97 protein-coding genes and 1 other annotated feature (2 of these 98 cut by a window edge) are annotated in these 115,343 nt (G+C 45.2%); of the genes, 31 read left to right on the forward strand and 66 right to left on the reverse strand.

From position 1 onward, the window contains the following. On the reverse strand, positions 1-218 hold the beginning of the coding sequence (locus ACQW03_RS01800) for an AraC family transcriptional regulator (protein WP_071640438.1). It extends 619 nt beyond the left edge of the window; 218 of the gene's 837 nt are visible here — the first part of the coding sequence; its start codon is at positions 216-218; its stop codon lies off the left edge, out of view. A 138-nt stretch (positions 219-356) separates the two neighbouring features. Between ACQW03_RS01800 and ACQW03_RS01805 the strand changes: the two genes are divergently transcribed. The 3 genes from ACQW03_RS01805 (at position 357) to ACQW03_RS01815 (ending at position 4,526) form a co-directional block, all read left to right on the forward strand. Beyond that, the gene (locus ACQW03_RS01805) at positions 357-2,384 is read left to right on the forward strand and encodes a beta-galactosidase (protein WP_076157110.1); all 2,028 of its coding nucleotides are present in this window, start codon (positions 357-359) and stop codon (positions 2,382-2,384) included. 69 nt (positions 2,385-2,453) lie between these two features. Next, positions 2,454-3,680, forward strand: coding sequence for an MFS transporter (locus tag ACQW03_RS01810; protein ID WP_053325222.1), 1,227 nt, complete (start codon positions 2,454-2,456; stop codon positions 3,678-3,680). Positions 3,681-3,890: 210 nt separating this feature from the next. Continuing rightward, complete coding sequence (locus tag ACQW03_RS01815) at positions 3,891-4,526, forward strand: hypothetical protein (RefSeq protein WP_028542746.1); 636 nt, start codon at positions 3,891-3,893, stop codon at positions 4,524-4,526. Between the two features lie 73 nt (positions 4,527-4,599). Here ACQW03_RS01815 and ACQW03_RS01820 read toward each other — a convergent pair whose 3' ends face one another. Then, positions 4,600-5,430 (reverse strand): DegV family protein, encoded by an 831-nt coding sequence (locus ACQW03_RS01820; RefSeq protein ID WP_025718529.1) that lies wholly within the window; start codon positions 5,428-5,430, stop codon positions 4,600-4,602. 21 nt (positions 5,431-5,451) lie between these two features. Continuing rightward, the gene (locus ACQW03_RS01825; RefSeq protein WP_071640431.1) at positions 5,452-5,889 is read right to left on the reverse strand and encodes a MarR family winged helix-turn-helix transcriptional regulator; all 438 of its coding nucleotides are present in this window, start codon (positions 5,887-5,889) and stop codon (positions 5,452-5,454) included. Between the two features lie 191 nt (positions 5,890-6,080). Between ACQW03_RS01825 and ACQW03_RS01830 the strand changes: the two genes are divergently transcribed. Further along, positions 6,081-6,548, forward strand: coding sequence for a GNAT family N-acetyltransferase (locus ACQW03_RS01830; RefSeq protein ID WP_023988144.1), 468 nt, complete (start codon positions 6,081-6,083; stop codon positions 6,546-6,548). A gap of 187 nt (positions 6,549-6,735) precedes the next feature. Here ACQW03_RS01830 and ACQW03_RS01835 read toward each other — a convergent pair whose 3' ends face one another. From ACQW03_RS01835 to ACQW03_RS01845, 3 genes are all read right to left on the reverse strand, one after another. Then, positions 6,736-7,317 carry an NAD(P)H-dependent oxidoreductase gene (locus ACQW03_RS01835; RefSeq protein WP_028542747.1) on the reverse strand — a complete coding sequence of 194 codons (582 nt, stop codon included), beginning with the start codon at positions 7,315-7,317 and terminating at the stop codon, positions 6,736-6,738. Between the two features lie 72 nt (positions 7,318-7,389). Continuing rightward, entirely contained in the window at positions 7,390-7,812 is a 423-nt protein-coding gene (locus tag ACQW03_RS01840) for a MarR family winged helix-turn-helix transcriptional regulator (protein ID WP_025718540.1), read from the reverse strand. Between the two features lie 277 nt (positions 7,813-8,089). Next, the gene (locus tag ACQW03_RS01845) at positions 8,090-9,211 is read right to left on the reverse strand and encodes an NADH:flavin oxidoreductase (protein ID WP_441947987.1); all 1,122 of its coding nucleotides are present in this window, start codon (positions 9,209-9,211) and stop codon (positions 8,090-8,092) included. Between the two features lie 247 nt (positions 9,212-9,458). On the opposite strand from ACQW03_RS01845, the gene ACQW03_RS01850 reads away from it, so the two are divergent. Next, on the forward strand, positions 9,459-10,055 hold the full coding sequence (locus ACQW03_RS01850; protein WP_023988140.1) for a TetR family transcriptional regulator: 597 nt from the start codon (positions 9,459-9,461) through the stop codon (positions 10,053-10,055). Between the two features lie 95 nt (positions 10,056-10,150). On the opposite strand, the gene ACQW03_RS01855 is transcribed toward ACQW03_RS01850, so the two are convergent. Next, positions 10,151-11,302: an iron-containing alcohol dehydrogenase gene (locus ACQW03_RS01855; RefSeq protein WP_441947989.1), complete on the reverse strand. Its 1,152-nt coding sequence runs from the start codon at positions 11,300-11,302 to the stop codon at positions 10,151-10,153. Positions 11,303-11,552: 250 nt separating this feature from the next. Between ACQW03_RS01855 and ACQW03_RS01860 the strand changes: the two genes are divergently transcribed. From ACQW03_RS01860 to ACQW03_RS01890, 7 genes are all read left to right on the forward strand, one after another. Next, positions 11,553-12,587: a C40 family peptidase gene (locus ACQW03_RS01860; RefSeq protein ID WP_441947991.1), complete on the forward strand. Its 1,035-nt coding sequence runs from the start codon at positions 11,553-11,555 to the stop codon at positions 12,585-12,587. Between the two features lie 241 nt (positions 12,588-12,828). Continuing rightward, positions 12,829-13,359 carry a GNAT family N-acetyltransferase gene (locus ACQW03_RS01865; RefSeq protein ID WP_441947993.1) on the forward strand — a complete coding sequence of 177 codons (531 nt, stop codon included), beginning with the start codon at positions 12,829-12,831 and terminating at the stop codon, positions 13,357-13,359. A 160-nt stretch (positions 13,360-13,519) separates the two neighbouring features. Continuing rightward, the gene (locus ACQW03_RS01870; RefSeq protein WP_103047923.1) at positions 13,520-13,891 is read left to right on the forward strand and encodes an iron chaperone; all 372 of its coding nucleotides are present in this window, start codon (positions 13,520-13,522) and stop codon (positions 13,889-13,891) included. A gap of 172 nt (positions 13,892-14,063) precedes the next feature. Continuing rightward, positions 14,064-14,741, forward strand: coding sequence for a tetratricopeptide repeat protein (locus ACQW03_RS01875; protein ID WP_441947996.1), 678 nt, complete (start codon positions 14,064-14,066; stop codon positions 14,739-14,741). Between the two features lie 233 nt (positions 14,742-14,974). Next, on the forward strand, positions 14,975-16,378 hold the full coding sequence (locus tag ACQW03_RS01880; protein WP_441947998.1) for an efflux RND transporter periplasmic adaptor subunit: 1,404 nt from the start codon (positions 14,975-14,977) through the stop codon (positions 16,376-16,378). Next, entirely contained in the window at positions 16,375-19,455 is a 3,081-nt protein-coding gene (locus ACQW03_RS01885) for an efflux RND transporter permease subunit (RefSeq protein WP_441948000.1), read from the forward strand. The genes ACQW03_RS01880 and ACQW03_RS01885 overlap by 4 nt, the downstream gene beginning before the upstream one ends. Then, a complete protein-coding gene (locus ACQW03_RS01890; RefSeq protein WP_025718565.1) occupies positions 19,452-20,333 on the forward strand; it encodes a TetR/AcrR family transcriptional regulator in 882 nt (293 codons plus the stop codon). Before ACQW03_RS01885 ends, ACQW03_RS01890 begins: the two co-directional genes overlap by 4 nt. Positions 20,334-20,436: 103 nt before the next feature. On the opposite strand, the gene ACQW03_RS01895 is transcribed toward ACQW03_RS01890, so the two are convergent. The 10 genes from ACQW03_RS01895 to ACQW03_RS01940 form a co-directional block, all read right to left on the reverse strand. Beyond that, on the reverse strand, positions 20,437-21,075 hold the full coding sequence (locus ACQW03_RS01895) for a GDSL-type esterase/lipase family protein (protein ID WP_220027614.1): 639 nt from the start codon (positions 21,073-21,075) through the stop codon (positions 20,437-20,439). Between the two features lie 71 nt (positions 21,076-21,146). After that, positions 21,147-21,569, reverse strand: coding sequence for a GNAT family N-acetyltransferase (locus tag ACQW03_RS01900; protein WP_023988130.1), 423 nt, complete (start codon positions 21,567-21,569; stop codon positions 21,147-21,149). A 42-nt stretch (positions 21,570-21,611) separates the two neighbouring features. After that, on the reverse strand, positions 21,612-22,166 hold the full coding sequence (locus tag ACQW03_RS01905) for a nucleotidyltransferase family protein (protein WP_023988129.1): 555 nt from the start codon (positions 22,164-22,166) through the stop codon (positions 21,612-21,614). A gap of 19 nt (positions 22,167-22,185) precedes the next feature. After that, complete coding sequence (locus ACQW03_RS01910) at positions 22,186-23,439, reverse strand: MDR family MFS transporter (RefSeq protein WP_441948003.1); 1,254 nt, start codon at positions 23,437-23,439, stop codon at positions 22,186-22,188. 54 nt (positions 23,440-23,493) lie between these two features. Beyond that, a complete protein-coding gene (locus ACQW03_RS01915) occupies positions 23,494-25,209 on the reverse strand; it encodes an ATP-binding protein (RefSeq protein ID WP_441948005.1) in 1,716 nt (571 codons plus the stop codon). A gap of 49 nt (positions 25,210-25,258) precedes the next feature. After that, on the reverse strand, positions 25,259-26,323 hold the full coding sequence (locus ACQW03_RS01920; RefSeq protein WP_258296319.1) for a cobalamin B12-binding domain-containing protein: 1,065 nt from the start codon (positions 26,321-26,323) through the stop codon (positions 25,259-25,261). A 192-nt stretch (positions 26,324-26,515) separates the two neighbouring features. Then, positions 26,516-26,977, reverse strand: coding sequence for a MarR family winged helix-turn-helix transcriptional regulator (locus ACQW03_RS01925; RefSeq protein WP_013309820.1), 462 nt, complete (start codon positions 26,975-26,977; stop codon positions 26,516-26,518). Between the two features lie 199 nt (positions 26,978-27,176). Further along, positions 27,177-27,626 carry a VanZ family protein gene (locus ACQW03_RS01930; protein WP_023988125.1) on the reverse strand — a complete coding sequence of 150 codons (450 nt, stop codon included), beginning with the start codon at positions 27,624-27,626 and terminating at the stop codon, positions 27,177-27,179. Beyond that, positions 27,626-28,294 carry a ribose-5-phosphate isomerase RpiA gene (gene rpiA, locus ACQW03_RS01935; RefSeq protein ID WP_076292612.1) on the reverse strand — a complete coding sequence of 223 codons (669 nt, stop codon included), beginning with the start codon at positions 28,292-28,294 and terminating at the stop codon, positions 27,626-27,628. The genes ACQW03_RS01930 and rpiA overlap by 1 nt, the downstream gene beginning before the upstream one ends. A gap of 60 nt (positions 28,295-28,354) precedes the next feature. Further along, entirely contained in the window at positions 28,355-28,825 is a 471-nt protein-coding gene (locus tag ACQW03_RS01940; protein WP_441948009.1) for a GNAT family N-acetyltransferase, read from the reverse strand. A 467-nt stretch (positions 28,826-29,292) separates the two neighbouring features. Between ACQW03_RS01940 and ACQW03_RS01945 the strand changes: the two genes are divergently transcribed. The 3 genes from ACQW03_RS01945 to ACQW03_RS01955 all read left to right on the forward strand — a co-directional run bounded on the left by ACQW03_RS01945 (position 29,293) and on the right by ACQW03_RS01955 (position 36,019). Further along, entirely contained in the window at positions 29,293-31,062 is a 1,770-nt protein-coding gene (locus ACQW03_RS01945; RefSeq protein WP_071640392.1) for a methyl-accepting chemotaxis protein, read from the forward strand. A 144-nt stretch (positions 31,063-31,206) separates the two neighbouring features. Then, entirely contained in the window at positions 31,207-34,902 is a 3,696-nt protein-coding gene (locus ACQW03_RS01950) for a non-ribosomal peptide synthetase family protein (RefSeq protein WP_441948012.1), read from the forward strand. 118 nt (positions 34,903-35,020) lie between these two features. After that, positions 35,021-36,019 carry a polysaccharide deacetylase family protein gene (locus tag ACQW03_RS01955; protein ID WP_071640388.1) on the forward strand — a complete coding sequence of 333 codons (999 nt, stop codon included), beginning with the start codon at positions 35,021-35,023 and terminating at the stop codon, positions 36,017-36,019. A gap of 90 nt (positions 36,020-36,109) precedes the next feature. On the opposite strand, the gene ACQW03_RS01960 is transcribed toward ACQW03_RS01955, so the two are convergent. Continuing rightward, on the reverse strand, positions 36,110-36,730 hold the full coding sequence (locus tag ACQW03_RS01960; protein WP_104495972.1) for a TraX family protein: 621 nt from the start codon (positions 36,728-36,730) through the stop codon (positions 36,110-36,112). 22 nt (positions 36,731-36,752) lie between these two features. After that, positions 36,753-37,463 carry a CBS domain-containing protein gene (locus tag ACQW03_RS01965; RefSeq protein ID WP_071640385.1) on the reverse strand — a complete coding sequence of 237 codons (711 nt, stop codon included), beginning with the start codon at positions 37,461-37,463 and terminating at the stop codon, positions 36,753-36,755. 185 nt (positions 37,464-37,648) lie between these two features. Between ACQW03_RS01965 and fsa the strand changes: the two genes are divergently transcribed. From fsa to ACQW03_RS01980, 3 genes are all read left to right on the forward strand, one after another. Continuing rightward, a complete protein-coding gene (gene fsa / locus ACQW03_RS01970) occupies positions 37,649-38,296 on the forward strand; it encodes a fructose-6-phosphate aldolase (RefSeq protein WP_013309811.1) in 648 nt (215 codons plus the stop codon). Positions 38,297-38,496: 200 nt separating this feature from the next. Beyond that, the gene (locus ACQW03_RS01975) at positions 38,497-38,952 is read left to right on the forward strand and encodes a MarR family winged helix-turn-helix transcriptional regulator (RefSeq protein ID WP_071640383.1); all 456 of its coding nucleotides are present in this window, start codon (positions 38,497-38,499) and stop codon (positions 38,950-38,952) included. A gap of 1 nt (position 38,953) precedes the next feature. Next, entirely contained in the window at positions 38,954-40,153 is a 1,200-nt protein-coding gene (locus ACQW03_RS01980) for an MFS transporter (RefSeq protein ID WP_220031108.1), read from the forward strand. 53 nt (positions 40,154-40,206) lie between these two features. Here the strand turns inward: ACQW03_RS01980 and ACQW03_RS01985 are convergent, their stop codons facing one another. Together ACQW03_RS01985 and ACQW03_RS01990 are read right to left on the reverse strand one after the other, a co-directional pair. After that, a complete protein-coding gene (locus tag ACQW03_RS01985) occupies positions 40,207-41,517 on the reverse strand; it encodes an MFS transporter (RefSeq protein ID WP_441948016.1) in 1,311 nt (436 codons plus the stop codon). 90 nt (positions 41,518-41,607) lie between these two features. After that, entirely contained in the window at positions 41,608-43,326 is a 1,719-nt protein-coding gene (locus ACQW03_RS01990; RefSeq protein WP_441948018.1) for a methyl-accepting chemotaxis protein, read from the reverse strand. 270 nt (positions 43,327-43,596) lie between these two features. On the opposite strand from ACQW03_RS01990, the gene ACQW03_RS01995 reads away from it, so the two are divergent. After that, complete coding sequence (locus ACQW03_RS01995) at positions 43,597-44,550, forward strand: serine hydrolase domain-containing protein (RefSeq protein ID WP_441948020.1); 954 nt, start codon at positions 43,597-43,599, stop codon at positions 44,548-44,550. A 144-nt stretch (positions 44,551-44,694) separates the two neighbouring features. Here ACQW03_RS01995 and yicI read toward each other — a convergent pair whose 3' ends face one another. After that, complete coding sequence (yicI, locus tag ACQW03_RS02000) at positions 44,695-47,019, reverse strand: alpha-xylosidase (RefSeq protein ID WP_441948022.1); 2,325 nt, start codon at positions 47,017-47,019, stop codon at positions 44,695-44,697. A gap of 181 nt (positions 47,020-47,200) precedes the next feature. Here yicI and ACQW03_RS02005 point away from each other — a divergent pair, with 181 nt between their 5' ends. Further along, positions 47,201-48,121 carry an AraC family transcriptional regulator gene (locus ACQW03_RS02005; RefSeq protein WP_441948024.1) on the forward strand — a complete coding sequence of 307 codons (921 nt, stop codon included), beginning with the start codon at positions 47,201-47,203 and terminating at the stop codon, positions 48,119-48,121. 15 nt (positions 48,122-48,136) lie between these two features. Here ACQW03_RS02005 and brnQ read toward each other — a convergent pair whose 3' ends face one another. Beyond that, positions 48,137-49,495 (reverse strand): branched-chain amino acid transport system II carrier protein, encoded by a 1,359-nt coding sequence (brnQ, locus tag ACQW03_RS02010; protein ID WP_441948026.1) that lies wholly within the window; start codon positions 49,493-49,495, stop codon positions 48,137-48,139. 973 nt (positions 49,496-50,468) lie between these two features. Between brnQ and ACQW03_RS02015 the strand changes: the two genes are divergently transcribed. Further along, complete coding sequence (locus ACQW03_RS02015) at positions 50,469-51,743, forward strand: oligosaccharide MFS transporter (RefSeq protein WP_076292603.1); 1,275 nt, start codon at positions 50,469-50,471, stop codon at positions 51,741-51,743. A 106-nt stretch (positions 51,744-51,849) separates the two neighbouring features. On the opposite strand, the gene ACQW03_RS02020 is transcribed toward ACQW03_RS02015, so the two are convergent. Together ACQW03_RS02020 and ACQW03_RS02025 are read right to left on the reverse strand one after the other, a co-directional pair. Then, positions 51,850-53,553 carry a methyl-accepting chemotaxis protein gene (locus ACQW03_RS02020; RefSeq protein ID WP_441948029.1) on the reverse strand — a complete coding sequence of 568 codons (1,704 nt, stop codon included), beginning with the start codon at positions 53,551-53,553 and terminating at the stop codon, positions 51,850-51,852. A gap of 33 nt (positions 53,554-53,586) precedes the next feature. Continuing rightward, positions 53,587-54,861, reverse strand: coding sequence for an ABC transporter substrate-binding protein (locus tag ACQW03_RS02025; protein ID WP_441948031.1), 1,275 nt, complete (start codon positions 54,859-54,861; stop codon positions 53,587-53,589). 243 nt (positions 54,862-55,104) lie between these two features. Between ACQW03_RS02025 and ACQW03_RS02030 the strand changes: the two genes are divergently transcribed. Beyond that, on the forward strand, positions 55,105-55,953 hold the full coding sequence (locus tag ACQW03_RS02030; protein WP_441948033.1) for a copper amine oxidase N-terminal domain-containing protein: 849 nt from the start codon (positions 55,105-55,107) through the stop codon (positions 55,951-55,953). A gap of 287 nt (positions 55,954-56,240) precedes the next feature. On the opposite strand, the gene ACQW03_RS02035 is transcribed toward ACQW03_RS02030, so the two are convergent. The 3 genes from ACQW03_RS02035 to ACQW03_RS02045 all read right to left on the reverse strand — a co-directional run bounded on the left by ACQW03_RS02035 (position 56,241) and on the right by ACQW03_RS02045 (position 62,003). Continuing rightward, the gene (locus ACQW03_RS02035; RefSeq protein ID WP_220031099.1) at positions 56,241-58,082 is read right to left on the reverse strand and encodes an adenine deaminase; all 1,842 of its coding nucleotides are present in this window, start codon (positions 58,080-58,082) and stop codon (positions 56,241-56,243) included. Positions 58,083-58,235: 153 nt separating this feature from the next. Beyond that, on the reverse strand, positions 58,236-60,614 hold the full coding sequence (gene helD / locus ACQW03_RS02040; RefSeq protein ID WP_441948035.1) for an RNA polymerase recycling motor HelD: 2,379 nt from the start codon (positions 60,612-60,614) through the stop codon (positions 58,236-58,238). Positions 60,615-60,971: 357 nt separating this feature from the next. Then, positions 60,972-62,003: an FUSC family protein gene (locus ACQW03_RS02045; protein WP_175405266.1), complete on the reverse strand. Its 1,032-nt coding sequence runs from the start codon at positions 62,001-62,003 to the stop codon at positions 60,972-60,974. 187 nt (positions 62,004-62,190) lie between these two features. On the opposite strand from ACQW03_RS02045, the gene ACQW03_RS02050 reads away from it, so the two are divergent. After that, positions 62,191-63,513 (forward strand): MFS transporter, encoded by a 1,323-nt coding sequence (locus ACQW03_RS02050; protein WP_441948037.1) that lies wholly within the window; start codon positions 62,191-62,193, stop codon positions 63,511-63,513. Positions 63,514-63,606: 93 nt separating this feature from the next. Next, the gene (locus tag ACQW03_RS02055) at positions 63,607-64,785 is read left to right on the forward strand and encodes a glycosyltransferase family 4 protein (RefSeq protein ID WP_441948039.1); all 1,179 of its coding nucleotides are present in this window, start codon (positions 63,607-63,609) and stop codon (positions 64,783-64,785) included. A gap of 21 nt (positions 64,786-64,806) precedes the next feature. Here the strand turns inward: ACQW03_RS02055 and ACQW03_RS02060 are convergent, their stop codons facing one another. The 13 genes from ACQW03_RS02060 to ACQW03_RS02120 form a co-directional block, all read right to left on the reverse strand. Next, positions 64,807-65,439, reverse strand: a complete 633-nt coding sequence (locus ACQW03_RS02060; protein WP_071640354.1) for a DUF2238 domain-containing protein — start codon at positions 65,437-65,439, stop codon at positions 64,807-64,809. Between the two features lie 25 nt (positions 65,440-65,464). Next, entirely contained in the window at positions 65,465-65,668 is a 204-nt protein-coding gene (locus ACQW03_RS02065) for a YwbE family protein (RefSeq protein WP_013309792.1), read from the reverse strand. 64 nt (positions 65,669-65,732) lie between these two features. Further along, complete coding sequence (locus tag ACQW03_RS02070; protein WP_441948042.1) at positions 65,733-66,473, reverse strand: DUF1361 domain-containing protein; 741 nt, start codon at positions 66,471-66,473, stop codon at positions 65,733-65,735. A 187-nt stretch (positions 66,474-66,660) separates the two neighbouring features. Further along, complete coding sequence (locus ACQW03_RS02075; RefSeq protein ID WP_441948044.1) at positions 66,661-68,412, reverse strand: hypothetical protein; 1,752 nt, start codon at positions 68,410-68,412, stop codon at positions 66,661-66,663. Positions 68,413-68,446: 34 nt separating this feature from the next. Then, a complete protein-coding gene (locus ACQW03_RS02080; RefSeq protein ID WP_441948046.1) occupies positions 68,447-69,409 on the reverse strand; it encodes a sugar phosphate isomerase/epimerase family protein in 963 nt (320 codons plus the stop codon). Beyond that, positions 69,406-70,278, reverse strand: coding sequence for a carbohydrate ABC transporter permease (locus tag ACQW03_RS02085; RefSeq protein WP_071640347.1), 873 nt, complete (start codon positions 70,276-70,278; stop codon positions 69,406-69,408). Before ACQW03_RS02085 ends, ACQW03_RS02080 begins: the two co-directional genes overlap by 4 nt. A gap of 15 nt (positions 70,279-70,293) precedes the next feature. Continuing rightward, positions 70,294-71,196 carry an ABC transporter permease gene (locus ACQW03_RS02090; protein WP_220031096.1) on the reverse strand — a complete coding sequence of 301 codons (903 nt, stop codon included), beginning with the start codon at positions 71,194-71,196 and terminating at the stop codon, positions 70,294-70,296. Positions 71,197-71,226: 30 nt separating this feature from the next. Next, positions 71,227-72,834, reverse strand: a complete 1,608-nt coding sequence (locus ACQW03_RS02095; RefSeq protein WP_441948049.1) for an extracellular solute-binding protein — start codon at positions 72,832-72,834, stop codon at positions 71,227-71,229. A gap of 394 nt (positions 72,835-73,228) precedes the next feature. After that, the gene (locus ACQW03_RS02100) at positions 73,229-74,434 is read right to left on the reverse strand and encodes an MFS transporter (protein ID WP_076292595.1); all 1,206 of its coding nucleotides are present in this window, start codon (positions 74,432-74,434) and stop codon (positions 73,229-73,231) included. A gap of 19 nt (positions 74,435-74,453) precedes the next feature. Beyond that, positions 74,454-75,515 (reverse strand): ROK family protein, encoded by a 1,062-nt coding sequence (locus tag ACQW03_RS02105; protein WP_441948051.1) that lies wholly within the window; start codon positions 75,513-75,515, stop codon positions 74,454-74,456. A gap of 185 nt (positions 75,516-75,700) precedes the next feature. After that, positions 75,701-78,019: a helix-turn-helix domain-containing protein gene (locus ACQW03_RS02110; RefSeq protein WP_220031094.1), complete on the reverse strand. Its 2,319-nt coding sequence runs from the start codon at positions 78,017-78,019 to the stop codon at positions 75,701-75,703. A gap of 299 nt (positions 78,020-78,318) precedes the next feature. Then, on the reverse strand, positions 78,319-80,871 hold the full coding sequence (locus tag ACQW03_RS02115) for a beta-mannosidase (RefSeq protein ID WP_441948054.1): 2,553 nt from the start codon (positions 80,869-80,871) through the stop codon (positions 78,319-78,321). A 205-nt stretch (positions 80,872-81,076) separates the two neighbouring features. Continuing rightward, positions 81,077-82,144 carry a LacI family DNA-binding transcriptional regulator gene (locus ACQW03_RS02120; protein ID WP_025723495.1) on the reverse strand — a complete coding sequence of 356 codons (1,068 nt, stop codon included), beginning with the start codon at positions 82,142-82,144 and terminating at the stop codon, positions 81,077-81,079. A 280-nt stretch (positions 82,145-82,424) separates the two neighbouring features. On the opposite strand from ACQW03_RS02120, the gene ACQW03_RS02125 reads away from it, so the two are divergent. Further along, positions 82,425-84,116 (forward strand): ABC transporter substrate-binding protein, encoded by a 1,692-nt coding sequence (locus ACQW03_RS02125; protein ID WP_025723496.1) that lies wholly within the window; start codon positions 82,425-82,427, stop codon positions 84,114-84,116. 72 nt (positions 84,117-84,188) lie between these two features. On the opposite strand, the gene ACQW03_RS02130 is transcribed toward ACQW03_RS02125, so the two are convergent. Genes ACQW03_RS02130 through ACQW03_RS02140 form a run of 3 tightly spaced genes read right to left on the reverse strand, consistent with a single transcriptional unit; the run spans position 84,189 to position 86,396 of the window. Then, positions 84,189-85,412: an MFS transporter gene (locus ACQW03_RS02130; protein WP_441948056.1), complete on the reverse strand. Its 1,224-nt coding sequence runs from the start codon at positions 85,410-85,412 to the stop codon at positions 84,189-84,191. 2 nt (positions 85,413-85,414) lie between these two features. Beyond that, the gene (locus ACQW03_RS02135; protein WP_220031091.1) at positions 85,415-85,975 is read right to left on the reverse strand and encodes a GNAT family N-acetyltransferase; all 561 of its coding nucleotides are present in this window, start codon (positions 85,973-85,975) and stop codon (positions 85,415-85,417) included. Positions 85,976-86,033: 58 nt separating this feature from the next. After that, entirely contained in the window at positions 86,034-86,396 is a 363-nt protein-coding gene (locus tag ACQW03_RS02140; RefSeq protein ID WP_025723498.1) for a DUF2500 domain-containing protein, read from the reverse strand. Between the two features lie 407 nt (positions 86,397-86,803). Here ACQW03_RS02140 and nrdI point away from each other — a divergent pair, with 407 nt between their 5' ends. From nrdI to nrdF, 3 genes are all read left to right on the forward strand, one after another. Beyond that, complete coding sequence (gene nrdI / locus ACQW03_RS02145; RefSeq protein WP_016819181.1) at positions 86,804-87,163, forward strand: class Ib ribonucleoside-diphosphate reductase assembly flavoprotein NrdI; 360 nt, start codon at positions 86,804-86,806, stop codon at positions 87,161-87,163. Then, positions 87,150-89,234: a class 1b ribonucleoside-diphosphate reductase subunit alpha gene (gene nrdE, locus ACQW03_RS02150; protein ID WP_441948059.1), complete on the forward strand. Its 2,085-nt coding sequence runs from the start codon at positions 87,150-87,152 to the stop codon at positions 89,232-89,234. Before nrdI ends, nrdE begins: the two co-directional genes overlap by 14 nt. A gap of 220 nt (positions 89,235-89,454) precedes the next feature. After that, positions 89,455-90,420 carry a class 1b ribonucleoside-diphosphate reductase subunit beta gene (nrdF, locus tag ACQW03_RS02155; protein WP_025723500.1) on the forward strand — a complete coding sequence of 322 codons (966 nt, stop codon included), beginning with the start codon at positions 89,455-89,457 and terminating at the stop codon, positions 90,418-90,420. Between the two features lie 243 nt (positions 90,421-90,663). On the opposite strand, the gene ACQW03_RS02160 is transcribed toward nrdF, so the two are convergent. From ACQW03_RS02160 to ACQW03_RS02220, 13 genes are all read right to left on the reverse strand, one after another. After that, positions 90,664-91,917, reverse strand: coding sequence for an MFS transporter (locus tag ACQW03_RS02160; RefSeq protein ID WP_441948061.1), 1,254 nt, complete (start codon positions 91,915-91,917; stop codon positions 90,664-90,666). A 156-nt stretch (positions 91,918-92,073) separates the two neighbouring features. Continuing rightward, positions 92,074-92,547, reverse strand: a complete 474-nt coding sequence (locus tag ACQW03_RS02165; protein ID WP_071640325.1) for a MarR family transcriptional regulator — start codon at positions 92,545-92,547, stop codon at positions 92,074-92,076. Between the two features lie 226 nt (positions 92,548-92,773). After that, the gene (locus tag ACQW03_RS02170) at positions 92,774-93,199 is read right to left on the reverse strand and encodes a VOC family protein (protein WP_441948064.1); all 426 of its coding nucleotides are present in this window, start codon (positions 93,197-93,199) and stop codon (positions 92,774-92,776) included. Between the two features lie 149 nt (positions 93,200-93,348). Further along, complete coding sequence (locus ACQW03_RS02175) at positions 93,349-93,945, reverse strand: hypothetical protein (RefSeq protein WP_441948066.1); 597 nt, start codon at positions 93,943-93,945, stop codon at positions 93,349-93,351. Between the two features lie 22 nt (positions 93,946-93,967). Further along, the gene (locus ACQW03_RS02180) at positions 93,968-94,507 is read right to left on the reverse strand and encodes a GrpB family protein (RefSeq protein ID WP_071640321.1); all 540 of its coding nucleotides are present in this window, start codon (positions 94,505-94,507) and stop codon (positions 93,968-93,970) included. Between the two features lie 90 nt (positions 94,508-94,597). Next, complete coding sequence (locus tag ACQW03_RS02185) at positions 94,598-96,706, reverse strand: class I SAM-dependent methyltransferase (protein WP_441948068.1); 2,109 nt, start codon at positions 96,704-96,706, stop codon at positions 94,598-94,600. Positions 96,707-96,828: 122 nt separating this feature from the next. Further along, positions 96,829-98,361 carry an NAD(P)H-binding protein gene (locus ACQW03_RS02190; protein ID WP_441948070.1) on the reverse strand — a complete coding sequence of 511 codons (1,533 nt, stop codon included), beginning with the start codon at positions 98,359-98,361 and terminating at the stop codon, positions 96,829-96,831. Positions 98,362-98,598: 237 nt separating this feature from the next. Continuing rightward, a complete protein-coding gene (locus tag ACQW03_RS02195) occupies positions 98,599-98,943 on the reverse strand; it encodes a DUF3024 domain-containing protein (protein ID WP_233901853.1) in 345 nt (114 codons plus the stop codon). Between the two features lie 235 nt (positions 98,944-99,178). Beyond that, positions 99,179-100,150, reverse strand: coding sequence for a glycoside hydrolase family 43 protein (locus ACQW03_RS02200; protein WP_071640319.1), 972 nt, complete (start codon positions 100,148-100,150; stop codon positions 99,179-99,181). 40 nt (positions 100,151-100,190) lie between these two features. Further along, entirely contained in the window at positions 100,191-101,576 is a 1,386-nt protein-coding gene (locus ACQW03_RS02205; RefSeq protein WP_071640317.1) for an arabinan endo-1,5-alpha-L-arabinosidase, read from the reverse strand. Between the two features lie 80 nt (positions 101,577-101,656). Beyond that, positions 101,657-102,499, reverse strand: a complete 843-nt coding sequence (locus ACQW03_RS02210) for a carbohydrate ABC transporter permease (protein ID WP_071640315.1) — start codon at positions 102,497-102,499, stop codon at positions 101,657-101,659. A gap of 27 nt (positions 102,500-102,526) precedes the next feature. After that, positions 102,527-103,417, reverse strand: coding sequence for a carbohydrate ABC transporter permease (locus ACQW03_RS02215; RefSeq protein ID WP_071640313.1), 891 nt, complete (start codon positions 103,415-103,417; stop codon positions 102,527-102,529). A 93-nt stretch (positions 103,418-103,510) separates the two neighbouring features. Beyond that, entirely contained in the window at positions 103,511-104,854 is a 1,344-nt protein-coding gene (locus tag ACQW03_RS02220; RefSeq protein WP_025723512.1) for an ABC transporter substrate-binding protein, read from the reverse strand. Positions 104,855-105,362: 508 nt separating this feature from the next. Here ACQW03_RS02220 and ACQW03_RS02225 point away from each other — a divergent pair. After that, positions 105,363-106,292, forward strand: coding sequence for an ArsR/SmtB family transcription factor (locus tag ACQW03_RS02225; RefSeq protein ID WP_023988069.1), 930 nt, complete (start codon positions 105,363-105,365; stop codon positions 106,290-106,292). 57 nt (positions 106,293-106,349) lie between these two features. On the opposite strand, the gene ACQW03_RS02230 is transcribed toward ACQW03_RS02225, so the two are convergent. Continuing rightward, positions 106,350-107,060, reverse strand: a complete 711-nt coding sequence (locus ACQW03_RS02230; RefSeq protein WP_071640310.1) for a DUF1361 domain-containing protein — start codon at positions 107,058-107,060, stop codon at positions 106,350-106,352. A 94-nt stretch (positions 107,061-107,154) separates the two neighbouring features. After that, positions 107,155-107,763: a DUF1349 domain-containing protein gene (locus tag ACQW03_RS02235; protein WP_441948075.1), complete on the reverse strand. Its 609-nt coding sequence runs from the start codon at positions 107,761-107,763 to the stop codon at positions 107,155-107,157. Positions 107,764-107,953: 190 nt separating this feature from the next. Beyond that, positions 107,954-108,192: a binding site (T-box leader), on the forward strand. Between the two features lie 44 nt (positions 108,193-108,236). Here ACQW03_RS02235 and ACQW03_RS02240 point away from each other — a divergent pair. Next, positions 108,237-109,421 carry an aminotransferase class I/II-fold pyridoxal phosphate-dependent enzyme gene (locus tag ACQW03_RS02240; RefSeq protein WP_076292580.1) on the forward strand — a complete coding sequence of 395 codons (1,185 nt, stop codon included), beginning with the start codon at positions 108,237-108,239 and terminating at the stop codon, positions 109,419-109,421. Between the two features lie 176 nt (positions 109,422-109,597). On the opposite strand, the gene ACQW03_RS02245 is transcribed toward ACQW03_RS02240, so the two are convergent. From ACQW03_RS02245 to ACQW03_RS02260, 4 genes are read right to left on the reverse strand one after another with little or no spacing between them, the layout of a single operon-like run. Then, positions 109,598-110,158, reverse strand: a complete 561-nt coding sequence (locus ACQW03_RS02245; protein WP_076292579.1) for a GrpB family protein — start codon at positions 110,156-110,158, stop codon at positions 109,598-109,600. Positions 110,159-110,193: 35 nt separating this feature from the next. Then, positions 110,194-110,769 carry an O-acetyl-ADP-ribose deacetylase gene (locus tag ACQW03_RS02250; protein WP_071640302.1) on the reverse strand — a complete coding sequence of 192 codons (576 nt, stop codon included), beginning with the start codon at positions 110,767-110,769 and terminating at the stop codon, positions 110,194-110,196. Positions 110,770-110,801: 32 nt separating this feature from the next. Further along, positions 110,802-111,194, reverse strand: coding sequence for a hypothetical protein (locus tag ACQW03_RS02255; RefSeq protein ID WP_076292578.1), 393 nt, complete (start codon positions 111,192-111,194; stop codon positions 110,802-110,804). 21 nt (positions 111,195-111,215) lie between these two features. After that, complete coding sequence (locus ACQW03_RS02260) at positions 111,216-111,803, reverse strand: TetR/AcrR family transcriptional regulator (RefSeq protein ID WP_071640298.1); 588 nt, start codon at positions 111,801-111,803, stop codon at positions 111,216-111,218. A 194-nt stretch (positions 111,804-111,997) separates the two neighbouring features. On the opposite strand from ACQW03_RS02260, the gene ACQW03_RS02265 reads away from it, so the two are divergent. Further along, positions 111,998-113,233: an MFS transporter gene (locus tag ACQW03_RS02265; RefSeq protein WP_441948079.1), complete on the forward strand. Its 1,236-nt coding sequence runs from the start codon at positions 111,998-112,000 to the stop codon at positions 113,231-113,233. A gap of 86 nt (positions 113,234-113,319) precedes the next feature. On the opposite strand, the gene ACQW03_RS02270 is transcribed toward ACQW03_RS02265, so the two are convergent. From ACQW03_RS02270 to ACQW03_RS02280, 3 genes are all read right to left on the reverse strand, one after another. Beyond that, positions 113,320-114,060 carry a zinc ribbon domain-containing protein gene (locus tag ACQW03_RS02270; protein ID WP_441948081.1) on the reverse strand — a complete coding sequence of 247 codons (741 nt, stop codon included), beginning with the start codon at positions 114,058-114,060 and terminating at the stop codon, positions 113,320-113,322. Between the two features lie 94 nt (positions 114,061-114,154). Beyond that, a complete protein-coding gene (locus ACQW03_RS02275) occupies positions 114,155-115,111 on the reverse strand; it encodes a helix-turn-helix transcriptional regulator (RefSeq protein ID WP_220031083.1) in 957 nt (318 codons plus the stop codon). A 20-nt stretch (positions 115,112-115,131) separates the two neighbouring features. After that, positions 115,132-115,343 carry the 3' end of a GNAT family N-acetyltransferase gene (locus ACQW03_RS02280; protein ID WP_071640294.1) on the reverse strand. The gene runs 295 nt beyond the window's last position, so only the last 212 of its 507 coding nucleotides appear in the window; its start codon lies beyond the right edge, outside the window; it ends in the stop codon at positions 115,132-115,134.

Raw genomic sequence — 115,343 nt, forward strand, 5'->3', positions numbered from 1 at the left:
AGCAGAACCCCGGACTGCTCTCCCAGACGGAAGGTCCCCCCTTTAAATGTAAACATCCCTTCACCGGACACCGTCTGAATCCAGTGAAAGCACGGATAGCCCTCTGGACGGGACACATCCTCCTGCCTGCTGTTAAATCCGATACTTTCAATAAAAAGGGGTAAAGAGTGCTCACGCGTAGTCAGGAAAAATCTTAAATGATGGGGAGTTAAAATCATAAAAAGCACCTCCGGCGTATGCGGGTATGTATTTCACATGTAGATCCATATTGTTATATACACGTTCATTTTATTATATTTAAAAGCAGTTATTTGTATTATAAGATAGAATTATTCTTATATACAGAGGTGATTGGCATGATAAGCAGCAAACTTCCTAAAGTATTTTACGGTGGAGATTATAATCCTGAGCAATGGGATGAGGCCACGCATCAGGAAGATTTACGGATGTTCAGGCAAGCAGGGATTGATATCGCCACGGTCAACGTATTCTCATGGGCCAAAATTCAGTCCGACGAAATCACATATCATTTTGAATGGCTGGATCAATTGATTGACAGTCTTTATGAAAGCGATATCTTCGTTTGTCTAGCTACTAGCACGGCAGCGCACCCTGCTTGGATGGCTACCCGCTACCCCGACGTTCTCCGGGTAGACGCTGACGGACGGAAGCGGAAATTCGGTGGCCGCCACAACTCCTGTCCGAACAGTCCAACGTATCGAAAATACGCGGAGCAGATGGCTGACCGAATTGCAGAACGATACAAAAACCATCCCGCGATCCTCGTGTGGCACGTGTCCAATGAGTACGGCGGGGATTGCTATTGTGATAACTGCGCGGCCGCATTCCGGGTGTGGCTCAAGCAAAAATACGGATCACTGGAAGAGCTAAACCGGGTGTGGAATACTTCCTTCTGGGGTCACACCTTCTATGATTGGGATGAAATTGTACCGCCAAATAATCTGAGCGAGCATTGGGGAGAAAATCACTCCTGCTTTCAGGGCATATCCCTCGATTATGCGCGCTTCAATTCAGACAGTATGCTGGATTGCTACCTATTGGAATATAACGCGATTAAAAAACATGTTCCCGATGCCGTGGTAACGACCAATCTGATGGGTTTTTTTAAGCAACTGGACTATTTTAAATGGGCTAAGTACATGGATATTGTATCTTGGGACAGCTATCCCGGGGCCAATACTCCGATAAGCTATACGGCGATGGCGCACGATCTGATGCGCGGATTGAAGGATGGGCAACCCTTTATGCTGATGGAGCAAACACCGAGCCAGCAGAACTGGCAGGCGTATAATTCGCTTAAACGGCCCGGCGTTATGCGGTTATGGAGCTATCAGGCAGTCGCGCATGGCGCGGACACGGTCATGTTCTTCCAGCTTCGCCGCTCGATCGGCGCTTGTGAGAAATTCCACGGGGCCGTCATTGAGCATGCCGGGCATGAGAACACACGTGTATTTCGCGAGGTGGCACAGCTTGGCAGTGAGCTTGGCGCATTAGGCAACAGGCTACTTGACGCGACCGTTAATGCCAAAGTAGCCATTTTATTCGATTGGGATAATTGGTGGGCTTTGGAAAAATCAAGTGGCCCTTCTGTTGCCTTGAAATATATGGATCAGGTACACAAGTATTATACTCCCCTCTTCCGGCGGAATGTACAGGTAGACCTGGTTTCTGTTGATGCAGATTTCCAGAAATATGATCTCATTATCGCGCCTGTACTATACATGGTCAAGCCGGGTACCGCCGAGAAGCTGGAACAGTTCACAGAGCATGGCGGCACCTTCGTAACGACCTTTTTCAGTGGCATTGTAAATGAAAACGATCTGGTCACAACCGGAGGATATCCTGGTAAACTACGTAACTTGCTCGGGATCTGGGTGGAAGAAATTGACGCCCTTCTGCCGGAATCACACAATCGCATTGTATTGAAAGAAAAGGTGGGCGTATTACAAGGTGAATATAAATGCGGTCTGCTCTGCGACTTGTTGCATAGCGAAGGCGCCGAGGTGCTGGCAGAATACGGCGATGATTTCTATCAGGGCATGCCAGTGCTGACACGCAATCGTTTCGGTCAAGGTGAGGCATGGTACGTTGCTTCAGACCCTGAAGAAGCTTTCCTTGATGGCCTGCTGGGCTACATTTGTGAGCAAAAAGGGATTCCATCCCTGCTGCGCGCTCCTGCGGGTGTAGAAGCCACTGTACGGACCAAAGATGGAAAATCATATCTATTCGTTCTGAATCATAACGCCCAGACGCAGCAATATCATCTGGATGATCAGAAAGGGAATGAGCTGATCAGCGGTAAATACCTGGAAGGAGAAATTTCTATTGAAGGCTACGGCTTTCAAGTACTGGAGCTATCATAATCACTCAGATTTGACTCATGCAGTTTAGCTTGCCGCATGAGTCAAATCTAGGTATCAAAGGAGTTCATCATGAAACGACTGCTATGGATCGGCAGCTTATCTTATTTTTTAATCGGCCTGGCACACGTGGTTGTAGGCTCCCTACTGCCTGTGTTGTTAGAGCATTACGGTAGAAACTATACGGATGGCGGGAGTCTAATCTTCGCTCAATTTTCCGGTTTTCTGGCTGGAGTCCTGCTGTCGCCGTGGCTTGCCCGGAGTTTCGGCAAACGCCGAAGTCTGGTATTCGCCCTGCTCCTGCTATGCGCGGCGGAAGTGCTGTACTCATTGCTGCCGCCTTGGGGTTGGCTATATGCCGTCGGGGCAGCAGCCGGGTTTGGCTTCGGTATGATAGAAACACTCATTGGCACTATTATTATCAGCGGTATTACTCAAGGAACGGGTGCGGCTATGAGCCGTCTGGAAGTCTTTTTTGGGATTGGCGCTTTGGCTATGCCCGCTATCGCCAGCCAGCTCATTGCACTCGGTTGGTGGCGATTGGCCTTCCCCATCATTTCTATGTTTGCAGCCGTCACTGTCATAGCTTGGCTGCGCGGGTCCTTCGGCACGCTGGACGCTGTATTAGACCAACAGGAACACCAAGGTGACAACCATACGCGTTCCACTAACTCACCCAAATCCCCCACGGTGGAGGCTTCTAAGGATAGCCCTATAGGCAATTGGAAGCTACTTGCACTATTTATCGTCTTTTTCTTTATCTATGTAGGGACAGAGATGAGCCTGGCTAATTTCCTGCCCTCCATGTTCATCGAACGGCTGGGTCTCACACAAGCCGAAGCAGCACTTAGTGTCACCTGCTTCTGGTTAGCAATGGCTACCGGCCGGTTATTCACAGGCTACATTGCCGATCGGTACGGCTACGGTGTCTTTGTCGCCCTGAGCTCGCTGGCAGCGACCGTGCTGCTGTGCGTGTTCCCGCTGATCAAAGGGACTGAAGGCGCCTTTATCCTTATTGTACTGCTGGGGCTGGGCATGTCCGGCATCTTCTCCATCGCACTTGTTTTTGCCAGCAAAATGATGCCAGGCACCGAAGAATCTACCACTAGCCTGCTTATCGGCGCAGGTGGAGTTGGGGGAGCTCTGCTGCCTTTATGGCTCGGAAATAGCATGGATCGTGGTGGAGCAGTCTCATCAGCGTGGTTGCTGGCAGGCTTCGCCTGTATCCTGTGCCTGCTTGGGGGCATCTTGTACGCCCTATATGTGCGCAAAAAACGGCTTCAAACCGCTTCATCATGAGACTCGTCTCTACTGGCGCCTTTGTCTGTTCCTTGGTTGTCATCCAAGTGCACATTCAAAGGTGCTTTTTTACATACTAGACGAATGCACCTTGTACAGCAGCCCGTTTTTAGTCAAAATAGATCGTTTCCTATGAATCACAGGACAGATATCCATGCCTCCTCTAGATGAATGGAGTAGTATACAACAAACCATATGGAGGTGTTTGTATTGGGTCATCCTGAATTAAAACGAAAAAAAGGCCGTAAAAAAAATGTTTTTGTCCGTGCCTGGTTTGATAAGTTAGAAAAAAAGTTTGAGGAGAAGCCCCCAAAGAGAAAAGTCCGCTCGAAACGGAAAGGGGTTGGAAAAGATATCATCGTCAAAAAGCAACTTGTAAGTGTGAATATTAATCATGGCACTTTAGGGCCTGATGGGGATCCTGGAACCATAGGTGATTTAGCGCAGTTCGGTTATATTTATAATGTGAAGCCCCAAGTTGTTCCGATTGAAGGGGATGTCATTTTGGATACGAACGGTATACTTACACCTGGAATTGCTCATGTTCCAGGAACTACACAGATTGCTGTATCCGATGCTGGAAAATATGAAGTTCACTTTTCGGTGTCCGGTGTGGAACCTAACCAATTCGCCATCTTTATTAATGGCGCACTGGCTGTGGGAACTGTATACGGCTCAGGAGCCGGGACACAACAGAACACAGGGCAAGCTATCCTCGCTCTGGCATGCGGTGACGTCCTTACTCTGCGAAACCATAGCTCTACTACTGCTGTTACCCTGCAAACACAAGCCGGAGGAACTCAAGCCAGTATAAACGCTTCTGTCCTCATTAAAAAATTGAGATAGGCTTGAACTCCCGCAAAGTCTCAGTGTACTAAAAAGGGTTTATCCATACAGCGAGGATAAACCCTGAATATTTTTAAAAAGCCATAATGATCCCTTTGTCATTGGCATACATTGAACTAATCCCTCTGGTGGACACAATATGAATATCTTTAAATTGATAGCGTTTCTTCAGCGCATTCATTAATTTTTCCGCCAGCCCAGGATTATTGCAGTGAGTAATGACGATGCTTTCTCCTTCGGTAGCCCGGCCACTTTTTTCAATAGTATCTGCCAGCTTTTCGATAATTTGATTCTGACCGCGTGCTTGAGTAAAAAATGCGATATTCCCGTCACCATCCGAGCCTAAAATAGGCCTGATATGCAAGAGTGAAAGTATCTTTCCAGTGATTTTATTCATTCGTCCGTTCTTAACCAAATTATCCAGATTTTCTAAAACAAAGTACGTTTTCATCTTGCTGATAAAGCTCTCCAAGGAAGAAATAATTTCGCTTTTATGATAGCCCTCGTCGATTAGCTTGCGTAGTTTTAGAGCTAACAAGAGCTGTCCAGCCGAAGCGCTTTTCGAATCAAATACATGAACATCCGCCCCCTCTTCTTCCGCCATATCTTTTCCTACCAATGCACTGGAATACGAACTGGACAGGTTGCTGGATAATGTAATGGCAAAAGAAGTATGCGCACCTTGAAAGGCTTCCTTATACAGCATAGGTGACGGTGATGCGGATCCAATTTTGGTTGTACAGGCTTTCATTTCTTCCATAAACTGAGGCAAGTCCAATGTGTCATCATCTACGAAGCATTTATCTCCCAGCGTCATATTTAACGGAATTGTAGTAACTTGCATCTCTTCTCTAAGCTCTCTCGTTAAATCACAGCAGCTGTCTGCTATTATTTTATATCTCACCCGGTACACCCTCACATTATGTTATTTTTCAATAGAACCCGCATTCATAATACTCAAAGAAAGCTCAATTAACCGTATAAATTCCTTCACATTCTTCTCACCCAAACCTACTACAAGCGCTTCAAAATAACCCTCAATTCTCTGTTGCTTCTGTTTGATCAAGGATTCACCATCTACTGTGAGCCTTACACACATTCGTCGTCTGTCATGCTCAGACATTTCCATAGTCACATAGCCTTTTTTCCTTAATCCCGTAAGCGCTGCCGTAATTCTTGATCTGGATACATGCAGATGATCGCTGAGTAAGGAAGGATTAATTTCATCATCCCGATGCTGAACTAAATATTGAAGCACATGGTTTTCCCCCTGAACAAGCTCCGTCAGGCTACTGAATAATTCCATGTCATAAATCCGGTTAACGGATTCTCTCAATTCGTCCCTTAGTTCATAATCTTTCATAGTGAACCTCCGCAAAACACATAATACATACAGTTAACTATTAATACTATGTACTATAATGAATTGCCCACGATAATAACAATGAAATATTTGTGAATTTTAATACAAGGGTTAATGAGCTCAGCGTCGAATAAGAAAAAATACGCTTGATCACCTCTTTCCAGTTTACGGTAAAGGAGTTGTTACATAAGATGAAAAGGTTTACTCTTCGCCAATCCCACAATTCGGATATTGAAAGCATTGCTAATTTACGGGCGATTGTACTGCGGAACGATTTAACCAGATTAGGAAGGTTTGATGAAGAGAAAGTTCGTCAACGCTTTCGTGATGCATTCGATTCTGTCCATACCTGGATCATTGAGGAAGACTCTTCTTTTGTGGGCTGCATAGCTTTTAAACCGAGATTAGACGGTTACTTATTGGAGCATTTTTATATTCATCCCAGTTACCAAGGTAAAGGAGTCGGCAGTCAAATATTAAAAAATCTGCTAGAACAAAATCATGTAAAAGGAAAACATGTAACCTTAAATGTTCTGCAAGGAAGCTCAGCCAGACGTCTTTATGAACGGTTTGGTTTTAAAATTGAACGTGAGGACCCTATTGACGTTTACATGTACTTAATCGTAGAGGGACATTCCAAAACCGTCGAAAGATCATAGAGTCATGCTTCAACACACCCTTGAATGTCCAGTTATATCTGCCCCAAGATGCTATTACAAATTCAAAAGATCTATGAACCGGGATGTTGGAGATAATAAGCACTATAAGAAAAGGCCAACCACTAAATACGGGTTGACCTCATCATTTAAAGAATGTCTTGCGTTTCTAAAAGAATATGAACTAACTTTACAGCACCGTTTTAACCGTGTCTTGGACTTGCTTTAGCAGTCCTTTATAGCCATCTTCATCAAGGTAACCAATACTTCCAAGCAGCAAGTGACCGACGGATTCAATTCCAACGAAATCAAAAATTCCCGTATCTGATGTGATCTTCAATCCTGCGGTCATACCGATTTCATCGTAGATCGCGTTGGGAGTACCATGTGTATTCACGATAAAACCTTTTTTACCTGTAAGCAGCTTATTAATCCCTTCCGCACCAGCCGTATATGCAAATCCGTATGCAAATACACGGTCAACGTAACCTTTCAGGATAGCAGGAAGACCTGTCCACCAGATGGGAGAAATAAAAGTAATTGTATCCGATTGTGAGATGTATTCCTGCTCCACTTTGATATCAGCCGGAGTTTGCCCTGCTCTCATAGCGGCAGTATCCTCAGGTTTTAATACAGGTTGAAAATCAAGGGCATATAGATCACGTACAACGACTTCGTCACCTTTTTCTTTCAGAGTATTTACAACCGTTTCGAGTATCGCGTGATTAAAGCTTTCTGCGTTAGAGTGAGCATAGATAATAAGATGTTTCATTTTAATAACCTCCAGATGTTTTATTGTTATTTTGATATTAATATAGATATCTATACATTTACTTAAAAAAATTTATAATCTGTTTTTTACATGCTCCAGCAAATATTCCAGCTGTTCTTTTTCTTCATCTTTGAGACCACCATAGATGGTTTCTTGTAATCTATTGGAGATCATCTCAAATACAGGCTCTATCTCTCTTCCCTTATCGGTCAGAAATATCAGGGTAACTCGACTATCCTCCCTTTCTTTTTTTCTTTCGACATACCCCAACTTCACTAGCTTGTCGATCAAAACAGTGACAGTGGGTTGCTGACGAGAAATTTTTTGCGTCAATTCCTTAATAGAAAGCCCGTCCTTTTGATAAAGGAACATTAGAATTCCACCATGAGTAGGAACAATTCCTTCAATTCCATTTGATTCGAGCTCAGACACAATCAATTTATTGATCGAGTCTCTAATGGTTCCTATCAGTGCAGCTGCATTATTTTTTAACATACAAGCATTATTACATAGACATCTATATATATCAAGTGTTGGTTTCAGTCTGATCTGGTTTTAGCATATGAATGATTCAAAGAACTAGGATTAAAACACTTGAGTGCCCAAGAAAAGAAAACTTTAGAGCAAATATGACTTAATCTAAATGGTTCATGGTGGACTACTATCAGACGCATAAAAAAGCCAAAACACCAAAGTTCCTTACCTGACTTTGAGTATTTTGGCTTACAGTGTTTATTTATGAAATAAAGAGGTGTTCAAAGTATGATATGTTTTAGTTGAGCGTTTGAAGTACCTCAGGTGTAAAGGTTTGAAGATCATGAATTCGGCCTTCACGTATTTTCGTAGCCCATGCAGGATCGCCCAGAAGCGCACGCCCAACAGCTACCAGATCAAATTCATTGTTGTCGAGCCGTTCCATAAGTTCATTAATATCTTGGTGTCCTGCCCCTTTCCCTTCCGTATAACTTACAAAATCCTCATCCAGACCTACAGAGCCAACCGTAATCGTAGTTTTTCCAGTCAGCTTCTTCACCCATCCGGCAAAGCTCAAATCGGAGCCTTCAAATTCAGGTGCCCAAAAGCGACGTGTCGAGCAATGGAAGATGTCCACGCCCGCTTGTACCAACACATTCAGGAATTGCCCCAGTTTATCCGGTGTATCGAACGGTTTTGCGTTGTAATCATTCATTTTCCATTGGGATAGGCGCATGGCAATAGGGTAGTCAGGGCCAACCTCAGCACGAATAGCTTCCACAAGCTCAATGGCGAATTGAGCACGTTTTATGATATCGCCACCATAGCGATCCGTACGTTGGTTCGTTTTCTCCCAAAAGAATTGATCAACCAGATAGCCGTGTGCTCCGTGAATTTCAACGCCGTCAAAGCCTAGTCGTTTTGCATTCGCAGCTGCATCGACATAGGCGCGAATGACCTTGGCGATTTCTTCTTCTGTCATCGGCTCGGTTACTTTTTTTCCTTCCAGGTTGAGCCCTGATGGACCAATCGATAGCGCTTCGGGATTCGGCTGAGATCCCAAAGGACGAGCCATCCCCATATGCCAAAGCTGTGGAAAAATTTTGCTACCGGCTTCATGAACCTGTCTGACCACTTCAGCCCAACCGTTTAAAGCCGCTTCTCCATAAAAATTAGGTATCCTCGGCTCACTTGTTCCAGCCGGATGGTCAATTACTGCACCTTCAGTAATAATAAGACCTACATCATTCTCAGCACGACGGCGATAATAAGCGGCTACATCCGGTCCTGGCACACCATTTGGTGAAAAAGCGCGGCCCATTGCCGGCATTACAATACGAGTCTGCAGGGTCAGATTATGAATGGTATAAGGTTGAAATAAAGCTTCTGTTGAATGGACATTTTGCGGTTGATTACTCAAGGATTGTACCTCCTCATTTTCTTTTATCGCTTTTTAGCGATTCTATAAAAGGCTCGTGCACCATCAAACGGGGTGCAAGTGAAATGTTAGCAATGTTTAATTTATCATTCAACCGACAAAATGTTCATTCTGTTGCTTAACCAAAAGGGTTATAAAATTGTTGTATAACTAAACTCACTTGTTGACAAAACAACACATGTTTATAATGGGGGAATCATTTAATTTACCTGAAAGGAGTGTCTTGAGGATGCCTGGTGTAACCTCACCCAACCCAAACGATCCGCGCGTCATTCGAACACGTAGATTAATTCTCGACGCATTCGTTGACCAATTAAATAAGAAAGACTTCTACACGATTACGATCAATGACATTACCCAAAAAGCCACCATTAACCGTGCCACGTTCTATGCACATTTTCAAGATAAATATGCACTGCTTGAAACCCTTTTGTCAGATGCATTTTTGGAGTATGTTATCAAGAGGATTGATGCTGAGGCACGTTTGTCGGAGGAGATCATTCAGAAACTTATTCTTTCGTTATGTGACTATCACGACTCAAGTAACCAATGCGTTCATAAATATAATTCAGTGGCACCGATCCTGGAAGAACATATTAAGAATCAATTAGAGCAATTCATACTTCAACTCATAACAAGAGAAGCCAATAATACAGACCAAAGAACGTTAGAACTTGCCGCGACCATTCTAAGCTGGTCCATTTATGGTGTAACCTTTCGCTGGAATGTGGAAGGAAAAAAAGAGTCTCCTACAGATTTAGCCGAGAGAGCTGTGCCTTTAATCTTCAATGGGGTTGTCTTATCTCTAGTCTCACAAATCTCTTAGCAGAAAATGCGAATAAAAAGGGCCGTTCCCAGTGTACTTCGATCAGTTCCTGGGACAGCCCTTATAGTATTTAGTAAAATAATTGCATCTTTTATTTAAAGAATTTTCTTAAACATCTCGATAACTTGTTCTTTGCTAGGTATGAACGGATTGCCCGGAGCGCAAGCATCCTTCATTGAGTTCTCGGCAAGCAGATCCAAATCCACTTCATTTACACCTAGTTCAGAAAGTTTGGAAGGAATCCCTACTTCCTTCGACAGGTCTTTGATTCTTTGGATTACATAGTCTGCGCATTCCTTATCGGTTTTCCCCTTATCTTCAAAACCGATGACCTTAGCGATGGCACGAAACTTCTCTGGTACATGCTTGGCATTCTCCTCCTCCACAATCGGCAGCAGCATGGCATTACAAACACCATGAGGCAAATCGTATACGCCGCCAAGCTGATGCGCCATCGCATGAACATAACCCAATCCGGCATTATTAAATGCAAGTCCTCCCAAGAAAATAGCGTATACCATTTGCTCACGTGCTTCTATATCATGACCGTTGCTCACTGTACGAGCCAAATGATTAAAAATAATCTCTACTGCTGCCAACGCAGTCGCATCCGTTACAGGATAGGAACCTGGCGTAACCAAAGCTTCAATAGCATGGGTCAAAGCATCTAGCCCTGTAGCTGCCGTTAACGCGGCGGGTTTGTCTACCATCAGCTCAGGGTCGTTGACCGAAATCGTAGCTACACTATTCTTATCAACCATAACCATCTTGACCTTGCGCTCTTCGTCCGTAATGACATAATTGATCGTGATTTCAGCCGATGTTCCTGCTGTGGTATTAATAGCCACAATAGGAAGCGATTTATGCTTGGATTTATGAACGCCCTCATACTCGGTTACATGTCCCCCGTTGGTAGCAATAATGCCGATTCCCTTAGCCGTATCCTGTGGTGATCCTCCGCCAATCGAAATTAAAAAGTCACATCCGTTTTCTTTCAGAAACTGAACACCATCATGTACATTTTTACAGGTCGGATTTGGTTTTACTTCATCGTATACCGCATAGTTCAATCCAATATCATCCAGCAAAGATGTAACCTTGCCTGCAATGCCACTCTTCATCAAAAATTTATCCGTAACGACTAGAGCTTTGTTTAAATTCAGTTCTTTTATATACGGCCCAACTTCATGCAAACAGCCTGTTCCCATAAGATTGATAGATGGTACAAAAAATACATGTGCGCTCATATAAAATCGGCCTCCTAAAGGATTCACTTCTTGTTGCCTCGTTAACTACGGAATTATTCTCTAAAGTGAAACATTTCACATTTATATGTTATCTTTATTTTATTTTGATGTCAATAATAAAACACAGATATTTGTTGGTTTTATTTTTGTTTGTTTTGTTTTTTAAATGAATCCAATATTTGGTACACAACTAATCGGAGGAAGCCTCGTACAACTTAGATGAACACATTAACAACGAGGTGATGACAGCATGACAATCAACAAGGGAGTATTGCTGGCTCTGCTGGCAGTATCGCTGCTCCAAGCAAACCCGTCTTATGCGAAGTCGGTACCGCTGACTCCGGTGACGACCGTTTATGTGGATGACCACCCGCTTCAGCTTGCCGCCCAGCCGCTGCTGCTAGACGGGACAACGCTCGTCCCCATGCGCCAGTTGTTTGAGGCGCAAGGAGCTGTGCTTTCCTGGAACGGATTCAGCAAAACCGTAACAGCAACCAAAACCGACACGGTGCTGACCTACCACATCGGGGAACTCGCTGCCACCCTAAACGGCAAAACGCTGTCCCTGAATGTTCCGGGACAGATCGTTGAGGGCAACACGATGATTCCACTGCGTTTTGTGAGCGAAGCACTTGGGAGCACAGTGAAGTGGGATGCCCTTACTCGGACAATCCGGATTGCCTCCAGAGACGATTTTTTCACAACAGTTCTTACCAGGGTCAACCTGCGCAGCGAACCAGATTCATCGGGAGCTTCCCCTTCCCTGCGGCTTATTCCAGCCAACGAAAAGGTTCACGTCATCCGCGAGGTCAATGCTCTCTGGCTGGAAGTGCGCACTAAAGACAACCTGACTGGATACATATCGGCAAAACCAAAATACAGCGACTATTCCAGCCCATCCCTGGCGGAACGGCAGGGAGATGAACTCATCGCCTACGGAGAGAAATTTCTCGGTACCCCTTATGAATTCGGCGCAGCAACCGGACAGACTTCGACCTTTGATTGTTCTTCTTTTGTGGGGGAAGTGTTCCGGCATACGCTCTCTATCGACCTCCCCCGTGTCTCTTACGATCAGGCTAAAGAAGGGCGGGAGGTCGGGCTGAACGAGCTGCGCAAAGGCGACCTGCTGTTCTTCAGCGCACGCGGGCTAGAGATCGGCCATGTGGCTCTCTATGCAGGGAACAACAAATTGCTGCATACATTCTCCAAAGAACGCGGCGTTCATTTTGACACGCTTGACGATAAATGGCAGAAACGTTTCGTAACAGCGCGCAGGCTGTTTTAGGACGAACCAGATAGTCAATAACAGTATGCTATTCCAGTCCACATTCATTATCTTCTAATTGCCTTTTGCCGGACGCTCCCTTGCGGATTGCGTTCAGGCGGCAAAAGGTCGGGATTCATTGTAAAATGGAGGTCATAACGTTAAAGGCTACGATCGCTTAAAAAATTGGAATGAGGTATTAATCGTTTTGAAATACTAGGCAGAGTCTTCTTTTGACTATAGACAGGAGGAATAAATAATTATGCAATTTGAGACAAACCGGCTCATTATTCGTGATATTTGCAGATCTGATTGGGAAAGTATACATACGTACACGTCATTGCCTGAAGTTACTAGATATACAGCCTGGGGACCGAATACAGAAGAAGATACAAAGGCATATATAGAACAAGTTCTAGCTTCACAGCAGGAACAGCCACGACAAGACTACGAACTAGCCGTTTGTCTGAAAAATAATGGAATCTTGATCGGCGGTATGGGTATTCATGTCAAAGATACTAATGCAGAATTGGGTTACGTTTTGAATCCAGATTATCAAGGGAAGGGTTATGCAGCAGAGGCAGCACGAGCGTTACTAGACTTTGGATTTAGAACACTTGCTATCCACCGTATTTATGCAACATGTCGACCAGAAAACACGGCTTCTGAGAAGGTTATGCAACAGATCGGAATGCAACGTGAAGGTTTGATGCGTGAACACTGGTATTATAAAGGCGAATTTCATGATTCATATCTGTACTCTATTCTTGCTGGGGAATATAGCAGGACATAAAAGGTATTTTTTATATCTAAATATATTATTGTATTTTTCAACAGACAATTACTCCTTGAGAAACATGTTGCTGCGATAAAATGATAGTTAAATCATTTAATGACAAATAGGTTTGAGGAACTTTTCTGAACGATATAATTTTTATTAAGGAGGGAACAACATGGAAGCTTTTGCAGAATATTTAGCGCATATTGATAACCCCCAACATCGGGCCCGAACGCAAGAGGTTTTGGCTTGGGTAACCAAGAAGTTTCCAAATTTAATGGCAAAAATTGCGTGGAATCAGCCTATGTTTACGGATCACGGCACATTTATTATTGGCTTTAGCGTAGCCAAACATCATTTGGCCGTTGCCCCTGAAAAAGCAGGGATTAATCATTTTTCCGAGTTAATTGTGCAGGCTGGCTATGATCACACCAAGCAGTTGGTACGTATCCAGTGGGATAGTCCGGTTGATTTCTCATTACTTGAGAAAATGATCGAGTTTAATATTTTGGATAAGGCAGACTGTTCAACCTTTTGGCGGGAATAAAAAAAGGTTCCTTTTCTCGTAAAACTATACATCGAGCATCACAAATAAGTATTTTTCTTCTCGCCCCCTCTACCATCCTTCCAAATCTCATCATGCTAATGACCCTTAAAGTGACCCTATGCTATAATGTGGAAAGTATGGATTGTTACATGCACAGGAGGATTGGAGCAGAATGATTGGGAAATTTTTAATTTTCTCTCTACTATGGAGTTTGCTTGGCAACCCGTTTTTGGCAATGCTCGTACTCCTAATCGTGATCTATATATTAGATCGCAGCTTTGTCGGTGTATTGCCCAGCATCAGCAAACCATGGAAAAGAAGACGCAATGCCGCTCGATTGCGCCAACAGATTGCGCTAAACGCCAACGATGTGGCTGCCAAGTTCGATTTGGCTCGTATCTGGATCGAAAGCAAGAAATATCCTCAGGCTTTGGAGCTGTTATTGGAAATTCAATCCCGTTACGAAGAATCAGCAGACTATTGGAACGCACGGGGAACGGCTGAAGTACACACAAACCATCTGGAGGATGGAGAACAGGATTTACTGAAAGCACTGGACATTAACCCGCGGGTGCAATACGGTGAGCCTTATTTGCATTTAGCCGCTGCTTTCAAAGAACGTGACGTAAATAAGTCACTTCATTATCTGCAGCAATTTCAGGAGATTCAGTCTTCTTCCAGCGAGGGCTATTATCTGACAGGCTTGATGTACCGTATGCTGGGACGCAAGGATGAAGCCACTGTAGCCTTTAACCAGTCCATTGCCGTCTATCGTTCCCTGCCCAAATACCGCAAACGAAGTGAGCGCAAGTGGGCTGCGCGCAGCTTATTCCGTAAAATAATAGGCTAGACGGATCTATATTTTACCTTAACGACCTTTCTCTTCTTTTGAGAAAGGTCGTTTTTACGTTTTATCCACACAGCTCCTCCATCGACCTGAATCGAATCATTTTGTTCCTCCTGATCAGCGTTTTATTTTGTAACCTGTTATTGACATGCCACAAATCTGGTCATATAATCCGCTTATAAACCTTAGGGTTTATAAATAAACTCAAAAGTATAAAACCGGAAAGGACGATCATCTTGTTGAAACACAGTCTCTACATATCTGCTATATTCATTCTTCTGTTCACCTCAGCTTGCTCATCTACAGGATCGAGTGATCAAGAAGCAGTGGAACAACAAAATCAAAAGGTGGAAGCGATGGTTGTAAAAAAAGAACCGCTGTCTGCTTCTTTTGACCTTTCAGGCACACTACAGCCCTATGAGGATACCTCCGTATCTTTTGAGTTATCCGGACTGATTCGCGACACAGTTGTCAATGTGGGAGACTCCGTATCCCAAGGGCAGATCTTGACGATGCTTGATTCATCCAGCTACCAGCTACAACTGGAGCAGGCTAGTACAGCTATTCTTGAAGCACAGGCAGGTATCAAAAATGCTACAGCTGCCATTTCAAGTGCAGATGCCTCCATTCAATCCGCCGACGCGCAAAAGGCAGCAGCTCAAGCTGGAGTTAGCAAAGTGAACAAGGGTGCCCGTGAGCAGGAAAGGGCACAGGTCCGTACCAAAGTGCAAAGAGCACAGTCCGCTTTGACTAAAGCACAGGCTACCGCTGAACGCACCAAGCTTTTATATGATCAGGGAGCTGCAACCAAAAACGATTATGAAAATGCACAGCTCGCTTTAACCAACGCCTCCAAGGATCTGGAGGATGCGCAAGAAGCCCTCTCCTTAATACAGGAGGGAGCCACATTAGAAGATCGGCAATCGGCAGCATCCAGCTTGCGGCAAGCCCAAGCCGGGAAAGAAGCTGCTATCGCTGCGAAAAAACAGGCAGAAGCCTCCCGAGATAACTCAACTGCGGCATATCAACAGGCGGTCATTGCCAAAAAGCAAGCCGAACTTTCCCTCTCCAAGACAGCTTTAAAAGCCCCCATTTCCGGCGTTATTCTGGAGAAAAAGGCAACGGTGGGACAATTGACGAGCACTGGACAGCCGATATATCGTATCGGACAAATCGACAAGCTCAAGGTGCTACTCCCTGTTCCCGATCATGAAATCACGAACTGGAAGCAAGGTCAGACCGTCCAGCTTCAACTGTACGATGAGAACAGAGAAGGAACGGTCAGTAAAATTTATCCGGCCACCAACACCAATACGGGCAGTATCAACGTGGAAGTGATTGTTCCTAACACCCAGCATGATTGGGCCCCGGGACAAGTCGTAAAGGCAGGACGCCAATTGACCCAAAGTGAGCGAATTTTGCTCCCAGCCAAGGCTGTCATTAATAACGGTACAGATACTTTTGTCTATAAAGTGGTGAACAACAAAGCGGTCAAGACGGTCGTGAATGTCGGTCAGATGTCCAACAATAAGCTCGAAATTACCAAGGGGCTGAATGTCGGGGATCGTATCGTTACCACCGGAGTAAACCTGATCTACGATGGGCTGCTCGTTCAGATCATGGGGGGAACGAGCAAATGATTGCATATTTTATCAAAAAGAAAAAACTGACCCTCTTTATTTTTATCATGTCGATTGTTGCCGGGCTGTATAGTGTCTCTCAGCTTCCCCGGCAGGAAACGCCGGATATTATCAAGAAAACCGCTGTGGTCACGACCCTCTACCCTGGAGCTACACCCCAAAAGGTAGAACAAACGGTCACAAAGCCTCTGGAACAAAAAATGAAAGAAATCAATCATATTAAAAAGATTTCTTCTACATCCGAAAATGGACTTTCGACGATTATCATTGAGACAGAAGGCAACGCCAATGCCACAGAAGCCTGGGATACATTACGCAAAAAAATGAACGATGCCCAGTCTTCTCTGCCCACAGATGCTCAAAAGCCTCTCGTTAACGATGATTTGAATAAGGTATTTATCCATTCCTACGCCATCACGGGGGACTCTGTGGAGCAATTGTATCAACTAAATGATATGGTGAAATCGTGGAAGGATCAATTAAAAACCATTCCCGGTGTATCGGAAGTAACAATCAAGGGATTACCGGATCAAGAGGTTCAGATTCAAATTGATGCTCAAAAGCTCCAGCAGTACCATATCAGTTGGGAACAGCTCATGAGTGCAGTGCAGAAGGAAAATGATCAATATCCGATAGGCAATCTGGATTACAATGAACGTACCTATCGCTTGAATGTAAAGCAGTCCAAGGATGCTCAGGATTTGAGTAAAGTCATTATTTCCAGAACAGACAGCGGCGCTCCTGTGTATCTCAGTGATGTGGGCACCGTATTGCTTACACATAACACCAGCAGCTATATGGCCTTTTTTAACGGTAAACCAGCTATTACACTGACGATTAACGGTAATACCGGCTCTGACGTAGACACGATTTATAGCAAAGTAAATAAAGAAATGCAGTTGTTAAAACCAAATCTGCCTAATACGTTTCAACTAAATACGTTATTTTCACAGACCGAGCGGATTGATCATATTTTTCATGGCTTGACCCGTGAAATGCTGTTTGCCATTGCGGCGGTTGTGATCGTATGTACATTGGGCTTGAATCTGATTACATCCTCTTTTGTGGCACTGGCTATTCCTATTTCAATCGCCATAGGTCTCATTATTCTCCCTATGCTCGGAATAACATTGAATCAGGTTACGGTCATTGGCTTAATTATTGTAATGGGGATTCTAGTCGATGATGCTGTGGTGGTTAATGATAATATTGAACGCAGAATGATGACCTTGGGCGAGAGTCCCAAGATAGCAGCATTAAATGGAACGAAAGAAGTTTCCATTTCCATTTTGACCGCAACCCTGGCAACTGTAGCCTCCTTTGCCCCGCTGTTCTTTTTATCAGGCGATGCAGGCTCCCTTATCAAACCATTACCGTTTGCTGTTATCTTTACGTTATTGGCTTCCATGCTCATGTCCTTTACCGTCATCCCAATCTTTAGAGAATGGTATGGACAACGAAATCAAAAAACGCCCAACTCCACCATCAAGCCGTCGGGACTGCTGGGAAAACAAATTGATGCTCTTCGTAACGTATATACCAGCAAGCTGATTCCGAGAGTCACTAAGCAACCTGGATTATATGCTGCATTAGGATTATTGATCAGTACCACGCTGTACGGCATACTTGCTCTGATTCCGATCGACCTGTTCCCCAGAACCAACGATCCGGAATTAAGCATTAATGTGCGTATGCCTACAGGTACTTCTATAGAAGAAACCAAGCGGGTCACCGAGGATATTGCCAAATGGGTGAAGCAGCAACCTCATGTGGAAACGATCAGTTATGCGGCTGGCGGCGACGCTCCCCGGTTGTTTCAAGATATGACCGCTGACGCCAAAACAGGCACAACCGTGGGTCAAATTGCTATTATTGGGGAAGAAGGTGCATTTGATCCCGATGAAATGGCAGACAAATGGCCCTCCATCTTAAAGGATCGTTATCCGGGTCAATCCATTTCCTTGAAAATAGCCAAAGTGGGGGTGCCTCTCGGTAAGCCGATCTCCATTCGGATTTTAGGCAATGATGTAGATCAGTTGCGTTCGTTGTCACAGCAGTTAAAAGAAGGCATTATGGCTACCAGAGGAACACAGGACATACAAGACAATATGGAAAATGAAGGCTATACGTTGGATTTCCAAATCAACAAACAAGCGATGGATCAATATCAGGTAAGCAATAATGATCTGACACGTACACTCTTGTTAATGGGTAATGGCGTGAGCTTTAGCCGATTTGATACGGGGAAAGATTTGATAAATATTAAGCTGAAGCTAAGCCAAACCGATCAAAATCCTGAAATTTTGTTTCAGCAATTGAATGTGACCAATGCCAATGGTGTTCAAATCCCTTTATCTCAATTGGCTGAGTTGAAACCATCCTTTGCAACACAAAAAATTAACCATTATAATTTAAAGCGTTCGATTACTGTTGAAGCTGAAGTTCACGGCCGTACAGCTTCCGAAGTCATGAAGGATGTCAAGCTTAAATTGCAGGACATTAAATTTCCTCCAGGCTACACTTGGGAAATTGGCGGCGAGATTTCAGGACAAGATGACATTTTATCAGAAATAGGATGGTTATATGTTGTCGTCATCCTATTAATCTTCATGCTGATCTTTTTGCAATTTTATTCTTTCTCGACTCCACTCATCATATTGACTACCGTGTATATGGCAGCAGCAGGCGGATTTCTTGGCTTGTTCATTCTAAATACACCGATTACTTTTATGGGCGTGTTGGGCTTAATGACCTTGGCAGGTATTGTCGTACGTAACGGCATTGTGCTGATTGAGTTTATTGAGGATGCAAGACGTGAAGGGATCGAACTGAAGGAGGCGGTTATTGCAGCGACCAAAGCGCGTTTCCGTCCCATATTGCTTACTTCACTGACAGCCATTGTCGGTCTGATTCCGATTGCGCTTATTGGAGAGCTTATGTTTAGACCGCTGGCGTATACCATTATGTTTGGATTGATGTACTCGACCATTCTTACGATGTTTGTGGTTCCGTCCCTGTATATGGTTATTGCCCGCTGGAAATTAAAGAGACAGAGCAAAAAATTGGGGGTACAATGAAAAAAATAACGAGTGAAGATATTATCTATGCCGCCCTTTCCCTGTTTTCTGAAAAAGGGTACGATGCCACCTCGGTCGATGAAATTGCCCGCAAAAGCGGGATGGTCAAGGCTTCCTTTTATAAATACTTTCAAAGTAAAGAAGAGTTGCTGCTGGGGACAATCGTCCTGATTGAAAAACTTCTTGATGCAGATATTAAAGAACTTTATTTGAAGCACCAGCTACCTTCCCGTGAAAAGTTGAGACAACTGTATTTGATTGCGCTGGGCCGGATTTATAAGAATAAAGTTCATTTGCTGGTATACTCCGTCCCTTTAATCGGTTCTAAGGAAGAAAAAATCGCACAAGCCATTGATCGTGTTGAACATTATTTGTCTAACGTGATGGTTGATTTCTTAATTGATGCTTATGGACAATCTATACGTGACTATGCGCACGATATCAATTTTGTCATCAAAAGTATCATTATTAATTCCTTCCGAATGAGCGATTCAGAACTGTCCTCGACGGAGCATAAAACACTGGCTGAATTTATGCTCAGCATTACGGATATGCTGGCACAAGGAATGCTGAGCCCTGATGTTCAACATCAAATCATGTGGGGCCGCGATTCCGTATTCCATGAAGATTCTGATCAAATCTGGACCAAGGGAAAACAAATCTCCTATGCACTGCAATGTATGGATACGGTTCTGAAACAAACTAAATTAAATGAAGCTCCCCGGAATGAATATGTGCAAATCCTAAGCAGATTAAAGGGTGAACTCTCTGAAGAAAACGTGGAAATAGCTCACGTGAAAGCCTTCCTTCTATTTTTGGGTCAGCTGCCCGAGTTACAGGCGGACTGCACCAAGCTGAAAGCTATTTTAGAAATGTAGCATGCCCAATGCAGAAAAAGAGGTTCATGATGGTCAGTTTCTACTGCCATGATGAACCTTTTTCTTTAATATACTTTGTCCGATCCAAAGCATCCTCTCACGCTCAGCGTAACGGCGCATAACCAAGCCGATTCAGCTCTTCCGCAATCACACGATAACCACGACTGTTCGGATGCACCCGGTCTAACGAAAGTAGTGCCCGTTCATAGCCCTCAAATGCGGGATAAATGTTCGCCACCTGGTAATTCGGTCCGCCCAATGTATAGAGAAACGAGTTGTACTGGCGCACATATACTCCTGCCTCCCTTACCCCTGGAAAAGGATTATATAATCCCACCATTCGGATGATAAATGGCTCACGCTGACCGGACTTTATCTGATACAGAGCATGTACAATTTGGCGCACATGTTCTTTGGTGTGATTCAGTGCTTGCGGAATGGAAGAACCCGACAAGCCGGAACCTCCAGAAAGAGCGCTGATATATGGGCGCAGATCATTCCCGCCGATCGTTACCGTTATAAGTTCAGCCCGGCTGAGCGCCGACCGAAAAAGCGGATTGTTACGGACCATTGACAGCAACTCCTGCGATGTCAGCCCGTTGATTCCCAGATTCTCGTAACTGACTGGCGTACGGAGATGTCTTTCTGCCATTCGCCGATAGATAGGTACAAATCCGCCGCTCAGCAACGTCCCCGCACCTGTTGTTAAAGAATCTCCAATCGCTGTATATTGGTACGCCAATGAAACCCACCTCCCTCTTTCTACATAACATATCTTATGTAGAAAGAGGAACGCGGGACCCGGAGATTCGCTTATTCTTCGTCTATTTCATATACACAATGGAATTGCCCACCATCCGGCAAATCCTCTGATCCATATACGGCAAAGCCCACATTGCGGAAGAAATCTGCCCCCTCCGCATCCGTGTCCACAGTAAGCCGTTTCGGATTACGCTCCTGGATAAGCGTAAGCAGCATACCTCTGGCATACCCTCTATGACGGTTTTCAGGCAACACGGCCAGATGGCGAATTACGGTTGTTCCATCCTCCTGCTCCTCAAAGCCAACAATACCTACAATAAGTCCTTCATCTTCTACACCGAACAGCTTCCAGTCATCCGAGGCTTGATAGGTACGTAAAGCTGCTTCTCCGCGTTCAGGATGATCCAGCACAGCGTAGGTTAACAGCTCCAGAACCTCCTCACGATCTGAATCTGTTTTTATATTTTTAAACATTGTTTGTCGTCTCTCCTTAATATCCTGAAATTAGGATTAACTCTAATTCTCCATAATAAGCAACGGCCAGTTATCAAGCCACTGCTTCTCAAATACACGCTGACGAAAAGCCGTTGTGTGACGAAACAAAGGGCTTTGCCGTACCCTCATATCCAACAGATCTTCCAATCCATGCGGACAAATGACCTCTATTTGATCCTTGTCATTCAATCTAACCGCCACAGCCGTTGCCGTCTCTGGCCAGCGGCTCATCGCATCCTCTATCGAGGAATAAGGAGCCTCTCCGTTGCGAATATGCATCCGAGCCTGATTTTTGACAGACCAGTTACGTCCGGCCTGCTTACGGTTCAAGGACAATTCTAGATACTCATCTCGTTCCTCTAGCGTATTTTTCGGGTCAAAGTAAATAACATCAATATCGTTTAAAGGTGTAGCAGTTGTATAGCCATGGAGCTTGTCCCAAACCCGGTTACGTACATAGCCTGCGGCAATACATCCTTGCGGCAACTTCAGCTCTCGCACATAGCGCAAGTCTTGCAGTACCTGCGGATCATTCATATATTGTATGATTCGTAGCACATTTTCTTCCGACTTCATCCTGCACTCAACTCCCTTTTTATGATGACAGTTGCTGCACCGATTCTCCTCCTTGAGCCGCGATCCGTGCTGTACGCTGCACCAGACGTCGGCGTGCGACCAGAAGGAACGGAATGCCAATCACAACCGACAGGGCAACCGGAACAAAAACGGCAAGCGGCGCCGTTTGACCATAGATATCCAGCAACCAGCCACCAAATAAAGGAGCCAGCACGCTTCCCAAATTATTAAAGCCGATTGTACCGAAGTAGGTCCCTTTATATTGAGCATCTGCAATTTGGTCAATCAGTACGTCCAACATCGTGAACAATAACACTTCACCAACCGTAAACAGCACCATATCCAGTATAAACATCCAGCCTGAGTTTAGCATACCGCACAGCAACAGGCTGACCGCAATACATATATTCCCTGCAATCAAGGAATTCACCGGGGAAAATCGACTTGCCAGTCGCACCAGCGGATATTGAAATGCCAATACACAAACCGCGTTGACCGTCAGCATGTATGTAAACCACCGGGTTCCTTCCTCGAAGGATAAGGACAAGAATTGAGGCATTGTGGAATTGGAATGAGCATAGCCCATCACACAAAATACTGTTCCCAGCAAAATCGGCATAAACACCGGATCACGGCTGGCTGTACGGAATGCCTCGCCCATCCGCAGTGGAGCCTCTCCCGCCGTTGTACCTATATGCAGATCCGATGCATACCGGACAAATTGGATCAACAACAGTACCCCGTACAATGCGTACACACCAGCAGCTACCATAAACGGCGTACCCGTGGATGCAGATCCTAACATTAAACCAAGCAACGGCCCTGCCACCACCCCAACATTAATGGCTGCATATCTCATATTGTAGATAAGCAGTCTTTTCTCCTTCGGGGTTACATCTGATAACAGTGCCCGTGAGGTTGGCTCGAACAAGGATCTGCACAGTCCATTCAGAGCATTAATGACAAAAAAGGCCCAGGCCGCTTCCGCCAACGCAAAAGCAACGAATACAAGCGCCCAGCTCGCAATGGACACCAGCATCACCTTACGTCGTCCGATTCGATCTGAAATATATCCACCGTAAAAGCTGGCAAAAATGCCGACCAACGAGCTGACCGATACGATCACCCCCGTATGAAAGGGGGACACCCCTAGACGGGTGGTAAGGTAAATAGACAAAAACGGGATACTCATGGATGTCGCCATCCGTCCAAAAATTGTACCGACAATAATCGTCCAGGCCAGCGGGTGAATGGAACGTAACTGTTCTTTCATATATGTCTCTTACGTCCTCCTTCCGTATGCAAGTCTAACAAGGGGGAAAACTGTCTAGCACTGGTGAATATAGCGTTCCAGCTCTAAACACGTTGCTTGATAGACAGATTGGAGCGCAGACAACTTCGCTTTCGCATTCTCAAGTCGGTTCTCCCGTGCAAGCTGTTCAATATCGGACAGCAACGAGGACAAACGCCCGACACCCAGACTCACGCTGCCTGATTTCAACTCATGAGCAGCCTCTACTACTTTTGTGGCTTCGCCCGCAGCAGCCAGTTCTCTTAACCTATTGATTTTGGCAGGTGTATCACTAGTATACATTTCGACCAATGACTCCAGTAGTCCCGTGCTGCCATCCTCGTCCAGCAGCATAATTTCACGTATAACTTCCTCATCCAAAATCGGCTCGGTTTCCGGCTTTGGAAGCCATTTGACAAGCTTTTCAGAGAGCTTTTCAATCGTTACTGGCTTCATCAAGTAATCGTTCACTCCAACCTCCCGGCTCCGTGCCTGATCCTCCTCGGACACATTTCCGGTCAAAGAAATGATCGGTACAGGTGGTTGCTGGTTTTCTGCTTCCCGCTGGCGGATCGCTTTCGCCGCATCATGACCATTCAGCAGAGGCATATGATGATCCATTAGAATACAAGCGTAGGATCGTTCGGAGGCCGCTCTTACAGCAGCTTGTCCATCCTCAGCAAAATCAATATGCTGGAATCCCAAGTGGTTAAGCTGTAATTGCACCACCTGACGGTTCACCCGATTATCCTCGGCCACCAAAATAGTTTGAGAATGACTGTGCTCACGCAGCAACTCGCTAAATACCTTCAAATCACCATTTTCATGCTTCTCCATTTCGTCTGCCTGCTCCGATCCTTTCATGAAGGGAATTTCAAACCAGAACGTAGAGCCTTGGCCTTCTTCACTGACGACCCCAATTTCTCCCTGCATGAGTTCCACAAATGAACTGCATATCCATAGCCCCAGACCTGTTCCTCCATATTGGGAGGCGCTTCCTTCACCTGCCTGTACATAGGGCTGAAACAGCTTATTCTGATCCTCCGGTGAAATCCCAATACCCGAATCCTGCACCTCAAATCGAACACGTTGGGAATCTTTTGTTTCCTCCACTAATTTTGTTCGAACGATGAGCAATCCTTCACTCGTAAATTTATTCGCATTGTTCAACAGATTGAGCAAGATCTGCATGATCCTTGCTGAATCTCCCTCCAGATGCTCTGCCACACTGGTATCGGTCTCTATACTTAACCGGTTACCCATCTGATAGATTTGCGGCTCCAACAACTGAGCAACGTGGCTCATAATCGCCTGAACTCTGACATTTCCGATCTCCAGTTCCATCTGTCCTGCTTCCACTTTGGATATATCAAGCAGATTATTAATCATGTTCAACAACAGGGAGGCTGACTCACGTATCACACCGATGGCCTGCCGTTGATCTGGGGAAAGTTTGGATGAACCTAACATTTCGATCATTCCAAGTATTCCATTCATTGGCGTTCTGAATTCATGACTAACCACAGCCAGAAAAGTGCTCTTTAGGTCATTAGCCCGTACCGCTTCTTCCTTCGTCCGTGTTAATTCCGCATTACTTTTGGCAAGCTGACGCTGCAGATTGACCAGTTCGTTGTTCATTGATGAAAATTCATTCAGCAGCTTTTCTTCCTCAGCCTTGCTTTTCACAATCTCATCCGTTAATTGTTCGACCGTTTTCCGCAGGACAGCCATTTCTGCTGTCGGTTCCTTCATATTAAAAGGCCCCCTTTACAAAATGACTTACAGGTTCACAAAACTAACCTTATTTCCTGAGCGAAAGTAAGTCCCCTGCAACCTCCAGCGCTTCCTCCGCACCTGGTGCGTATCCGTCCGCCCCTACTTCCTGCCACAAGTGGGAATCGAGATTAAAAGGCAAGCCTCCGACCATAATTTTCACATGGCTAGTAGTTGGGTCTTGTCGAATGAGAGCAATCAACTCTTTCACTAAATGGACATGGTAAGCCATGGTAGCTGAGATAGCCACCACATCCGCCTTGTAAGTCACAATGGCCTGAACCAGACTCCGGTTAGGTACATTAGCGCCTAAATAATACGTATCCCAACCATCCATTTCAAATATATCAGCCAGCATACGCAGACCAATTTCATGCTGCTCGCTGCCTACACACGCCGCCACGAGGCAGCGTTCCTTACTTCCACTCCCCATCCATCTGGGGTACAGGCTGGAAATAATAAATTGAGTCACGGCAGTGCAAAAATGTTCTTGGCCGACGGTGATTTTGCCTTCATGCCATAGACGGCCTATTTCATATTGCGAAATTTGAAAAATATATTTATACGTATGTTGAATAGAGATACCCTCATCCAGCAAACGGACGATCCAATCCAAAGCCTGTCTGCGATTACCTGAGAGTAAATATTTCAAATATTGAGCCACGTCAGCAGCATAGGGATTATCATCTGTAATAAAAGAGGCATACTCCTCTTTCTTCCCAATTTGCTGTATCCCCAAATTCAGATGCTCCAGCACCATGGTTTTATCCGTATGATCGAAGTGCTCTACCAACGTCTCCTGGATTAATCTGAAATTGATGCTCAAATCTTCTTGAGTTATGCCGAAACCCTCCAGAAGCTTTTTTAACCAGGAAACATACTGTGTAAATAAAATAGGGCTGTTCATGATTACACTTTCAGCTAAATAGTTCAAACTATATATAGAATCCTGTTTTGTCTTTATTTTACCGTTATCCCCAAAACGCTGCAAAAGATCAGGCTGTAATTCGTATTGCTTATGGGTAACTAATTCAGCCAAAGCTCCTGCTTGCATCAATAGCGACTCACCTGCGGTATATTGCTGTATGCTCATGTACAGCTCCTTCCCCGACAAGGTTTTGTATTCGAAACAGGTACTGGGGATTGGTTCCGGACGTGACTATTAGACAATTATACCTGATTTGCGTCTCTACATTAACCCTACTTCCCCAAAATACGACAAAAAAATAAAATACCGAGAAGTCGGTATTTTATCTAAAACAGATTTAACCTGCACACGCACAATTTATGATCCATTACTCTTCTGCCCCTCAGCAGTTAGTCCAAGCTTTTTTAACAGATGAATAGCCTGCTCCTTCTCTTCCACAGATAAGCCATCCACGGTCTCCATAATGACACGATGATGTTGCGGGAATATTTGCTCAAAGAAATGACGTCCATCATCAGTCAATTCTGCATAAATCACACGCCGATCATCTTGTGATGCACGACGGGTAAGCAAGTTTTTTTTCTGAAGTTTATCTACCACGTACGTAATATTCCCACTAGAGATTAGTACCTTTTCTCCAATCTTCTGCAAAGGCTGTGGTCCCCGATAATACAGCAGATCAAGCACTCCAAATTCTGTTGTATTTAATCCATGACTATGAATGTCCCGATTCGTACGGGACGTGACCGAATTATAAGCACGAGCCAGAACAACGAACAAATTAAGTGCTAAGTCCTGATCATCTGGTTTTACAGACATATTAACAGCCTCCGTTACTCATATCTTTATTCAAAGATATCTTAATTGTGCACTTTTGTCAAGTTTAAGCGTTCCTTTCCCTGCTCTTACGTCCTATAAATGGAGTAATTACCGTTTATTATGTGAAAATTACAGTTCATTATGTAAAAAAAGCCCGCTCTCAGCCAGTCTTAAAGCACTGATCCAGAGAGCAGGACGATTATGTTGTTATCCCTAACTTCTTACGTACAAATACGTAGGCAACACGGCCGCATAATACTCCCAGAACATTCAGTATGATGTCATCTACATCCATTGTACCTGCGCCCAGCAGCATTTGGGACACCTCAAGAATGACCAGTGCGATCACTATCGTTAACAACAGACTACCTATACTTCGCATGGACACCCAAATGATAGGCACAAGGATACCGAAGGGAATAAATACGCCAATATTACCGAGCAAATTAACACCCCATACCCGAAAAGGAAACGACTCCATTGCCCGCCAGTATTGCCTAATCGTATCAAACGGAACAATATTATACGAATACGGGGGTCCTGGTCGTAATGTACGACCAAAACCGAGAAACATCCAATATAATAGAAGCCCTGTATATAAAATCAATAACATCAATGCCACATGATGAAGCAGGCGGGTCCTAGACATTACTTGTTACGGACGTCGATCTGTCCATTGGCCCGTGCGATAATAACCTGGTCCGCCATATTAATGAACAATCCGTTATCGACTACACCCGGAATTTGATTCAAGCGGATTTCCAACTCCTGCGGATTCTCAATCGTACCATAGCGACAATCGGCAATATAATTACCGTTATCCGTAAGGAAGCGCCCGCCGTCTTTCATACGCCATTCTGCTTTACAGCCCGTCCCCCGCAAAGCCTCCAACGTCCACTCACTGGCAAAGGGTACGACCTCAACGGGTAAAGGAAATGCACCCAGCACCTTCACATCCTTGGACTCATCGACAATAATGATTAATCGATCGCTATTGCTTTCCACAATTTTCTCTCTCAGCAGGGCTCCGCCTCCACCTTTCACCAGTACCAGTTGCTCGTTCACTTCATCCGCACCGTCGATGGTAACGTCAAGCCTTCCAATCTGATCAAACGGAATGATGGGAATTCCCAGCTCCCTGGCCTGATCTTCCGAGGCTTGGGATGTGGCTACAGCCTGTATATGTAATCCTTGCGCTACACGCTCACCGATTTTTTGAATAGCCCAAAAGGCTGTCGAGCCTGTACCAAGTCCTACTTTCATGCCGTCCTGAATCGCCTCAACTGCTTTTTCGGCCGCTTTTTGCTTCAAATTCATTATCATCTCTCCCGCTATATAGGCTAGTATTGATCATCATCCATTTTATAAGAGAACGCTTTATAATAACAGAGACAGCTTTTTACCATAACAAAGGCTGTTTTCATCGTGTTTATACTCCCCAAACCGTTCAATAGGTTCGTATCCCCGTTTGGTATAGAGAGCAATCGCTTCAGGTTGAGCCGCTCCGGTCTCCAGTTTAATTCTTACAACTCCCCGTTTGCTGGCTTCCTCTTCCAAAAAAGATAATAGACTCACCGCAATTCCTTGTCTGCGATAAGAGGAATCGACATAAAACCTTTTGAGCTCCATTTCTTCCGCATCTATAGGCCTAAGCCCTCCACAAGCCACCGGTTTTTCGTCCACATACACAACAGCGAAAACCATTTCTTTAACTTTCGGATTGGAAAAATCGACCAAGTAAATTTCGTCGGCAGGATACCTTTCCAGCAAGTCCTCATCCAGCCTTTGAATCAACTCATGCAGATCCTCATGATTACTCTCAACCTTTAAAATCGTAAGCTTGGACATTCTTCTTATCCCTCTTCTCTTTACATGAATATAAGGACTCATTTCGCAAACAATTCACAAAAACCGCGATAAATCAAGCATTTCCAATGTCGAATATGAAAAATGTCCCAAATTGATAAGTGCATTTGACTCTATTATAAAGTATGATGGTTTCTGTTGAATAGTTGCTTATGGACTGTAATGAAGTCGAATTTCAAGTAGAAGTATAAATTGGAATATACTGAAACACAGACAGCGTTTACCTATTAAAAATTAATTTTTTATTGTGTAAGGTATTCATTTCAAGGGCTTTTCGTACGACATATATATAGGGATATCATACTTGTCTATAAAAGGACTTAAGACCTATTACATAAAATTCAAGGGTCTATTATCTCTATTAATATGTTTGTAAGGGGAACTTGATTATCTCATTCGATAAGCGGTTCAACACCATATACAAAAATACAACCAGGGAGTGGAACATTTTGAAAAAGTGGAGTAGCTTATCATTCTTCACCAAAAACTTATTATTATCCTTCTTCAACATCGTATTGATTGGGCTAGTCCTTATTGTGTCCAGTTATTTGATCCAACGTACGATTTTGATAGACCAATTGCATGGGCAAGTGGAAAAAATCACATTGAAGTGGGCCCAAGGCATTAATTCCGATGATGTAACCCAAGCGGTTCAAGAGAAAAATTATGATGGACCCGTTCAAACCAAACTCCGCGCGTACCTAGATAACATCATGGCGACGAATCCGAATATCTCTCATGCCTATATTTTCGGGACGGAGCTCGAAAATGGCAATCTAACATCTATTGTGGCGATGCCAACGGATCTCAGAGAAGCATTTGAAAAAGATAAGCTGCTCGTTGGCTCCATGTACGAGCAACCCAATGTTGTGGCAGTAGGCGTAACCGGTATGCTGGACAGTGGCAAACCAACATTCACCAGCTTCTACGATGATTCTTTTGGTACATGGACGACTTTGATGACTCCGATTAAAGATCCAAGTGGCAAAATCTTTGCATATTTTGCAGTCGATGCAGATGCCGGTGCCGTACCTGCTGGATTGACCAAGCTGCTCATTAGCGGCGCTACCATTTTAGTGATTTTCCTACTGATCTGCTTGGCGCTTCAATATTGGGTTGTGAAACGCACGCTGTCCCCGATTAAGCAACTGATGTACGGTATCAGTGAAGTAAGCAGAGGAAATCTGGATGTTCAAATTCATGCAGGTCATGATGATTTGGGGCTCGTGAATCAGAACTTCAACGATATGGTAAGTCATATTAACAGCATTATGACCAAAGTGAAGCAGACAACCGATGAAGTCAATGAATCTGCCAAGGAATTACTCGCAATCTGCGAACAAAACGGAATCAATTCCAACATCATCAATCAAAACATCAGTGAAATCACGGAGAATATCCGTTCGCAGGAAAAAGCAACCGGTGATAGTGCACGTGCCATGTCTGAAATGGCTTCGGTAATTCAAAATATTGCCACAAGTTCTTCCAATGTTGCGGAGGAAGCCAATTCGGTAGAGAAACGTTCTAATGAAGGCAACGAGATTGTAGGTAAGGTATCATCCCAAATGCACTTGATTACCGATACAGTAACCAATACTTCCCGTATCATCAAGTTGCTGGACAGTCGTTCGCAGGAAATTGGCAATATCATCAGTACCATTTCAGGCATCTCCAGTCAAACCAACCTGCTCGCTCTGAACGCTTCTATTGAAGCTGCACGCGTTGGCGAAGAAGGTAAAGGCTTTGCCGTTGTTGCCAGTGAAGTACGTAAGCTGGCAGAACAATCTGCGGATGCAACCAAACAAATTACGTCCCTAATTGAAGAAATTCAAAGTGAAATCGGACAAGCTGTGAAGTCGATGGAGCAAGGAAACGTTGAAGTTCAAAATGGTATCGTCGTTGCCGGACAAGCAGGCGTGCTGTTCAATGATATTCTTCAAGCAACTAAAAATGTAGCATGGCAAATCCAAGAAGTCTCCAGCGCTACTGAGCAAATATCTGCGGGTACACAGGAAATGACAGCGACAGCAGACGATCTTTCTGCCACCGTAACCAAAACAGCTAATAACAGTGTTCACATTGTGCAAACGGTGGAGGAACAAAAAGCTTCCTTGGATTCGATCATTGATTCATCCCATAAATTGACGTCTATGTCTGAAGAGCTTCAAGAAATTACATCTTATTTCAAAATTGCAGACACCAACCGTACCAAATCATAATAACCATTTATCGACTCCAAAGTTTATTTCATAAGTAAATCATTCAGTAATGCCTCCCTCCTGTTCATGCATTTGAAGGGATCGGAGGCATTTACTGAGTTTACCATTTATATTAAGACATCATACATTCAGGAGGTTAGCGTAATGGCTTCATTACTACAAAACAGCACACAGACAACCCCATCCCCATTCCTAGTTCCCTTGGATTATGCACGTATACAACGCAAGCATACATCCTCTACTTATCAAGTAGAGTTAGAAGCGTCCATCTCGGAACAATTAAATCAGCAAAAAACTGCGGAAGACAAACAAGCGTTGCTCTTATCAGCATATACTGCATGGGTATATCGCCTATCCGCAGAAGAAGAAGTTTCTTTTTCTACTTTTGTGCCGCAAACCGGTCTGCTTACAGCTTCACTGACAGTCGAAAAGGAAACGACTTTTCATGAACTAGCAGGCTTATATCAGGAGATGCTCCGTGAGCCTAATGCATACCTTGCGGAACCACAAGCAGATACTTCATTTTCGGCAAATCTGCCTACGGACAGCGGTGTAGAATCCCGTATTATGGACTGGGCTGTTAGTGAACACAATGGCGCTTATCAAATACAGATACGTTATGATCAATCACTCTTGCTGGAAACAACGGTTGTCCGATATGCAGAATACTTTGAAACCCTTTTGCGTGGCGCGCTAACCAACAGCCATGCACTTGTGAATTCAATTGATATATTATCGAATGCGGATCGAGCTGCTCACGAAGCTTTAAATAATACAGTCGTGAAATATCCTGAGCACCAAACTATTCATGGTATGTTTGAGGAGGCGGCTTCACAATACCCTGATCGTCCGGCTATTGCTTCACACACTGGAGAGTACACGTACCGTGAGTTGAACGAACGTGCTAACCAAGTCGCACGTGTCTTGTTATCCAAAGGTCTTACCAAAGGTGAATTCGTGACTATCTTCATGGAACGGAGCTTAGAGACCGTCATTTCACTGCTTGGTATCCTGAAAGCCGGAGGCGTATATGTACCTGTTGATCCCGCCCACCCCGCTGACCGGAGTAGCTACATTGTCGAAGACACGCGTTCTCCTTTTGTCTTAACAACTTCCGCACTCATGGAACAAGCGACCGAACTGTGCGGTTCCATTGAGACGGTAAAAGAAATTTTAGCGATTAACGGGCCACTGGCAGGCTATGCTGCAAGCAATCCGAACGTTAATGTAAGTCCGGATGATCTAGCTTATGTCATCTATACATCCGGCTCTACAGGCAAACCGAAAGGTGCCCTGATCGCTCACCGCGGTGTCGTTAACCTAGGAGCTGTCGTGCAACGCGATTGCGACATTACACCTCAGGATGTATTGACCCAATTTGCGACCTACAGCTTCGATGCATCCGTTTGGGATACAATTGGAGCCTTGTTTTACGGTGCAAAATTGTACTTGCTGTCTTCCGAAGAACGTGTATCTGTTGAAGAATTCGCTGAAGCCATTGCACGTACAGGCACGACGATTATTACCATTTTGCCGACCGTATTCTTTAATCAGCTATCTACGTACTTGTCAGACGAAGGCTATCGCAAACTCGCTAAGGTACGGATTGTTACCGTGGCAGGCGAAGCGCTGTACGGCTCACAAGTTCGAGCGTTCCAAAGCAAATTCGGTACAGATACCGACATCGTAAACGTATATGGACCGACCGAATGCACCGTAGCGACGACGACCCATCGGGTCCGTGGTGCCGTGCCTGAGCATGTCGTCAATATCCCAATCGGCAAACCGATTTACAATTACAAAGTATATATCGTTAACGATGATAACAAGCTCTGCCCTGTCAATATTCCGGGTGAAGTATGCATTGCTACTCCTGCGTTGGCCCATGGTTATCTCCATCAGCCGGAACGTACAGCCCAATCGTTCGTGGACAATCCTTTTGTTCCGGGTGAAAAAATGTACCGCTCGGGTGATATCGCCAAGCTGCTGCCAGACGGTACGATTGAATACGTAAGCCGCAAGGATTCGCAGCTCAAAATTCGAGGAAATCGGATTGAAATTGGAGAAATTGAAGACCATTTTTCCAAACATCCAGGTGTTCAGGACGTCGCTGTAGTAGCCGTCAAAGATCACACAGATCAGAACATGCTAGTTGGCTATTTCACCACTTCGGATGGACAATCCATTCCACAGGACGTTATTCAGTCTTATATTGGGGGCAAGCTGCCTTCGTATTTTGTACCAAGCCATGTCGTTCATCTGGAAGCTATGCCAATTTCACCAACTGGTAAGATCGATCGCAAAAAGCTGGCCCTGCGGCCACTACCGGAAGCGTCTGATCATTCATTTGGCGGGGAACCTCTCCGAGAAGGAACCGAAACACTTATTGCCGAAGCATGGACTCAAGTGCTTGGTAAAAATAACATTGGCGCTACCGATGATTTCTTCCTGATCGGGGGCGATTCGCTTCGTGTCATTCATGTGCTGGCTATTCTAAAGCCGCGTTATGGTGCGCTGCGCATCGGAGACTTTTTCCGCTACAAAACCGTCCGTGAGCTTGCTGAATACGTGGAACAATTAGGTGCGGAACAAACGCCGCAACGCAAGCCACTCGCGATTCCTCAAGAAAAAATGGACTTGAATGAGCATCCTATTGAGTTGTCTGGTGCATCTGACTTAGCCGAAGTCCGCGACTTGCGCGTGATCTTGTTGACCGGAGCTACAGGCTATCTGGGCTCGCACATTCTGTATGACCTGCTTCAACGGACAGAAGCCAAAGTATACGCAATGGTGCGCCCTTCTCAGGACGGTCCATCCGGTATCGAGCGTATTCAGTCTGTATTGACGGGATATTTTGGACAAGATATCTCCAGCTTGATCGAAGGACGGGTAAAGGCTGTCTATGGGGATCTGGAGCAAGCTGATCTTGGTCTCTCTTCCGTCGACCGCCATATGCTGGAGCACCAAATCGACGGCATCATTCACAGCGCCGCTGACGTTCGCCATTTTGGTGATTCGGCAGCTTTCGATCGCACGAATGTGACCGGTACACTGGAACTGCTGAAAATTGCCCAAGCCAAGTCCGGAGTGTCCTTCCATCATGTCTCCACTATGGGGATACCGGAGGATCTTGCAAACGAAGGAAAATGGGAGTCGGCATTGGAGCTTTCTGCCTTCCCAGACGAATTGAACGTGGACAACCTGTACACGAACAGTAAACTCGCGGCAGAGAAGTTATTGTTCCAAGCAGCTCAAGCGGGTACGCCTGTCTCGATCTATCGCGCGGGTAATTTGACAGCCCATTCGGCCAACGGGCGCTTCCAGCGAAATATCGACAGCAATGCTTATTATCGTATGATGAAGGCGATGCTGCTGCTGGGCAAAGCGCCACAAGCCGATTGGCATACGGACTTCACACCGATTGATTACGCCAGCCGTGCTATCGTAGAGCTGTCCGTTCATCAAAAAAGCGCAAACCGCATTTTCCATATCTGCAATCCGAACCCACTGCCATATGATGAACTGATCAGTATGGTAAACCAACTCGGTTACGCAGTAGAAACCCTGGCTTTTGACGATTACAGCGCCTGGCTGCTAAATCCGTCTTCCGGCATCCAGGAGGATGCACTTCATCTTGCTATGGGACAACTGGAAGGTGATGGAGCCAAGGATTCAGCTTATCGTTACGGATGTTCTGTAACCGCAGCTCTGCTGGAACAAGCTGGCGTTCAATGCCCGGCAACCGACCTGAATTTTATTCAGAACATGATCCAGCATGCCGTCGAGATCGGTTACTTCCCGACCTCTTCATCGGTATCTGTAAAAGCAACACAGAGGTAACAAAGTTGTGATATTTCTCCCGCATGTTTTCGGTATGATAGACTAGATTTTGCTAGTTTCATATTTAGTTTAAACCTCTATACTTTCAGAATTTTTTACATGCGGGGGATGTCATTCAATGAAACACACTTTTTTTAAAAGAACATTGCTAATCATAAGTTTGTTGGCTATTTTAGGGATTTTGCTGTATGAAGCACGTAGCATATACCACACACCTACAGTTAAAGGGACTCATCGTACACGTACAGCTAATGCAGATCGACTGGTACGCCATTTATTCTCACTGACGCCTACACCAGATAAAGTATATTATCAAAACAAAGTCATTGTCCTGATGTATCATGAGGTGACCAAGACTCCACCTGATCCCGGCGCTCTCAAGCTTAGTAATTTAACGAGGCAATTGGACGAAATGAAGGCTAATGGCTTCCACTGGATCACGATGAAAGAGTATACGGACTTTATTTTACATAAAGCCAAGGTTCCTGATAATGCGGTACTCATGACATTCGACGACGGCTATGAGTCCTTTTATACAGACACTTTTCCCGTGTTGAAAAAGTACCAGGTACCGGCAACCAATTTTCTCATCACGTCCACGATCAGCAATCCCAAGCACATTGGTATTCCAAAGCTGACATGGGATCAAATTCATCAGATGCATGCCGAAGGCATTGATTTCTACAATCATACCAATGACCAGCATGCTTACGGATACTCCAACACAGCGCGCACCAAACAAAAGCCGCTTCTGATGGGCCCGGTGTATTCGAAAAAGCTGGGGCGAATGGAAACAGAGGATGAGTTCAAACAGCGGGTTTATACCGACTTGGACATGGCTGACAAGAAGCTGTTCAAGCATCTACACAATGATCAGAATGTACTTGCCTTCCCTTATGGTGGGTATACCAAGGAGACGCTGGAAATTTGCCGTTCCTTGGGAATTGACGTTACATTCACGGTCAAACGGGGGATTAACTCGCCAGGGCAAATGAACGGCTATCGAGTCAATGCAGGTGGAATACACAATATTCCAGAAGTATTGGTGCAATACATGAAGGAAGGTGCTCCTCTTCGCCCACTTCCTTTTGCCCAAGGTCCCAACAAGGTATCCTAAACATTGGCTAGCTTAATGAAGGATAAAAAAGAACCTTTAAAACCATTTATGTCGTGGTTTTAAAGGTTCTTTTGTTGTATGAGATGTAGATTAGGGCCAGATGCGAATTGTCGCGATAACTGCCAGATGTACCGGGTAAAAGCTACGCCACAACCAGCGCGGTACCCGACTATAAAATCCGCTTTCTCCAGTTGCAAAACATACGATCAGAATGCTGGACAGCAGACTAAAGTGTTGGAGATTCACCTGATGCACCATATCATACACTACGTTCAAAACAAAATGGGCTGCAATCATCATGTATGAACGGGTGTATTGATAAATGAGAACCAACAGCAGTCCATAAGCTCCGTAATCCATCTGGCTGAGCTCCATAACCAGAGCTGAAAGGACGTACAGACCCGTTACAGCCGTCCAATGCTTCAAGTGGGATGCAGCAGCCAGCGCGAGCAACGAGGCCAATAGCGTCCAGATTACGTTCGGTCTAAGTACATCAAACGCCAGCATATAGGGCACCTGAGAAATCAGAGCCAGTCCGAGTAGACGGAGCATATAGCTCCGAATGTCTTGGGTATGAGTATATCCCAAATACAGCGCGTACGCGTAGATTGGAAAAGCAAGCCTGCCGGCAATTCTCCAAGCTGGATCCGTCGGAAAAAACACAAGTCCGACATGGTCAATCAGCATCGTCAGCATGGCCAACCAGTACATACAAGGCCCCCTTATTCATGTTTTACGTTTTTTCTTCTGTCAAGCTTAGAATGGCGTTCATGATATCCGTTTTCGTAACCCGCCCTACCAACCCCCGAATTGGAGTTGAGGAGCTACATCGCTCGTCCATAACTGGAAGACAATTGACCTGATGCCGAATTAGTTTCGATATCGCTTCCAGTAAAGTGTCTTCTGGAGCAAGCGTCGTCATTTGGGCCCGGCGCGTCATTGCCATGGTCACCGGGACGGTGTGAAGATCGGTATGCCCCAGCATGACCTTCAGCAAATCCTTGCGGGTAACAATTCCAATAAGCTCCTGCTCCTCCCCTGTGACCATCAGCGTGCCTGTATTTTGCTGAAACAGCATCAGCACCGCATCATAGGCGGTGGTGTCACCGGAAATCAAAATCGGATCACTAAGTATATCCGCCACAGTCAGCTTTTTGAGCATATTGCCGATATGACTATCATATTTGGGGTAACGTCCTGGCAGGTAGCCTACCTTCGGCTTGGCATCCACCAGCCCGAGCATAACGAGCAGAGCAAGGTCAGAACGGAGAGTCGGACGTGTCAGTCCCAGTGTTTCAGCAATTTTATCCCCCGTAACAGGTGCCAGACGCCGGACAATATCAACAATTTCCTGCTGTCTTTCAGACAGTTGAATAATGATTACCTCCTTATGGAGTGGGGTAGTATATATTATAAGTGAGCATGGATCGTTAAATTTCAGCATCTTCCGACAATTCATCAAATTTTAATCATACACTGCTTGTTTTCAAATTTAAAATGTGTCACAATTAAGAATGTAATACATACTAATTATAAGTTTAACGTGTGCAATATGCTACACTTAAATGAACTATTGTACATCGCATGTGATATGTATTATGTATTATATAAACCTGAGGAGGAAATCAAATGAAATTTTTCTTGGATACTGGTAACATTGAAGAAATCAAACGTATTGAACGTTTGGGTCTGGTTGATGGTGTAACAACGAACCCTTCACTGATCGCTAAAGAAGGTCGAGTGTTCAAGGAAGTCATTCAGGAGATTTGCAGTATCGTTGAAGGTCCCGTAAGTGCTGAGGTTATTGGTCTGAAGGCTGAAGATATGCTCAAAGAAGCTTATGATATCGCCAAGTGGGCACCGAACGTGGTTATCAAGCTTCCTATGACCGAAGACGGCTTGTACGCTTGTAACGAGCTGACCAAGAACGGAATCAAAACGAATGTAACACTGATTTTCTCCGCGGCTCAAGGTTTGATGGCAGCCAAAGCTGGCGCTACTTTTATCAGCCCGTTCGTAGGACGTCTGGATGATATCGCTGTTGATGGTATGAAGCTGATCCGTGAACTGAGACAAATTTTGGACATTCATGGTCTGAAATCCGAAATCATCGCCGCATCCATCCGTAATATTAAGCATGTAGAAGATGCTGCTCTGTCTGGTGCACACATTGCCACCATTCCAGGTTCCTTGCTCCCTTCTCTGTGGAAACACCCACTGACAGACAGTGGTATCGAACGCTTCCTGAAGGACTGGGAAACCGTACCTAAAGCTTAATTCGCCAGTCATGGCAAACGATATTATATCAACCCAAACAGCCCGTATTTTACGGGCTGTTTTTTGTATTGCTTTAGTGATGGCAGAACCCAAAACGCTGAACAACTTTTTTTGACAAAATAACTTGTTGTTCATATAATTGTTATAACAACTAATTAATTTCAAAGTAATTTATGTACGGGAAATAGAAAGGAGTACCTATGAATAACTTGCCTCCCGATTGTTCCATTGGGATGTTGCTCGGGATTACTCACCGCAAAATGAGTCAGCAGCTCTTGCAGCGTCTCAAACCTTATGATATTTCCCCAGAGCAATGGTCGGTTCTGTACCAAATCTATCAGGCTGAGGGTTTAAATCAAAAAGAAATTGCAGCTAAGGCCGTGAAGGACCAGCCTACCACGACTCGAATTATTGATTTGTTGGACAAGAAGGGCTGGGTACGGCGTGTGAATAGCCCACAGGATCGTCGGGCCTATTTGCTTCATTTGACTGAATCAGGCCGACAGCTGGTGGAGGAGACTCTTCCTGTCGAACTTGATGCCAATCACGATTTTGTAAAAGGAATTTCCTTGGCCGATCTGAAGCAATTCCGCCAGACTCTTTTACAAATTCACGCCAACATGACCGAATCAGAAAAACAAGGAGAGAACGATTAATATGCAACAAGGCAAGCAACCTCTTTGGACCAAGGAATTTATCGTTCTTACGGTTTCCAATTTATTTTTGTTTCTGGAATTACAAATGATCTTATCTTCCATTCCTTCTTATGTGAAAAATACATTCCACGCCAGTTCCGTTCAGGTGAGTCTCGTTACCACCTTATTCGCTTTAAGTGCGATTGCAGCACGACTCTTCTCAGCCCGTATGCTGGAAAAAGGACATCGCAGTACCCTGATCTTCGTGGGACTGCTATTTGCATTGGCAGGAACGCTGGGGTACAGTGTTTCACCAACGATTACAGTGCTTCTGCTCATGCGGATGTTATTTGGGATCGGCTTCGGTATGAGTAGTACGGCCTTTCCAACGATGGCCTCTGACGTCATCCCGCCCAAACGTCTCGGTGAAGGAATGGGTTTCTTTAGTCTGTCCACCAGTCTAGCGATGTCGATTGGGCCAACCATCGGCATTTCGATGCTGCAATACGGGAGTTTTAACCTGCTTGCCTATACGACAGCAGCTGTAATTGTTGTGATATTCCCATTGGCTTACTGGCTGATTCGTACACTACCCAAGGGGCACATCGAACCACCTATGGTTCCTTTGGAAGATGGGCGAAAACCGGCATTTAACCGTAAATTGTGGATTCCCGCTTTGTTGAACATGCTGATGTCTATCACATATGGTGGGTTACTCGGCTTTATGGCGCTTTACGGGGATGAAGCAAATCTTGCGCACCCGGCCTACTTTTTCCTGTTTAATGCAGTATCCGTGCTTATCGTGCGTCCCTTCTCAGGCCGTATTTATGACAAAAAAGGGGCAAAAGCACTGCTCATCCCCGGCTCCCTGTTTTTAATTGGCGGTCTGATCCTACTTTCCTACGCGCACAGTGATGTCTTCATGTATATGTCTGCTCTTTGCTACGGTATCGGGTTTGGTGTCATGCAGCCCACCCTGCAAACCTGGATGATTCAGGTCGTGTCTCCTAAACAGAGGGGTATGGCAAACGGTATGTTTCTTAATTCCCTCGATTTCGGGATTGCAGCCGGAGCGCTTATGCTTGGCATTATCGCCAAAGCAAGTGATTATGCGTGGATGTACCGTCTTTCCTCGCTGTTTATTGTACTATTCTTATTAATCTATGTCATACAAATCGTCGCAAGCCGTAGGCCTAAGACGCATGTCCCTCTAGAAGGGTAAGAGGAATCAACAACACCCGTTGCCATGGTTTCATGAACAACGGGTGTTTTTCTTTATTTCGCAGGAGTTTTGCTTCTTAGTTTGGAAGAAAGAGGCTTTTCTCGGGCCACCCCTGTTAGCTCCTCATTTACACTCATACGGTCACTGGATTTGTCATCTGTGGGTTCATCCTGCTTGGGTTTGACCGCAAACAGCATCAGCAGAGCTGCAATGCATCCCACTGCGGCCATCACTCCAAAGAGCAGACCATGTCCACTGCGACCCAACAGCAAGGAAACAACCGGAGGCCCTAGCGATACCCCGACAAAGCGCATGCTGCTGTACAACGAAGTAATGGTTCCGCGCTCCTCTTTTTCAATTCCCTTCGTAATCAGGGCATCCAAACAAGGCAATGCGAGCCCAATTCCGCCGCCCCCTAACGTAAACAACCCAATGACCGCATAAATATGTTGAAAAAATCCGAGAATGGCAAAGCTGATCGTCAATATGGCCAAACCGCTGAAACCGATCCATTTCATGCGCTTTTTGTGCTTACCGATAATCTTACCTCCTACATAAGAGCACAGACAGAGGGAAATAAGCGGAATGGCCAGCACAAAACCTTTCCAGACTCCACGGAGGTTGTAACGACTTTCTAGTATGTCTGATAAGTAGAACAAGACGCCAAAAATGACAAACATGCAAATACCGCCCATAGCGAAAATAGCATAGAGCCAGCGTCCTTTTTCAGCAAGCACCCGCTTCACATTTCCCACAAACTCTCGAAACATAATCGGTTGGTTCTTACGTTTGGGCACATGGATCAGCCAAAGCACCAAAATGAGCGAAATCAGACAGAGGCCTGGAATTACTGCCAATGGCATAAACCATAGAACTGCTCCCAACGCGGCACCGAGGATCGGACTTAACACTTTACCGAATGTGTTGTAGGTCTCGACTACGCCCAGGTTCTTGCTGGCCTCATCCTCGTTCTCGTACAGATCACCTACAAGCGGAATGACTATAGGAAAAGCCCCTGCCGCTCCCGCACCCTGAAGTAGACGGCCTCCAATAATGGTCCAGTATGCTGCCGAATCGTGAAGCAGCCATGCTCCCGCCGCAGAAATCCCCCCTCCAATCACAGTCAGAATCAGACAGGGAACAATCACCGCCTTACGGCCAAATCGGTCGGAGAGATAGCCAGCAATCGGTATCAGTAAAATGGCCACCACCGCATATACTGTAATCAACATGCTAATCCGAAAAGAACTTACATGTAGCTTACGTCCGATTTCCGGTAAAACAGGAATCAGCATGGAATTACCCAGCGTCATCATCAGCGGGATGGAACCTAACGCAAGCAGATTCCCTTTATTTTGTTGCATCCCGTTACCACCTTTGCAAAAGTAATAACACAGCTGTTCTGATTCGTTCAACAAATGTTATTGTGTTTACATTGGTGGGGATTTATGCGGTTACACTTTAAATCCACCGACTCTTGCATTTAGCAGTTGCGACATATCCGCCAGTGTATGAATGGATGATGCAATTTCCTCCATGGAAGCCAGCTGCTCTTCAGCAGCCGCACTGACGCTCTGGGTTCCCCCTGCCGACTGCTCTGCTACTTCACGAATACGTTCTACTGCTTCCACCATTCGCTCGGAACCGCCTGACATCTGTTCTACAGACCGATTTACACTGTGAATCTGTTCGCTGACCAGTTGAATGGAACTTCCAATCTGACGAAATGCGGTTTCTGCGGATTGCATAACCTTTACACCAGACTGCACTTCAACCGTCCCTGTCTGCATACTGGAAGCCACATTTCCAACATGCTCCTGAATATTTTGCACAAATTGTGTGATTTCTGCTGCTGAAACCGATACCTGCTCGGCCAATCTTCTTACCTCAGAGGCTACAACTGCGAATCCTTTGCCCTGCTCTCCGGCTCTTGCCGCTTCAATCGACGCGTTGAGCGCCAGCATTCCTGTCTGTTTGGCTATTCCGGTAATAACAGCTCCAATCATGCCAATCTGTTCGGCCTGTTCACTAAGTGAACGTACAGCACGTGCAGAGCTGTCTACACTTTCGCTTACCTTCTCCATCTGACGCATAGCCTGACCTATAGATTGTTCTCCTGCTTCTGCATCTTTAGCGGCTGTATCAGACAATTCATACACCTGCTGGCTCGTAGCTGCAATATGCTCCAGTTCGTGGGCTAGCTCTTTTACGGTATCTGTAGTTTGTGTAATATCATCGACCTGATGCTCCATACCAGCCGCTAGCTCTTCCATTACACCGGAAGTATGACGATTGGCCTGATTCATTTCCTCTGTACTTACGCTAACCCGCTCTGCGGTTACGGTTAATGTACGCGCCGTATCCTGAGCGTCCACAATAATACTACGGAACCCCTCAATAAGCTTGTTGTAGGAGCTTGCAATCATACCAATTTCGTCTTTGGACGTAATATCCAGTCGGCTACGCAAATCTCCCCCACCTTCAGACATTTCCAACAGCTGCTCATTCATATGGTGTAATGGACGAATAGAACGAATCAAAACGATGGATTGAACAATACTGTAAATGATAACTAGAAGTCCTACAATACTCGTAATCAAAGATGTATTCGTCATCGTTTGGTGCGCTTGCTGTACTTTCACCATTACCATATCTTCTTGAGCTTTGACAAAGGCTACTACCTTGGTATCAAGTTGCTTACGCAACACCCGTTCGTTTTCAAAATCATCGAGCAAATCAGAAAATGGCGGGAAAGCATCGTCTCTTGTACTCTGATACCCCGCTGTAGTCAGTAAACGATGAACTTGATTCATGTAAGTATTAATCCCCGTCTTGAGATCAGTCATCTTTTTCTTAGAATCCTCATTACCTGTATTAAGCAGAGCTTCTGTCTCCTGTAGCAACTTTGCAACTTCACTTTGCTTGTTTCCGATCTCTCGCCCGTACTGTTCATCACGAGTTAGCAAATATGCCCGCTCATCATTAGATATGCCGTTTAACAAAAATTGAAGAGACTTCGAGTTATACGCAATAGCCTCTTCACGATTCATAATATCCTTGTACTCATTTTCACTATGTACGCTTAAAATGTAATTGGTCAGCAGCATAGCTGCAATCACACCCGGAATCAGTATCGCGCTAAGAATCATTTTGGCCTTAATTGTTAAATTCATGAATCGGTCCCCCAGTTATTTCTCAATAAAATGTCCAACTTACTATATATCGTTTTATTCGATTGTTTTTTTGAATGAAACAGAAAAAGTGTATAGATTTCTAAATATGTTTGTGTCTATTCAGTGAACATATATATCTTTTTTAATATCAAAAAACAAAAAAATTCAAAATTAGTAAATGAACTGTTTTCAGTTTGTACTCTTCGAATTTCGGACTATTAAAATGATATACTATGTATTGCTATGCCATAAGCCTCAAGGAGGATCTGCATGAAAAGTCTGGAACTCAAACCGCTTATTCACGTGCTTAACGAATTGGAAACCCGCAGCTGCCTTATTGAGCAGCAGGGTAACATGATCATGAATTACTATCGTGAACCTCAAATTGCTAATGAACTCTATAAAATAAATTCATGTACCAAAAGCGTGATTTCCGCATTAGTTAGTATCGCTATGGACCAGCAACGGGGACCGAAACCGGAGACGCCGATCCTCGAATTCTTTCCCCAGTTGGCCACAGATAGTGATTCTCGTAAGCGTGATATTACGATTGAACATCTGCTGACGATGTCCGCAGGCTTTAACTGGACGGAATTTGGCGGACAAAATTCTTTTCCTACCATGAGCAAAACATCAGACTGGGTGCAATTTGTGCTTTCACAGCCATTATCGGATGTGCCAGGTACGCGAATGGAATACAGTTCTGGCTGTTCTCAACTTTTGGCCACCATACTACGTAATGTTTCTGGACAAACAGTTGCTGAATTTGCCGAGCAGCAATTATTCCAACCGCTCGGTATCGAAAGCTATCATTGGGAAACCGATCCTCAGGGTACTCATACGGGTGGATTCGGACTGCATCTCAGGCCGATGGACATGCTCAAATTCGGGCGGCTTTATCTGAACCAAGGAGGCTGGGAAGGACGGCAGATCATCCAAACAGAGACAGTCCGATATTCAACCCGTCCGTTTCTTCCTGCTGCCAAACCACAAAAGGCATTTTACGGCTGGCACTGGTGGACTTCCTCCTTTTCAGATAAAACAGAGATAGGAACTGAAACGGACTATTTTTATGCTCTCGGCTTTGGTGGGCAATATATTGTTGTCGTCCCATCGTATGACATGGTTGTTGTCGTTACCGCTGATAAATTCAAAAAGAAACGGACTTCTGTAGATATTTTCCGGCAGTATATTGTACCGCTGCTACTTCAGCAGAATGAATAGGAAAAAATACCGAAGCTAAAAGTTGCAACTGGTCTCTATCAAAAATCTGAATCAAAAAAGGGCTTGCCTATTGGATCAGGCAAGCCCTTTTTTGCATATAATTGCTACATTATGACATACTTCATCCACTTTCTAGCGCCTTACCTAGCCCAAGTGAATAGTAAGCTCTTGCTGTCCGCTGGAAGCTGGTGTAATGATTACCCCCTGTTCTCCCGACTGGCTGCTGCCTTCCTCCACTTGAACAGCCTCGTGGATACCGCGCAGGACTATCGACCATGGTTTAACAGCACCTTCTGCCTTCACCGTAATGACAGAATCCTTGCGGCTAGCAGTAACCGTTAGCTCTTCTTCACCTGACGTATTCACGATAATCGTTCGAGCCTGTTGCCCCTCACCAAGTTCAAACAAATGAAGCGCCACTTGATCAGCATAATCATAATCCGGACGACTGTTCTCATGACCTATTGCCAAAAGTGTGTTCGGCTTCACGAGCACAGGCAAAGTTGTAAAATCATGATGCTCGTTAACCCAACGACCACCTGACACGCTCTCATTCGTAAGTAAATTTGTCCACTTACCCTCTGGTACATAATACTGCACATTGCCTTCTTTATTAAAGATCGGGGCTACCAAAATGGAATCCCCCAGCATGTATTGCAGATCCAGCGTTGCACAGGTTGGGTCCTGCGGGAATTCCAATACCATAGCCCGCATCATCGGCAGTCCCTTTACTGAGGATTCCACAGCAGAAGGATACAGGTATGGCATTAGCGAGCATTTGAGTTTTGTAAAGCTGCGCACCACGTCGACTGATTCTTCATCAAACAGCCAAGGCACGCGATAGGATTCGTTTCCATGCAGACGGCTATGGGAGGACAAAAGTCCAAATTGTACCCACCGTTTGTACACGTCCGGCGCAGCCGTTAACTCAAAGCCGCTAATATCATGGCTCCAAAAGCCGAAGCCGCTCAAACCAAGCGACAAACCGCCTCGCAAGGATTCCGCCATCGACTCATACGTCGACGAGCAGTCTCCGCCCCAGTGAACCGGGAACTGTTGCCCCCCGGCTGTAGCGGAACGCGCAAATAACGCGGCTTCATTTTTACCCAGCTTTTCCTCCAGCACATCAAACACAGCCTTGTTGTACAAATGCGTATAATAATTATGCATCTTCATTGGATCAGAGCCGTCATGATATACCACATGGGTAGGGATGCGCTCGCCAAAATCAGTTTTAAAGCAATCCACCCCCTGATCTACCAACACCTTCAGCTTATCCTGGTACCAGGCGACTGCAGCCGGATTCGTGAAGTCAACCAGCCCCATCCCCGCCTGCCACATGTCCCATTGCCACACACCGCCATCGGCAGTTTTGACCAGATAGCCATTCTCCATGCCTTCATCGAACAAAATGGATTTTTCTGCAATGTATGGATTGATCCATGCACAAATTTTGAGGCCCTTTGCTTTCAATCTCTGCAGCATGCCTTCCGGGTCTGGGAACATATCTTGATCCCACTGGAAATCGCACCATTGGTATTCCTTCATCCAGAAGCAGTCAAAATGGAATACCGAGAGTGGCAGATCTCGCTCAGCCATCCCGTCCACAAAATGGTTCACTGTCGCTTCATCATAATCTGTCGTGAACGAAGTGGTCAGCCACAAACCAAAGGTCCAGGCTGGTGGTAATGCAGGCTTACCCGTCAGCTTGGTGTAATTGTCCAGTACCTCTTTAGGGTTAGCTCCACCAATAATAAAATACTCTAACGATTCGCCGGAGACGCTAAACTGAACCTTTGATACATTTTCCGATGCAATCTCATAGGATACCTTTTCTGGATGGTTGACGAACACACCATACCCTTTATTAGATAGATAAAATGGAATGTTTTTATATGCCTGCTCACTGCTAGTCCCGCCATCTTCATTCCAGATATCAACCACCTGGCCATTTTTTACGAACGGAGTGAAACGCTCTCCAAGTCCGTATACGTACTCACCGATGCCCAACTCCAGCTGTTCCCGGAAAAAAGGCTGATCCTGCGGGTCTGTAATATAGCCTGGTCCCCGATGTCCGCTGCCTGTGACTTTGCGATCCTCGACATAAAAGCCTACATTCCAGCTCTTCCCACGGCCGACTCGCACACTCAGATCGCCGCTTTTCAGTACCGCTATGTCCTCATCCACCGTAATGTCTACCTCTGTTGGCAAGGTGTGAATTTCAAAATTCGGTCCCTGATGGACCCGTCCCTTATGGTGGTTCAGACGCACCTGAATGACATTCGGCATAGGCGAGCTGTAGGTCGCTTTCAGCAACGCTCCGTTCAGCGTATCTCCTTTATGCTCGATCCGGTGGGTCGCTGCATATACCGTCATGGAAGCATCGTCCGTCACAATATCACGGATTTCAGCAGGATTTTGTATTTCATAGCCCTTGCGAACCATCCAATAGCCATCAGTAAATTTCATCTGTTTCTTCCTCCGCTTCAATCTTTATTTTGTTAATCCCAAATCGCTTGTTGGATTTTTTTGAAATCCTTACTATAATAATATTGATTTATGTAAGGGTTTACTTCGTTTATTTTGACGTATTGTATCAATATTTTGATGTTTTCTATTTAAATCAGTTTGCGGAAAAGGAGTCATAGAAATGCAAAGAGAAATGTTGCGGGAAAACCGCATTCATGGCAATCCCATGTACCCAGTCAGCGTATACCCAAGCGTGGAGCAGTTGAACGGAAATAGTATACTGGAGTCTCATTGGCATGAAGAGATGGAGTTTATCATAGTCGAACAGGGGAGCGCCGTATTTCAGACGGATATGGTCTATACGGAGGTGAACGAAGGTGAAGCTCTTTTTGTCAACAGTGGTGAGCTTCACGCCGGTTATTTACAAAAAAGCTCTCGTTGCGTATTTTCTGCGGTGGTGTTTCACCCCGACATGCTGCACAGCCGCACGCAGGATACGGTGCAAACGCATTTTATTGACCCATTTATCAGTAAAAAGCTTGTTCCTCCCCCTCACATTCGCGGCGTGCAGCCCTGGGAGCAAGAGGTGCTGGCTGCATTGCGACACATTATCACCAGCCATGAGCAGAATGCGCCTGCCCATGAACTGGCGACCAAGGCGCAGCTCTATAGCATGATCGCCTGTCTGTACCCACACATGACCCCCGCTAACGGAGAGGATGTGATTATGGCGGGGCAACGCAATAAAGTTGAACGGATCAAAAAAGCGCTGGCGTATATTAACAGTCATGCTCATGAGCCTATACGTTTACGGGAGATCGCAGATGAGATTGGAATGAGTGAGGGGCATTTTTGCCGTTTTTTTAAGCAAATGGTTCAGAAAAGCCCGGTAGAATATATTAACTATCATCGGATTCAAAAGGCTTGCAGGTTGCTGGAGCAAAGTGATCGCAAAGTGGTTGATATTGCGCTGGATGTTGGTTTTGACAATCTAAGCTATTTTATTGCGACCTTTAAAAAATGGAACAGCCTGACCCCTTCGCAGTACCGTAAGCAGCACGAAGTAGATCAGGCGCTTGCTGTCCCTTATATAACAGACTAATATGCATAGGATAAATCATTTATTTTTTTTGGGCTTCATAAGTACTAAAATTATTTTTCTTCCTTTTAACTTAGTAAATATGTAGCCAGCTACGCCTCCTAAAACAGAGGGAATTAACCACCCTAACCCTACATTATATAATGGAAGAAGATGAGTGAAAAAATCATTAATTACATCAATTTTTATTCCAGCAGCATTCAAGCCATCAAATAAACTAATGATAAAGGTTAATATCAAACTGCCTTGATATACTTCTGACTTTCCTTTAAATACGGGATGTAAAAAAGTTAAAAATATCAGAGAAATAGCAATAGGGTATATTGCCATTAATACTGGCGTTGAAACCTTAATGAGCTGTGTTAAACCTATGTTGGCTACAAGGGTACTAAATATAGATAACATGAGAGCAACTCTTTTGTAAGAGATTTTTGGAAATAATCCATGAAAAAAGGAAGAGCAGGAAGTGATAAGCCCCACACTTGTCGTTAAACAAGCTACTGTAATCATTAAGCCTAATAGAATAGAACCATATGATCCAAAATAATAGGAGGAAACCTTAGCTAACACCTCAGCGCCATTTCCTAAAACACCCAATTTTTCAACGCTAGAAGCTCCCATGTATGAAAGAGACGTATAGATAAAAGCTAAGAGTATAACCGCAATTGCTATCGCTTTGGCACATATGATCATCAACTCTTTTTTGGAAGTAACTCCTCTATCCTTAATTGCATTCACAATGATAATTCCAAAAATAAAGGCTACAAGAGCGTCCAATGTTAAATAACCCTCTTGAAAGCCTTTGAAAAAGACATTCGATGTATAACCCTCCGCAGGTTCTTGGAACTTTCCTATTGGGTGAATAATAGCTACAATCACAAGTAATCCAATGAATGTCAATTTAATGGGTGTTAAAAACTTTCCGATTACATCAATAATTTTTGTGGGATTAAGTGATAACAAACATGCAACTGCAAAAAAAAGGATAGTAAATACAAAAAGTGCGACAGGATGATCTGCATTGTTTGAAAAAAAAGGTTTTACTCCAATTTCAAATGACACACTACCGGTTCTAGGAATCGCATATAAAGGCCCGATGGCTAGATAAAGAATGGTTGTAAAGACAATGCCGAATACAGGATGTACACGACTCGCTAAAGTTTGCAAATTGCTTTTGCCCGAAAAAACAAAGGCTGTGACGGCTAGTAATGGTAAGCCAACTCCGGTAACCAAGAAACCAGCATTGGCTATCCATACATTCTTTCCAGCCATTTGCCCAAGCATAGGTGGAAAGATTAGATTCCCTGCACCAAAAAATAAGGCAAATAGCATTGATCCTATAATGATAATAAAGGACGCAGAAACACTTTTCGACATAATAAATCCTCCAACTACGAATTCACAACATTTTGTTTTTATTCGTTTTCTCTTTAATTTGTATAATATATGTTAATAGGGACGTAGCCCATTGTTGCATCCAAAGAACGGTATCTGATTGCCTAGAGTATGTAATCTGGTGCTTTTCACAAATAATGCTCAGTTCGATCTAAATGACCAGCACCAATCAGGGACAGCCATCCGCTCCCCCCTTCTGACTAGTGTGGGAAAGTTTTTAATCAACATAAACATGGCAACTATAAAGACTGCCGTATCCTCGATTTGCACCTACTTCTATCTGGATGTTAGCAATGTCTATTGAGCCTAGTGATAACCAGTGCCTTTAGGGTGAGTGGGTTTCGTCTTAACTCGTCGTTACACAATACTCTATATACGATCACTGTTTCAAGTAACTTTGTACTTGCAAAATGAATCATTTCATCCCCTTGCTTTTACAATTATGATGCTACCCTATGTTTCTCCTCCTACTTAGTGAGCTTAATGAACTATAAGGGAATTTTACACTTAGGACTTATTTCTTACAATACGTAGATGTAGTTACACACACCCGGTAGGTCTCGTAAAAGTTTTTAATTAGTTCAAACACCCATGTAACAGCATATTTTCATATTACCGTCACATCGCGTACATTAAGAGCTGCCTGGTTGCTTTGGGATAAGGAAAGTGAGTTAACTCTCAAGCGTTCGCTATGTTAGATTTCTTTAAAATCATCACATTCTTCATCTCTGTTCGAAAAAGTAATACATAATCTGTTTTGTATATTTTACCATATATAATCCATATCAGGATCGACTGTTTTATTTGAATTATCAACTGATTGTAATAAGCACAGGAAATCTTGGGAAAATGCCCTATGGAAGCATCTAAATAATCCTTACAATTAATAGTACAGACATTGCATATTGACGTTGTATACAATTTGAGCCGCTACAATTTAAAGGGGTGCTTACACATGATGAATTTGGCAAAACGTAACTATTGGTCTTTGAGTATTTTCAACTTCGCTTATCTGTTTACATGGTCTGCTGCCATGTCTTTTTTTGTCATTTGGCTGGGACAAAGTCTAGGAATTTCAGAAACCTATACGGGATTTCTATACGCGGCTAATTCAATCGTCGCCTTGATCATGCAGCCCCTGTTCGGTTACTTATCTGACAAGCTGGGCTTGAGAAAACATCTGCTGTACATACTCTTTACAATCCTTTTGCTCGTCGGACCCTTTTTTATCTATGTGTACGGTCCATTGCTTCAAACGCAGTTCGTCATTGGTGCCATTGTTGGTGCGCTATTTATCGGCCTGGTATTTAATGCAGGTAACGGTGTCGTCGATTCGTATATGGACAAGGTTTCGCGTAAATATGGCTTTGAATACGGACGGGTTCGTATGTGGGGTTCGCTCGGATGGGCGGCGGCTACTTTTGTTGCTGGACGGGTCATCAATATCAATGTAAATCTGACCTTCTGGATTGCCTCAGTATCTGCTATTGTTGCCATGATCTGCATCTTCCTGACCAAAGTCGAAATTTCCGGACAGGAGCAGCAGAAAACAGAATCGTTGAAGCTAATTGATGTGCTGCATCTCGTACGTACCAAAAAGTTCTGGTTTCTTATGCTATTCATGGTTGGCGTGACCCAAATCTATGAGGTATATGACCAACAGTTTGCCACATACTTCGTATCACAGTTCAGTTCCAAAGCGGAAGGAAATCAATTCCTTGGCGATTTGAGCGCTGTGCAAGTTTTCCTGGAATTTGTGTTCCTTTTCGTTACCCCTTGGTTTGTGAACAAAACGACCGCCAAATGGGCATTAATTATTGCCGGGTCGATTATGTCTTTGCGTATTATCGGCTCTTCGTTGCCATTCGGTTCCATATGGGTAGCTGCAATGAAGATGATTCACTCCCTGGAGAAACCGCTTATTCTGGTAGCCATCTTCAAATATATTACCGTTAACTTTGACCAGCGCTTGTCCTCCACTATGTACCTGCTGTATTTGTTTATGGGCTCCCTGGTGGTTTCCATCTTCTCGCCCATTGTGGGGCATATGTATGAAGTATTAAATTTCCCGATTACTTATGTAATTCTGGGTTCCATTGCAGGCCTGTTCACCATCATATCCTGCTTTACACTGACAGCAGACAAGAAGAATGGGGAGCGGTATCTGGAGGAACGCCGTAAACAAGATCTGAAAAGAGCAGCCAAAAAAGCTGAAGCAGTACATTCGTAATCTAATGGTTTGAGCTTAACAAAACAGCGGCAGTCTAGGACTTGTTTTTCTCGTCCAAGGCTGCCGCTCTTAACTCCAGTTGATTTGAAGTTGATTTGAAGTTATTTTAAATCTTGAATACCGACACCGTTTGATTCATCTCTTCCGTCCTCTTGGCAAGCATGTTAGCACCTGCAGACACTTCCTGCATGGATGCAGTAGTTTCCTCGACTACGCTTGCGACAGTTTGAGTAGAATCTGCTGCACGTTCGGAGATTTCAGCAATTTTCTTCATCGATTCCACCATAGAAACGGTTCCTTCATTTACGGATCTTGCTTCTACAGCCGCAGTGTCCACCTCACCGCTCACTTCTTCAACGGCACCTACAATCTCAGAAAAAACGTTACCTACACCTTCGACAAGCATCATGCCTTCATTCAGAGATTGAACACCTTCATTCATTGAAATCACAACTTCATCTGTTCTTAAGGCAATTTCGTTGACGAGAGAAGAGATCTTGCCCGTTGCCTCACTTGCTTGTGCCGACAGATTGCGTACTTCAAAAGCAACAACCGCAAACCCTTTTCCCTGCTCTCCCGCCCTCGCAGCTTCTATACTCGCATTTAGTGAAAGCAAGTTGGTTCGAGCTGCTATATCACGGATCATAGCTGTGATCTGTCTGATCTCCGCAGACTTTTCACCTAGAATATTTACCACTTCAGCGGATTGAGTTACCTTGGTATGCACATCTCTTATTTGAGAGACAGTCGAAGACATTTGGGTTTTCCCGTTGTTTGCTTTTTCTTGTGCTTGGGTTGTGAGATTCGCCACATTCACAAAGCGATTGGTTATGTTCTCTACACTTTTAGAAACGTCTACCGTGTAATTCAGCGTTTCAGCTATATCTGCAAGCTGTGTCTGAGATCCCTCTGCAACTTGAGTGGCACTTACAGCTATCTGCTCGGTAGCGATGCTTGTCTGTTCCGCACTGGCCGTTAACTGTTCAGCCGTAGAGGCAACCAGTAAGGAATTGTCCACAACTTCCTTTAAAAGGTTGCGCAGCGAATCGCACATTTCATTAAAATCTGATGCCAGTTCCCCAACCTCATCTTTTGATCGGACTCTAAGGGGTTCCACTTGCAGGTTCCCCCTGGCTACCAGTTTCATCTGTTCCGCTATCTTTAATATGGGCTTAGTGAACGATTGAGCCAGTAAAAAAGAACCGATAATGCCAAGGATTGTACATATGATAGTCAGAGAAATCATAAACAGTTTACCTGAATGGTAGGAATCACTCGATTGATTAGCGGCATCCGTAGCATACTGCTCATTGAGTAGCTTCAATTTATTAACGTCGTCTAATGCCGCCTTATAAATTGCAGTGTTTCCATGTATGATCATGTAGGCCATCACTTTATCGTTTTCCTCCATGGCAGCGGAAACCACTTTAAGATGGCGAAGATACATTGCCCACTGACCATAAAAGTTGGTGAACAGTTCTTTTTCCTCTGCCGTAGAGGCTAAACTTTGATATTCATTTACACTCTTATCCATTGAAGCAGTAGCTTTGGTTAGTTCCTCTTGATAAGTGCTGCGAACAGCCGCATCCTCTTCAAGTATCAATCGAACGGTGAGTCTATCGATTTCTGTAATCTGCTTATCCATACCCTGAAGAAGAATAACCGCAGGTAAAGACTTGTTATTTACCTTATCAGAAGCCTCCCCCATTTCCGACATCTTAATGACGCCTATAACACTTGAAAGGGAAAGTACGATAACCAGTATGAGCGCTGCACTAATTATTTTTTTCTTTAACGTTAATTTAAACATCTTTATCTTCCTCCCGTGACTGGTCTCGTGTCATCACTGCTGAGCTTTCCAATATATGCGTATTTGGCGCAACAGCTCAGCCTTATCTATCTTTCCACTGATGTAGCTTTGGATAGATGCTCCTGTGATGGCCCCATGATCAGGTGGAAGAGTTGCCATAAACGGCAGCGTCTTTCCGTTTAACATATATGACTTGATAGATTTACTCAAGGGATCGGTAGGCTCCAAGTCAATATTCTTGAACGCCGTTATAACATTGGCCTTGTTAACCAAAAACTCTTGTCCAGACTTTTCGTATACCAGCCAGTTCAAAAACTTCTTTGCTTCCTCTTGCTGCTGAGGTGTGGTAGTTTTGGAGTCGATGAATATATACTTTGTCACACCAACTGTAATCTTAGCATTGTTAGGATCATCTGTATTATCGCTTAATGGAAGGGGCAAAAAGCCGTACTCCTCATTTGCTGTATCATTGCTCTTAATTCCGGCCCACGCCCAGTTGCCCATAAACCAAAGCCCTACCTTGCCCTCTCCCAAAGCTTTGGCTCCATCGTCATATGTACTGTCCAAAGGCGAGTGCTTATTGATGCTATTTTCCTTGAGCAGGTCTAAAGTTTGTACCCATCCAGACATTACATTATTTTGGGACATATCGATGGAGTTGTTCTGCATACCTTTAACAAACTCTGAAAAACCCCCAGGCTGAACAGAATAAGACAAAGCTAAAAGATGAGAGCCGAGAGACCAGTCCATTGGCGAAAGCATGACCGGTGCTACTCCCGTCTTCTGAATTCTAGCCATTAAGGAGTTCAGGCTGCTTCTGCTTTTTACCGAGGAAGCATCAAAAGAACCCCCTGTCGCTTTGTCCAACACTTTCTTATTGTAGATTAATCCGTAGCCTTCCACTGCGAATGGAAATCCCAGCACAGCATCGCTTTTTTTAACAGTGTCAAGTCCATTTTCTATTGTGTCGGCTATCCACTTTTCCTTACTTAAATCAACGGCCTTATCCAGAAATTGCTGAGTGTCTCCCGGATCAAGCATCGACATGGTCGCTGCACTTCCTGAGCCGTACATCGACATCAGCTTTTGATATGCAGACGTTCCCTCTGGAGCAGTTATAATTTCTAAAGATACTCCGGGGTGCTCTTGATTGTATTGTTTTGCTACTTCTTCTAATTGAGTTTTTATTTCACTTTTGGAATTCAAAAGTGTAATCTTGGTCGTCTGCTGTGATACTGGTGAGGCTGAACAACCTATAAACATCATTAAACATGCTAGAGAAATCGCAAATTTTAGCTGTATTCTCATTAACTTTCCCCCTAAGGATTTACTTTGATAAATTTTATGAATAATATTCAATGTTATCGACATAATTCCCCAGGAAGATTAGAAGTTTCAAGTTGGTAAATGTAGGGAGTCAATTAAATAGTACAAACTGGTTGTTACGTTAAGTTAACAGACAGGACAGCGCAACGATCTTTATCCAATTGCGTCTTAATATGGGGTAAAGTTGCTGCGCAAAAAATTAAACCAAGAAAGGAGCAATCATTTATGAAAAAAGCTTTCTTTGGGGCTTTTCTAACAATTTTTTTATTTATTTCATCGTCCACTACTTATGCAGCAGAAAATCAAATCAAAGTTGACGGTGTGACTACTACATCCGATGTGAAGCCCGAAATGAAGAACAAACGCACAATGGTACCTCTACGTGTTATTAGTGAAAGTTTGGGGGCTAGCGTTGAATGGTCCAATTCCGAGGTTATTCTCGCTAAAAGCGATATGAAAGTGAAATTAGCAATAAATAGAAGCACCGCGGAAAAAAACGGAGAAAAGATACTGCTTGATGTAAAACCATACACGAAAAATAATCACATATATGTTCCACTTCGTTTTATTGCAGAGACGTTTGGCTGTAATGTCAATTACAACAACTTTGCAGTGAATGTTGATACTAAACCATTGTTCATAGACGGTGTACAAGTAAAAGCATTGCAATATGAATACCATATGTTTATGGGCGGCGTAGTTCAGCAAATTAATGTAAATGCATTTAATGAAACCATCTATAATATTTTTGCAAACAACATAGGTGAAAAGGTTGAAGCACCTGCAAACTACTCTTGGAGCTTCACTATTGACACATTTGGGTCTTATTATAAAAATGCACAATATGATTTCTTAGACCAAAAAGGGAAAAGCTTAGTTCGTTTTGATATTTATTCTTTAATTAGTCCTGTTCCATCTGAACTTTCAACAGAATATCCAGAGATTTTAGTTCATGACGTATCGAAAGATGAGTGGTATTTGTTTAACGATACCGCAAGAAAATCCATTAATCAGTTAATGTTTACCGCTGGGAAGAACGGTTTTCTGAAGATTATAAGTAACACAACTGTATAATGTGATTTTTTCTTATTACACTTTTTTCGTCTCCAAAAGATAAAAGGCAAATTCCCTGCTGAACATGCTTCACACGGGTTTGCTCTACAAACCTGTTCCAATCCTGCTCTATAATCGAGGCATGATGAGCCATCTTTTCTAATGAACGATAATAGGGATGCATCTGCTCACCGCTCCTTGACTTTTATAGGAATCGTAGATAACTTTTTTGGCTTCGTATATGAAAAACAGGGGTTATCCAACAGGTCTGGGCAGACCTGTTGGATAACCCCCAGCGACGTTTTCTATCAGACTTCCGCAGCATCCTCTTCCATGAAAAGAGATACCTTGCGGATGCCATCCGCTCCGATCACGACAAGCCCCTGATCCGACAGACGGATTTCAGGGATAACGACCAGTGCGAGCAATGACAGTGTCATCAGCGCGTTGTTCAGCATGCAGCCGGATTGCTGAAGCGCCCGGCTGATACTTTCGGACTGCGCAGCCACCTCTGCAAACGGAGCTGGGGACATCAGCCCGGCGATAGGCAGCGGGAAGCGCGTCTCACCCGAGGCGGATACGACGACCACGCCACCACGCAGGGCAACAGCCTGCTTTGCCGCCTGGGTCATGAGCTCGTCATCATTACCAATGACGAGCAGGTTGTGGCTATCATGCGCGACGGTCATGGCAATCGCAGCCGGCTCGGTGAAGCCCACACCTGTTACAAGGGCAACCGCGTGACTGCCACTGGCATGATGGCGCTCAAAAACGGCTATTTTGCACAAATCCTGTGCAGGATCTGCCGTGACTTCTCCATTACGGACCGGAACGGTCATCCGCACTTCCTTCGTGTCCACATGATTTTCCGTAACACGAATCACCCGTACAGGTACATTCCCCTCCTGTACTGGAGCCGCAATGCGAAAATCTGCAGCACTCAGCTCTCGTCCTAGATGGACCGTGTCCATCACTTCCGCAGGATACACGAAGCCGTCCCAATCGGCGACCATTTGACCGTGCTCGGCCACCAGCTGGCCCGCTGCGATGGTAGCCGTCACATTCACTTCGGCCAATCGGCCATCAAGCAAAATAATGTCGGCAATCGCACCCGGAATGATCGATCCGATGTCCCGTGCCACGCCGAAGCGCTCTGCCGTATTCAGCGTGGCCATCTGAAACGCGGTTACGGGCTTGACGCCCTGTGCAATGGCATGACGCACGACGAAATCCATCTGCCCTTCATGGAGCAAGGATTCTGCGCTGCGGTCATCCGTTACCAGCATCATGCGGCGCGTGTCGAGACCCATTTCCGTGCTGGCTCGGATCGTCTCGGCCACATCATGCCATGCGGAGCCTTGCCGCATCTTGGCATACATGCCGAGCCGGATACGCTCGGCTACATCCTCAGGCGTGACACACTCGTGGTCGCCCGTAATTCCCGCGGCTGCATAGACCGGCAGCCGCCAATCATCGGAGGCCCATGTAAAATGGCCATCCGCCACCTTGCCCGCGCGCAGCGTGGCCTGAATTTCCCCGATCATCACATCGTCTCCATAGACGACACCTGGGAAATTCATGACTTCGCCCAGCCCGATCATATCCGGGCCCCAGCTTAACGCCTCTGCGACTTCCGCCGGGCCGAAGGAGGCACCCGTCGTTTCCAGCTCCGGACCTGTGGAAGGCACGCAAGAAGCCACCTGCATGTAAGCAGCCAGCGGTGTCGTGCGTGCTTCGTCCAACATCAGACGAAGCCCTTTTAGACCCAGTACATTGGAAATTTCATGCGGGTCAAAAAAACCACCCGTCACTCCCAGCGGCAGTACAGCCTTAGCGAACTCAGTTACGGTCAGCTGTGTGCTTTCGATGTGACAATGTCCGTCTAGTAACCCCGGTGCCATATAGCGGCCTTCCGCTTCAATGATTATGGTGTCTTCTCCAATCGTATGACTGACGTCCCCACCGACGTAAGCGATACGAGAACCTTGCACAGCAATAGACATGCCTGGCAGCAATTCGCCCGATACCACATTGACCAGTGTTCCTCCGCGGATCACCAACGATGCCTTGCGCTCTCCTCTAGCTGTAGCTACCAACTCGGGTACACAGTCCGCCAGCGGCGGGCGTTGAAATACACTCTTCATGTCCATTACGTTTGTAACCTCCGTTTATGCTTCTTACCTGTTTTTCTTATTTGCTTATGTTACTGGAATACGCTCCATAATGCCAGCCAACTCTACATCTATTCAAGCATCGCATGGGTTTCTAAGGTATTTGCCCCCAGCTGATTGCCAATGTCCTCTCTATAGAACACGATCACTTTCTCCCACTTTGCGGGTATACGTATCCGAATCCCGTAAACTCACGAATGGCGTAATCTCCCCTATGCTATAAATATGCAGCAGATGCATCGCTCGCGTACAGGCGGTGTAGAATAACTTACGCTCACTCTCACGCTGGTATTGTTTCGCTGACCCGTCATAAATCAGGACCGCATCGAATTCCACGCCTTTTGCCAGGTAGGCCGGAATGATATGAATCCCCTTTTCGAAAGCAGGCGTTGTTTTCTTAATTAATTTTGGCTTCACTGACAGCTTTCCTTCCAGCGCTTCGTAGGCTGCCGCGCTTTCGTCAGCATTTTTACAAATCACCGCGATGGATTCATAGCCTTCCGCCAACAATTCTGTGACATTCCCAGCTATCCGTTGATGCAACTTTTCACGCGAACGCACCTCGGTTACAAGAGGCTTCTCACCCTTACGATTAAACGGTACAATGTGCTCTCCCCCAGCGACCATCCCCCGGGTAAATTCCACAATCTCCTTTGTTGAGCGATAGCTTCGTGTCAGGGAAATCATTTCGGTCTGATCTGCACCATACAAATCATACAATGGCTCTGCATCCTGAAGCACCGAGGCATGGGCATAGATAGCCTGGTTAAAATCACCCAGTGCCGTCATTTTAGCCTGTGGAAATAAGCGCTTGAAGAAAGCCAGTTGGAATGGGGAATAGTCCTGTGCCTCATCAATAAACACGTGACGGATGTTGCTATTAGAACGGAAACCCAGCATCAGCTCACGCAAATATAAAAAGGGTGTCACATCCTCATACGCTAACTCCCCAGCCTGAATTCGTTCCAGAGTTTGTCGACTAATTTCACCCCAGCTGACGGGCAGCTCTACATGATTCGCCAGTTGACTCAATAGCGTCTCGTTCATAAACAGCTCGCTGTAGAGCCGGGTCGTATCTACGAAGCGAAGCGCCTTAATCCATTTGCGCAGGGGCTTTAAGCGGTCACTGACCACCATACGCGCCAATATTTCTCTTTCACGCGTAAAATCGTCGAAGGTATCGCCCTTATTCTTGGATTTACGGCGCATGCGGTTATAGGCACGCTGATAATCCTCCGGCTCCATCAGATCCATCTGTTGATCCACCCATGGGGCGGAGCATTCTTCCTTACCAAAGCGGGCCAGCTCTTTGAGCATCCAATCCCGCAGCAGTTCCAATCGGTTCGCCAGCCGCACCGTAGAGTCGAATTCATAAAACTTGCGTGCCATTTGCTCTACTGAAACCACCTCACGTCCCTGAAAGCGGATGGGTTTAAAACGCATTCCCTCCTGTTCCAAATACGTCTTGTAGCTTGTAATCACATGTAAGAACGTCTTGGACGACTTAAAGCGGATACCCTCCATCCTGGCTTCATACCCAGGCTGTAACGACGCTGAAAGCACATATTCCAGCTGTTCAAATGGATCTTCTAACTGAAACTCCCGGCCCAAACGCCGCTCCAAATATTCCTGAAACGTGGCCTGAAGCATATTTTCCTCACCCAATTCAGGCAATACTGTCGATACATAACTGTTGAACATCGGGTTAGGCGAAAATAACACGACCTGATCCGCTCGTAAGCGATCCCGGTACTTATACAGCAAATACGCTACTCTCTGAAGCGCAGCAGAGGTTTTGCCACTTCCTGCCGCCCCCTGAACAATGAGCATCCGGCTTCGATCATCACGGATGATGCGATTCTGCTCCTTTTGGATGGTAGCTACAATACTTTTCATTTGAGCATCCGAGCTGCGGCTCAATACTGCTTGAAGAAGTTCGTCTCCAATCGTCACCCCTGTATCGAACATAAAACGGATCTGTCCATCACGGATCGAGAATTGACGCTTAAGCGTGAGTTCCCCTTCCATCTCCCCTGCCGGGGTCTTATATGAAGCGGGCCCCGGCATGTTATCGTAATAAAGATTGGAAATAGGCGCGCGCCAGTCGTAGATCAGAAACTCCTCATCTTGATTATCCAGCAGGGAGGCAATCCCCAGATAAACACGTTCCGCAGTCTGCCCTTCCTCAGCAAAATCAATGCGTGCAAAATACGGTGAATCAAGCAACTTTTTCAAACGACCTAACGCCTCTGTAGAATGCTTGTGTCTTCGTTCCCGCTCAGACAAAATCTCAGACTGCTGACGCAAACTGGTGGACGTCTCGCCCACATCATCTGCCTCACTGAAATTGATCGTTACCTCATCCCAGAAGTCTTTACGCATATCGACGACATCTCCGCGCACAGAACCAACCTCTGTCTCTAGCTTCCGAATACGCCCGCTAATCACTGCGGTCACATCTTCTACTCTTCGTTGTTCTTCATTCCATTGCTGTTCAGTAGTCACTGACATCGCTCCTGTTCCGTTTCCTCCTGCTCCACGCAGGGCTCCCTTGCGTACAAACTATGCTCTATTATGGACCCGGGCATACTCGCGGCATCCCCCTGATCCGGGAAAATTGACTAAACCTTTGAAGCATGCTATAATGTAAAAAGAAGTGTAATTCACAACTTATGCATATGTTTTCACCATAAAACAGAGCATCCTCTATTGTATCAAGTTCGGTCCCTGTTCGCAACCAGCGGGCTTTTTTTTGTGCGTTCTGGCAACCTTCTATTAACCTGTTCTTACATAATTGAATTCATTACATAAAAAAGCGACCAGCCATCTGATTGATGAATGCGGTCGCTTTTCTTTTAGGAAATTCGCCTATCTACTCTCTTCCACAGGATGAATATGATCGGCCAGTCTGCTCAGCCTCTCCAGCTGATGACCATAGTCGTACATCGCCGCAGCTACAATGGAAAGCCGCAGCATCCCCTCCTGACAATGGTCAAAACGTGTAATCGCATGCTTCATAAATTCGCCGTTGGCTTGCTGAAACAATTCACTTTCGTCCTCATTCGGTTTTAGCTTATTTTCGAATTTCAGTAGAGCATGCTCGTGAAAACGAATCAGTAGCTCCAGATGACTGTCAAAAAAAGCATCCGTTCCCTTTGGCCGTAAAGACTGGAAGTAGTGCCTTTCCACTGCATCCAGTACCTCATATCCCTTGTGCAAACTTCCGAGCATTTGTTTGTATACTACCATTTGTCTCGTTTGACTAAACTTAGAGCGCTTGAGCTTCTTCTGCTCTTCCTCGAACAAATGATATTTGTCCGACAGCGATTTAATGGCTCCCTCCAAATTTCCTTTTTCCTCTTTAAAGACAGACTCCTTAATCTCATCGGAAATGGCAGTACGTAGCAACAAAGACATGCTGTTAAATACATTTTGAATCTGATTAATAAACTGCCTTTTCGGTTTCGGGGGAAAAACGCTAACATTGATGACAAAAGCAGACACAATCCCAATCAAAGTGAGCGCAAAGCGGGTCACCGCAAATTTCCAGTCCCCTGAGGCTTCCATTACAGAAACAACGGTCACAAGTGTCAATCCAACCGTATCAGCCATATTTATTTTCAGACATATCATAAGCACCAATACACATACCAGTCCGACTGCAATCGGCTCATTCGAAAATACCATTCCGCCCAGCAACGCCATGATTGCACCTAGTGTGCTTGTTTGGAGTTGATCCAGAAAATAACGCCACGACCTATATATCGACGGTTGCATAGCAAAAATAGCGGCTATCGCTGCCCCCACAGGCGAATGGGTGTTCAAAAGCGTGCTCAGAAAAAGGGCGAGCGTCACTGCGATTCCCGTTTTTAACACCCGTGCTCCAAAAGCCAAAGCCATCCCTCCTGCTTACCTTTCAAATTTATTCATACCGAATTACTATAATGAAAATTCAATGTAAAGTCCATGCTTTATTATTACCCAAAACAATCGGAGATCAGGAATATTTATGAAATGTACAGTTCCTGATAGAATACATATCAACAGAATTAACTTATTTGCAACAACGTCACAGGAGGAACTCATCGTGTCATGGATTAGCAAAATGTTAGAAGAGCCCCGAAAGTGGCCGCGTAATATCCGATTGTTTTTTATGGCCAATCTGCTGTACCAGATGGGTACAGGCATGTTTTCTGTGCTGTACAACCTGTATATCCAAAAACTTGGCTTTGACGATGATATGAACGGCCAAGTGGTCAGCATGCAAGCGCTAGCGACGGCGTTGCTGTTCATTCCGGTCGGATTTTTGGGGGATCGGACGAGCCGCAAAAATATGCTGGTCATCGGCGCGTTATTCAGCGGTCTGGCCTTTCTCGCCCGTACCTTTACAGATACCAGCGGAAGCATGTTGGTATTTGCCGTAATCTCAGGTGTATTCGCCGCCTTTATTCAGGTGCTGGCTGTGCCTTTTTTAGCGGAAAGCATAAGTAAAGCCCAACGTTTAAAAATATTCAGCTATTACTCAGCTCTTGTACTGGCAGCCCAGGTCCTGGGCAGCTTCGGGGGTGGTGTACTCGCAGATGGGCTGCAGACGTGGGGAATCACACCGCTATCCAGTCTGCGGGTTGCTCTGTTCCTTGGAGGAATGGCAACATTGACCGCTTTTATTCCTCTATTATTCATCACAAAAACTACGGCAACCTTAGAAGCACCAGCTCCTGCCGAATCTTCACCTCAAACAGAACAAGTACATACGCCGCACAGTACATCCGATATCCCTGCCTCGGAGACGCCTGCTGCTGCTTCTGATCGCCGGGTTATTGGACAATTTGTTCTTGCCCAGTTTTTTCTTGGACTGGGTTCAGGTCTGGTCATCCCGTATCTTAATTTGTATTTTACGAACCGCTTCTCCGTATCGCTCAGCGCAATGAGTTTACTGATTGCACTCGGCCAGCTCATGACCATCCTCTCCATGTTGATCGGACCTACCCTCGGTAGCCGAATTGGACTGGTCAGAGCTGTAGTTGGCTTCCAACTGCTTTCGCTACCGTTCCTTCTCATTACAGGCTTTACGAACGTGCTATGGATCGCTTCCATCAGCTTTCTATTCAGGCAAGCGCTAATGAATGCAGCCAATCCGCTGCAAACCGCCATTCTCGTCGAACGTGTGTCAGATAAAAATCGTGGCATTGCCAACTCCATTCTCCAGACGACCTGGATGCTAGGCACCGCAGGTATGGGACCTGTACAAGCCTATTTAGTTACAACTTATGGCAACTACTGGGGCTATGCCATCACATTTAGCATGACAGGTGTTTTCTATATTTTGTCTTCCCTCGTCTATTACAGAATGTTCCGAGAAAAGCGCCCGTCCGCGGGCCAGCTTTTACAAAACCCGGCAAGCTCGTAAACAAAATCATGACACAATAAAAGCCGGAGCCTCCAAGCGGACTCCCCTGGAACGTCATAGGATAAATGAGAATGGCGGAGGAGGAATGAAGGCATGCTTCGAGTTGCATTATTTACGGATACGTATACGCCTGACGTGAATGGCGCTGCTCTGACCCTGGAACGATGGGTTGGCTATCTGGAGACACATGGAGTATCTACGCTCGTCTTCGCACCGGAGGCAGACCATCATCTGCCCTCTGGGCCGGGTGTGGAGCGATTTCGAAGTATTCCCTTTTTATTGTACTGGGAATGCAGACTTGCGATCCCCAACGCCAAACAGATCAACGAGCGTCTGTCAGCCTTTTCCCCGCATTTGATTCATGTCGCTACTCCGTTTAACCTTGGCCTCTATGGAACAAGCTACGCAGCCAAACACCATATTCCACTCGTCGCCTCATATCACACCCACTTTGATAAATACCTCGAATATTACAAGCTTCGCTGGCTTGAACCTGCGTTATGGAAATACATGCTCTGGTTTCACAGACATTGCGAAAGGGTGTATGTCCCTTCTCAATCAACCATGGAATTGTTGCGCAATAAAGGAATGGGGCAGCTCGAGATCTGGAGTAGAGGCATTGATACTGACCGATTTCAACCAAAGGTGGACCGGAATGCAGTATGGAAGAAATGGGGCGTTCATGCAGATGCATTTGTTATTTTGTATGTGGGCAGGCTTGCACCGGAAAAGGGGATAGACACGTTACTGGATTCCTATCTCCAGTTACCCGACGACGTCCGCGCAGCCTCTGTGTTGGTCATTGCAGGAGATGGTCCATTGTATAAGGTCAAAACTGCAGCGGATATAGGAGTGCCGGAGCATGCAGTCCACTGGCTTGGTTTTGTGAAAGGCCCGGAATTAGCTGAACTCTACGCCGCAGCCGACGTATTTCTCTTCCCTTCCACCACGGAAACCTTCGGCAACGTTGTACTGGAGGCTATGGCGAGCGGTACACCTGTGGTCGGTGCCAATGAAGGCGGGGTAAAAGATAATCTAATCCATGGAAAAACAGGGCTATTGTGTCCTTCTGGGGACGCCGCTGCCTTTGCCAAAGCTGTACACCTATTGTACGAGGATGCCTCACTTCGCGATTCGATGTCCAGAGCGGGTAGAGCCTACAGCCTGGAGCAGACGTGGGACCGTATTTTTGAACGGCTACTGGACAGCTACATGGACGCAGCAACCCTACACCTTGACTTCAAAAACAGCGAAATTCCAGATAGCATGTAAAGGCGAGGTAGATAAATTCTGCTAATACCTTAATTGTTTCAGCAGCTTGTTATGTACCCCACTCAACAAAATCACTGCGGTCAAGGCACCGATGAACGCAAGAAGCATATCCCATTGGGTATCCCATACATCTCCTTGTGTGCCCAAAAAGGCTTCTGCTGCCGTTCCGGTTGCCTTGGCTACAGCAAACTCAATCAGCTCGTACACAGCGCTGATCGCAAGACACACACTAACCGTGAGGAAAGTGAGCCAGCTCCCGCTTCCCAAGGCCGTTTTACGCAACAGCACTTCCCTGACAATGAGTGCAGGTACAAAACCTTGTACAAAATGCCCAAGTCGATCATAATAATTGCGCTCCAGTCCGAACGTATCCCGAATCCAGTTGAACAGTGGCATTTCGGCATAGGTATAATGTCCACCGACAATCAGGATCAATGCGTGCAGCCAGATTAGGGTGTATACCAGATTGGTAAACCGAAATCTACGGTACAAAGCCGTCAGCAGCACAGCTCCCAAAACCGCCGGGAGAACTTCCAGTACCCATGTAAAATAATCCGCCGGGCGAATCAAGGACCAAATGAGGGCAAGCGCCAGCAATACAAGTAAAACAAGCGGGTAGCGATCATTTTTAGACCATGCCGTTGCCTGGTTCATCTTCATTCCTCCTCAGCCCAAAGCTCTAGCCTTCGTTCGTTACGATATGTTTGACACGCCCAACCTGTCCGTCTGCCAAACGCACTTTGATTCCATGCGGATGACGCGGGGAATTGGTCAAAATATCTTTCACCGTTCCGCGTGTCAGCTTACCGGTAGGCTGATCCTTTTTAAGTACAATATCTACCTGAAGACCAGCGCGGATATCGGATCGATTCTGTCCGTTCATTGTAGCTATTCCTCCTTTATTTTTACATTTTTTGATAATATTCAGCCACTCAGCTACAATTGAATCACCAGCGACGCCATTCGTCCCGGCGGTTGTTCCCCATCCAGACTACGCACATCGTGGATACATAGCTGACGAGCAAAATGACGAATACCATCCCACTAAACTCCACAAAATGAGTACGTTGCAAGGAGTCTGCCCATATGGAAGATACCTGTGCATACAGTTGAGAGGGCGCAGAAACAATATCCCATGTGTTCCCTCGAAAGAAACGGCCAATGTAAATACCCAGGCTGCTCAACAAGAGTACCGCCAGCATAAACAGCCAACTAACAAGCCCACCACGTGCACGCTGTACCAATTGTCGTACGGATTCGAGCGATACAAAACCCATTGTCAGGCCAAGTACGGCTACCAGCAGCATTCCCAGTACATGATTCCAAAAGTACGGATTTCCCCAGAAACGTTGCTCCCCGAGAAATGGATATCTGGCGAATACATGCAGCAAATCTGTGATCAAATAGGGTGTATTGGGATAAAAGAAAAGCCATGCCGCCCCCGTAACCCAGAGTAAAAATGTTCTCGTTCCCCGCCTCCACGAGCTGTACATTACATCAAGCAGTAGCGTCAACAGCATAGGAATCCAAGCCAACATCATATTCCACCAAATAAAAAGATAAGGGCGGCCCCCTGAGGGCAGTCGCACGTTAATGATCCACAATGTACTGATTACGGAGCATAAGGCCAGTGCTAAAAAAACATAGAGTTTTAGTGGATAATTTAACGATCTTAAACGGGCATACATATGTGTCTTTCCTCCTTGTAACCGTCCTGCCTTCCTGACGTTCCAATTTACACCTGTTCTGGACAGTGTACACCACAATGGCTTCAAGCTCAATGGAAGCGCTCTACCCCTGCATAAATGAACATAAAAAAAACATCCGTTCTCCGGGAATTGACCTCATCCCCGAAAAATAGATGCTTACTGTGTTTTAGACTTCACTCACAGGTAAAGGCGACATACGAATGCGGATCGTCTGATCAAACGGAGCCATCCAGTTGACCAGCAATGTATGGCAATCCATGGGGAGAGTGGCTCCCCTTACCGAATTAGCCATATGCTCTACGGTTGTTCCCATCAGCTCAAACCACGCATTCCCAGATTCATAGCGCGCCATACCACCAGTCCAACATTGAACCGTTTCGTTAAACAGCCGGTATTCCCCGCAAGTGAAGCGTCCTTCGCGCCCAAAAATAAAACTAATCTGTGCCATGCAATCTACTGGACCCTCTGAGCGAAAACGAAGCGTCCACACATCACCCTGACGATCCACATCGACCCGAATTTCATGCTTTTGTTCATGGGTTAATGGCCGTTTGTGATGCGGAAGCAAGTACCACGGACTGACTTCCTCCTGCGAGGTAGGCGGCAGATCTAAGGTCGCTACAGGGCCATAATAACCTTTGACCTGTGTGCCCGACAAAGTCCAACCATGTTCGTGAGCTGTCAGCTTCTGCATGGGTACAAAACCAGGCGAGAAATACGATGCAGCCTGAACCGCCAATAATCGTGCATCTCCGTGCCGCAACGATAGGAACGATGAAGCCTCGGTCATCAGCGTGGCACTGGTATCCTCCTGCCGAAATCGAACGACTGGCGCTCCAAAGTCCGTATGCAGTCGGCTATGATAAATCTGCTGGTGATGGCCTGCCTCATCCATTCGACTCAGATAGTCAGCCCTTGGGAAGTCTCCGTTCAGTAGTTGGTTATAGGTGACAGGTAGTATAGCTGACGATACTTTACGAGTTTGCAAACGCGGATCTAGTAAAAAGCGCACAGCCGCATTGATAGGAGCACCGCCAGGATGATCCATGACTTGAATAGCGGCGACAGCCATCGCTTCAAATATAGCGTCCTCATCCTCTGTAGCCAGCATGGCATATGGTAGAAGATAAGAAGATAGGTTCATGACCACCCCAAAATCCTGCCTCCCTGAATACTCTGTGACCACTTCGCCATCAGGATGGACAAGGTACACCATCATGCGTAAATTACGGCGTACCGACTCTAGTAGCTCCGGCAGTTTTAGTAATCGGGCAGCATGAATCAGCATAATATCGCTAACAGCATTATAAATTCCGTTGCTGCGCTCCGTCCATTCGCCATCTGGCGTCCCATCCAGCCCTTCGGCTAGCCAAGCCTCGGCCCGCACGAGCGTCTCGGGCAGGTCAAACAGCTCATGTAGAAATCCCAGCGCAGCACACAATACCCAACGGTGATTTGGCGTATGGCAACCTCCGGTCAGCATGACCGGAATCGTCCGCTCCAGAAACAAGCGGATGGCATCAATCACCCGGCGCAGCTCCAGCCAGTCGTCACCAACCAGCAGCTGATAGACCTGGGCGTAGCCTACCACCACGAACGCTGTATCCGGTGGCGAGTGAAAATTGGTCCAGCCCGGTGAAATAGAACCGTCCTCATGCTGCACACGTAGCATGTACTGTGCAGCCAGCTCCAGTCGGATGAGTACATCCTCCTTGCGATAATATACAGAATCCGGATTGACGAGCGCTGCCGCCCAGATCGCCATTGCGGCAGGAGTCCCGACCGAATGATTAGGCCAAGCGATTCCATTCTCATCATCAGTCACTCCGCCGTAATAACGGCTGTCAGCATCCAGTACCTGATGGTCCATACCTGGTTTTACCCAGGCATCGTTGATCGCTACGATTTTACTATACATTCCTCTCAACCCCTGTAATATGCATAATCGTTTATCATCCTTGCGGCTGAAGCTTCGCTATCTTACTTGTCAGCAACTCATGGCTACGTTCAATATCCTCCGGCCGACAAGCTGCTTTCAGCTCATAAACCTTAATAGGGGCCTGCCGGATAATATTCACGAAACGATCGAAGAACTCCAGATCACCACTATGAATATAAGGGCACCAGTGGTCGGATAATCCAATGGTTTCATGAATATGAACACCGAGAATATAGTCGATCATTTCATTGGCTTCCTTGGCGTTGTCGTACAGTCCCATTCGGTCCATAATCATACCGTGGCCAATGTCATACCACAGATAGACAGGTGCACCCTTCAAACGATCTATAATCGTCTTTGCCTCCTGCAACGTAGGTATCTGATAGCAGCGTGAACGCGTTTCAATGCCAATGGCTACATCATATCCCTTGGATGCGATGCGGTCACACACTTCTTCCAGACTATCACGGATGCGTTGTACATAGTGCCCACTCAGTGAATTCCGACGCTCCAGCATTTGGCCCCATAACGTTTGATAAGCAGCAAAATCCCTGCCCTGCTCATTGAAAATATCCTCTAGTTCCTCACTGATATCATATGGAAATGGAACCTCTCCGGGATGCACAACTACCGCTTTTGCACCATAACGATGCGCATATTCAGCAGATTGCACCAGCAGCTCTATCGCACGTTTTCGCTTGCTTTCATCGTCAAACCCGAGCAGAACGGAATCCGTGCCGTAATCCGGGTCTGGTGTATGAGGAAATGTATTATGCACACTCGATATGCCGATTTCTTCCCGCTCAATCATAGGCTCAATCGTCGTCAGCATTTCCCGGGTAATGTTATAGTTCAGCTCCACCCTGCTAAAGCCCAACTGACGGATTTCCTCTACAAGTTCTCGGCCGACCGTATGCTTTTTAATATTCCAACAGGTGGAAAAAGAATATTCCCCCTTCGCCTTCATTGTCATCATCCTTTCACCGCTCCCACCATCACGCCGCTGACAAAATATCTTTGCAGCCACGGATACACTAGCAGAATTGGAACCGTTGCAAAAATGACACTTGCTGCCTTCAACCCTTCGGGCGTAATTCTTGCGCCACTGGCTCCTTCCAGCCTGGTTAGCTCGGATACCATATTATTTTGAATCATTTGATACAGCTTGAGCTGTAACGGGAACAAATCGGGGTTTTGAATATACATCAGCGTATCCTGAAATCCGTTCCAACGGCCTACACCATAAAACAAGCTTAATGTCGCCAGCACGGGCAGGGACAGCGGCAGTACAATCCGAATCAAAGTGCCGAACTGGCTGCTGCCATCAATTTCTGCTGCTTCTCCCAAACTTTCCGGAATCCCGTTAAAAAAAGAAATTAGAATAATTAAATAAAACGGACTGATCAGACCGGGTAAAATAAGGGACCACATATTATTCAACAAATGTAAGTCGCGCACCAGAATGTATTCAGGAATGATGCCGCCGCTGAAAAACATTGTTACTACAATGATGAACATAATCGTTTTACGACCTCTTAGGTGTTTCTTCGTTAATGGATATGCTGCGATAATTGTCATTAACATGCTCAGCACTGTCGTGATCACCGTCAGCATGACCGTAAACCCAAGCGAACGGATCATGCTCATATCGGAAAAGACCTTTCCGTATGCTTTTAAATTGAACTCAACCGGGAACAAAGTAACTTCCCCGGATGTAATGGCACGGTTTGAGCTAAAGGAAATAGACAAAATGTGAATAAACGGGGCCAAGCACAGCAGTACAGCCACAGCCACCAACACGGTGGTTACGATATCAAAGGTGCGATTTGCAGTACGTTCACTCATCAGATGTCAGCTCCTTTACATAATACTTTCATCTGTCAGTTTCTTGGAGGCATAGTTAGCGCTTAATACGAAGATGAGACCAACCACAGCCTGAAACAGGCCCACCACCGTAGCCAGCGTATATTGCCCGGACTCCATCCCGATGCGATATACAAACGTGCTAAGTACATCGGAATAATCTCGAACTGCTACATTTCCAATTACATAAGGACGATCAAAGCCAATGGTGATCATATTACCCAAATTAATGATAAGCAGCGTTGCAATTGTCGTTTTCATGCCAGGGATCGTAATATACCAAATTCTTTTCATGCGTCCTGCACCATCTACCTCGGCAGCTTCGAACAATTCCCGGTTAATCCCGGTCAAGGCTGCGAGGTACAAAATCGTTCCCCAGCCTGCACTTTGCCACACCCCTGTCAGCAGGTAGGTGAGTACCCAGTCATTTTTATCTGTCAAAAATGGAATCGCCTGAAACCCCAGTGAAGTAAGCACATTGTTGATCATGCCGGACTGCGTGCCAAACACCTGGTACACAATCCCGCCAATAATCACCCACGAAATAAAATGGGGAACGTACAAAATCGTTTGTGACAGCTTTTTAAACCAGACTACTTTCATTTCATAGAGCAAAATCGCCAAGATTAAAGGTGCTGGAAAAGATACCAGCAAATCAAGCAGGTTTAGGACGATGGTATTGCGCAGCGTTCGATAAAAATCGTCCATACGAAACACTTCTCTAAACGCATCGAACCCGATCCACTCACTCCCTGTAATTCCCTGAAAAAAGTTAAAATCCTTAAACGCGATCTGTACGCCCCACATCGGACCATATTTGAACACAATGAAGTAGGCCAGGGGCAGCACAAGCAACGCGTATAATTGCCAATATCTGCGGAAGTAAACGTTCCCTTTCATGCGCTGTCTCCTCCTTTACTTTCCGCCTTCTTACTTGCCTGTCATGGCCTTATAAGCTTCGGTACGCTCATCCAATATCGCTTGACCACCGCTCACCATATAATCCTTCAACGCCGCTTCGAATGTTGCATCAAACTGCGCCGGAGGCACCATCACAGATTTAACGACCATTTCGTCAAACTTATCCAGCAATGAGTTACTGTATTTGGACTCGGCTTTAATCGGATGGTCAAATTTCACTGGTGAAATTGTGTCCGTGCTGGAAATATCCATCGCCTTGCGAACATCCTCCTGGAATTGGGACGGCATGCCCAAAACAAAGGCTTCCTTGTTTTTGTTATCGTCTCCTGCAATCTTGCCATTCGCAATAATGACCACATCACCCTGATTATAGATACGATCCTGCGCTTCTTGTGTGGGTTTCTCCTTGGCAACTGGAATTCCGTCTTTCAAGGTATAGTTCTCGCCTTCCACACCATTTTGCATATCAAGCAGCACTTTCTCGGAAGACATCCAGTCGAGATACTTGATCGCCTCAATCGCATGCTCACTGGATTTAGGTACCATAATGTAGAGTCCATTGGATGCAAATTCTGGCTTGGCGTGTTTACCCTCACTGTTGGTATAAGGGTCCATTGGAGTCAGCTTCGCTGTGGACTGGTTAGCCAACAGATTCGGATAGGCGGAGTCATTATAATAGATGTTGTCGTAATCTTCACTGAAAAAACCGGTATTTCCGCTTTGAATATCCTGAGTCAGCTGTTTTTTGTCCTTATCCAGACCAAAGTCCTTGCTGATCAGATTCTCATTGTAAAGCTTGTTCATAAACTGAACTCCATCCTTGAATCCAGGTAGCAGGATTGGATAGTCACGGGAACCCAGCTCTTGGGTTAGCGTATATTTCTGCTCATCTGTCACTGGCTTAATAAAAGACCACAACAGCGGATCATATTGCCCCGGCTCCATCGTCATCCCCAGTGGAACGACCTTGCCGCTGGTCTTGCCAGGGTCTTTTTCCTTGAACGCTTTTAGCGTGTTGTATAGTTCATTTGTCGTTTTAGGAACAGGCATATTCAGCGTATCGAGCCAATCCTGGCGAATAAAAGAGGAATATTTTCCTAATATGGTACGCTTGCCGGGAATGGCGAACTGCTTGCCCCCCACCTGACCGTAGCTGAGCGTATCTTCACCGAGGAATTTTTTAAGATTTGGGCCGTACTCATTCAGCAGAGGGGTCAAGTCTGTCAGTCCACCCTGCTCCGCATACCGTTCAAAGGTTCCAGAATCATAAGTGAACACGATATCAGGTACATCACCACCGCTAGCCATCAGAACATTCAGCTTGGTTACTTCTTCGGAGCGCTGAACGGGTACGTACGTCAGATCAATATCGTTGGGTTTGCCAAAGTTTTCTTTTGCATATCGGGTTAAATAGCTGTCAGTAATGGTATAGCCCTGAGGTGTATTGCCTCTGTCAAAAATTTCAACCTTCAATGAACCAGCCTTGTTTCCGGTAGCGGTCGAAGCCTTGTCCGCCTCACCCGACGAGCATCCGCTCAATACAATCGACAGTGCAACCGTAGCTGCAAGCAGCAGACGAAGCTTCTTCAATGTTCCTTCAGCCTTATTCCCACTCATTCCTGAACACCCCTTTGTCTGCTTTTCCCGTTCGTCGCCTCTTCTGATGAGGAGGTTATGACATTTCATGCATCGGCATGAGTCTGTCCCTTTTGATCCGGGATGTGCCTTAGTATGACATGACCGCAGGAAAACTGACAATAAACTAGTTTCCCAATCATAAACCGGTTGATTGAAAGCGTTTGCTGAATATGATGAAGCGCTTACTTTTATTAAAAATCACTATTTTCCTGTGAATAAACCATTTTCTTTATTCGTTTCGTGTGAGCTATAGTTCCATATCACGTGATTTAAAAGTTTTTCACACGAAAAAAAGAGCATCCTCACCCTCATCAGGGATTCGATGCTCACACTACATTTTGTTAATTTCAATGAAATACTAACGTCACTACTCCTACTGTGAAGTCTCTGAAGGGAGGCTCATGGATAGCTTGCGTACCTTCCCAGTTTTCCCATCCTTACGGCTACGTGATACATAAACCATCATTAACGCCCCCAAGGTTGCACTGATCAGACACGCCAGGTTCATTAATTGCGGCCCTCCAGCGTGAAGAAGAAAGCCATTTAACAAATTACCTACAATCCCTGCCAGCCCGGCAAATACCATATTGAACACGCTTTGTCCGGTCGCTTGCATATCCTTTTCAGTTACATGTGAAACATACTCGACTGCTGCGATGTAGAAAAAACCAAATGACAATCCGTGCAGCACCTGCACAGCAATCATAACGGTAGGGTCGGGAAAAGCTAATTGAATTCCCCATCGAATCATATAAGCGACTGCCCCTAGCAAAAGAGTTCTCTCTAACCCAATCTTTCGAATCACTCGTGAAGCGAGCAGCATGGAGGGGACATTCGTAATGGACGCAATCAGCAGAGCAACCCCGACCAAACTCGTAAGTCCTCCCGACATCTTAAAGGCCAATACAAAATAGGTGTTGAATGCGGTTAACGTCTGATTTACTAAAAAACTGCCCCCTAAAAATATTAAAAATGTCCTGTTGCGGATCAATTGACCAATGCCGTCCGAAAACGATTTGCGCAGCACGAGATCTTCCTCCGTATTTTTCGGCAACGCCAGCGCAGTCAGGGCCGCAAGACTGTTCAGCACCAAAAAAGGCACCCACATCATAGTCACAGATAACAGCGATACAAATAGCCCCCCGGCGTAACCGCCCACCGCATTGCCTATACTCGCCATAAATCGTATGCTGCCATAGGTCGTTCCTGCCTTCTTGGCCGCTACAATCGCATAGGAATCCGCAATCGGCGCCTGCGTTGCCGTAAATATTGCCATAATGGAATACACAAGCGCCATCAGAACAAAACGCTCCGACTGATAACATACAGCCATAATTCCCGGAACCGCTACACTCAAAATGAGCACCAGCCGCATTTGACGATATTGATCCACAATAATTCCCCATATCGGCTGAACCAAAATGGATACCAGCGTACCAATTGCCATCAGAACACCGACACTGCTGCTCGTTAATCCATTCTGAACCAGCAGTAATGTCAAATACGGATTAAACATGCCCCCTGCCAAGCCAATAAACAAATAGAAGCTTCGTAGCTTCAGCATTTGTGAGCCTACCATCTGGAAACCTCCCTGTTGTTTAGCGTACCGAGCTGTCCAGAATCGTAGCCAATGCTCCGATGGCCCCGGCTTCATTACCTAGACCAGCAGGTACAATAGTACAAGGAATATCCGTCCATAAGGCTACTCTTTGCCGAATTTCATCCAAATAATACGTGTTACCTTCTGCTACACCGCCACCTACAACGATCATTTCCGGGTTCAGCAGGCTGATCACATTCGTCAAAGCCATCGCCATATGCACTAGTGCAGGCTCTATAATCATCCGTGCTTCTACATCCCCTTCGGACGCCGCTTGCAATACATGTCTAGCCCCTACCTCGTCCCTGTTTCCTCCTGCTAGCCGGATCATGTGTGTACCTGGTATGCCAGAGGCGAGTGCTGATTTTACACTGCGCGTTATCGCCGTACCCGATGTTAAAGATTCGAACACACCGAACTCATCCGTCCCCTTCTGTTTTGCTGCTTGCCGTGCCTGTTCCTCGCCTGCAATCCAATAAGCCATTTCACCTGCTCCGCCTGCGGCTCCCTTATACATCTCTCCATTTAAAATAAGGCCACAACCGATACCTGTTCCCACCGTTATCATCATCACATGCCGTAATCCCTGAGCTGCCCCTAACCATTGTTCTCCCAAAGCAGCCATATTCACATCATTATCCAGCATCAAGCGACCACTGTATCGGTGTGCAACAATAGATCGTATACTTTCATGCGCATTACCACCATGCGTACTGTCGCCATGTATACGATCTTGAACACTCCACGGGATTGCCGGGGCGTGGGTAATCGTTCCGCTATCGTTATCTACCACACCGGGGAAACCGATGCCTATGCCTTTTAACTGTGCCAGCGACAAACCTTCCTGTTTTAGACAATGTTCCAGCTCCTCGAATAAACTCTCAAAGAAAAAATGGGCATCCTTCGTATGAATCGTTGGAAATTTATGCCTCACCACTACTTGCTGTTCCGCTGTACCGATACAGATCAGCGTCTTCGTCCCGCCAACATCAATGCCTGCGGCCCAGCCGGAAGCCTTCGGCTCATCCCTGTGTTGCTTTTGTACATACATGTCCGCCATAGCCATCCTCCGTCATTCCGGTTCGCCATCATGCCTGCCAATACATCGGCTGTTGACGCCCTGTAGGTTCAAGATATGGACATAAGTATCGCATTTGAACACCTGTGCCGCAATAAACTAAATTCCGCCCCATAAACTGACGCGCTTTACTCCCCCTTTTAATGAAAAACAAAAAAGGCGAGCGCCTATAGCGCTCCCCCTGTTAATGAATCCTCCGGTTTTAATCTCAGCTTGCGATAATCTCCCGGCGTTACGCCGACTACCCGCTTAAATACCCGCCCAAAGGTAATCGAATTGGCATAACCAACCTGAGTCGCAATATGTTGAACTGTTTCGGTCGTATTACACAGCATTTGCTGGGCATGATTCATACGGAGCCGAGTCAAAAAATCGACGAATTTCATAGCAAATTCTGTTTTAAATAGATGACTAGCATATTTAGGTGACACATCAAAACGTTCACTCAAATGATTTAACGATAAATCCGGATTCGTATAGTGCTCTTCAATATATTGCTTCATTTCGCTAACCATAGCCCGGTAGCTTTTGGTTTCACTGGCGGCAACATAAGTCCGATACACAGTGGTCATGTGCTCTAACATCAGCGCATGCATCACAGCCAATGAAGAAGCAGACTCGACCTCACATTTCCATCTTTCTCCTTCCGGCCCGTTAAAATACCGATCCAGCGCCCCTGATACATCCTTCATCTCACGCATTTCCCGTTCAAGCAGCTCTTGCATCCACTGCATTACCGTTAAAATATCTCCATCCTTCATCTTGTCTGTTTCCATCGCTTCAAATAGTCCTTCCAGCTGTACACGCCAATCGTGGCTCGCCAGCCGAAAAGAACGAATCGTCTCCGAAATCAGCGGCAAATATGAGTATAATGGAATGTCATTGGCCTGCGGAACCTGATCACTGGTCACAATATCACGCACTCCCAGCGTTAACCGGTACCGTAGGGCAGAAATGGCGGACCGATAAGAATCCTGAATATGCTCTAACTCGTGAATCTGGCCGCCTATCCCAATCGTGAGCTGTACACCCAGATGCCCATGCAGCCACTCACAGCCTGTTTGTGCCATTTCTTGCAGCTTCACACTCAGTAAGCCTTCCCCATCACCTACCTCTTTCCGCAATAAAATGGAGATTCTTTCGCGACTCATCCATTCTGCCCAGCCCTGCCATCCATAGGTAGCTGCTAGTTCCTGCACCACACCAAGCAACGACAGGCTTAGACGCTGATCTTCGCCCCCATGATCCTCTAAACGCCTGCTACTTGTTGGTGTGCCGTCTGCTGTCTGTGGCAGATCCAGATCGTGTAGCTCTACCACCATGACAGCATAGACCAGAGTAACACCTCTCTTCCCGCCATCCGCAAAAGGAGAAAGATCATTCAGCCGAAGCTCTACCGTTTCGGTGCCTGTACCTTCCATAAGATCAAGAAACAGCTGCCGCCGCCGAATGAGTATATTCGCATGCTCCTGCTGTTCATAATCGATCGTTTGCCGAATCAGACTTTGCAACGCATGATCAATCATCCACAGCTCGTCCTTGTTGTTTTCCTCACCCGGACGGCTGGGCAGTTGTTGAATACGCTGCATCATCAGCTGAATTGGCCTGTAATTTCTGCGGGTCACATAAATAATGTAGATCACCGCTAATATAACAACAGCCAATCCAACTACAATCCAGACGTAAGAGATAACAGACACCCACTCGAACAACTGTCCGGCACGAATACCACTTTCAAAACTCCATCCCAGCCGGGGGGACATCAGATGAGTCAGTTGCTGCCCATCCTCTGCTTTTACAGCATCTTCTGTACCGGATGCAGCTGGATAAATAGTTTGACCGCTAGCATCATTAATCACCAGATAGGAAACTGTCGGATTCGTCATTTGACCAATCATTTGCTGCAATGGATACACACCGATATTGATTACCAGCAGCCCTTGTCCTCCAAAAGGCAACGGGAGGCGCTTATGCATCGAAATCACACGTTCTGACGTATGTGTTCCCGGCTCCGTCCATTCCCGCACAGGTGACCACTGCCGATCCTCCGACCGAAGAGCCTGCTCAATATACGGATAATCACCGAATGTCAAAGCATCCTGAAGTCCACTTCTCGTTAACACCGTGTGATCCTTCGTTCGATAAATATAAACGGAATGTACCAGTTCATGATTATCCTTAAGCGCGCGTAGGCTTCCAACTAGCCCATACAGCATCGTGCTGCCACTTTGCGCCTGCCCATTCAGAAAAGAACCATAGCTCTTGTTCGTCTCCGCCTCGCTTAATACGTCCATTTCTACCTTTGTCAGCGACTTCTCCACACTGTCCATTACAAATCCGGTTGTAATCCGATTCGCCTTTCCAGTTTCATTGCGCGATATTTCGTTTACAATCAGGAAGGATAAAAAAATGAGGATCGACACCGTTAACATAAAAATCGGGAAATAGGAAAAAAGCAATCTCCTGTACCAGCTCTTTCGCATCATGTCCTCCCCCCTGCCGCCTAATGCTTTCATGCCCCTCTCTATAGGGATCGTCAACACTAAGCATACTCGTGATGTCAGTTTTAATACGGCTTTGATTATACTTTGAACCTATTCTACCAAAATTAGATGCTAAATAGATAGATTTCTTACAAATGATCTGTTATCACTTAAGTCGAAAGACCTCTTTTGTCATGTATATTAACATTATGAAAACGCTCTACATATCATAAAAATAAATTTATATTATAAAAAAAGCCTATCCATCATCTACTTAAAGACGGATAAGCTTTTACTGCTGTCTAACCTTGTATCCAATTGACCAATGAATGTACTGTCAATGTACCCGGCGCAGCTGCCACAAATGCTGATGAACCGTTGCGCAAGGCCAAGAATTCCACTGTTTTAGGAATACCGGGAGCCAGATCCAGATGGTTGTCGCTGAAAATACCTTCCTGCTCTGCCGATAGCCACACGTGTCTGGCAAGTACATCCGAACACAGCATGAATCTGCTGCCTCCGCTTCCCTGAATCTCTGTCACTTCAATTTTTGCCTGCGGTAAATCCATCTCTTTTGTGTCTGCAAAATAAATTTCACCAGAGGCCACCTGTTCACCATTTTGCGTCAGACGCGCGACCAGCATATGCTCCGCCCGGTTCAGGCCGCTCAGCCATTTGTCGATAGGCAGTATATGTACAATTCCTGCACCGCCTGCTGGTTGCTTTACCTTAACATTCTCTTCACGAATAGCCTGGCTGCTACGGATATGCAAAAGCGTCAGCCGCAACGTACCTGATATCGGTTCCAGTGTATCGTTGACCAGATGCAGTGCCTTATTCCCCTGTTTTGTATCTGTTGCACTCAACAGCACATCGGCAAAGCTGCGCTTAGCCGTATATTGGAGCGCCTTCCAACGACCAAAATAGTCCATACTCGACCAGGAGGCAACGGGCCAGCAATCATTCATTTGCCAGTATAATGTTCCCATGCAATAGGGCTTGTGACGACGATGCGCCTCTATAGCTGCTTTCATTGCTTCTGCCTGTAAAATTTGGCTCATGGGAAGAAAACTTGTAAAATCCTTTGGCTCTCGCATGTACCGCCCCATATATTCTTTAATCAGACGATTGCCCGCATCGTTCTTCTGATGTGCCAGCATCACCGCAGATTCCAGCTCCAAATCCTTCTCTTCCGCATAAGTACGAACGGACTTGTATTCAGGAAAGGACTGAAAACCATATTCACTCATAAAACGGCCCACATGTACATGGTAATTCTCAAACGGCTCAGACGCGTGCCATACACCCCAATAATGAATATCACCTGCAGTTGAAGACCGATGGGCATGCTGGTTCCGATCTCTCGTCAGGTCAATCAGCGGGGAGGAGGGCCAATATGCTGTCTGCGCAGACCAGGTGTGCACCGCTTCCGGTAGAATCCGATGAAAGAGCGTTTCATAATCATCCCACAGGCGCTCCCGTTGCTCAGGTATGTAGTCCTTTTTCCAGCCCCAGCCTCCGTTCTCTTCATAATGCGCCCATGCAGAATCGATCTCATTGTTGCCGCACCATAAGGCAATGCAGGGATGATGACGCAGCCGCTTGATATTGTCCTCGGCTTCCTGTGCAACATTGTCCATAAATTCCTCATCCCCTGGGTACATGCTACAGGCGAACATAAAATCTTGCCACACGAGCAAACCGTATTCATCACAAAGCTCATAAAATACGTCTTGTTCATAAATACCGCCACCCCACACCCGCAACATATTCATATTCGAGGTTGCTGCACTGGCAATTTCATACCGATATCGTTCCATCGTAACTTCAGTGACAAAGCTGTCATTCGGAATATGGTTAGCCCCTTTTGCAAACACTGGAATTCCGTTCAGCTCAAAATAAAAGCTCTCTCCTGCTGCATCCCGTTCACGTACAAGACGGATGGAACGCAGCCCCGTTTTTACTGATTTTTCCGCGATTACAGCTCCTTGTTCTTGTTCCACCAATTCGGCCACAAACGTATATAGATGCGGCTCCCCCAGCCCACGGCACCACCACAGCTTCGGCTTCTCCAGCTCCAGCTCCAGCTCCACCGTCTGCTTCCCCTTCAGCAGCCGAACTGGCTTGGACCACACCTTCCCGTCAGCGGAAATACGCAACTCGGCATCTCTAATCTCATCTGCATTTTCGATCTCTACCACTGCCATGAGTTTAGCCCCTACCGAGTTCACCTCGTCCTGTCGAATAAACAAGTCTCTCACGATCAGACCAGACCACGCTTCGATCCGGACCTCTCTCCAGATACCGCTCGTCACCAGCCTCGGTCCCCAATCCCAACCATAGTGGTAGGGAGCCTTACGTGCGAAAACGCTTACCTTTTTGTCGGACAAACCACCTATCTCGGACTGATCATTGGGTGCAGGGAGTCCATATCCTAAGCTTTCCAGCTTGGGTACATCTTCAGCAATCGGAGAACGAAAATTGATTTCCAGCCGATTTTCCCCTTGCTGAACAAATGCCTTCACATCCTGTCTCCATACCCGAAACATATTATTGGCTGACAAGACCGATTGACCATTCACTTTTACATCCGCGTAAGTGTCCAGACCTTCCAACATCAACTCTACACATTGACATTGAAGCTGATCTGCATTTATCTCAAAATGGGCTTCATATATCCAATCCTGCTTATCAATCCACTGTACCTCCATCTCGTTCATACCGATAAACGGATCAGGAATTTTGCCATGTCGTAAAAGATCGGTATGCACACAACCCGGCACTTTCGCGCTGAGCCACTCATCACTTTGTGCTTCCCTAAACCTCCAGCCATCCAACCCTATCACATTAACCATCGTCACAAGCCTCCCTATAAGCATGATTGGGAACATCTGGATTTGTCAGTAACATAACAAAAATAACATTAAGCTAACAAAGTAGTCAATTGTTTTTTTGAACAAATGACAAAATACAAAATAAAAGTCGCCCTCTGCCCCTAAACAGGCTAAAAGCGACCTCCTTCGTCTTCACGGTGTATGGTGTCAAACACGTATCTGGACATTAACTATATGTGATTGTGCTGATGGAACGCTCACGGTCATCATTTTCCCGACTGATCCGGGGTGCATGAACTTCCCTTACGAATAGCTCAGCATGTAGCAACTTTTTCTCGACAGGCGAGTCCGGGTTCGTTATACGCCACAACAACTGGTCCACTGCACGCATTCCCAGCAATTCCTTATCCACTCTCACCGTGGCATAAATCGGCATTTGTTCATTCGTATCGTCAAACCCAGTCACTCCGCAACGCCTTGGAACGTCAATCCCCTTTTCTTTCAGCACATCCACGACCTGCGCAGCAGTCACATCATTAGCACATACAAAAACCTCAGGCAGTTCGTCCTCAGACAACTTGTCCATTTCCTCAGCAAGCGCCTGCGCTCCTCCGTGAAGAAGGGCTTTATTCTGCCGCAATTCTACTCCGCTCATTTCCAGTGTGGAACGACAAGCTTCCCAGCGTTCGTAGAAACTGTGAGCGTCATCAATATGACCCACAAACTGAAAGCGGGTATAGCCCCTGCACAGCAAATCCTTCATTAATTCACTCATGCATGTGCGATTATCTGTAAACACCGTATCACTTAAAAATGCAGAATCCCAATGATCTACCATAACGACCGGAATACCCATCCGATAAATGTTCAGCAACAACGAAGTTGAAATCGTCCCTACTGTGATAATCCCTTTAATCGCCTCCGGGTTCAGTAGAGAAAACGTATCTTCAGTCGAGGGCTCCGTTAACGTGATCATATCCATACCCTTACGGTTCAGACGCTCGGAAATCCCTTCAAATACAGGCCCCCAGTACCTGGATTCCCTGTTCTGGTACCTAATATTCGGAAATAACACTAGCACGGTACCCGACCATTCTCTGGGATCTGTGTCCCGAGGCTCTACCCCTGTCATTTTGGGATGACTGCGAAAATAGCCCATCTGGGCAGCAAGCTTGACCAGAACCGCCCTTGTTTCTTCACTTACACCGGGTTTGCCTGACAGTGCACGCGAAACAGCGAACTTTGAAACGCCCGCCGCATCCGCAATTTCTTGCAACGTTACTTTTCCACGCATCTTCTCACCCAACCCTATTCGGAATCTTTTTCTACCTTAACCTTTCTAATACACGGGTGTACCTATAAACTGGTACCATCGTAGCATACTTTGTTTTAGATCATCAAATGATAGATTTGTACAAATCCACACCCTCCACCAAAATATGTTTGCTTAATAAAAAAACAAACCGCATAACAAACAATTATAAATAACTTGACGCGAGGTTTTTTATTTCCTACAATTTACTATTGAAAGCACTTACATTGTGTAAATCATACTTATTAAGGGGGATTTGCAAATGTTCATGAACAGGTCGGTACGTCAGAGCTCCATCCTGCTCCTGTCTTTGCTGCTGCTCGTTACAACGGGCTGTGCGAACGGAACAGGCAGTAAGGCAGAAAAGGAAGATCCTAATGACACCAGCCCTATTACATTTACTTTCTTTGGCGGTGATTCCAGCTCTAACTGGAACAACATGAAGGATGCTGTCGGGCAGGAAATTATCAAGAAAACGGGCGTTACGCTAAATGCTGAACATGCTGTCAATGGCCGAGGCGAGGAAAAGTTTGCTTTAATGGCAGCGAGCGGAGAGTATCCAGATCTCGTGTACCCCAAATCAGACATTGGCAAGCTGGTTGATGCCGGGGCACTCATTGACCTAACCGACCTCATTGACAAATACGGTCCTAACATTAAGAAAGTGTATGGAGACTATTTTAATCGTATTAAATATAGTAGTGAAGATCCAGCCATCTACACGATCCCGACCAATTTGGGTGTGGATCACATCGCGTTTGATGCACAAGCCGGCTTCGAAATCCAGCATCAGGCACTTAAGAAGCTTGGATATCCTAAAATCCGCACCGTTCAAGATTTTGAAAAAGCACTTAAAGATTATGTCGCCAAATACCCTACCACCAATGGCCAGCGAACCATCCCCCTATCACTTGATGCCGAAGACTGGAAAATTCAAATTACAGTGACTAACCCGGCTGTTACTGCTACAGGTGGACCCGACGATGGCGAATATTATATTGATCCTAAAACACACAAAGCCATTCTTCACTACAAGCGCCCAGAAGAACGTGAATATTTCCGCTGGTTGAACCATATGTACAATGAAGGACTGTTGGATAAGGATACTTTTGTGCAAAAAAGTGATCAGTATAAGTCCAAAATCGCCGCAGGCCGTGTCATCGGACTCATTGATCAGGAATGGAACTATCAAGATGCCGAAAATGCGCTCAAGGCAGCAGGTAAGGATGAATTCACTTACGCCCATTTTCCAGTCACTTTAAATGAGAAATACGAGGATCATTCCCTCCAGCCCATTGGCTTCGATACCGCATCCGGGATCGGAATTACAACCTCATGTGAAAATCCGGTGCGAGCTATCAAGTTTCTGGATTTTCTGGCCTCCGACGAAGGACAAATTTTACGCAATTGGGGAATTGAAGGCCAGCATTACAACGTAGAGAACGGCAAACGAGTCATTCCGGCGGATGTGCAACAACGTAAAAACACCGATAATGCTTCTTTTAGCAGAGAGTCAGGAATCGGTTTGTACTGGATATGGGGACCACATTACGGCGATAGCGTAAAGGACCCTTCTGGCAACTATTACACAACCAATTATCCGGAGATGATTACCGAAAATTATAGTCAAGCCGAAAAAGAGTCCCTTCAGGCATACAAAGCCCATACGTGGAAAGACCTGTTCCCGAACGAAAAGGATTTTCCGGTAAAAGAGTGGGGGGCTGCCTACAACATGCCCGTTCCGACTAATACGAATTACAATGTTATTTATCAGAAGTCACAGGACATTGTACGCAAACGGATTCCTGAGGCCGTACTCGCCAAGCCAGATCAGTTCGACGCTGTGTATGACCGCATGCTCCAAGAGCTGGATCAGGCGGGTGTGCCAAAAGCTGAAGAAATCTACACTGGCCTAATCCAAAATCGCCTGAAACTGTGGTACGGTGAAAAATAGGGTTTGCTTTTTAATGAAATATTATAGGGCTGACAGACAATGCTGTTCAGCCCCTCTACATTAACTTTTACATTAAACATTCTGTTTGGTTTCTTTTCCTTTCCAAGAATTACTTTTCCCTGAAACACGATTGACGTAAAACAATAAAATGATAGGAATCAACGCAATCCCGCCACACATCACCCAAGATATTTGAATAGGTGTTTGATCGGAAGACAAATCCGTAAAATTACGACTGATGATACCTGTCACGATTAAACCTACGCACATGCCTAATTGTGAAATCGCAGAATCCAGAGATAGTAGTGTAGAACGATACTCATTAGAGATTCTTTTGTTCAGAAAAATTTGTTTGGCAACCGTATACATGCCGCGCCCAATTTCATAGATTAAAAAGGTAAGCAGTACAGGATAAAATGTGTTGAACGCACCGGCTAAAAAGAGCCATATCCCAATCATACCGCAAGCATACATGAGTATATGTACATCTCTGTATCGTGCTCCTAGCTTTCGAACCAGGTAACTTCCCAAAGTCATACATAGTGAATACCCTGCCTTGATAAACCCCATAATCCAAATCCCTTGTTCAGAAAGGCCAACCAGACGTGGCTGTTGAAATGTATTCCCCGCCGAGTTCGAAAAGCTGATAAATAAGCCAATCATAAACACAATCCAGATAGACTTATTTTCAAAACCGATACGGACACTTTCTCCGATAATCGTTTTAATACGGGTAGTAGACGTCTTTCGATGAGCAATGTTCTCCTCATCCATATAAAAGAAACATAGAAAAATGCATACAATAATAGATAAAATACTGGCCGCCCATGGAAGTGAATAGTTAAAAGTTGCGAGGAAGGCTCCCAACAGACCACAAATAAATCCCGAAATATACTGTATACTGTTAGAGGTTGTAAAAAGAACTTCCATGGGCTTATCACTATTTTCCACAACCCATGATTCCAACGAACCTGATTGTAAACATATAGCCAGACCCCCAAAGACTTGCGCAAACACAAGCACCCCGATATGATCTGTCCAAACGAACAACACACTATAGAGTAGAAAACAACAAAGTCCCAAAATAACAGAAATTTTTCTTCCATACTTATCTGCAATAGCCCCTGTGGGTATCTCAAACAAAAAAATACTTACAAAGAATACAACTAGTAAGAAGTTTGCACTCTGCAAAGAAAGTCCTTTAGCTAATAGAAAAAGGATAAGCGTAGTCCCCGTGATTTCACTCATAAAAAATTGAAGAAAGCTGACAGAGTAAAATAGCTTATGAGGTTGCACTCTTAGGATTCCGTCGTTTGCTCTGCAGCCTCATATTCACTTCGCAAAATCCCCATCTGAATAATGTCATAGTATCGCCCTTGCCTGAATAGCTTTTCCCGCAGCCACCCTTCCTCCTTGAAGCCGCATGCCAAATAGCAACGGTATGCACGTTCATTGAACGCATAGACCTCTAGCTCCAACCGATTCAGGTTCAGAGCATGAAATGCAAATTTCTGTATTAGGCGAATTGCTTCCCGACCGTAGCCTTTGCCCAGGTCACCGTCACGTCCGATCACAATTCCAAGGGTGGCGTGCCGATTCACCCAGTTAATTTTAAATAAGTCCAGTTGTCCGATATAGTCCAGTGTGTCTTTATGCGCAATGACAAAACCTTTGATCTCGGGGTTGCCGTCAATCATCATCTGTACAAAGGATTCGCTATTCACCTGTGAATGCGGATAAATAAACACGTCGCTTAAACCACGTGTGATTTCCGGGTCATTGACCCATTTTCGGATAGCTGGTATATCTTCTTGACGGTATTCTCTCAATACTATTCGTTTTCCAATGATATGCGGCATCGTAATCTTCCCTCCAATTATGTATTTGTTTTGGCAATACTACTCCCTGCCAACACCTTTACGCTTCCATTACTCTCACAAACTCCAGAAAACGTGTACCTTTATAATGAAGCTCCCCACGATCCCCGATCACAATCATACCAAAGTCTGTATCCTTCACCTCCAGCTCCATACGCTCACCCCCGTCAAACTCAAAGGTGATATAATAATATGTCGAAGCTGAAAAATCGCCTGATCCCCCACGCACTCTCGTCCGTTTATCCACAACCTTACATGAACGTTGTACCCGTTCGGCTGCTTGATTGGACAGGCCCGCTCCTATCGTTTTGACAATTCCCATAATCATTACAATAGCAATGAGTCCAAATACGATAAAAAAGATCATATTAAACGATTGAAATTCCATAAAATCATTTCCCATCTGCTTCATCCTTTCTACAGTAAAATGTAAATTTTCCATTCTATTGCCCATTGACAAATCGTACATCTTCACCCTCAAAAACTCCAATACTTTTTTAACATACTTACGAAAAAAAAGTTCTTTCGCTCTTTTCCGTACCCCGCTTGGACTTATACCCGATCTGGGTCCGCTGATCCCCTCTAGACCGATTGACAAAACTATATATAGATATAAAATAGAGAATGTACTCTAAATATAGTGTAAAAAACGTATTTATGCCCGATATCTTGAAGATACAGGTATGAAAATACATGTAAATATAGAGTCAAAAATTTTAAATGGCACAGCCAGCAAGGGATTCCAGCTATGATGGATCTCGGGCAATGCCGTTTTCTTTTTTCGTTAATTGTTTAAGGAGGTTGCATACCATGCTGATTGCATATGATTCCAAGACCGGCAATGTAAAAAGATTTATAAACAAGCTCAAGCTTCCAGCGGTTCAGATTGAGGAGCAAATGACTATAGAAGAACCTTACGTACTTATTACATATACAACCGGGTTTGGGCAGATACCTGAGAGGGTATCTTCCTTTTTGAAAAAAAATGCACAAAACCTTGTTGGTGTAGCTGCAAGCGGCAACCGTAACTGGGGTGAGAAATTTGCCAAAAGTGCGGATTTGATTGCCGACCACTATAATGTCCCCGTAATTAGTAAATTTGAATTATCTGGAACGTTCGGAGATGTAGAGCGTTTTAAACAGGAGGTGAGCCGAGTTGCGGCATATTGAATTGAACAACATGTTGATGAAACGCGATACAGACGGCTTTTTCCAATTGGAAAAGGACCAAGAGGCTGTAGCAGAATTTATGAAGGAAGTTCAGGAACGGAGTTTGAAGTTTGCTGACACAGCCGCTCAAGTGCTGTATATGATTGAGAATGATTATTACGAAAATTTCTATAACAGCTACACGGCTGACGAAATTAATGATATTTTCCATATCACTCATAGCTATAATTTTAAATTTCCTTCCTATATGGCAGCATCGAAGTTTTATACTGACTATGCAATGAAGAGTAACGACCGTAAAGTCTATCTGGAACATTACCCTGACCGGGTTGCTGCTGTCGCGCTGCATTTAGGACGCGGTAACGCCGATACGGCACGCCTGTTGTCCCGCTCGATGATGGAGCAACGTCTCCAGCCAGCGACACCAACCTTCCTGAATGCAGGCAAAAGCCGCCGTGGGGAATTGGTATCCTGCTTCCTGCTCGAAATGGACGACTCCCTGAACTCAATCAACTATGTGCTGAACACTTGCATGCAGTTGTCCAAAATTGGCGGCGGTGTTGCCGTTAACCTGTCGAAGCTGCGGGCACGCGGTGAAGCAATTAAGGGTGTAGAAGGCGCAGCAAAAGGCATTATGCCTGTGCTGAAGCTGATGGAAGACGGCTTCTCCTATGCGGATCAAATGGGTCAACGTAAAGGCTCTGGGGCAGCCTATTACAACATTTTCGGATGGGACGTGCTTGAGTTCCTGGATAGCAAAAAAATCAATGCCGACGAAAGAGTACGTCTCAAGACCCTTTCTATTGGATTGCTGGTGCCAAACCGCTTTTACAAGCTGGCTCAAGATAATGAACCGCTGCATGTATTTGCTCCTTATAGTGTGTTCAAGGCCTATGGCACGCATCTGGACGACATGGATTTGGATGAAATGTACGATACGCTCCTCGCCGACGATCGGGTGAAGAAAAAAATAGCGATGAGCGCACGTGACATGCTGACGAAAATTGCCATGATCCAGTTGGAGTCTGGTTATCCATATATCATGAACAAAAGTAATGCGAATCAGGCGCATGCTCTTAAAAACGTGGGCCAAGTCAAGATGTCGAACCTATGCACGGAAATCTTCCAGTTGCAGGAAACTTCCGAAATTACAGATTACGGCCAACAGGATACCATCCGTCGGGACGTGAGCTGTAATCTGGCTTCTCTGAACATTGTCAATGTGATGGAACATGGTAAAATCCGCGAATCCGTTCATGAGGGTATGATTGCGCTCACCTCGGTCAGCGATATGACCCAAGTAGCTAATGCACCAGGTGTTGCGAAAGCGAACCGTGAAATGCACTCCGTTGGTCTAGGTGTCATGAACCTGCACGGCTACCTGGCCAAGAATAAAATTGCGTATGAAAGCAATGAAGCGAAAGACTTTGTTCGTACCTTCTTCATGACGATGAACTATCATTCCATCGAAAAAAGTATGGAAATCGCGAAAGCAGCTGGACAAAGCTTTTATGGATTTGAGGAATCGGATTATGCGACAGGCGTATATTTTGAGCGATACCTGAACACAGATTATCGTCCGACAACTGCACGTGTGCAAGAGCTGTTCAAAGACATCTATATTCCGACTTCAGCGGACTGGGACAAATTAAAAACAGATGTGATGAAAATTGGCCTGTACCACGCCTATCGTATGGCGATTGCGCCGACTGCCAGCATTTCGTACATTCAAAATGCAACATCCAGCGTCATGCCGATTGTGGAGCAGATTGAAACCCGTACCTATGCCAATTCGACGACCTACTATCCAATGCCTTATTTGCAAAAGGATAACGTGTTCTTCTATAAATCCGCTTATCAAATGGATCAGTTCAAAGTGCTTGATCTGATTGCAGAAATTCAGCCGCACGTGGATCAAGGAATTTCGACCGTGCTTCATGTGAACAGTGACGTGACTACGCGTCAGTTAGCACGTTGTTATCTGTACGCTGCACACAAGGGACTTAAATCGTTATACTACACACGCACCAAAAAGCTGTCTGTGGAAGAGTGCCTCACCTGCTCCATCTAAAAGCATAAATGGTAACAAGCTGTAGTATAAAAATTAGATTTTGAATAGATTTCTATGCTTTGCATTAGAAGCTGTATCCAGCGTGTGGTTCAGACCTTTACGGGACTGGACAAGACCCTCGCGGATACAGCTTCCGTATGTCAAGCATACGATGATTCGCCTGCACTATTTCAATGTGTGTTTCCAGGGAATCTCGCAAGCTGAAGGGAGAATGCTAACAATGACAGGTATACAAGCTGTAAACTGGAATCGCTCGGATGATGATTTCACACTGATGTTCTGGAACCAGAACATTATGCAATTTTGGACGGATGATGAAATCCCGTTGTCTGACGATAAAATGTCCTGGGTAACCCTCAGTGATATCGAAAAAGAAGCCTACATGAAGGTGCTGGGCGGATTGACGCTACTGGATACCATTCAAGGCGGCGTGGGTATGCCGCAAATTATGGAGCATGTGGACGGACTGCAACGCAAAGCCGTACTAAGCTTTATGGCGATGATGGAACAAATTCATGCCAAGTCGTACAGTAGCATCTTTACAACGCTAGCTTCCACGGAAGAAATTGACGGTGTATTCCGCTGGGTGGAAGAAAATCCACATCTCCAAACCAAGGCAGAAACCATTCGTCAGTATTATATGAATATCCACACACCCAAAGACCTGTATCTCGCGATGGCAGCGTCGGTGCTGTTAGAAAGCTATTTATTTTATAGCGGCTTCTTCTACCCTCTTTATCTGGCGGGCCAGGGCAAGCTGACATGCAGTGGAGAAATTATCGATTTGATCCTACGGGATGAAAGTATTCACGGTGTGTACGTAGGTGTACTGGCACAGGAGATTTATGCAGAATTGGCCGAGGAAGAACAACGTGATCTTTACCAGACGCTGGTAGGCTTGCTCCGCTACTTGCACAATAACGAGGAACAATACACCGAGCAAATTTACACTCCTATTGGACTCGTAGACGATGTGAAAGTCTTTTTGCGCTACAACGCCAACAAGGCCATGATGAACTTGGGCTTTGATCCACTGTTTGAAGAAGAAGAAGTTAATCCCATTGTATTCAACGGCATCAGCACCCACACTAAGCAGCATGATTTCTTTTCTAAAAAAGGAAACGGCTATGTGCGGGCGATGAATGTAGAGCCGCTGACAGATGATGATTTTAATTTTGGCGTATAAGCACAAATACATGAAATTAATTTAGCAAGGTGATCTATGAAGAGCCATCCGCATGCAGATGGCTCAGACTGTAAAAACATAGGGTTTCAGAACTTGTCCCTAATTTCTGAAACCCTATTGCCTAAAGAAAGTAGATAGTTTACATATTTCAGGATTTTGCAAAATTCGATTCCAGTCGCTCCGAAGTGCAAGATATAGACGAACTAAACCATTTCGATCTATATCTTGTTCATTGAAAGTCGCTTATGGGATTTTTGCAAAATCCTCATTTATATTCGTTCGCTTATATAAAACTGGTATTGCCGCTGCTATAAGGATCATACCCATAAAAGCGGGTGCGGCATGACCAAGTGACACATAGATTTGACCCCCAATGATAGGCCCAATCATTCTTGCTAAAGCCTGAAAAGATTGACTACCTCCTTGAATCCTTCCTTGCTCACTAGAATCGACAGACTTGGAGAGCATCCCATTGAATGAAGGCCCAAAGATCGAATCACCAAAACCAAATATAAACATTCCAGCGATAAAAAGAGGATAGAATGAGAACAAAGTAGATAGCGCAATAAGACTGTAGCCTATAATCTCCGAAACCATTCCAAGAATGGCTATCTGTTTATCATTAAGTTTTATCAAAAGCTTTGGCATGATGAAACCTTGTGAAATGATGTCTTGGAAGCCCATAATTGAAAACATAAGTCCTATTAGTGCAGGCTTCCAACCGAAGGTATCCATTGTAAATTGTGAAAAAACGGCCTGTAAAGATCCGTTGGGTAACCAAAGTAAGAACGCCGAGACAAGTAGCCTGTTTAAGTTTTTCATGGAAAGTATGTTTGCAAGCTGTGTAAATGGATTCAGTCTTACAAAGGTAATCTCTTTCAGTCTATGTTTCTTGGCAAGGCTCTCCGGCATAAAAAAGAATCCATAAACAACATTCAATAAAGTTATGATTGCTCCAAAATACATGGGTACAGAATAACCAAACTTGGCAAGTAATCCGCCTAGAGTTGGGCCAATGACAGTGCCTACACCTACAACCGCACTCACCCATCCAAAGTATTTGGTTCTCTGTTCTGGAGGAATGATGTCTGCAAAATATGCGAAGATCGTGCTTATGGTCCCGCCTGTTATACCTTCTATTACACGCCCAGCAAATAGTACCCATAGAGCTCCTCCTATGCCAAAAACCAAGTACCCGATTGCGGAACCCAAAAGGCATACTAAGAGCAATGGACGACGGCCATATTTGTCACTCAAAGCTCCAAGTACGGGAGCCGCAAAAAACACGCAGAAAGCATAAACAGAGGTCAGCAACGTGACAACGATAGCTTGTTCTCCCGGATTGCTTATATAAGGCTGTACTAAGAATGGGACGACAGGTGCTATGATACTGAAGCCTATTCCGCAAAGAAACACAGAGATAAGACCGAATATTAAAGCGTGTTTATCTACAATTTGTTCTGTGTTCTGTTCATTGTGTGATCTAAATTTGAACACTTAAATTCTCCCCTTAAAAATTAGTCATTTTACTTCCTCGGAAGCAAAAATATCGTATCACAGTTTTTCTTCCTCGGCAACAAAAAAGCGGAAAAAAAATGCAGCCCGTTCTCAATAGAGCCCGGCTGCCTGTGGTTTGATTTTCATTATTCAAATTTATTCCGACTTAATATCTATACCCTGTTTCTTTATTTCTGCATCCAAATGACTACTATACTTTTCCAGGAAGCTAATCATACTGTCAAATTGTTCCTCGGTTACCTGCTCAAATACGGCTTTATCCCGCTCTTGAAACTCTTTGTGCAGTTCCTCATGGATTTTATAAATTACTTTCCCTTGCTCCGTAAGCCTAAAATAGATTTCTTTCTTGTTATCCGGCTTCTGGTAGCTTTCGATAATGCCTTTTTTTATGAGCTTCTTAGTTATTTTACTTATGGCACCGCTAGTCATATAAAGGGACTCCGCAAGTTTTGTCACGTTGGAATCTACATTTCTTTCAATGTATTCGATGCAATGTACTTCAGAAGACTTATAACCCTTAAGACTGTCTTCCATCTTATCCTTATTAAGCCAAACCATCTTGTTATATAAGTCCCTGAAACCCATTATGACCTGTTCTTCTTTGTTCATGGCCTGTCCTCCCACCCGTTGGTGCATTAACAACATAATATAATATATTTTTGTTTCTATTTCAACAATAATAAAATCATTATTTATTCTAGGAATTGAACTATACGTAAAACAAGATATCCCTTCCCATACTTTATGTATGTATATTTATTTTTCAGACGAGGACATACACGCAAAAAAAACGGCCAGATCGCTAAAGTAGCGGAATCAAGCCGTTTTCCATTTCTTAAGACCGAGCATCTGTGAACATTTGAAAGGTGACACCAAACTTGTCTGTTACATTCCCATAAGCGGGACTAAAATGGGTTTCCTGCAAAGGCATCCCCACCTGTCCTCCTTGCTGTAGAGCATCAAACATTTTTTGAGCTTGCTCCACACTATCGGTTGTAATACAGATACTCACCTGATTCCCGCTGCTAAACGGTGATCCGGGAAAGGTATCAGAAAACATGAGCTCTGTCTCACCCACTTTAAGGGTAGCATGTCCCACACGTTCCTTGACCTCTGCGGGAATGGGAAAATCGGGGTTTTCCGGCATTTCCCCAAAGGTTTGAATAAAAAGCAGTTGAGCATCCAATGCCTCTTCATAAAATTCGATTGCTTCTTTTGCATTTCCATCCATCGTGATGTAAGGAATCAAACGTTTGGACATCTTCAACACAGCTCCTTTAATTCGAGGTGATTACCCAGCCATTTCTCCTGTATTATATACAAAACTTGTCAAGAAAAACAAATCTGTATTCTTAGCTTTCATGCACCTGAACGCCAAGCTGCTTTAGCTCCTTTATCGCTTCCGTAACGTTACGCTGTGGATGAAGCGCAGAGATCATCTGTGCAGTGATCGGAACGCCGTTGAAAATCTGGCTTACCCCCCCCTAGAGAAATCGGCAACTCATAGTAACTTTCAGCCCAATCCTGATATTCCTCCGGTGTAACTATAATTTTCCCCAGCAAAAAGGATGCGCCATCGTCATATGCCTCAGGAATGTTCGCATTGCCCATACGCCACTCCTTATCTTCCGCTTCTCTCCACATACAAAAGGTAACGTCCTCCTTCTCCAGGGCTTCGTCTTCCAAAAGCTCCATCATATCATCAGGCACACCGTCGTACATGCCCGGCCAGACCTCATATTCGTCTCTCGCATGAGGACTTACAGGGGATTCGTGGTCAAAACCCTTCAACAGCACACCTCCACGCGTCCATAGCATATGAATCGTATCTCCAGCGCCGTTGTTCACCTCACCCAGGCATACATCACCAGACCATTCAGACTGCATACGATACGTGCGTAACCAATCTTCTGGGGACAATATAATGTCCAGCGCTGACAGCATCATCATTCTGTCTTTTAAACCATTCGGCGTTACCTGTGCATCAAGCATCATATTCTTCATCATTCCTCCACCTTGTCCATGCGTACTAAGAATTCATCTGTCCCTGCCTATATCTTTCAAGCTTCGCCCGCTCAACCACCTGCCGAATGAATGGTCCTTTGGCTTCGGTATACGCTGCACGGTCATATTTGAATTGGTACGCCAAATCTTTTTTTAAAGTATCATACGCTCGCAGGCTATCAGGATGCGCTTTTAAGTAATCTCTGAACAATAGATGGTTTTCCCAATGCTCACCTTTATACTTGTAAATATGCAAGTGATGAGTCCCAGCTCCCCATTCTCCACGGCGAAAGAAAGCTCTCTCTGGAAAATCAGGCTTATGTACATATTCATATTGGAACCCTTGTAGACGCTCTCGATGTTCGGACTGAAGACTTGCCAACTCTTCTACTCCAACCATAATATCAATAATAGGCTTGGCTCCCAGATTAGGAACGGACGTACTACCGATATGCTCTATGCCGACACATACATCTTTGAGAGCCTCTACAATTTTCCTTTGCTCTTGCATATACTCTTCAGCCCACTGCGGGTCATACCCGGATATTTCCACCTGCAAGGACATACATGAACACACCTCCACTAGCTTTCTAAAAAATGCCTTCCAATCGTGCTTGGCACAAATCAGAAGGCATTCTCTTGTTCAAATTAAAAATCATTCAGCAATTCCAGCCCTATTATTCGGCTTCTCAATCACGATCAGACAGGTGCTGTCTGGCAAAGGAACCCGCTGGCCCTGCTCATCCATGAACTCAACACGGCTGGACAGCGCCTCGGCATAGCCCTCCTGTATATAGTGGCGGCTCACCCGGATAATCGCTTGTGATCCAAGTGTGTTACGGATACACTCTTCATACTGTGACGGGGTAAAATAACCAAACTGCTCCTGCACTTCATGCACATAGGCTTCCGCCCCCCATGTATAGGTATATAGAAATTCCATCGCATCGTTCACTGGCAAAACAGCCTCATTCTCGCCCACACGCTCTATTTCAATGTGGCGGCCTGCAAAATCTTGCGCATACCGCATCAGCCATTCCATTCCATCCGGCTCCAGGAATCGAATTCGTCTGCGCTGCTCTACTGGTTCGGTCATAATACCGTCGCGAATGATGATACGCCCGCCGGGTGCAAGCACACGATAGGCGCTCTGCAAAGCAGCCTCCACCGTTTGTGGATTGAACCGAATTCCATCTCGTTCGATGTAGGAATAGAGCTCGTGAAGAATCGAAGAGAAGATGACCGTGTCCATGCTCTCCGTTTCCACATATTCCTCCAAACGGAGCGCATCTCCTTTGATGACATCCCAACGATGGCGCTCCAATTGCTTTTTACGTTTAAGTGCCTCAATGACATTCACAGAAATATCAAGACCTAATGGCTTCGCATCTGGTCTTTCCTGTTCGATCAGATCCAGCAGCACGCCCCCGCCGGGTCCAATATCCAGTATGCGGGTTCCCGTCACGTAATCTAAAATGACCCTTTTGTAATCTACGGTCTGGTTCATATCTGTAAGATACGTTTCCTCATTGTGAAAGCGATCATAAGCATCACGCCGTAACCCGAACAGATCGAACAGCAGCAGGACTGCTTTGTCATACAGAGGCGTTTTTTCTGCTTCAATACAAAAATCGATTAGTTTCTCAGCTGCAGATGAAAATACAAAATTAAAAAATACAGTACTCGGCAGCTCCTCTTTATGCTCCACGATCACACTCAAATGAGGATTATGCTTCCGCTTCCCTTTTGAGATGTCCTGCCAGGACAGTGCACTTAAATATTTTTCTATCATTCGTTTTTTATATACGTTAATTTTCTTGACACCACGATAGTCATAATACATCGTATTCATAAGCGATTCGAAACTGATATGGCGAACGGTCGCAGGCTGTTCCTGCCCCGTCCCATCCCTCAATGTGAGTAAGAATACCTTTACCAGTTCTTGAAGTGAAAAATCCTGCAAAGCTGATTCTACATACCAAAGTGTCCGATTCTCCAACGGAGCCAGCGCCTTCTCTACATTCAACTCCTGCTCTAGTTCTGTGTAAGCCTGCTCGAACGGCTCTCCTTCATGAATCGAAACCGACCGTAATCTCTCCAGTCGCTCCTTTACACTCCAGACTACAGGTGCGTTGTCCCATGCAATCCAGCCGATCAGCTGCTCTACTTCACTGCGTACTTGGTCCCATAATGCAGGTTCTACCCCGGCGATAATACACTCGTTCAGGGCCCGTAAAACAAGCTCCAGTTCCTCAGAGCTCAGCCAGCCCTTACGAGTAATTTCAAGCAGCAGTCGATTTTCCGCAAAAGGAATTTCTCCCCGTATATATTGCCCGATCAATCCATGCGTCTCAATCAGAATTCGGGTCATGCTATTGCGCGGGTACGCAGGGGACTCCGCTTGGGCCTGTCTGACATACAGTTGGGAGGAGCCGATGTTATGTACAAATAAATTAATGCCCTCATGCTGCCAGCGTAGCCGTTCGCGGACTGTACCTCCTTTGGCTGTCTCAGACCACACCAATACATCCTCCAGTAGCTCTTTAACCCAGAATGACAATGGAAGTCCGTCCAAAATAAGCAACGTACGCTCCACGTAATCCAGTACAGGATTGGCATCCTTTAACTCACCTATAGATCGAATGCGTTCCAAATTTACAATACGCTCCTCAGCCGAAACAAGCAGCTTTAACCAAGTCGGTGTATCCCAGGCCAGATCATTTTCTTTCCTGTAATTAGCAATGGCTTTTAACGATTGCAGCATTTTTCTCACCTCGTGTGATTGGGATTCGGTATGCACAGGAGACTTTGGATAGGACATTTGGATAAAACCTTGTATATATTACACTTTACCATACATTTGTAGCTTCCATCTCGTGGAAAATATTAAACATTTGTATCAATCAACCGCTTGACATACTTGCCAAACGCATACATTACCCCCAAATGCACTTTGGCCTGTGTATATTTATAAATAAACCAAGGTAGCGATGGCACATAATCATGAATGGCTACGACACAAATATTTGTACCGGGAATTTGCAGGAACTCAAGCCTGCCGCGATGGTCTTCCTTTACAGTGGCAAAAGTACCTCCTGTGATTCGATAGAGTGCAAACTCAGAGGTGCTCTGCGCACGGTCATAAATCATTTCTAACAACGGCTTTCGACTACCCAAGAGATACAACTGATAAGTATCCGGGCCTCCTGTCTTGACACGCACCCAAGGTTTTGCAAAGACCGGAAGCCAGGCCAAATAGCGTTCCCCGGCCCATATTGCATCCTTACCAGGCGGGAGTTTGATCCGTTGCACCGAGCGTACATCAGATTTTAATGATCGAATTGCTGACTTTAACGGCTTTTTGGACTTGTTCTGGGAATTCTTTTTATGCCGATATTCTTCTTCCTGCTCGAGTGAGGTTCGAGCTGCCTTGTCAAAGGAAATCTTCCCATCGCTGATGCCTTGAACCTTATGTTTCCGTTGCGCCACCATCGGATGAGCCAAGCTTTCGATCAGCGGATAAGCCATCTCTTTGGGGGCTCCAGTCACTAGTGTAACCCAAAGGCGGGACAGTTTGATCGTCAGCAATGGCACATTAAAAAAGCGACGCTTTTTATCCATTATTTCTGCTGTCCTTTGCATCATTTCTCTATATGTCATAACCTCCGGCCCGCCTACATCTATAATTTGTTCATCTAGAGTACGGTTGCCGATGCTCCGATCCAGCACATTTAAAATATCCTCCAATGCAATTGGGTGGGTCTTGGTTCGAGTCCAACGAGGCAGAATCATGACTGGTAATCTGCGAACGAGCTTGACCAAAATTGGAAACGATGAACCTTGTGGGCCGACGATCAAGCCTGCACGAATTGTGGTTACAGGTACTCCAAAAGACTTCAATACACGCTCAACCTCCAGACGGCTGCGTAAATGTCGGGATAGTTCATCGTCACTTGTATGCTCGGGAAGGATACCGCTCAAGTATACAATCTGCTTCACCCCGTTATTACGCGCTGCCCGGGCAAAATGCTCTGCCAAAATCACATCCATATCCTCAAATGTTCCTTGTGTCAGCTTCGCCGAGGGCAGCATGGAATGAATGAGATATACGGCATAATCCGCTCCTTGCAATCCTTGATTTGCATCCTCCATGGAAAAAAAATCACACGAGCGCCATTCCACGTGCTCTGTATTTTCACGCTGATCTCCACTACGGGATAAGGCAATGACATCTGCATGCTCAGTCAGCCTCTGCAGCAGATTATGCCCGATATAACCACTGGCGCCTGTCAGTGCAATTCGGGATCTGCCTTTTGGATACAATGCTTCACGCTCCCGCTCTACTTGTCTTATCTCAGGTTCCGGTCGATACTGCTCATCTACACTCCTTTGTCTGTCATTACGTTGCTGCTCGTTCACTACACACCGCTCCCCACTCGTTATCACGCTCTGTGTTTCACATACCCTAATTTACAGTACCCGTAACAAGCCTCATGACAAGACATGGAAACGTAAACTAGACAGTGCCACCCCAGACAAATCAAATGACCGTAACTTCCATATAAGGAATTACGGTCAGCCTGTTTACTTCCATATACAGTTTAACGGGGCGACTCCCACTACCTCCATCTTCCGAACTTATCATTCTGCACTTCGTTAACCTGTCCAAAAAATACCTGCTGGATCTATTTCTACCTGTTCGAGCTGTTCTTCAAAGCACGGATTAGGTGCAATCTCTTTTACACGCTGCCAGCTTTCAGCCTCTTGCCGGGCATATACATGCCAATGATTTTCTTCCCAGCGAAATTGGACAATGTCCGTGCGATCCCACGACTCAGTTTCATTAGAAGGCCTTTCCTCCGTCAGGATCAAACAGTTATCCTCTATTTGATAAATGAGCCGCACGTCAGAACGCACGTAGCCTGGCACCTTTAGCGCAATATAGCCATTCAGCAGGTATTCAAGCTTTTTAACGGTAAACGGATCAATCCGCTCGTTCACGAGATTTTCACCCCTTGATCAATTCGTAAATATTACGATTTAAATATAGCAGAAGCCGAAGTTTTTGAAAAGAGTCCTCCTTACCGTCCCAAAAGCAAAAAGATATCCTCCAGCCGGAAGGCTCAGAAGATATCTTATTACTCTTGTTATACGCAGCCGAATCATAATTCCCTATGATTTCTAGAAAGTTACAGTGCCACTGTGTAACACGTTAACCATCTATAATAGATTTCGCTTATTTATCAACAGAAACGCCATCTGGTACTGGAATACCAAAATCAGGTGTTCCATCTTCCTTCCAGTTGAACGGCTGAACACGTGTATGACGATTCGGATCATACAGCGGGTCACCTATAATTTCCTTGTAGTTCCGGGCGTGATATACGATTACATCGCTACCGTCAGCAGCAACCGTAAAACTGTTATGACCTGGCCCGAATTGTCCTGTTTCCTCATTGGTGCAGAATACCGGCTCAGGTGATTTCGTCCATGATTTCGGATCAAGTAAATCCGCAGTCTCATCTGCTGTCAACAGGCCCATGCAATAATTGTGGTCTGTGGCGCTAGCTGAATAACTGATAAAGATCCGCCCGTTCCGTTTCAGAACCGCTGCTCCTTCATTCACCTTAAAACCGATGATTTCCCAATCATATTCAGGAGTGGAGATCATGACCTGCTCACCGCGCAGCGTCCATGGATTGCTCATTTCAGAAATATACAGATTGGAATTACCGACGATGTCCGGGTCCTTCTGAGCCCACACATAATACAGAACTCCATTATGCTGGAAGGTTGTTGCATCGAGAGCGAACGTCTCCCAACGGGTTTTGATCTGTCCTTTTTCCACCCATTCCCCTTCCAGAGGATTAGCTGAATCATTTTCCAGCACGAACATCCGGTGGTCGAACAGGCCTTCCTTCGTTTCCGTTGTACGAGCTGCTGCAAAATAAATGTACCATTTGTCGTTAATATAATGAATTTCCGGTGCCCAAATGTTCGCACTTAACGGGCCCGTTTCATATTTGTGCCATACTGCGACAGGCTCTGCTGTACTCAAGCCTTGAATAGTACTTGCTCGTCGAACCTCAATGCGGTCATACTCTGGCACAGATCCGGTGAAATAATAGTATCCGTCACTATGCTTGTAAATCCAAGGGTCTGCACGTTGCTCAATGACCGGATTATTAAAGGGTACAGATTGATTCATGGTTTTTCTCTCCTCTATGTGTAGTATGTAGTTCATACAATTAATCGCTGATACGTTTTCCCCAGATGGAAATTCCCTTTTCGTTCATACCCGTGAAAATTAGAGTATGGCGACCGAGCTCCCAGTCCCATGAAGGGAGCAATAACAGTTCTTCCTTTGTCCCTTCGGATGAATCGCTCCAATCCATTGTTAGAGTACGCTTGCCATCAAAGCTCCAGTGACCTTCAAGAGAGCCGCTGGTTGCCCGCCCTCCATCTTCCAGACGGAGCGGTTCAGCTTCCACCTGACCATCTACTTCCTGCCTTATCACGATCCGCTCCCAGTTGCCGGATAATAGCCTTTTAGGGATATCCTGCTCCTTTTCACCCGCATACCGCTCAGGAGAGACGACCGGCCAGCCCTCTGCCGTCCATAATATTTTGCGTACATGCAGGTACGGCCAGCTCTTGTCCGTTTCTCCCCGCGCATGATGTACAATATAATAATCCGCACCGTCCTTCAGGACAGAATTGTGACCTGGCGCAACCCAGCCTTCTCCTTCGCTGAACCGATAACCGCCCAATACCTTGTTTCCAATCTCGTATTGAGGCAAATAGCTGGTATCTGCCATGTCACGTCCATTAATGTCCACATAAGGCCCTGTGATAGAATCTGAGCGGGCAACGCGAACATTGTAGTCCTCGAACAAAGAATCATACGAGACGAACAAGTAGTATTTACGGAACATTGGATTGTACACAATGTAAGGCCCTTCTACAGCACCGTCCTCAGTTGTCCGATCTCTGGCAGCGATATTTTTGCCATAGCCAGACTTTTTTAGCTTTCCAGTCAAGGGATCAAGCGGCGTAATGTAAATACCGCCGAAAAAAGAGCCGTATACCATCCATGGATTTCCCTCTGCATCCAGCACCGGATTGGCATCAATCGCATTCAACTTGTCATCCTCTCCCGTTTTAACGACCAGCCCCTCATCCTTCCAGGGGCCTTCCGGGGAGCTGGATGTCTGCAATCCGATCGCAGACCGTGTGCTGCCAAAGGTAGAAGCGGAGTAATACATCCGATAGGTATCACCCATCTTGATGATGTCCGGTGCCCACAGATTGGTTGCTGATGACCACGCCTCCGCTTCCTTTGGAATGCCGGGGAGTGCATACTGAACCCAGTTCCAGTGAATCAGATCAGTCGATTTGCGTACCATAACACCAGGTCTCAATTCTCCACCTGTCTTTACATCCGTTGAGTAGACATAATAGCCTTGATCTGTTTTGATAATCGCCGGGTCATGTGCATTGTTAATGGTCCAGCGCTGTTCATCGTTAATCGTACTTTGATCATACAAGTGATCGGGAGGCGGAGCCTGCGGATACACAGGGTCCGGAGTGTTATCCCCACAGCCGGATAGACCCAGCATGAGCAGCATAACCATAACTGTTATTCTCCTCCTTCCTTTATCCATTACATATTGTGACTGCCTTACATATTTCATCCGTACCCTCCAGATGTCAATTAGCCTTTGACACCCGAAATGGCAACCGATTCAATAATTTGTTTCTGGAAGATCAAGAATATAATCAGTACAGGTAACAAGGCTATAATCGATGCTGCCATGATAAGCGGATAGTCCGTCTGAATGGCGTAAGTCGCATTAAAATTCGCGATAACCAGTTGCAGTGTCTGCGTTTCTGGTGAGTTCAAGTAAATAATAGGTGCCAAATAATCGTTCCAAATCCCCATGAACCATAAAATAAGCTGTGCCGCAACTGCTGGCTTAATGAGTGGGAACGTAATCGACGAGTAGAGTCGGAAATAAGAACTTCCGTCAATTTTCGCAGCTTCGATAATGGCATCCGGTACACTAAGCAAGTACTGCCGCAGGAAGAAGATCATAACTACATTTCCGAACAAACCTGGAACAATCAGAGGCAAAAGTGTATCGACCCAGCCAAGTTTGGAAAACATCATAAACTGTGGAATCATAACCGTTGGGTATGGAATCATCATAGATGCGATGAGTGCCAAAAACAGTTTGTTTTTATGAGGGAATCTCAGCTTTGCAAATGCAAAAGCGGCCACACTGGATGTGAAGGTACCTACAACGGTAACACTTACAGCCACAATCACGCTGTTCTTGATCCCGCTTAACAAAGGTCCTGCTTCCCAAATTTCTTTATATTTACTGAAATTGAACACCTCTGGTATCCATACTGGTGGAAGTGCAAAGACATCCTGCTTTTCTTTCACCGAAGTGGACAGCATCCAAAGCAGCGGCGCGATCATCACAATCGCTCCAATCGCCAGTACAATAAAGATAATGGTATTGGTAACTTTCGTTTTTTGACTATGGGACATAATCAGACTCACTCCTTTCCGCGAAAATCAATCCCCATCAAAGGACGATTTTTCATTCATTTTGAATTGAATCAAAGTTACGATAAAAATGAAGATGCCGAGAATCATAGCCATCGCGGAGGCATATCCCATTTGCAGGTTTTTAAATGCCTTATCCCAAATATAAAAGACGATTGAGGCGGATGAGTATTCCGGACCCCCTGTAGGTGTCATAATGTTCATTTCAGTAAAGATTTGCGAACCACCAATGATATTAGTTACGACCAGGAAGAAGGTTACAGGCTTCACCATTGGCCATGTAATATTGCGGAACATCTGGAATCCGCTCGCTCCATCTAGCTCTGCTGCTTCATAATAAGAACGAGACACACTTTGCAGGGCTGCCAAATATAGCAGCATCGTATATCCGAGACCCTTCCAGACGGTCATGAGAATCAAGGCTGGTTTAACCGTATCCTTATCCATCAGCCAGTTAGGACCCTTAATACCGAATATTTCGAGGAATTGGTTCACCAAACCATAGTCTCCGTTGTATGCCCAGTTCCACATAATAGAAACGGCAGCCAACGAAGAAATAACCGGGATATAGTAAATCACACGAAATGTTGTCGTACCTGGAATTTTGCGATTCAAACCTAGTGCCAGCAGTAAAGCTAGTACAAGACCGATTGGAATACCCAGCATTAAGAAAAGAGTATTGTACATCGATTTATAAAAGAGCTCATCGCTAAATAAATCTTTAAAATTGTCGAGACCAATAAAGTTCATTTGTCCCAATCCGTCCCAGTCTGTAAAAGAGCCGTATAACGAATAGACAAACGGGAACAACGTAAAGATTAGCAGACCAAGAATAGGAGGAAGAATAAATAAGTATCCGAATACCTTCTCTTTGCGGTAGAGATTAGATTTGGTTATCACAGGGCTCACCTCTGTTTCTAATTTGGAATGAAGATGATGTTAGCAGCATGATATTTAGCCACTAACATCATCCTTTTTTCCTCTATTTACGCATTATTTCTGTGATTTTTTCTCTTGCTCCACCGCTTTATCCAGCAGTTTCTGCATCTTCGGTTGTTCTTGTTTCACATAATCTGCCGCCGTAATTTTACCGTCCAGTACAGGTTGAATATCTGTGAAGAAAATATCGTACCATTCTGCATTATACGTATAGTTGCCTGGTAATGAGCGTCCATAGTCATTTACGATATCAATAAATTCCTGTTTATTGTTAGGCTTGGTTTTCGTATCTTTGGACCACTCATCAGCCATGTCCAGCAGATTCGGAATTTGTACCTTGGCATCTACGAGCTGCTTCATTCCTTCTTTAGAAGTCGTCAGATAGTTAACCAGTTCAACAGCTTCATCCGGGTATTTTGTTTTAGAGGAAACGCCGATACCCAGAGAACCAATCCATGTTGCCGATTTGCCAGTCGATCCGGCTGGGAACGGCAGCAAATCATATTCGAACGGCAGTTTTTCAAATGTACTCATATCCCAAGGACCTACCGGGAAGAATGCCATTTCGCCCTTCATCCAACGTTGGTATGTGTCCAATGTTTGTGATTGTTCAATACCAGGTGTGATTTTATATTTGTTTTGCATGTCAGCAAAGTACTGAAGCGCTTCCGCAAATTTCGGATCATCAATCGTTACTTTAGTTTTGCTCTCATCCAGCCAATCAGCCCCATTACTCCAAACAAAGGCTTGCAATGCCCACTGAACGTTAAAGCCTGTACCGTATTGATCTGGCTTGCCGTCACCATTGGTATCCTTAGTCAACTCTTGGCTAACCTTGATAAATTCATCCCATGTATACGGTTTGTCTTTGTCAGGCAAGGGAACGCCCGCTTTTTCGAACATCGTTTTGTTGTAGCCGAGTGCGAATGGACCTAAGTCCTTCGGCATACCGTAAATATCTCCTTGACCGGCCATTTTACCGTCATAGCGATACAAATCTACACCGTATTTCCAGATGTTATCCAGTTTAATATCCTTGTTCTTCTCAATGTAAGGAGTGAGATTCTTCAACACCCCACTGTTTACATAAGCTTTCACATCTCCAGGGGCAAAGTAAAAGATATCTGGAAGATTGTTTCCTGTGATCGCAGCTCTTAGCTTTGTAGCATATTGATCCGCTGCCGTCACGACCATTTTAACTTTTACGCCAGGATGTTCCTCTTCAAATTTCTTAATTACTTCCTTATATGCCTTTTGTTCATCAGTTCCACCTCGGAACATGAATGTCAGTTCCTTGCTTCCATCACTACTGGAACTTCCCCCACTACAACCAGCCAGTGCAGCCACCATTAACAACAGAACAACCATTGTTATTGCAAAACCTTTTTTCTTTATCAACGCGACCCCTCCTAAATTTAAATGAAACCGCATACATTTGGTGTTAAAATAACTTCATACCACTCGGCCTAATCTTTAACTGTGCGGTACACAACCCGTTGTTGATTGCCGCTGTGATTATCATCCCTCTCATGTACCATATAATTAACATTTTACTTTATCAATAATGAATTCGTTTACAAACAAAATATAGCATGCCCTTCCTCAGTTCGTCAATGTATTTTTCAATCTTTTTAAATAATTATAAAACATAGATTAGAGTGACATGGAAAGCAAAATTAAATCGTATTTAAGTTAATTTTCTTCTAAAAAAATAGTAATAAAACTTAAATGCGATTTATTCATGAAGTAATCTCTAATTTAGAGTCTAATTCACTTCCCTCTTTATTTAGTAAAAAAAATTTACAAAAAAGCAGTTTACTTCTTTTTGATTTTATTTTAACATAAATCAAAGTAAAAATATAAGCGCTTACATCACAATTTTTATAGATAAGGATGGTCTATAGCTATGATTTATATTAAGGACTTAATGTCAGGGTTAGATATTTTTAAAGCACTGGGTTCCGAAATCCGCATTCAAATTCTCGAGTTACTTGCTTATCAGGGCCAAAGTATGAATGACATTGCCAACAAACTTAATTTGAGCAACGGTACCATTACAATGCATATTCGAAAATTGGAAGAATGCGGCCTTGTGGAGATCAATACCGTGAGCGGCAAGCACGGTACCCGAAAAATGTGTTATTTGAACAAGGATAAGCTGATGGTAGATTTGCGCAGCAGAGAACAAAAAAATGTGTATGAGGTTGAGATTCGCGTAGGTCATTATAGTAACTACCAAGCGTCCCCCACTTGTGGATTGGTGACCCGAGACAGCATTATCGGCGATTTTGATGATCCACGCTATTTTGCAGATCCCGGGCGGCTGGAGTCGGAAATGATCTGGATGGCTGAAGGCTTTTTGGAATACCGCATCCCCAACTATCTGAAAGCGAATCAATCTTTTAAAGAAATTCAATTCTCCGCAGAACTGGGCTCAGAAGCACCCTGCTATTGTGAGGAATATCCCTCTGACATTTGTTTTCATATTAATGGTATCCCTATTGGGCACTGGACCAGCGCCGGAGATTTTGGAGAAGTGCCGGGAGTTCTGAATCCAGATTGGTGGCCACCGCATTTGAATCAATATGGTATGCTCAAATTAATTCGCATCAATCAGCATGGCAGCTTCATTGACGGGTGCCGCATATCCGAAGTCACAATAGACGATATTAACCTTAACTATAAAAGCGACATTACACTCCGTTTATCTGTAACCGATCAATCGGAAAACAAAGGGGGGCTCACTATTTTTGGCAAAAGATTCGGGAATTTCAGTCAGGATCTGCTTGTACGCGTACTTTACGATGTGCATGGGGAGGACAACACCAACTCCTGACACTCTACATGTAAAAAATAGGCCGAAGCCTGTATTCATTGAATACATGTCCTCGGCCTAAACATCCTGATCCTCACTTAAAGAGATATAGATCAATAAATAAAAAATGACTGCTATCCCAAACACCAGCCAGCAAAAGGACAGCAAATGAAGCCTTGGTCCTGCATGTACTCCCCATCTCCAAATATCCGCAAGGAGCACCAGTGGCTGCAATAATACATCCCAACTATTCCAGCGAGCAAATCTGCCAATATATACGCCTATGCTGGCCAGCCACAACAACACAAAAACTACAGCCCATGCGAGCCCACCTGAACAAATCCTCCTCAACATATGGTGGATTACCAATACACAAAGGGATGTAAGAAAAAGGCCAAGCCCTGCTGCTGAAAAAGACGTAAATAAGATTAACCAAAATTGTGTGTTCAACCAAAAACGTGTATCAGGATTCACATCGTAAAAACGAAACGCATGAAGTAACTCAGTCACCAAATAGAGAGCATTCGGCAGAAAAAACAACCATACAATGGAAGAGAAAAATAAAAGAATACTTCTCACTTTTGTACTTTGCAGTCTGGATAAAGCCATCATTCCCAGAGTGATAAAGACCGGAACCCAGGCCAGGAATATATCCCAATACAGAAATTGATACATCCTCGTTCCGCTTGTGGACTGTAAATACATAATGAGTCCGAAACAGCCCAACGTAGCTACAAGTAGCACTCCCAACAAACTGGGCAGCTTGTAGCCTTTCCTTCTTAACAGCAAGTTTCCATCTACCTCCTGCCTGAGTATGCGTATATACGTCTTTTAAATCCTGTTTTATAGCGCTTTCATACTTAGAGAGAAAGCCTTTGTCTATTTACTCCACGTTTCGTATGTCCTCGGATACATGGTTTGTTATCGTCAAGGCATCAAAGGTAACAGCACACCCCTCCCCCACCGGGGATTGAGCAACAACTCCAACTTTTAGCTGGTTAGGAACATTCATACTAAAATATCTCGCCAGCTTCCAATGCTGACCGTCTGATGAATAATGGAATGCAAAGCAATTTCCAGCTCGTGCCACTCGTAAATACGGATTGGACACGTCCATCGCCCCAGAGATACAATCATCGGATGTATCCCGAGTGACCACACTAAGAATAGATGGAGTGCTTTCAAAATACTCAAAACATAGCTTAGCCCAGTGGGTATCATTCGCCATCAGCATCAAGCATCCTGAATCATAAGGCTGCTTCATATCCACACGGACCCTCGTCCATATTGTAAAGTCACCTTGAAGCGTTGTATGCAAAAAGGGTGCGGACGATTTAGTGGCTGCGCCTGACGGATCCCTAAAGAAATCTGCCTGTGAAGGTGCAGAAATTTGCAAAGAATTGGAATCATCGAATCTCCATTCAGCCGGCTCATTGATCCAGCTCCAATCCGCCGGCAAAACTTTACCGCTAAAGCGTTCAAATACGTTCATATGGATACCATTCCTCTCTGGCAATATAGTCATTTAACACATTGAAATCTGGGGCACAATCCCCTTGATACCACTATATACGTTATTTTCCAGTCGTCAATGATGATGATGTGTCTTTAAAGTTTATTAAAAAAAAGACTTGCCATCCTGAAATGTTGTGCTTATAATTACACCTAACTTGATACGGTAACAAATTTCAATGACGAGAACGAGTAAGCTATACAGCGGATTTGCAGAGAGTTGGGGCAGGTGAAAGCCAACATTCCGAGGGTAGCCGAACGCCATCTCTGAGAAGCGGGCTGAACCTGAAGTAAGCTCTGCCGCCTTTCCAGCGTTAACCGGAACACGTATTGATGGATACGTGAACAGAGTGTCATTTCCTATGGAATGAAACTAGGGTGGTAACACGGGTATAAACTCGTCCCTTTTACAGGGGCGGGTTTTTTTTGTTTTTCAAAAAGGAGGAAATCATCATGACAAATGTATCGACAGCAGTATCAATAACCGATTTTTTGACTCCAGCTGTACGGGAAATGCCACCTTCAGGCATCCGTAAGTTTTTCGAATATAGTACAGGCAGAAAAGATATTGTATCGCTTGGTGTCGGTGAACCTGACTTTGTAACCCCTCAACATGTCAGAAAGGCCTGTATCACAGCACTGGAAAATGGTAAAACATCATACACACCGAATGCTGGTCTTCCCGAGCTTCGTGAGGAGATTGCCGGATATCTGGAGAGCAGCTTCAGCACACCCTACAACCCGACAGATGAAATCATGGTTACCATTGGCAGCAGTGAAGCACTGGATTTGGCACTACGTGCCCTGATCACCGCAAACGATGAAATACTCATTCCAGCTCCATGTTATATTTCGTATTCGCCCATCACGTTTCTGAACGGAGGACATACCGTAACGGTTGAAACCTCTGCGGATCAGCAGTTCAAGCTGACAGCTGAGGCACTCCAAGCCAAGCTGACTCCACGATCCAAAGTACTTATTCTCTGTTATCCCAATAATCCGACGGGTGGGGTGATGACCTATGAGGATTGGCTACCGATTGCCCGCCTGGTTGAGGAGCATAATCTTGTCGTCATATCAGACGAAATTTATGCTGAATTGACCTATGGACAGAAGCATGTAAGCTTCGCTGCTCTGCCGGGAATGAAAGAGCGCACCCTGCTCATCAGCGGCTTTTCCAAAGCATTTGCGATGACAGGTTGGAGGGTCGGCTACGTGTGCGGCCCAAGAGAGTTGATTTCAGCTATGCTGAAGATTCATCAATATACCGCCATGTGCGCTCCTATTATCGGGCAAATTGCCGCAATTGAATCCCTGCGTAACGGGCTGGAGGAAAAAGATCGTATGATGGAATCCTACAATCTGCGTAGAAAATGGTTCGTGGAAGGCCTATGTCAGACAGGACTGCCATGTCACGAACCAAACGGTGCCTTCTATGCTTTTCCCTCCATTATGCACACAGGGTTAAGCTCAGAGCAGTTTGCCAAGCGGTTGCTGGACGAAGAAGGAGTCATCACTGTACCCGGTTCCGCATTTGGCCCAGGCGGCGAGGGCTTTATCCGTTGCTCGTATGCATCATCACGAGAACAGTTGGAATTGGCTTTGGAACGCATCAGCGCATTCCTGAAACGTCTATAAATACGATCTTTCCTATCATGAAATGAACATGAGTACTGGATGAAAGTTACTTTAGCAGCTTCTGAATAAGCTCTTTCTGGTGTGCTGGCAAGCCTTCCGGCCATTCCCCTACACGGCAATAACAAATGTCGGAGATTTCGGCGCTTGGTCGGAAAGTACCCGGGAGTCCGGTCGTCCTAATCTTTAGGATGTCCGGTATTCAGAACGTTTTGCACAAAATCAGTCTTGGCCTCCGTGTATGCTTCACGATCATGCTGATTTTCCATCGCCAGCCGTCTTTTTAATACATCATATTGCTGAATCAGCTCAGGCTGTTCACGAAGTCGATTCCGAAACAATAGCTGCTGATCCCAATGCTCATCAGATTTCAGCATGAGATGCAGATGTCCCTTTCTTTGATCCTGTTCCACTTTAACCAAAAATCTTCTCCATTCCCGATCGTCCAATTCTGGTGGAACATAGTTCCAGCCTGCTGGTTGTAAAGCAGATACGATCTGTTCCAGTTGATCCCAAGATTCTAATTTTGCCATAATGTCAATAATGGGCTTAGCGGAAAGATTGGGAATTGCTGTACTTCCTATATGTTCGATTTCCGTCACCTTAAACGGCAGTAATAACTCGCGCAACTGGTGAATGATCTTTAAGCCCTGCTCTGACCAGGCAGGATCAGGATTCACTATTTTTACAGGCTCCGTAGCCCACACCGGCCAATGTTCCTGGTTTTGCTCCTCATGCATTCATGATCCCCCCTAATTTCCACGCATGTATTCTCTCATTCAACTATATCTTTTTGAATATTCTTAACACCATCTTGTAACTTACGGCTGTATAACTGAGCATTTTCCGCATCAAAACAAACAAAAATAATTTCATTCAAAGCTGCATGTTCACGTACAAAACGTGTCACTTCCTGTATAGCAATATCCGCCGCCTTTTCTTTCGGGAAACGGTAGATGCCTGTGCTGATATTCGGAAAGGCGATGCTTCGTGCATTCAGTTCTAAAGCTAATTGGAGTGCATTATGGTAGCATTTAGCCAATAGCTCCTCTTCCCGATGTTCGCCACCATTCCACACAGGGCCGACGGTATGAATAACATATTGGGCATCCAGCTTGCCAGCTGTTGTATAGACCGCGCCTCCTACGGGACATCCACCCTGCTTGTTTCTGATACTTACACAATCTTCTAAGATAGCCGGACCGCCAGCCCTATGAATCGCGCCATCTACGCCACCGCCACCCAGCAAGCTTGTATTTGCTGCATTGACAATAATGTCCGCCTTACAACGGGTAATATCCCCTTGCATCACACGTATTTTCACGTTTAATAGTTCAATTTGGGTATTCATTGATCCTGCTCCTCTTCTAAAAATAAACTCGTTTATATAGTCATCTTATAATCTCCACAGGCAATTTCTACAATATCGTCATAGGTTTTCAGCATGAGGTGCTTTAGATTTTTCCCCCGTGCGCTTGCTATTGTAGCCAATAACGGCGTATCTATAAGCTCATCAAAGCTGCTGCCCTGCATATATTCCCGATCAGACAGGTGCAAAGCGACGTCCAGTTCAATCATGTTGAAGTAGTAGACTTCTGTGAATATTAGTTCGTAGGGTACAAAACCATCTGTTGCTTCCGTTGCCAGCCCCCCATTAATCTCTCCCTTCAAAACTAGCTCCTTCTTCGAATAATTCATATGCACATGGTCCAAATAGATCGCATCTCGTCCATACAATGCTCCAATCGGGGTTTGAACGGCCTTTATCTGTGGCATCCCTGCTTCTTCCCTTCATCTCTATTTCCCATCCAGTAATATAAGTAAAGTTGCAACCGCCTGATCTACAAAAGAGCGCGCTGGACGTGATTTCATCATCACGGTAATCCCGATTAACAAAGAGACCATCGTATGGGCCAGAGCTCGTGCGTCCATGCTAGCCTCCAGCTCTCCTGATCGTATACCACGCTCAAGGGTTTCCTGAAAGACGGCAGAAAGATACATCTGATGTTCTCTGGTTAAAATTTCAAATTTCTCATCATGAGGGGCTAGTTCTACCATCGTATTAATACAAAAGCATCCCTTATTAGACCCATTCTCGTACTCTTCTGCCACGATTCCTCCAAAAAAATTGTAAAACGCTTCTTTTACAGAAGAATTGCTTTGTAGTCTAGAGCGTACATAAGCAGCGTGGGATTGCGTATATTTGCGCAGCGCAGCTTCGAATAATTGCTTCTTGTCTCCAAAAGCAGCGTAAATGCTAGGGCGCTGAATTCCCATTTTGGAGGTTAAATCGCTTAAAGATGTAGCCTCGAATCCTTTTTCCCAAAAAATTTGCATCGCTGCATTCAACGCTTGATCTTCATCAAATTCCCGTGGTCGAACCATAAGCAGCTCCTTCTTTTCATATCGTTCAGTATATTAAGATTGTATGATCAGGAAAAGAAACTGTCAAATATGTACTGATAAACTCTTGACATTATATATATGCACGAGTTATATTGACCTAAATTCATTACATACCAATCGGTATATTATACTCAACGGTATGTAAATTACAGAAAGCGACGTGGTATGTGAAAATGAAGACGTCAGAAGAAAAAGCGGCACTCCTCCCTCATCAAACGGTAGCAAATGCTGCCGAAACAGCCCCCATTCCCTCCTTGTCCCGATCTGTGGCACTCTTGTTTGCCATAGCCTGCGGGCTGGCTGTCGCTAACATTTACTATGCACAGCCATTGCTGGATGCGCTGGCAAACGAATTTGGCATTACGCACTCATCGGTAGGCATGGTCATTACCATCACGCAAATTTGTTATGCGTTGGGATTATTGCTGCTCGTCCCGCTTGGCGATCTTTTGAATCGACGGCGACTGATTACAGGGCAAATGCTGCTATCCGTGCTGGCACTAATCGTGGTTAGCTTTGCTCCTACCCGTACAATACTGCTTATGGGAATGGCAATGGTTGGACTGCTGGCTGTAGTCACTCAAACACTCGTGGCTTTCGCCTCTACCTTGGCTAATCCGACTGAACGTGGGCGTATCGTAGGTCTGGTGACCAGTGGAGTCGTTATCGGCATTCTGCTGGCACGAACCGTGGCCGGTGTATTAACTGATCTGGCAGGCTGGCGTTCAGTTTACCTTGTTTCTGCTATACTTACGCTGTTTATGGCTGTAGCTCTGTTGCGAGTGTTGCCAAAGAACGAACCCACAAGTGTGACACTTTCCTATCCGCAACTGCTCCGCTCGGTTATCGTACTGTTCGTGCAAGAACGAATTCTGCGCATTCGTGCTGTCCTTGCGCTGCTCATTTTTACGGCGTTCAGTATATTGTGGACTTCGCTTGTGTTACCTCTCAGTGCCCCGCCTCTATCTCTTTCACATACAGCCATCGGAGCCTTTGGCCTAGCTGGAGTCGCCGGGGCATTAGCAGCAGCACGAGCAGGCCGTCTTGCCGATCAGGACTTGGGACAACGGACGACAGGTATCGCACTAGTTGTATTGCTGCTATCCTGGTTACCTATCCGCTACACCGAGCATTCTCTGTTCGCTTTAGTTCTTGGCGTAATACTTTTGGATTTGGCCGTACAGGCTGTACATGTCACCAACCAAAGCATGATTTTCAATGTTCGCCCTGAGGCACGGAGCCGACTTACTGCAGGCTACATGATATTTTATTCCATCGGTAGCGCCACAGGGGCCATTGCTTCCACTCATATGTACATCTATGCCGGATGGAACGGGGTGTGTCTATTAGGAGCTGGTGTCAGTGCTCTGGCTCTCATCTTTTGGGCTTTAACACGACGTTCAACTTGATGGGGAGACTGCTATTGATTGAATCAGAAAAAACCGCTTGGTCCACAATAATGGCCAGGCGGTTCTCTTCTGTCACTATATAATCATCACTTGATTGCAATATAAATCAAAACAGGTTCATCTGGACTGCCATACACTTCAAAATCACCTGTGTATGTCCGCTCCCCTTGTCCCATGGCAGCCCACTCCCAAATCGTCTGCCATACACGGAAGACAGAAGAGGGTTCCTGAGTTGCCTGAAAAATGGCATAGCGTGCAGCCGGAATGACAAGTTCTTCAAGATCGTCAGGAGTCTGGAAATCTACAGCCCCTTCCTTCCCGATAAAAAATGTATACTCGCCCAATGCCCCATTTTCATAGTCAGTATAGCAACCATAGACAGAAGCATGTCCTGCTTTTTCCTTTATCCGACCAGGCACGTCCTCACTCCAAAAACGTTCCCACATGTTTGGAATGATACCGTGAGATGTTTGTTCATTCTGATTACTTGTACGTGCTTTCAAACCAATCAAACGGATCTCACCTCGATATTCTTCCCGAATGGGTCCATCCAATGTAAGCCCCGTATCCTCTGAGGACCGCCATCGTTTCAAAAACGGCAGGTAATTACGCAGCATCGAAGTCGCTTCTTCTTCCTGCATCCCCTTCTCTACCAGGAAAGGCACAGACTGCTGAATCATTCCCTCCATAGTCAATTCAGGCTGTACAAATTCGCCTTCCTTGTAACAATACTTGCAATACTCATCCGTTTTATGATGTTGTGCATCCGTTCCATATTGGTCCTCATGCTCCAACGGCATCCCGCAACTTTGACAAGCTTTATCCATCCTCGTAAATCCCCTTTCGCTAATTGATATCAGGTATGCCACCAGTATAACGAAACAAACCTGACAACTATGGGTCAGGTTTGTTTTATTTAATCTAAGATAATTCCCGAACTTCTTCATAATTAGACGCAATACGCAACGCCATCTTATGAATCTTGTCTCGTAAATGAGCTGGCTCCTTGACAACCACATCCGGCCCCAGGCTTAAAATAAATCCGTACGCCCATGCATCCTCGGGAAACGGGACCGAAACCGTATAGATCCCTTCCTCCTGCTCGGTCAATGCTTCTACGCCAAACCAGTCCTCCGCCAAATGCCTTGAGTTACGGTTAAATTGTAGCGTAAATGGTTGTACGGCTCTGGATGCCTCCATCCGTCCCTCATTCCACGGTAGCACTTCATAAGAAAGATCCCTGCGAGCAAAAACAGTCTCTGTAACCACAAGGTCACTCATGCGGGAGAGTTTGAATAGACGAAACTGCTCCCTATCGGGACAATACGCATATACAAACCATTGTTGTCCTTTCAGAACGAGCGTATGCGGTTCAACATTTCGTTCCGTTATGGCTCCTTCTGCATTTCGATAGGTAAAAGCGAGAGTACGCGCTTGGCTCATTGCTTCTTTCACCTTTTTCAATTTGCCTTCCTGTGCAGCTTGATTTCCCCATCCCGAATGATCGACGATAAACTGTGTGGTTCGGACACTAAATCGCTCTTTCCCGGACTCCGGTATAATACTTTCAAATTTATGAAGTAACCGCGACACATTTGGGCCGCCCAACGACGAGGACAAACTCTGCAGCCCCATCACAATGTCCTTGACATCGTTATCCGTCAGCATACTGCGATCCAGGCGGTATCCTTCCATCAGACCGATTCCCCCATTGGCTCCCTGATAAGTCACCACCGGAATACCTGCCATACTAATCGCTTCAATATCTCTATAGATCGTCCGGATCGAAACCTCATATAAATCAGCCAGTTCCTTTGCTTGTACTCTATTTTTCTTTAGCAGCAAAATGACGATAGAAAGTAATCGGTCAATTTTCATTTTTTCAAAACCTTTCACCCTTAGTAAAAATAAGCCATGAGTTCCTCATTATATTCCTGTCCGTGATATTCTAAAGCATTCTTTTCTATACCATAGGTTTCAAATCCCAACTTCCTATACAGCTTAACAGCAGCTTGATTGGTAGTTACCACACTTAGGTTAATTTGCTTCAAACCTTCCAATTTTCTACCTTGGCTGATGACTTCCAATAAAAGTTTTTTAGCGATCCCCT

This window comes from Paenibacillus sp. DRB1-1 (genome assembly GCF_052119485.1).
Classification (GTDB): domain Bacteria; phylum Bacillota; class Bacilli; order Paenibacillales; family Paenibacillaceae; genus Paenibacillus; species Paenibacillus polymyxa_B.

What these genes read in the sequence shown, in the direction of transcription:
- ACQW03_RS02030 (WP_441948033.1), top strand. Translation starts at nt 55,105, where the DNA reads ATGAAAAAAGCTTTCTTTGGGGCTTTTCTAACAATTTTTTTATTTATT.
- ACQW03_RS01940 (WP_441948009.1), bottom strand. Translation starts at nt 28,825, where the DNA reads ATGTCCAAGCTTACGATTTTAAAGGTTGAGAGTAATCATGAGGATCTG.
- ACQW03_RS02255 (WP_076292578.1), bottom strand. Translation starts at nt 111,194, where the DNA reads ATGCCACAGATAAAGGCCGTTCAAACCCCGATTGGAGCATTGTATGGA.
- ACQW03_RS01915 (WP_441948005.1), bottom strand. Translation starts at nt 25,209, where the DNA reads ATGAAGGAACCGACAGCAGAAATGGCTGTCCTGCGGAAAACGGTCGAA.
- ACQW03_RS01905 (WP_023988129.1), bottom strand. Translation starts at nt 22,166, where the DNA reads ATGAAGTCGGAAGAAAATGTGCTACGAATCATACAATATATGAATGAT.
- ACQW03_RS02210 (WP_071640315.1), bottom strand. Translation starts at nt 102,499, where the DNA reads ATGTCCCATAGTCAAAAAACGAAAGTTACCAATACCATTATCTTTATT.
- ACQW03_RS02125 (WP_025723496.1), top strand. Translation starts at nt 82,425, where the DNA reads ATGTTCATGAACAGGTCGGTACGTCAGAGCTCCATCCTGCTCCTGTCT.
- ACQW03_RS01985 (WP_441948016.1), bottom strand. Translation starts at nt 41,517, where the DNA reads ATGCAACAAAATAAAGGGAATCTGCTTGCGTTAGGTTCCATCCCGCTG.
- ACQW03_RS01835 (WP_028542747.1), bottom strand. Translation starts at nt 7,317, where the DNA reads ATGAAACATCTTATTATCTATGCTCACTCTAACGCAGAAAGCTTTAAT.
- ACQW03_RS01865 (WP_441947993.1), top strand. Translation starts at nt 12,829, where the DNA reads ATGCAATTTGAGACAAACCGGCTCATTATTCGTGATATTTGCAGATCT.
- ACQW03_RS02235 (WP_441948075.1), bottom strand. Translation starts at nt 107,763, where the DNA reads ATGAACGTATTTGAACGCTTTAGCGGTAAAGTTTTGCCGGCGGATTGG.
- ACQW03_RS01850 (WP_023988140.1), top strand. Translation starts at nt 9,459, where the DNA reads ATGCCTGGTGTAACCTCACCCAACCCAAACGATCCGCGCGTCATTCGA.
- ACQW03_RS02020 (WP_441948029.1), bottom strand. Translation starts at nt 53,553, where the DNA reads ATGTTTAAATTAACGTTAAAGAAAAAAATAATTAGTGCAGCGCTCATA.
- yicI (WP_441948022.1), bottom strand. Translation starts at nt 47,019, where the DNA reads ATGAAATTTACTGATGGCTATTGGATGGTTCGCAAGGGCTATGAAATA.
- ACQW03_RS02065 (WP_013309792.1), bottom strand. Translation starts at nt 65,668, where the DNA reads ATGAACGGACAGAATCGATCCGATATCCGCGCTGGTCTTCAGGTAGAT.
- ACQW03_RS02075 (WP_441948044.1), bottom strand. Translation starts at nt 68,412, where the DNA reads ATGTATAGTAAAATCGTAGCGATCAACGATGCCTGGGTAAAACCAGGT.
- ACQW03_RS01900 (WP_023988130.1), bottom strand. Translation starts at nt 21,569, where the DNA reads ATGTTTAAAAATATAAAAACAGATTCAGATCGTGAGGAGGTTCTGGAG.
- ACQW03_RS02035 (WP_220031099.1), bottom strand. Translation starts at nt 58,082, where the DNA reads ATGGACATGAAGAGTGTATTTCAACGCCCGCCGCTGGCGGACTGTGTA.
- ACQW03_RS01885 (WP_441948000.1), top strand. Translation starts at nt 16,375, where the DNA reads ATGATTGCATATTTTATCAAAAAGAAAAAACTGACCCTCTTTATTTTT.
- ACQW03_RS02055 (WP_441948039.1), top strand. Translation starts at nt 63,607, where the DNA reads ATGCTTCGAGTTGCATTATTTACGGATACGTATACGCCTGACGTGAAT.
- ACQW03_RS02180 (WP_071640321.1), bottom strand. Translation starts at nt 94,507, where the DNA reads ATGTCCTTGCAGGTGGAAATATCCGGGTATGACCCGCAGTGGGCTGAA.
- ACQW03_RS02095 (WP_441948049.1), bottom strand. Translation starts at nt 72,834, where the DNA reads ATGAGTGGGAATAAGGCTGAAGGAACATTGAAGAAGCTTCGTCTGCTG.
- ACQW03_RS01840 (WP_025718540.1), bottom strand. Translation starts at nt 7,812, where the DNA reads ATGTTAAAAAATAATGCAGCTGCACTGATAGGAACCATTAGAGACTCG.
- brnQ (WP_441948026.1), bottom strand. Translation starts at nt 49,495, where the DNA reads ATGTCGAAAAGTGTTTCTGCGTCCTTTATTATCATTATAGGATCAATG.
- ACQW03_RS01950 (WP_441948012.1), top strand. Translation starts at nt 31,207, where the DNA reads ATGGCTTCATTACTACAAAACAGCACACAGACAACCCCATCCCCATTC.
- ACQW03_RS01860 (WP_441947991.1), top strand. Translation starts at nt 11,553, where the DNA reads ATGACAATCAACAAGGGAGTATTGCTGGCTCTGCTGGCAGTATCGCTG.
- ACQW03_RS01810 (WP_053325222.1), top strand. Translation starts at nt 2,454, where the DNA reads ATGAAACGACTGCTATGGATCGGCAGCTTATCTTATTTTTTAATCGGC.
- ACQW03_RS01965 (WP_071640385.1), bottom strand. Translation starts at nt 37,463, where the DNA reads ATGCTGAAATTTAACGATCCATGCTCACTTATAATATATACTACCCCA.
- ACQW03_RS02200 (WP_071640319.1), bottom strand. Translation starts at nt 100,150, where the DNA reads ATGAATCAATCTGTACCCTTTAATAATCCGGTCATTGAGCAACGTGCA.
- ACQW03_RS01855 (WP_441947989.1), bottom strand. Translation starts at nt 11,302, where the DNA reads ATGAGCGCACATGTATTTTTTGTACCATCTATCAATCTTATGGGAACA.
- helD (WP_441948035.1), bottom strand. Translation starts at nt 60,614, where the DNA reads ATGTCAGTGACTACTGAACAGCAATGGAATGAAGAACAACGAAGAGTA.
- ACQW03_RS02175 (WP_441948066.1), bottom strand. Translation starts at nt 93,945, where the DNA reads ATGATGAAGAATATGATGCTTGATGCACAGGTAACGCCGAATGGTTTA.
- ACQW03_RS02080 (WP_441948046.1), bottom strand. Translation starts at nt 69,409, where the DNA reads ATGATGACAATGAAGGCGAAGGGGGAATATTCTTTTTCCACCTGTTGG.
- ACQW03_RS01890 (WP_025718565.1), top strand. Translation starts at nt 19,452, where the DNA reads ATGAAAAAAATAACGAGTGAAGATATTATCTATGCCGCCCTTTCCCTG.
- ACQW03_RS02135 (WP_220031091.1), bottom strand. Translation starts at nt 85,975, where the DNA reads ATGCCGCATATCATTGGAAAACGAATAGTATTGAGAGAATACCGTCAA.
- ACQW03_RS02185 (WP_441948068.1), bottom strand. Translation starts at nt 96,706, where the DNA reads ATGCTGCAATCGTTAAAAGCCATTGCTAATTACAGGAAAGAAAATGAT.
- ACQW03_RS02100 (WP_076292595.1), bottom strand. Translation starts at nt 74,434, where the DNA reads ATGGTAGGCTCACAAATGCTGAAGCTACGAAGCTTCTATTTGTTTATT.
- ACQW03_RS01870 (WP_103047923.1), top strand. Translation starts at nt 13,520, where the DNA reads ATGGAAGCTTTTGCAGAATATTTAGCGCATATTGATAACCCCCAACAT.
- ACQW03_RS02275 (WP_220031083.1), bottom strand. Translation starts at nt 115,111, where the DNA reads ATGAAAATTGACCGATTACTTTCTATCGTCATTTTGCTGCTAAAGAAA.
- nrdI (WP_016819181.1), top strand. Translation starts at nt 86,804, where the DNA reads ATGCTGATTGCATATGATTCCAAGACCGGCAATGTAAAAAGATTTATA.
- nrdF (WP_025723500.1), top strand. Translation starts at nt 89,455, where the DNA reads ATGACAGGTATACAAGCTGTAAACTGGAATCGCTCGGATGATGATTTC.
- ACQW03_RS02170 (WP_441948064.1), bottom strand. Translation starts at nt 93,199, where the DNA reads ATGTCCAAACGTTTGATTCCTTACATCACGATGGATGGAAATGCAAAA.
- ACQW03_RS02025 (WP_441948031.1), bottom strand. Translation starts at nt 54,861, where the DNA reads ATGAGAATACAGCTAAAATTTGCGATTTCTCTAGCATGTTTAATGATG.
- ACQW03_RS02060 (WP_071640354.1), bottom strand. Translation starts at nt 65,439, where the DNA reads ATGAACCAGGCAACGGCATGGTCTAAAAATGATCGCTACCCGCTTGTT.
- ACQW03_RS01920 (WP_258296319.1), bottom strand. Translation starts at nt 26,323, where the DNA reads ATGAGCATACAGCAATATACCGCAGGTGAGTCGCTATTGATGCAAGCA.
- ACQW03_RS01975 (WP_071640383.1), top strand. Translation starts at nt 38,497, where the DNA reads ATGAATAACTTGCCTCCCGATTGTTCCATTGGGATGTTGCTCGGGATT.
- ACQW03_RS02105 (WP_441948051.1), bottom strand. Translation starts at nt 75,515, where the DNA reads ATGGCGGACATGTATGTACAAAAGCAACACAGGGATGAGCCGAAGGCT.
- ACQW03_RS02225 (WP_023988069.1), top strand. Translation starts at nt 105,363, where the DNA reads ATGATTTATATTAAGGACTTAATGTCAGGGTTAGATATTTTTAAAGCA.
- ACQW03_RS02110 (WP_220031094.1), bottom strand. Translation starts at nt 78,019, where the DNA reads ATGATGCGAAAGAGCTGGTACAGGAGATTGCTTTTTTCCTATTTCCCG.
- ACQW03_RS02120 (WP_025723495.1), bottom strand. Translation starts at nt 82,144, where the DNA reads ATGCGTGGAAAAGTAACGTTGCAAGAAATTGCGGATGCGGCGGGCGTT.
- ACQW03_RS01910 (WP_441948003.1), bottom strand. Translation starts at nt 23,439, where the DNA reads ATGAAAGAACAGTTACGTTCCATTCACCCGCTGGCCTGGACGATTATT.
- ACQW03_RS02045 (WP_175405266.1), bottom strand. Translation starts at nt 62,003, where the DNA reads ATGGCTTTGGCTTTTGGAGCACGGGTGTTAAAAACGGGAATCGCAGTG.
- ACQW03_RS02015 (WP_076292603.1), top strand. Translation starts at nt 50,469, where the DNA reads ATGATGAATTTGGCAAAACGTAACTATTGGTCTTTGAGTATTTTCAAC.
- rpiA (WP_076292612.1), bottom strand. Translation starts at nt 28,294, where the DNA reads ATGAATTTGAAGCAAAAAGCGGCCGAAAAAGCAGTTGAGGCGATTCAG.
- ACQW03_RS02085 (WP_071640347.1), bottom strand. Translation starts at nt 70,278, where the DNA reads ATGAGTGAACGTACTGCAAATCGCACCTTTGATATCGTAACCACCGTG.
- ACQW03_RS01995 (WP_441948020.1), top strand. Translation starts at nt 43,597, where the DNA reads ATGAAAAGTCTGGAACTCAAACCGCTTATTCACGTGCTTAACGAATTG.
- ACQW03_RS02140 (WP_025723498.1), bottom strand. Translation starts at nt 86,396, where the DNA reads ATGGGAAATGATTTTATGGAATTTCAATCGTTTAATATGATCTTTTTT.
- ACQW03_RS02070 (WP_441948042.1), bottom strand. Translation starts at nt 66,473, where the DNA reads ATGTATGCCCGTTTAAGATCGTTAAATTATCCACTAAAACTCTATGTT.
- ACQW03_RS01830 (WP_023988144.1), top strand. Translation starts at nt 6,081, where the DNA reads ATGAAAAGGTTTACTCTTCGCCAATCCCACAATTCGGATATTGAAAGC.
- ACQW03_RS02260 (WP_071640298.1), bottom strand. Translation starts at nt 111,803, where the DNA reads ATGGTTCGACCACGGGAATTTGATGAAGATCAAGCGTTGAATGCAGCG.
- ACQW03_RS02265 (WP_441948079.1), top strand. Translation starts at nt 111,998, where the DNA reads ATGAAGACGTCAGAAGAAAAAGCGGCACTCCTCCCTCATCAAACGGTA.
- ACQW03_RS02115 (WP_441948054.1), bottom strand. Translation starts at nt 80,871, where the DNA reads ATGGTTAATGTGATAGGGTTGGATGGCTGGAGGTTTAGGGAAGCACAA.
- ACQW03_RS02240 (WP_076292580.1), top strand. Translation starts at nt 108,237, where the DNA reads ATGACAAATGTATCGACAGCAGTATCAATAACCGATTTTTTGACTCCA.
- ACQW03_RS02270 (WP_441948081.1), bottom strand. Translation starts at nt 114,060, where the DNA reads ATGGATAAAGCTTGTCAAAGTTGCGGGATGCCGTTGGAGCATGAGGAC.
- ACQW03_RS01980 (WP_220031108.1), top strand. Translation starts at nt 38,954, where the DNA reads ATGCAACAAGGCAAGCAACCTCTTTGGACCAAGGAATTTATCGTTCTT.
- fsa (WP_013309811.1), top strand. Translation starts at nt 37,649, where the DNA reads ATGAAATTTTTCTTGGATACTGGTAACATTGAAGAAATCAAACGTATT.
- ACQW03_RS01930 (WP_023988125.1), bottom strand. Translation starts at nt 27,626, where the DNA reads ATGTCTAGGACCCGCCTGCTTCATCATGTGGCATTGATGTTATTGATT.
- ACQW03_RS02245 (WP_076292579.1), bottom strand. Translation starts at nt 110,158, where the DNA reads ATGCATGAGGAGCAAAACCAGGAACATTGGCCGGTGTGGGCTACGGAG.
- ACQW03_RS01925 (WP_013309820.1), bottom strand. Translation starts at nt 26,977, where the DNA reads ATGTCTGTAAAACCAGATGATCAGGACTTAGCACTTAATTTGTTCGTT.
- ACQW03_RS02250 (WP_071640302.1), bottom strand. Translation starts at nt 110,769, where the DNA reads ATGAATACCCAAATTGAACTATTAAACGTGAAAATACGTGTGATGCAA.
- ACQW03_RS01825 (WP_071640431.1), bottom strand. Translation starts at nt 5,889, where the DNA reads ATGAAAGATTATGAACTAAGGGACGAATTGAGAGAATCCGTTAACCGG.
- ACQW03_RS02005 (WP_441948024.1), top strand. Translation starts at nt 47,201, where the DNA reads ATGCAAAGAGAAATGTTGCGGGAAAACCGCATTCATGGCAATCCCATG.
- ACQW03_RS01960 (WP_104495972.1), bottom strand. Translation starts at nt 36,730, where the DNA reads ATGTACTGGTTGGCCATGCTGACGATGCTGATTGACCATGTCGGACTT.
- ACQW03_RS01955 (WP_071640388.1), top strand. Translation starts at nt 35,021, where the DNA reads ATGAAACACACTTTTTTTAAAAGAACATTGCTAATCATAAGTTTGTTG.
- ACQW03_RS02205 (WP_071640317.1), bottom strand. Translation starts at nt 101,576, where the DNA reads ATGGTTATGCTGCTCATGCTGGGTCTATCCGGCTGTGGGGATAACACT.
- ACQW03_RS01805 (WP_076157110.1), top strand. Translation starts at nt 357, where the DNA reads ATGATAAGCAGCAAACTTCCTAAAGTATTTTACGGTGGAGATTATAAT.
- ACQW03_RS02090 (WP_220031096.1), bottom strand. Translation starts at nt 71,196, where the DNA reads ATGAAAGGGAACGTTTACTTCCGCAGATATTGGCAATTATACGCGTTG.
- ACQW03_RS01990 (WP_441948018.1), bottom strand. Translation starts at nt 43,326, where the DNA reads ATGAATTTAACAATTAAGGCCAAAATGATTCTTAGCGCGATACTGATT.
- ACQW03_RS02165 (WP_071640325.1), bottom strand. Translation starts at nt 92,547, where the DNA reads ATGAACAAAGAAGAACAGGTCATAATGGGTTTCAGGGACTTATATAAC.
- ACQW03_RS01875 (WP_441947996.1), top strand. Translation starts at nt 14,064, where the DNA reads ATGATTGGGAAATTTTTAATTTTCTCTCTACTATGGAGTTTGCTTGGC.